Source organism: Achromobacter sp. JCM 18799 (assembly GCF_055395645.1).
In genome coordinates, this window is the sequence record NZ_AP043866.1 from 1,733,278 (window position 1) to 1,843,616 (window position 110,339).

Annotated in this window: 112 protein-coding genes (2 of these 112 only partly in view); 43 read left to right on the top strand and 69 right to left on the bottom strand. The window is 66.2% G+C overall.

Annotated elements, in window-relative coordinates; all coding sequences use genetic code 11:
* The 6 genes from ACZ5YA_RS08215 to ACZ5YA_RS08240 all read left to right on the top strand — a co-directional run.
* Window positions 1-459, top strand: the final stretch of a protein-coding gene (locus ACZ5YA_RS08215) for a TRAP transporter substrate-binding protein (RefSeq protein WP_054456226.1). The gene continues 561 nt to the left of window position 1, outside the view; 459 of the gene's 1,020 nt are visible here — the last part of the coding sequence; its start codon lies beyond the left edge, outside the window; it ends in the stop codon at window positions 457-459.
* 9 nt (window positions 460-468) lie between these two features.
* Window positions 469-2,349: a TRAP transporter large permease gene (locus ACZ5YA_RS08220; protein WP_059373429.1), complete on the top strand. Its 1,881-nt coding sequence runs from the start codon at window positions 469-471 to the stop codon at window positions 2,347-2,349.
* 66 nt (window positions 2,350-2,415) lie between these two features.
* Complete coding sequence (locus ACZ5YA_RS08225; RefSeq protein ID WP_059373431.1) at window positions 2,416-2,955, top strand: VOC family protein; 540 nt, start codon at window positions 2,416-2,418, stop codon at window positions 2,953-2,955.
* 23 nt (window positions 2,956-2,978) lie between these two features.
* A complete protein-coding gene (locus ACZ5YA_RS08230) occupies window positions 2,979-4,256 on the top strand; it encodes a ribulose-bisphosphate carboxylase large subunit family protein (RefSeq protein ID WP_464092356.1) in 1,278 nt (425 codons plus the stop codon).
* Window positions 4,253-5,602 carry a four-carbon acid sugar kinase family protein gene (locus ACZ5YA_RS08235; protein ID WP_464092357.1) on the top strand — a complete coding sequence of 450 codons (1,350 nt, stop codon included), beginning with the start codon at window positions 4,253-4,255 and terminating at the stop codon, window positions 5,600-5,602. Before ACZ5YA_RS08230 ends, ACZ5YA_RS08235 begins: the two co-directional genes overlap by 4 nt.
* A 74-nt stretch (window positions 5,603-5,676) precedes the next feature.
* Entirely contained in the window at window positions 5,677-6,588 is a 912-nt protein-coding gene (locus tag ACZ5YA_RS08240; RefSeq protein WP_464092358.1) for an energy transducer TonB family protein, read from the top strand.
* On the opposite strand, the gene ACZ5YA_RS08245 is transcribed toward ACZ5YA_RS08240, so the two are convergent.
* Window positions 6,585-7,307: a GntR family transcriptional regulator gene (locus tag ACZ5YA_RS08245; RefSeq protein WP_118934867.1), complete on the bottom strand. Its 723-nt coding sequence runs from the start codon at window positions 7,305-7,307 to the stop codon at window positions 6,585-6,587. The genes ACZ5YA_RS08240 and ACZ5YA_RS08245 overlap by 4 nt on opposite strands.
* 111 nt (window positions 7,308-7,418) lie before the next feature.
* On the opposite strand from ACZ5YA_RS08245, the gene ACZ5YA_RS08250 reads away from it, so the two are divergent.
* The 5 genes from ACZ5YA_RS08250 (at window position 7,419) to ACZ5YA_RS08270 (ending at window position 13,361) form a co-directional block, all read left to right on the top strand.
* Window positions 7,419-8,432 carry an Ldh family oxidoreductase gene (locus tag ACZ5YA_RS08250; protein WP_223283248.1) on the top strand — a complete coding sequence of 338 codons (1,014 nt, stop codon included), beginning with the start codon at window positions 7,419-7,421 and terminating at the stop codon, window positions 8,430-8,432.
* A gap of 31 nt (window positions 8,433-8,463) precedes the next feature.
* Complete coding sequence (locus ACZ5YA_RS08255; protein ID WP_464092359.1) at window positions 8,464-9,687, top strand: iron-containing alcohol dehydrogenase; 1,224 nt, start codon at window positions 8,464-8,466, stop codon at window positions 9,685-9,687.
* A gap of 34 nt (window positions 9,688-9,721) precedes the next feature.
* Window positions 9,722-11,170: an NAD-dependent succinate-semialdehyde dehydrogenase gene (locus ACZ5YA_RS08260; protein ID WP_059373440.1), complete on the top strand. Its 1,449-nt coding sequence runs from the start codon at window positions 9,722-9,724 to the stop codon at window positions 11,168-11,170.
* A 70-nt stretch (window positions 11,171-11,240) separates the two neighbouring features.
* Window positions 11,241-12,329 (top strand): isocitrate/isopropylmalate dehydrogenase family protein, encoded by a 1,089-nt coding sequence (locus ACZ5YA_RS08265; protein ID WP_118932658.1) that lies wholly within the window; start codon window positions 11,241-11,243, stop codon window positions 12,327-12,329.
* Window positions 12,330-12,377: 48 nt separating this feature from the next.
* Window positions 12,378-13,361 carry a Bug family tripartite tricarboxylate transporter substrate binding protein gene (locus ACZ5YA_RS08270; RefSeq protein WP_059373444.1) on the top strand — a complete coding sequence of 328 codons (984 nt, stop codon included), beginning with the start codon at window positions 12,378-12,380 and terminating at the stop codon, window positions 13,359-13,361.
* A gap of 15 nt (window positions 13,362-13,376) precedes the next feature.
* On the opposite strand, the gene ACZ5YA_RS08275 is transcribed toward ACZ5YA_RS08270, so the two are convergent.
* The 6 genes from ACZ5YA_RS08275 to ACZ5YA_RS08300 form a co-directional block, all read right to left on the bottom strand.
* Window positions 13,377-15,716, bottom strand: a complete 2,340-nt coding sequence (locus tag ACZ5YA_RS08275) for a DNA internalization-related competence protein ComEC/Rec2 (RefSeq protein WP_464092360.1) — start codon at window positions 15,714-15,716, stop codon at window positions 13,377-13,379.
* A gap of 236 nt (window positions 15,717-15,952) precedes the next feature.
* Entirely contained in the window at window positions 15,953-16,885 is a 933-nt protein-coding gene (locus ACZ5YA_RS08280; RefSeq protein WP_464092361.1) for an SDR family NAD(P)-dependent oxidoreductase, read from the bottom strand.
* A 2-nt stretch (window positions 16,886-16,887) separates the two neighbouring features.
* Entirely contained in the window at window positions 16,888-18,429 is a 1,542-nt protein-coding gene (locus ACZ5YA_RS08285; RefSeq protein WP_464092362.1) for an AMP-binding protein, read from the bottom strand.
* 188 nt (window positions 18,430-18,617) lie between these two features.
* Window positions 18,618-19,037 (bottom strand): MaoC/PaaZ C-terminal domain-containing protein, encoded by a 420-nt coding sequence (locus ACZ5YA_RS08290; protein ID WP_251881921.1) that lies wholly within the window; start codon window positions 19,035-19,037, stop codon window positions 18,618-18,620.
* An 11-nt stretch (window positions 19,038-19,048) separates the two neighbouring features.
* Window positions 19,049-19,495 (bottom strand): MaoC family dehydratase N-terminal domain-containing protein, encoded by a 447-nt coding sequence (locus tag ACZ5YA_RS08295; protein WP_280015864.1) that lies wholly within the window; start codon window positions 19,493-19,495, stop codon window positions 19,049-19,051.
* A gap of 110 nt (window positions 19,496-19,605) precedes the next feature.
* Window positions 19,606-20,115, bottom strand: coding sequence for a hypothetical protein (locus ACZ5YA_RS08300; RefSeq protein ID WP_464092363.1), 510 nt, complete (start codon window positions 20,113-20,115; stop codon window positions 19,606-19,608).
* On the opposite strand from ACZ5YA_RS08300, the gene ACZ5YA_RS08305 reads away from it, so the two are divergent.
* From ACZ5YA_RS08305 to ACZ5YA_RS08315, 3 genes are all read left to right on the top strand, one after another.
* The gene (locus ACZ5YA_RS08305) at window positions 20,099-21,262 is read left to right on the top strand and encodes a thiolase C-terminal domain-containing protein (protein ID WP_464092364.1); all 1,164 of its coding nucleotides are present in this window, start codon (window positions 20,099-20,101) and stop codon (window positions 21,260-21,262) included. The genes ACZ5YA_RS08300 and ACZ5YA_RS08305 overlap by 17 nt on opposite strands.
* A gap of 55 nt (window positions 21,263-21,317) precedes the next feature.
* Window positions 21,318-22,061, top strand: a complete 744-nt coding sequence (locus ACZ5YA_RS08310) for a TetR/AcrR family transcriptional regulator (RefSeq protein WP_251881544.1) — start codon at window positions 21,318-21,320, stop codon at window positions 22,059-22,061.
* Between the two features lie 64 nt (window positions 22,062-22,125).
* A complete protein-coding gene (locus tag ACZ5YA_RS08315; RefSeq protein WP_118932659.1) occupies window positions 22,126-23,340 on the top strand; it encodes a benzoate/H(+) symporter BenE family transporter in 1,215 nt (404 codons plus the stop codon).
* Between the two features lie 25 nt (window positions 23,341-23,365).
* On the opposite strand, the gene ACZ5YA_RS08320 is transcribed toward ACZ5YA_RS08315, so the two are convergent.
* A complete protein-coding gene (locus ACZ5YA_RS08320; protein WP_464092365.1) occupies window positions 23,366-24,226 on the bottom strand; it encodes a DUF2272 domain-containing protein in 861 nt (286 codons plus the stop codon).
* A 364-nt stretch (window positions 24,227-24,590) separates the two neighbouring features.
* Between ACZ5YA_RS08320 and ACZ5YA_RS08325 the strand changes: the two genes are divergently transcribed.
* The 5 genes from ACZ5YA_RS08325 to ACZ5YA_RS08345 all read left to right on the top strand — a co-directional run bounded on the left by ACZ5YA_RS08325 (window position 24,591) and on the right by ACZ5YA_RS08345 (window position 29,899).
* Window positions 24,591-26,114: an amidohydrolase family protein gene (locus ACZ5YA_RS08325; RefSeq protein ID WP_118932661.1), complete on the top strand. Its 1,524-nt coding sequence runs from the start codon at window positions 24,591-24,593 to the stop codon at window positions 26,112-26,114.
* 117 nt (window positions 26,115-26,231) lie between these two features.
* Window positions 26,232-27,338, top strand: a complete 1,107-nt coding sequence (locus ACZ5YA_RS08330; RefSeq protein ID WP_118932662.1) for an ABC transporter substrate-binding protein — start codon at window positions 26,232-26,234, stop codon at window positions 27,336-27,338.
* A gap of 9 nt (window positions 27,339-27,347) precedes the next feature.
* Complete coding sequence (locus ACZ5YA_RS08335; protein ID WP_464092366.1) at window positions 27,348-28,211, top strand: ABC transporter permease; 864 nt, start codon at window positions 27,348-27,350, stop codon at window positions 28,209-28,211.
* Window positions 28,208-29,017: an ABC transporter permease gene (locus ACZ5YA_RS08340; RefSeq protein WP_251881550.1), complete on the top strand. Its 810-nt coding sequence runs from the start codon at window positions 28,208-28,210 to the stop codon at window positions 29,015-29,017. Before ACZ5YA_RS08335 ends, ACZ5YA_RS08340 begins: the two co-directional genes overlap by 4 nt.
* 15 nt (window positions 29,018-29,032) lie before the next feature.
* Window positions 29,033-29,899, top strand: coding sequence for an ABC transporter ATP-binding protein (locus ACZ5YA_RS08345; protein WP_059373457.1), 867 nt, complete (start codon window positions 29,033-29,035; stop codon window positions 29,897-29,899).
* A gap of 67 nt (window positions 29,900-29,966) precedes the next feature.
* On the opposite strand, the gene ACZ5YA_RS08350 is transcribed toward ACZ5YA_RS08345, so the two are convergent.
* The 9 genes from ACZ5YA_RS08350 to ACZ5YA_RS08390 form a co-directional block, all read right to left on the bottom strand.
* Window positions 29,967-30,947 (bottom strand): Bug family tripartite tricarboxylate transporter substrate binding protein, encoded by a 981-nt coding sequence (locus tag ACZ5YA_RS08350; protein ID WP_223283247.1) that lies wholly within the window; start codon window positions 30,945-30,947, stop codon window positions 29,967-29,969.
* Between the two features lie 108 nt (window positions 30,948-31,055).
* On the bottom strand, window positions 31,056-31,475 hold the full coding sequence (locus ACZ5YA_RS08355; protein ID WP_059373460.1) for a nuclear transport factor 2 family protein: 420 nt from the start codon (window positions 31,473-31,475) through the stop codon (window positions 31,056-31,058).
* Window positions 31,476-31,483: 8 nt separating this feature from the next.
* Window positions 31,484-32,707, bottom strand: a complete 1,224-nt coding sequence (locus tag ACZ5YA_RS08360) for an NAD(P)/FAD-dependent oxidoreductase (RefSeq protein ID WP_464092367.1) — start codon at window positions 32,705-32,707, stop codon at window positions 31,484-31,486.
* Window positions 32,704-33,024: a non-heme iron oxygenase ferredoxin subunit gene (locus ACZ5YA_RS08365; protein WP_251881554.1), complete on the bottom strand. Its 321-nt coding sequence runs from the start codon at window positions 33,022-33,024 to the stop codon at window positions 32,704-32,706. The genes ACZ5YA_RS08360 and ACZ5YA_RS08365 overlap by 4 nt, the downstream gene beginning before the upstream one ends.
* Before the next feature lie 2 nt (window positions 33,025-33,026).
* The gene (locus ACZ5YA_RS08370; RefSeq protein ID WP_464092368.1) at window positions 33,027-34,295 is read right to left on the bottom strand and encodes a Rieske 2Fe-2S domain-containing protein; all 1,269 of its coding nucleotides are present in this window, start codon (window positions 34,293-34,295) and stop codon (window positions 33,027-33,029) included.
* A 22-nt stretch (window positions 34,296-34,317) separates the two neighbouring features.
* A complete protein-coding gene (locus ACZ5YA_RS08375; RefSeq protein WP_464092369.1) occupies window positions 34,318-34,809 on the bottom strand; it encodes an aromatic-ring-hydroxylating dioxygenase subunit beta in 492 nt (163 codons plus the stop codon).
* A gap of 35 nt (window positions 34,810-34,844) precedes the next feature.
* Window positions 34,845-35,945, bottom strand: coding sequence for a cupin domain-containing protein (locus ACZ5YA_RS08380; protein WP_059373468.1), 1,101 nt, complete (start codon window positions 35,943-35,945; stop codon window positions 34,845-34,847).
* A 58-nt stretch (window positions 35,946-36,003) separates the two neighbouring features.
* Window positions 36,004-37,002 carry an ornithine cyclodeaminase family protein gene (locus tag ACZ5YA_RS08385; RefSeq protein WP_464092370.1) on the bottom strand — a complete coding sequence of 333 codons (999 nt, stop codon included), beginning with the start codon at window positions 37,000-37,002 and terminating at the stop codon, window positions 36,004-36,006.
* Window positions 36,995-37,864 carry a fumarylacetoacetate hydrolase family protein gene (locus ACZ5YA_RS08390; protein WP_464092371.1) on the bottom strand — a complete coding sequence of 290 codons (870 nt, stop codon included), beginning with the start codon at window positions 37,862-37,864 and terminating at the stop codon, window positions 36,995-36,997. The genes ACZ5YA_RS08385 and ACZ5YA_RS08390 overlap by 8 nt, the downstream gene beginning before the upstream one ends.
* Here ACZ5YA_RS08390 and ACZ5YA_RS08395 point away from each other — a divergent pair.
* From ACZ5YA_RS08395 to ACZ5YA_RS08410, 4 genes are all read left to right on the top strand, one after another.
* A complete protein-coding gene (locus ACZ5YA_RS08395) occupies window positions 37,863-38,033 on the top strand; it encodes a hypothetical protein (RefSeq protein WP_280015851.1) in 171 nt (56 codons plus the stop codon). The two genes, ACZ5YA_RS08390 and ACZ5YA_RS08395, sit on opposite strands and share 2 nt — an antisense overlap.
* Window positions 38,034-38,080: 47 nt before the next feature.
* Window positions 38,081-38,812 carry a GntR family transcriptional regulator gene (locus ACZ5YA_RS08400; RefSeq protein WP_054456177.1) on the top strand — a complete coding sequence of 244 codons (732 nt, stop codon included), beginning with the start codon at window positions 38,081-38,083 and terminating at the stop codon, window positions 38,810-38,812.
* A 14-nt stretch (window positions 38,813-38,826) separates the two neighbouring features.
* On the top strand, window positions 38,827-39,645 hold the full coding sequence (gene thiM / locus ACZ5YA_RS08405; protein WP_059373473.1) for a hydroxyethylthiazole kinase: 819 nt from the start codon (window positions 38,827-38,829) through the stop codon (window positions 39,643-39,645).
* A gap of 97 nt (window positions 39,646-39,742) precedes the next feature.
* Window positions 39,743-41,854, top strand: coding sequence for a 5'-nucleotidase C-terminal domain-containing protein (locus tag ACZ5YA_RS08410; protein WP_464092372.1), 2,112 nt, complete (start codon window positions 39,743-39,745; stop codon window positions 41,852-41,854).
* Here ACZ5YA_RS08410 and ACZ5YA_RS08415 read toward each other — a convergent pair.
* From ACZ5YA_RS08415 to ACZ5YA_RS08435, 5 genes are read right to left on the bottom strand one after another with little or no spacing between them, the layout of a single operon-like run.
* Entirely contained in the window at window positions 41,851-42,615 is a 765-nt protein-coding gene (locus ACZ5YA_RS08415) for an iron ABC transporter ATP-binding protein (protein ID WP_118932670.1), read from the bottom strand. The genes ACZ5YA_RS08410 and ACZ5YA_RS08415 overlap by 4 nt on opposite strands.
* Entirely contained in the window at window positions 42,612-43,598 is a 987-nt protein-coding gene (locus tag ACZ5YA_RS08420; protein ID WP_187523942.1) for an iron chelate uptake ABC transporter family permease subunit, read from the bottom strand. Before ACZ5YA_RS08420 ends, ACZ5YA_RS08415 begins: the two co-directional genes overlap by 4 nt.
* Window positions 43,591-44,583, bottom strand: a complete 993-nt coding sequence (locus ACZ5YA_RS08425) for an ABC transporter permease (RefSeq protein WP_118932671.1) — start codon at window positions 44,581-44,583, stop codon at window positions 43,591-43,593. Before ACZ5YA_RS08425 ends, ACZ5YA_RS08420 begins: the two co-directional genes overlap by 8 nt.
* 33 nt (window positions 44,584-44,616) lie before the next feature.
* Window positions 44,617-45,567 carry a siderophore ABC transporter substrate-binding protein gene (locus ACZ5YA_RS08430; protein WP_464092373.1) on the bottom strand — a complete coding sequence of 317 codons (951 nt, stop codon included), beginning with the start codon at window positions 45,565-45,567 and terminating at the stop codon, window positions 44,617-44,619.
* 42 nt (window positions 45,568-45,609) lie between these two features.
* Window positions 45,610-47,628, bottom strand: coding sequence for a ligand-gated channel protein (locus tag ACZ5YA_RS08435; RefSeq protein WP_059373483.1), 2,019 nt, complete (start codon window positions 47,626-47,628; stop codon window positions 45,610-45,612).
* A 212-nt stretch (window positions 47,629-47,840) separates the two neighbouring features.
* On the opposite strand from ACZ5YA_RS08435, the gene ACZ5YA_RS08440 reads away from it, so the two are divergent.
* Window positions 47,841-48,554 (top strand): response regulator transcription factor, encoded by a 714-nt coding sequence (locus ACZ5YA_RS08440; RefSeq protein ID WP_059373486.1) that lies wholly within the window; start codon window positions 47,841-47,843, stop codon window positions 48,552-48,554.
* Window positions 48,554-49,945: a sensor histidine kinase gene (locus ACZ5YA_RS08445; RefSeq protein ID WP_251881569.1), complete on the top strand. Its 1,392-nt coding sequence runs from the start codon at window positions 48,554-48,556 to the stop codon at window positions 49,943-49,945. The genes ACZ5YA_RS08440 and ACZ5YA_RS08445 overlap by 1 nt, the downstream gene beginning before the upstream one ends.
* 7 nt (window positions 49,946-49,952) lie before the next feature.
* Here ACZ5YA_RS08445 and ACZ5YA_RS08450 read toward each other — a convergent pair whose 3' ends face one another.
* The 3 genes from ACZ5YA_RS08450 to ACZ5YA_RS08460 are packed head-to-tail and all read right to left on the bottom strand — an operon-like array spanning window position 49,953 to window position 52,725.
* Window positions 49,953-50,771, bottom strand: coding sequence for a TatD family hydrolase (locus ACZ5YA_RS08450; RefSeq protein WP_118932674.1), 819 nt, complete (start codon window positions 50,769-50,771; stop codon window positions 49,953-49,955).
* Between the two features lie 39 nt (window positions 50,772-50,810).
* The gene (locus ACZ5YA_RS08455; protein WP_059373492.1) at window positions 50,811-51,500 is read right to left on the bottom strand and encodes an ABC transporter ATP-binding protein; all 690 of its coding nucleotides are present in this window, start codon (window positions 51,498-51,500) and stop codon (window positions 50,811-50,813) included.
* On the bottom strand, window positions 51,493-52,725 hold the full coding sequence (locus ACZ5YA_RS08460; RefSeq protein WP_240633261.1) for a lipoprotein-releasing ABC transporter permease subunit: 1,233 nt from the start codon (window positions 52,723-52,725) through the stop codon (window positions 51,493-51,495). Before ACZ5YA_RS08460 ends, ACZ5YA_RS08455 begins: the two co-directional genes overlap by 8 nt.
* Before the next feature lie 178 nt (window positions 52,726-52,903).
* On the opposite strand from ACZ5YA_RS08460, the gene ACZ5YA_RS08465 reads away from it, so the two are divergent.
* Both ACZ5YA_RS08465 and recJ read left to right on the top strand, forming a co-directional pair.
* A complete protein-coding gene (locus ACZ5YA_RS08465; RefSeq protein WP_464092839.1) occupies window positions 52,904-53,848 on the top strand; it encodes a hypothetical protein in 945 nt (314 codons plus the stop codon).
* On the top strand, window positions 53,830-55,530 hold the full coding sequence (gene recJ / locus ACZ5YA_RS08470; protein ID WP_059373498.1) for a single-stranded-DNA-specific exonuclease RecJ: 1,701 nt from the start codon (window positions 53,830-53,832) through the stop codon (window positions 55,528-55,530). The genes ACZ5YA_RS08465 and recJ overlap by 19 nt, the downstream gene beginning before the upstream one ends.
* A gap of 95 nt (window positions 55,531-55,625) precedes the next feature.
* Here the strand turns inward: recJ and ACZ5YA_RS08475 are convergent, their stop codons facing one another.
* Window positions 55,626-56,936, bottom strand: coding sequence for an MFS transporter (locus ACZ5YA_RS08475; protein WP_251881575.1), 1,311 nt, complete (start codon window positions 56,934-56,936; stop codon window positions 55,626-55,628).
* A gap of 257 nt (window positions 56,937-57,193) precedes the next feature.
* Here ACZ5YA_RS08475 and prfB point away from each other — a divergent pair.
* From prfB to ACZ5YA_RS08495, 4 genes are all read left to right on the top strand, one after another.
* Window positions 57,194-58,298 (top strand): peptide chain release factor 2 gene (gene prfB, locus ACZ5YA_RS08480; RefSeq protein ID WP_118932677.1). Its coding sequence is split into 2 segments (ribosomal slippage): window positions 57,194-57,274 and window positions 57,276-58,298, totalling 1,104 coding nucleotides; the frame shifts between segments, so codons are not numbered across the junction.
* Between the two features lie 40 nt (window positions 58,299-58,338).
* The gene (locus ACZ5YA_RS08485) at window positions 58,339-59,094 is read left to right on the top strand and encodes an SDR family oxidoreductase (RefSeq protein ID WP_464092374.1); all 756 of its coding nucleotides are present in this window, start codon (window positions 58,339-58,341) and stop codon (window positions 59,092-59,094) included.
* 10 nt (window positions 59,095-59,104) lie between these two features.
* Window positions 59,105-60,628, top strand: coding sequence for a lysine--tRNA ligase (gene lysS, locus ACZ5YA_RS08490; RefSeq protein WP_059373507.1), 1,524 nt, complete (start codon window positions 59,105-59,107; stop codon window positions 60,626-60,628).
* 15 nt (window positions 60,629-60,643) lie between these two features.
* Window positions 60,644-60,964, top strand: coding sequence for a preprotein translocase subunit TatB (locus ACZ5YA_RS08495; RefSeq protein ID WP_059373509.1), 321 nt, complete (start codon window positions 60,644-60,646; stop codon window positions 60,962-60,964).
* Between the two features lie 21 nt (window positions 60,965-60,985).
* On the opposite strand, the gene ACZ5YA_RS08500 is transcribed toward ACZ5YA_RS08495, so the two are convergent.
* The 8 genes from ACZ5YA_RS08500 to ACZ5YA_RS08535 are packed head-to-tail and all read right to left on the bottom strand — an operon-like array spanning window position 60,986 to window position 69,448.
* Window positions 60,986-61,621, bottom strand: a complete 636-nt coding sequence (locus tag ACZ5YA_RS08500; RefSeq protein WP_059373511.1) for a TetR/AcrR family transcriptional regulator — start codon at window positions 61,619-61,621, stop codon at window positions 60,986-60,988.
* A gap of 6 nt (window positions 61,622-61,627) precedes the next feature.
* The gene (locus ACZ5YA_RS08505; RefSeq protein ID WP_464092375.1) at window positions 61,628-62,782 is read right to left on the bottom strand and encodes a thiolase family protein; all 1,155 of its coding nucleotides are present in this window, start codon (window positions 62,780-62,782) and stop codon (window positions 61,628-61,630) included.
* A complete protein-coding gene (locus ACZ5YA_RS08510; protein WP_059373515.1) occupies window positions 62,779-64,638 on the bottom strand; it encodes an AMP-dependent synthetase/ligase in 1,860 nt (619 codons plus the stop codon). Before ACZ5YA_RS08510 ends, ACZ5YA_RS08505 begins: the two co-directional genes overlap by 4 nt.
* Window positions 64,635-65,429: an ABC transporter ATP-binding protein gene (locus ACZ5YA_RS08515; protein WP_054456135.1), complete on the bottom strand. Its 795-nt coding sequence runs from the start codon at window positions 65,427-65,429 to the stop codon at window positions 64,635-64,637. The genes ACZ5YA_RS08510 and ACZ5YA_RS08515 overlap by 4 nt, the downstream gene beginning before the upstream one ends.
* Window positions 65,430-65,481: 52 nt before the next feature.
* The gene (locus ACZ5YA_RS08520; protein ID WP_059373517.1) at window positions 65,482-66,663 is read right to left on the bottom strand and encodes an ABC transporter substrate-binding protein; all 1,182 of its coding nucleotides are present in this window, start codon (window positions 66,661-66,663) and stop codon (window positions 65,482-65,484) included.
* Between the two features lie 41 nt (window positions 66,664-66,704).
* Complete coding sequence (locus ACZ5YA_RS08525; protein WP_280015840.1) at window positions 66,705-67,742, bottom strand: branched-chain amino acid ABC transporter permease; 1,038 nt, start codon at window positions 67,740-67,742, stop codon at window positions 66,705-66,707.
* Between the two features lie 3 nt (window positions 67,743-67,745).
* Entirely contained in the window at window positions 67,746-68,624 is an 879-nt protein-coding gene (locus tag ACZ5YA_RS08530) for a branched-chain amino acid ABC transporter permease (protein ID WP_280015839.1), read from the bottom strand.
* Window positions 68,624-69,448: an ABC transporter ATP-binding protein gene (locus tag ACZ5YA_RS08535; protein ID WP_165867837.1), complete on the bottom strand. Its 825-nt coding sequence runs from the start codon at window positions 69,446-69,448 to the stop codon at window positions 68,624-68,626. The genes ACZ5YA_RS08530 and ACZ5YA_RS08535 overlap by 1 nt, the downstream gene beginning before the upstream one ends.
* A 231-nt stretch (window positions 69,449-69,679) precedes the next feature.
* Between ACZ5YA_RS08535 and ACZ5YA_RS08540 the strand changes: the two genes are divergently transcribed.
* Window positions 69,680-70,483, top strand: a complete 804-nt coding sequence (locus ACZ5YA_RS08540; RefSeq protein WP_280015838.1) for an enoyl-CoA hydratase/isomerase family protein — start codon at window positions 69,680-69,682, stop codon at window positions 70,481-70,483.
* A gap of 26 nt (window positions 70,484-70,509) precedes the next feature.
* Here ACZ5YA_RS08540 and ACZ5YA_RS08545 read toward each other — a convergent pair whose 3' ends face one another.
* Genes ACZ5YA_RS08545 through ACZ5YA_RS08555 form a run of 3 tightly spaced genes read right to left on the bottom strand, consistent with a single transcriptional unit; the run spans window position 70,510 to window position 73,498 of the window.
* Complete coding sequence (locus tag ACZ5YA_RS08545) at window positions 70,510-71,295, bottom strand: enoyl-CoA hydratase/isomerase family protein (protein ID WP_118932683.1); 786 nt, start codon at window positions 71,293-71,295, stop codon at window positions 70,510-70,512.
* 14 nt (window positions 71,296-71,309) lie between these two features.
* The gene (locus tag ACZ5YA_RS08550; protein WP_251881599.1) at window positions 71,310-72,521 is read right to left on the bottom strand and encodes a CaiB/BaiF CoA transferase family protein; all 1,212 of its coding nucleotides are present in this window, start codon (window positions 72,519-72,521) and stop codon (window positions 71,310-71,312) included.
* A 2-nt stretch (window positions 72,522-72,523) separates the two neighbouring features.
* Window positions 72,524-73,498, bottom strand: a complete 975-nt coding sequence (locus tag ACZ5YA_RS08555; protein WP_464092376.1) for a Bug family tripartite tricarboxylate transporter substrate binding protein — start codon at window positions 73,496-73,498, stop codon at window positions 72,524-72,526.
* A 127-nt stretch (window positions 73,499-73,625) separates the two neighbouring features.
* On the opposite strand from ACZ5YA_RS08555, the gene ACZ5YA_RS08560 reads away from it, so the two are divergent.
* The gene (locus tag ACZ5YA_RS08560) at window positions 73,626-74,585 is read left to right on the top strand and encodes a LysR family transcriptional regulator (protein ID WP_059373528.1); all 960 of its coding nucleotides are present in this window, start codon (window positions 73,626-73,628) and stop codon (window positions 74,583-74,585) included.
* On the opposite strand, the gene ACZ5YA_RS08565 is transcribed toward ACZ5YA_RS08560, so the two are convergent.
* The 11 genes from ACZ5YA_RS08565 to uvrB all read right to left on the bottom strand — a co-directional run bounded on the left by ACZ5YA_RS08565 (window position 74,578) and on the right by uvrB (window position 84,197).
* On the bottom strand, window positions 74,578-75,462 hold the full coding sequence (locus ACZ5YA_RS08565) for a methylglyoxal synthase (RefSeq protein ID WP_118932685.1): 885 nt from the start codon (window positions 75,460-75,462) through the stop codon (window positions 74,578-74,580). The genes ACZ5YA_RS08560 and ACZ5YA_RS08565 overlap by 8 nt on opposite strands.
* Before the next feature lie 139 nt (window positions 75,463-75,601).
* Window positions 75,602-75,796 carry a Fe-S cluster assembly protein IscX gene (gene iscX, locus ACZ5YA_RS08570; protein WP_059373531.1) on the bottom strand — a complete coding sequence of 65 codons (195 nt, stop codon included), beginning with the start codon at window positions 75,794-75,796 and terminating at the stop codon, window positions 75,602-75,604.
* On the bottom strand, window positions 75,796-76,137 hold the full coding sequence (gene fdx / locus ACZ5YA_RS08575) for an ISC system 2Fe-2S type ferredoxin (RefSeq protein WP_006395860.1): 342 nt from the start codon (window positions 76,135-76,137) through the stop codon (window positions 75,796-75,798). Before fdx ends, iscX begins: the two co-directional genes overlap by 1 nt.
* A 9-nt stretch (window positions 76,138-76,146) precedes the next feature.
* The gene (hscA, locus tag ACZ5YA_RS08580; protein WP_306637041.1) at window positions 76,147-78,009 is read right to left on the bottom strand and encodes a Fe-S protein assembly chaperone HscA; all 1,863 of its coding nucleotides are present in this window, start codon (window positions 78,007-78,009) and stop codon (window positions 76,147-76,149) included.
* A 72-nt stretch (window positions 78,010-78,081) separates the two neighbouring features.
* A complete protein-coding gene (hscB, locus tag ACZ5YA_RS08585; RefSeq protein WP_059373542.1) occupies window positions 78,082-78,594 on the bottom strand; it encodes a Fe-S protein assembly co-chaperone HscB in 513 nt (170 codons plus the stop codon).
* A 3-nt stretch (window positions 78,595-78,597) separates the two neighbouring features.
* Window positions 78,598-78,921, bottom strand: coding sequence for an iron-sulfur cluster assembly protein IscA (iscA, locus tag ACZ5YA_RS08590; protein ID WP_013394595.1), 324 nt, complete (start codon window positions 78,919-78,921; stop codon window positions 78,598-78,600).
* Between the two features lie 2 nt (window positions 78,922-78,923).
* Window positions 78,924-79,331 carry a Fe-S cluster assembly scaffold IscU gene (gene iscU, locus ACZ5YA_RS08595; protein WP_054456111.1) on the bottom strand — a complete coding sequence of 136 codons (408 nt, stop codon included), beginning with the start codon at window positions 79,329-79,331 and terminating at the stop codon, window positions 78,924-78,926.
* Window positions 79,332-79,364: 33 nt separating this feature from the next.
* Entirely contained in the window at window positions 79,365-80,576 is a 1,212-nt protein-coding gene (locus ACZ5YA_RS08600) for an IscS subfamily cysteine desulfurase (protein ID WP_054456109.1), read from the bottom strand.
* 21 nt (window positions 80,577-80,597) lie between these two features.
* Entirely contained in the window at window positions 80,598-81,140 is a 543-nt protein-coding gene (gene iscR / locus ACZ5YA_RS08605; RefSeq protein ID WP_054456107.1) for a Fe-S cluster assembly transcriptional regulator IscR, read from the bottom strand.
* 194 nt (window positions 81,141-81,334) lie between these two features.
* The gene (locus ACZ5YA_RS08610) at window positions 81,335-81,826 is read right to left on the bottom strand and encodes a low molecular weight protein-tyrosine-phosphatase (RefSeq protein WP_006386176.1); all 492 of its coding nucleotides are present in this window, start codon (window positions 81,824-81,826) and stop codon (window positions 81,335-81,337) included.
* Between the two features lie 250 nt (window positions 81,827-82,076).
* Complete coding sequence (gene uvrB, locus ACZ5YA_RS08615; protein WP_464092377.1) at window positions 82,077-84,197, bottom strand: excinuclease ABC subunit UvrB; 2,121 nt, start codon at window positions 84,195-84,197, stop codon at window positions 82,077-82,079.
* A 75-nt stretch (window positions 84,198-84,272) separates the two neighbouring features.
* On the opposite strand from uvrB, the gene ACZ5YA_RS08620 reads away from it, so the two are divergent.
* Entirely contained in the window at window positions 84,273-85,472 is a 1,200-nt protein-coding gene (locus tag ACZ5YA_RS08620; RefSeq protein ID WP_118932687.1) for an amino acid aminotransferase, read from the top strand.
* 204 nt (window positions 85,473-85,676) lie between these two features.
* The gene (gene lexA / locus ACZ5YA_RS08625; RefSeq protein WP_118932691.1) at window positions 85,677-86,327 is read left to right on the top strand and encodes a transcriptional repressor LexA; all 651 of its coding nucleotides are present in this window, start codon (window positions 85,677-85,679) and stop codon (window positions 86,325-86,327) included.
* A 124-nt stretch (window positions 86,328-86,451) separates the two neighbouring features.
* Here lexA and lon read toward each other — a convergent pair whose 3' ends face one another.
* The 5 genes from lon to loiP form a co-directional block, all read right to left on the bottom strand.
* On the bottom strand, window positions 86,452-88,902 hold the full coding sequence (gene lon, locus ACZ5YA_RS08630) for an endopeptidase La (protein ID WP_059373563.1): 2,451 nt from the start codon (window positions 88,900-88,902) through the stop codon (window positions 86,452-86,454).
* A gap of 258 nt (window positions 88,903-89,160) precedes the next feature.
* Window positions 89,161-90,459 (bottom strand): ATP-dependent Clp protease ATP-binding subunit ClpX, encoded by a 1,299-nt coding sequence (gene clpX, locus ACZ5YA_RS08635; protein WP_054456097.1) that lies wholly within the window; start codon window positions 90,457-90,459, stop codon window positions 89,161-89,163.
* A gap of 100 nt (window positions 90,460-90,559) precedes the next feature.
* Complete coding sequence (clpP, locus tag ACZ5YA_RS08640; RefSeq protein WP_054456095.1) at window positions 90,560-91,213, bottom strand: ATP-dependent Clp endopeptidase proteolytic subunit ClpP; 654 nt, start codon at window positions 91,211-91,213, stop codon at window positions 90,560-90,562.
* A gap of 4 nt (window positions 91,214-91,217) precedes the next feature.
* A complete protein-coding gene (tig, locus tag ACZ5YA_RS08645) occupies window positions 91,218-92,528 on the bottom strand; it encodes a trigger factor (protein ID WP_059373566.1) in 1,311 nt (436 codons plus the stop codon).
* 169 nt (window positions 92,529-92,697) lie between these two features.
* On the bottom strand, window positions 92,698-93,453 hold the full coding sequence (gene loiP / locus ACZ5YA_RS08650) for a metalloprotease LoiP (protein ID WP_059373567.1): 756 nt from the start codon (window positions 93,451-93,453) through the stop codon (window positions 92,698-92,700).
* A 257-nt stretch (window positions 93,454-93,710) separates the two neighbouring features.
* Here loiP and ACZ5YA_RS08655 point away from each other — a divergent pair, with 257 nt between their 5' ends.
* Complete coding sequence (locus ACZ5YA_RS08655; protein WP_059373569.1) at window positions 93,711-94,262, top strand: TIGR00645 family protein; 552 nt, start codon at window positions 93,711-93,713, stop codon at window positions 94,260-94,262.
* 120 nt (window positions 94,263-94,382) lie between these two features.
* Here ACZ5YA_RS08655 and ACZ5YA_RS08660 read toward each other — a convergent pair whose 3' ends face one another.
* From ACZ5YA_RS08660 to ACZ5YA_RS08680, 5 genes are all read right to left on the bottom strand, one after another.
* Window positions 94,383-94,589: a cold-shock protein gene (locus tag ACZ5YA_RS08660; protein ID WP_006225311.1), complete on the bottom strand. Its 207-nt coding sequence runs from the start codon at window positions 94,587-94,589 to the stop codon at window positions 94,383-94,385.
* Window positions 94,590-94,919: 330 nt separating this feature from the next.
* Window positions 94,920-95,483, bottom strand: a complete 564-nt coding sequence (locus tag ACZ5YA_RS08665) for a DUF924 family protein (protein WP_118932692.1) — start codon at window positions 95,481-95,483, stop codon at window positions 94,920-94,922.
* Between the two features lie 230 nt (window positions 95,484-95,713).
* A complete protein-coding gene (locus tag ACZ5YA_RS08670) occupies window positions 95,714-95,917 on the bottom strand; it encodes a cold-shock protein (protein WP_006220190.1) in 204 nt (67 codons plus the stop codon).
* A 375-nt stretch (window positions 95,918-96,292) separates the two neighbouring features.
* A complete protein-coding gene (locus tag ACZ5YA_RS08675) occupies window positions 96,293-96,613 on the bottom strand; it encodes a hypothetical protein (RefSeq protein ID WP_059373572.1) in 321 nt (106 codons plus the stop codon).
* A 93-nt stretch (window positions 96,614-96,706) separates the two neighbouring features.
* On the bottom strand, window positions 96,707-97,105 hold the full coding sequence (locus ACZ5YA_RS08680) for a hypothetical protein (protein ID WP_251881612.1): 399 nt from the start codon (window positions 97,103-97,105) through the stop codon (window positions 96,707-96,709).
* Window positions 97,106-97,229: 124 nt separating this feature from the next.
* Here ACZ5YA_RS08680 and ACZ5YA_RS08685 point away from each other — a divergent pair, with 124 nt between their 5' ends.
* Window positions 97,230-97,526, top strand: a complete 297-nt coding sequence (locus tag ACZ5YA_RS08685; protein WP_059373680.1) for a DUF2513 domain-containing protein — start codon at window positions 97,230-97,232, stop codon at window positions 97,524-97,526.
* A gap of 12 nt (window positions 97,527-97,538) precedes the next feature.
* Here ACZ5YA_RS08685 and ACZ5YA_RS08690 read toward each other — a convergent pair whose 3' ends face one another.
* From ACZ5YA_RS08690 to ACZ5YA_RS08700, 3 genes are all read right to left on the bottom strand, one after another.
* Window positions 97,539-97,811 carry a hypothetical protein gene (locus tag ACZ5YA_RS08690; RefSeq protein WP_059373576.1) on the bottom strand — a complete coding sequence of 91 codons (273 nt, stop codon included), beginning with the start codon at window positions 97,809-97,811 and terminating at the stop codon, window positions 97,539-97,541.
* A 70-nt stretch (window positions 97,812-97,881) separates the two neighbouring features.
* Complete coding sequence (locus ACZ5YA_RS08695; protein ID WP_464092378.1) at window positions 97,882-98,268, bottom strand: RidA family protein; 387 nt, start codon at window positions 98,266-98,268, stop codon at window positions 97,882-97,884.
* 24 nt (window positions 98,269-98,292) lie between these two features.
* Window positions 98,293-99,450, bottom strand: coding sequence for a DSD1 family PLP-dependent enzyme (locus tag ACZ5YA_RS08700; RefSeq protein ID WP_118932694.1), 1,158 nt, complete (start codon window positions 99,448-99,450; stop codon window positions 98,293-98,295).
* A 99-nt stretch (window positions 99,451-99,549) separates the two neighbouring features.
* On the opposite strand from ACZ5YA_RS08700, the gene ACZ5YA_RS08705 reads away from it, so the two are divergent.
* The gene (locus tag ACZ5YA_RS08705; RefSeq protein WP_059373583.1) at window positions 99,550-100,455 is read left to right on the top strand and encodes a LysR family transcriptional regulator; all 906 of its coding nucleotides are present in this window, start codon (window positions 99,550-99,552) and stop codon (window positions 100,453-100,455) included.
* Here the strand turns inward: ACZ5YA_RS08705 and ACZ5YA_RS08710 are convergent.
* On the bottom strand, window positions 100,452-100,850 hold the full coding sequence (locus ACZ5YA_RS08710) for a RidA family protein (protein ID WP_059373586.1): 399 nt from the start codon (window positions 100,848-100,850) through the stop codon (window positions 100,452-100,454). The two genes, ACZ5YA_RS08705 and ACZ5YA_RS08710, sit on opposite strands and share 4 nt — an antisense overlap.
* 62 nt (window positions 100,851-100,912) lie before the next feature.
* Window positions 100,913-102,103, bottom strand: coding sequence for an MFS transporter (locus ACZ5YA_RS08715; protein WP_059373589.1), 1,191 nt, complete (start codon window positions 102,101-102,103; stop codon window positions 100,913-100,915).
* Between the two features lie 93 nt (window positions 102,104-102,196).
* Between ACZ5YA_RS08715 and ACZ5YA_RS08720 the strand changes: the two genes are divergently transcribed.
* From ACZ5YA_RS08720 to ACZ5YA_RS08735, 4 genes are all read left to right on the top strand, one after another.
* Complete coding sequence (locus tag ACZ5YA_RS08720) at window positions 102,197-102,781, top strand: TetR/AcrR family transcriptional regulator (RefSeq protein ID WP_059373591.1); 585 nt, start codon at window positions 102,197-102,199, stop codon at window positions 102,779-102,781.
* Between the two features lie 117 nt (window positions 102,782-102,898).
* The gene (locus ACZ5YA_RS08725) at window positions 102,899-104,341 is read left to right on the top strand and encodes an MFS transporter (protein ID WP_251881618.1); all 1,443 of its coding nucleotides are present in this window, start codon (window positions 102,899-102,901) and stop codon (window positions 104,339-104,341) included.
* 94 nt (window positions 104,342-104,435) lie between these two features.
* Window positions 104,436-104,744, top strand: coding sequence for a hypothetical protein (locus ACZ5YA_RS08730; protein WP_059373681.1), 309 nt, complete (start codon window positions 104,436-104,438; stop codon window positions 104,742-104,744).
* A 126-nt stretch (window positions 104,745-104,870) separates the two neighbouring features.
* Window positions 104,871-105,290: a shikimate kinase gene (locus ACZ5YA_RS08735; RefSeq protein ID WP_240633258.1), complete on the top strand. Its 420-nt coding sequence runs from the start codon at window positions 104,871-104,873 to the stop codon at window positions 105,288-105,290.
* 1 nt (window position 105,291) lies between these two features.
* Here the strand turns inward: ACZ5YA_RS08735 and ACZ5YA_RS08740 are convergent, their stop codons facing one another.
* Window positions 105,292-106,941, bottom strand: coding sequence for a PqiB family protein (locus tag ACZ5YA_RS08740; protein ID WP_059373598.1), 1,650 nt, complete (start codon window positions 106,939-106,941; stop codon window positions 105,292-105,294).
* 176 nt (window positions 106,942-107,117) lie between these two features.
* Between ACZ5YA_RS08740 and ACZ5YA_RS08745 the strand changes: the two genes are divergently transcribed.
* A complete protein-coding gene (locus ACZ5YA_RS08745) occupies window positions 107,118-107,603 on the top strand; it encodes a GNAT family N-acetyltransferase (RefSeq protein ID WP_118932699.1) in 486 nt (161 codons plus the stop codon).
* A 24-nt stretch (window positions 107,604-107,627) separates the two neighbouring features.
* On the opposite strand, the gene ACZ5YA_RS08750 is transcribed toward ACZ5YA_RS08745, so the two are convergent.
* From ACZ5YA_RS08750 to aqpZ, 5 genes are all read right to left on the bottom strand, one after another.
* A complete protein-coding gene (locus tag ACZ5YA_RS08750) occupies window positions 107,628-107,936 on the bottom strand; it encodes a hypothetical protein (protein ID WP_059373603.1) in 309 nt (102 codons plus the stop codon).
* A 66-nt stretch (window positions 107,937-108,002) separates the two neighbouring features.
* Window positions 108,003-108,860, bottom strand: coding sequence for a 3-deoxy-8-phosphooctulonate synthase (kdsA, locus tag ACZ5YA_RS08755; RefSeq protein WP_118932700.1), 858 nt, complete (start codon window positions 108,858-108,860; stop codon window positions 108,003-108,005).
* Window positions 108,861-108,953: 93 nt separating this feature from the next.
* Window positions 108,954-109,517, bottom strand: a complete 564-nt coding sequence (locus ACZ5YA_RS08760; RefSeq protein ID WP_118932701.1) for a cytochrome b — start codon at window positions 109,515-109,517, stop codon at window positions 108,954-108,956.
* Between the two features lie 77 nt (window positions 109,518-109,594).
* Window positions 109,595-110,284, bottom strand: a complete 690-nt coding sequence (locus ACZ5YA_RS08765; protein ID WP_059373609.1) for an MgtC/SapB family protein — start codon at window positions 110,282-110,284, stop codon at window positions 109,595-109,597.
* Window positions 110,285-110,335: 51 nt separating this feature from the next.
* Window positions 110,336-110,339, bottom strand: the end of a protein-coding gene (gene aqpZ / locus ACZ5YA_RS08770) for an aquaporin Z (RefSeq protein ID WP_054456051.1). The gene runs 710 nt beyond the window's last position; the window shows 4 of its 714 coding nt (coding positions 711-714); its start codon lies off the right edge, out of view; its stop codon occupies window positions 110,336-110,338.

Genomic DNA, 110,339 nt, shown 5'->3' on the forward strand with positions numbered 1-110,339 from the left:
ATGTTCAAGGGCCTGGGCGCCGCCCCTGCCAGCCTGCAGTTCAGCGAGGTCTATTCGTCGTTGCAGACCAAGGTGGTGGATGCGCAGGAGAACCCGCTGCCCATCATCCAGGTAGCCAAGCTGTACGAAGTGCAGAAGTACTGCTCGCTCACCAACCACATCTGGGACGGCTATTGGTTCATCGCCAACGGCCGCATGTGGGAAGGCCTGCCGCAAGACCTGAAGACCGTCGTGGCGCGCGGCATCAACGAGGCCGGCCTGGCCCAGCGCGAAGACATCAAGAAGCTCAACGCCTCGGTGCAGTCGGACCTGGAGGGCAAGGGACTGCTGTTCAACCAGCCGTCGGCAGACAGCTTCCGCGAGCAATTGCGCGCGGCAGGCTTCTACAAGGAATGGCAGGGCCGCTTCGGCAACGAGGCCTGGACCCTGCTGGAGCAGGCCGTCGGCAAGCTGGCCTGAGGACGCGCCATGTCCTCCCTGTCCGCTCCCCACGCCGCGCCGCAGGCGCTGCCGGCCCACCCCTTGCGCCGCGCCGCCGGCGCGCTCGACGCGCTGCTGGGCAGCGTGGTCGAACACGTGGCCGCGGCCATCGTGCTGGTCGAGATCGCGGTGCTGTTCGCCGGCGTGGTGGCGCGCTACGCCTTGCACAGCCCGCTGGTCTGGTCCGACGAACTGGCATCCATCCTGTTCCTGTGGCTGTCGATGCTGGGCGCGGTGGTCGCCCTGCGGCGCGGCGAACACATGCGGATGACGGCGCTGGTCAACAACGTCAGCCCGGCGCGCCGCGCCCAGCTGGAAACGCTGGCGCTGGCCGCGTCGCTGGCCTTCCTGGCGCTGATCCTGGCGCCCGCCGTGGAATACGCGCATGAAGAACACTTCATCATCACGCCCGCGCTGGAGCTGAGCAACGCCTGGCGCGCCGCCGCGATTCCGGTGGGCATGGGGCTGATGGCGGTGGTGGCGCTGCTGCGCCTCCTGCGCACCCAGACCGCGCCGCAGATGCTGGCGGCGCTGGCGGGAGCCGCGGCCGTGGTCGCGCTGTTCTGGGTGGCGCAGCCCCTCTTCGCCACGCTGGGCAAGCTGAACCTGCTGATCTTCTTCGTGGGCATCGTCGCCGCCACGGTGTTCTCGGGCGTGCCCATCGCGTTCTCGTTTGCGCTGGCCACGTTCTCCTACCTGGCCCTGACCACCAACACGCCCATGGTGGTGATGGTGGGCCGGCTGGACGAGGGCATGTCGCACCTGATGCTGCTGGCGGTGCCGCTCTTCATCTTCCTGGGTTCGCTGATCGAGATGACCGGCATGGCGCGCGCCATGATCCAGTTCCTGGCCAGCCTGCTGGGCCACGTGCGCGGCGGGCTGTCCTACGTGCTGATCGGCGCGATGTACCTGGTGTCCGGCATCTCGGGTTCCAAGATCGCCGACATGGCGGCCATCGCGCCCGTGCTGTTCCCGGAAATGCAGAAGCGCGGCGCCAAGCCCGGCGACCTGGTGGCGCTGCTGTCCGCCACCGGCGCGCAGACCGAGACCATTCCGCCGTCCATCGTGCTCATCACCATCGGCTCGGTGACGGGCGTGTCCATCGCCGCGCTCTTCACCGGCGGGCTGCTGCCGGCCGTGGTGCTGGGCCTGGCCCTGTGCTCGGTGGTGTGGTGGCGTTACCGCAAGGAAGACCTGAGCCTGGCGCAGCGCTTCAGCGCCCGCGAGATCGGACGCTTCTTCGTCATTGCCCTGCCCGCCGTGGCCCTGCCCTTCGTGATCCGCGCCGCGGTGGTCGAAGGCGTGGCCACCGCCACCGAGGTCTCGACCATAGGCATCGTGTACTCGGCCGTGGTCGGCCTGCTGATCTACCGGCGCTTCGACTGGGCCCGCTTGAAGCCCATGCTGATCGAGACCGCCTCGTTGTCGGGCGCCATCATGCTGATCGTGGGCTGCGCCACGGCCATGGCCTGGGCGCTGACGCAGTCCGGCTTCTCCGGCGACCTGGCAAAGCTGATGGCCGGCATGCCCGGCGGCAGCTACGGCTTCCTGGCCGTGTCCATCGTGGCCTTCATCATCCTCGGCAGCGTGCTGGAAGGCATACCCGCCATCGTGCTGTTCGGCCCGCTGCTGTTCCCGATCGCGGCGCAGGCCGGCGTGCATGAGGTGCACTACGCCATGGTCGTGATCTTCGCCATGGGCATAGGCCTGTTCGCGCCGCCCTTCGGCGTGGGCTACTACGGCGCCTGCGCCATCAGCCGCGTCGATCCCAACGAAGGCATCGGCCCGATCTGGGGCTACGTCGCCGCGCTGCTGGTGGGCCTGGTGATCGTCGCCGCCTTCCCCTGGTTCTCCATCGGTTTCCTGTGAGGTCAGCGGCCCGCAGCGGGCCGCATCCTCCCGACATCCTCAAACCTCTCCCGCAAAGAATCCATCATGAGTCGTTTCCTGGGCGAAATCCGCCAACTCGGTTATGTGGTGCACGACATCGAAGCCGCCATGGACTACTGGAGCAGCACGCTGGGCGTGGGCCCCTGGTACTACAACCCGCGCGTGCCCATCGTCAACTACCAGTACGACGGCGCGCGCCACGAACCGCACAACTCGGTGGCGCTGGCCAACTCCGGCTTCGTGCAGGTCGAACTGATCCAGACCCGCAACGACGTGCCCTCCATGTACCGCGACTTCCTGCAGGCCGGCCGCACCGGGCTGCAGCACGTGGCCTACTGGACCGAAAGCTACGACGCCGACCTGGAGCGCCTGCTGGCGCAGGGCTTCAAGCCCAAGATGAGCGGCGAAGTGGGCGAGAAAGGCCGCTTCATCTACTTCGACACCGAGTACCACCCGGGCACCGTGATCGAACTGTCCGAAGTCGCCGGTCCCAAGGGCCGCCTGTTCGACCTGATCCGCGACAGCGCCCGCGATTGGGACGGCAAGGACCCCGTGCGCCCCTTTCCCGACCTCAACCGGATCTGATTCCCTTACCCGCCACCGCCGCCATGAATTCCCAATCGTTTAGCGCCACCTACCTGATCGAAACCCCGCTGGACCCCGCAAAGGTCGCGGAGATCATGGCCGGCGAGCAATCCTGCGGCACCTTTACCCGGGTGCAGGGCGAAACCGACGAGCTGCGCGCCCGTGCCCGCGCGCGCATCGAGTCCATCGAGCCCCTGGAATCCGTGTCCGCGCCCAGCCTGCCCAACGCCTGGCTGGCTCGCCAGCCGGGCGGCATGCCCGGCCGCTACCAGCGCGCCCGCGTGCGCATCGCCTTTCCCGTCGCCAACGTCGGCGCCAACCTGCCGACGCTGGCTGCCACGGTAGGCGGCAACCTGTACGACCTGGGCGAAGTCACCGGGCTGCGCCTGGAAAGCATGGAGCTGCCGGCCAACTACCGCGCCCAGTTCGACATGCCGCGCGCGGGCATCGCCGGCACGCGCCAACTGACCGGCGTCGCCCACGGTCCGCTGATAGGCACCATCATCAAGCCCAACGTCGGCCTGTCGCCCGAACAGACCGCGCATCTGGCGGCCCAGCTATGCGCCGCGGGCGTGGACTTCATCAAGGACGACGAGGTCTGCGCCAACCCCGCCCACGCGCCGCTGGCCCAGCGCGTCGCCGCCGTCATGGCGGTGGTGCGCGCGCACCGCGAACGCACCGGGCGCCAGGTCATGGTGGCGTTCAACATCAGCGACGAAACCGACGCCATGCGCCGCCACGCAGACCTGATTGAACGCGAAGGCGGCACCTGCGTCATGGCCAGCCTGAACCATTGCGGCTACTCGGCCATCCAGACCCTGCGCCGCAGCACGCCGCTGGCGCTGCATGGGCATCGCAACGGCTACGGCGCGCTGTCTCGTGACCCCTTGCTGGGCGTGGGCTTCCAGGCCTACCAGACGCTATGGCGACTGGCCGGCATGGACCATATGCACGTGCACGGCCTGCAGGGCAAGTTCGCCCAGGAAGACGCCGAAGTCGTCGAGTCGGCGCGCGACTGCCTGGCCTCGCTGACCCCCGGAATCGACGACCCCGTCATGCCGGCATTCTCGTCCGGACAATGGGCCGGCACCGTGCCCGCCACCTGGGCCGCCGTGCGCAGCGACGATCTGCTGTTCATGTCCGGCGGCGGCATCCTCGCCCACCCGGACGGCCCCGCCGCGGGCGTGCTCAGCATCCGCCAGGCCTGGCAGGCCATGCGCGACGGCGAGCGCCTGGAAGACTACGCGCGCAACGCGCCGGAACTGCGCCGCGCCATCGAACGCTTCGGCGGCCGCGCATGAATTCAGCGGTGCAAGAAGAAACGCGGCCGCGGCTGGGCTGGTACGGCGACGACTTCACCGGCGCCACCGACACGCTGGCCGAAACCGCCCGCGCCGGCCTGCGCAGCCTGCTGTTCCTGGGCGTGCCCACGCAGGAACAACTGGAGCGCGCCGGGCCGCTGGACGCCATCGGCATCGCGGGCGCGGCGCGCGGCATGGCGCCGGCCGACATGCAGGCCGAACTGCGCGCCGTGGGCCGCTACATGGCGGGCGCGGGCGTGCGCGTGCTGCACTACAAATGCTGCTCCACCTTCGACAGCGCGCCGCATGTGGGCAGCATCGGCGCAGCCGTGCGCGAGCTGCGCCGCCACATGCCCAACCCGCTGGTGCCTATCGTGGGCGGGCAGCCCAGCATCGGCCGCTATTGCAGCTTCGCCCAGCTGTTCGCGCGCGCGGGGTCCGCGCCCGAGATCCACCGCATCGACCGCCATCCGGTCATGAGCGCGCATCCCGTCACCCCCATGCACGAGGCCGACCTGCGCCTGCACCTGGCGGCGCAGGGCTTGGCGGACATCCGCTCCTTGCCGCACACGGCCTACCCGCGCCTGCGGCGGGCGGCGGATGCGCCGCTGCTGGACGACTGGATGAACCAGGTCATCGACAGTACCGACGGGCCGCTGCTGCTGGATCTGGTCGACGAAGAACAGCTGGCCATCATCGGCCGCCTCATCTGGCGCGCGGCGTCCTGCCTGCCGCTGCTGGCGGTCGGCCCCAGCAGCGTGCAGCAGGCGCTGGCCCGCGCCATGCCAACCGGCGGCACAAGCGCCGCGGCCGCGCCGCTGCAAGCGGCCTCGGGTCCGGTGCTGGCGGTCGCCGGCAGCCTGTCTCCGGTCACGGCCAGGCAGATCGCCGCGTGCCGGCAATACCAGCGCCAGCCGCTGCAGGCGGAACGGCTCTTGCGGGACCCTGCCTATGCCGCGCAACAGGCGCAGCTGGCCGCCGCCACGCTGGCACAGGGCCGCAACGTACTGGCGCACACCGACCGGCCCGCCCAGCCCCTCGCCCCACATCAGACCGCTGCAACCGCCCGCGCCACCGGCCAACTGGTGGCGGACATCGTGCGCGCCAGCGCGCAAGCCGGCGCGCGCCTGTCGCGCATCGGCATCGCCGGCGGCGATACCTCCAGCCAGGCCACCCTGGCCCTGGGCGTCTGGGGCCTGGCGTTCCGCTGCGTGCTGGCGCCGGGCGTGACGGTCAGCCTGACCCGCAGCGACGACCCCGTGACAGACGGCATCGAGCTGATGCTCAAGGGCGGGCAGATGGGCGGCGATCTGCTGTTCGATGAGCTGGCGTCGGGGCAGCGCTGAAGCGTGCGCGTCCGGGTTATGCTGCGCCGGTGCGCCCAGCCGGCGGGCGCCGCATCCCCAGGAGACTTGCCCACATGAACTGGCCGATACGCGCCTGCGCCATGGCCGCGATCGCCTTGTGCGCGTCCACGGCGGTTTCAGCCGCCGCCCCCGCCAATCAGGCCGAGTGGACCACCGGCGCAATGCGCAAGCTGCAGAGCCATCTGGAAATGCCCTCGGAGGCGTACGAACTTGACGGTCCCCTAAGCCTGCGCCTGCGCCTCACCGTCCTGCGGGACGGCAAGATCGAGGCGGTGGACCTGGCCAGTTCCTCGGGCTATGTCGCCGTCGACAAGGCCGCGGTCCGCATGGTCCGGCGCGCCAGCCCGCTGCCCGCCTTCACCAGCGACATGCGCGCCGACAGGCAAATCCTGATGCTGCCGGTGCGGTTCCAGATGATCGACGAGCCCGCCAGCGACGCCGAGCGCCGCTATGCCGACCGGACGCGCGGATTCGGCGTAGCGGTGCCGGCGGCATATCGGATCGTGAAGCACGGCAAGTCCGACGAATTCGACGTGCTGGTCGAGATCGTCCGCGCCAACGGCGCGCCGCAAGTCCCGGATGCGGCCGGCTACCTGTGCGGCATCGGCTTCAGCACGCCGCGCAAATCGCTGAAGACGCATCCCGGCGCCGAAGCGCCGCCCTCTGCCGCCGAGCGCATGGCCGCGGCCGAGGCGATCCTGGCCGCGCAGGGCGAATCGCCCGAGCAGCGCAGCGGCTTTGAGTTGCAAGGCGCCAAGGGCATCGACTATGTCGCGCCCGCAGGCGCCCGGCCGGATGGCACCCGCCTGCGGGAGTACAACGCGCTGGTGGATACGGCGACGCTGCGCGTGGCCATGCGCTGCACAGTGGCAAGCGAAGACATGCCGGCAGCCCTGCCCGCGTTCCGCAAGATACGGGACGGCATCAGCCTGGGCGGACAAGCGCCCGGACCCGCCGCGCGCTAATCCAACATTTCGAAGTACGGCGCCATGCGCTCGCGCGACCTGAGGATGTGGTCGCGCATGGCATCCTGCGCGCCTTCAGCGTCACGCTCGTTCAGCGCCCGCACGATGCGCGCGTGCTCGGTCACGGCTTCTTCCGTAACCCGCGAGTGAAAACGCAGCCGGAACAGATGGGTATGCGCATACAACCGGGCCAGCGCTTCGGCAAGCAGCTCATTGCCGCTCTGTTCCGCGATCCAGGAGTGGAACTGCGCGTCCAGCACGGCGAATTTGCCATAGGCCACGCGCGCGTCATCGGCGCTCGGGGCGCTCATCGCCGCAGACAGCGCCGCCAGTTCCTGCAGTGACGCGTCCGTCATGCGTTGCGCCGCCAGCCCTGCCCCGAATGGCTCCAGCTGCAAACGCAATTCGTACATCTGCTCGAAACGCCTGCGCGTAGGCATGGGCGCCGCGCTGTATCCCACGTGATGCGTCTTGACCACCAGCCCTTCGGTTTCAAGCCGGATCAGCGCGGCGCGTATCGGCGTTTGCGAGACGCCTAGCTCACGCACCAGCGCATCGACCGCGATACGCATGCCGGGCGCGATCTTCAGGGAAATGAGCTGCGACAGCAGCGTTTCATAGACCTCATCGCCCAACGACCGCACGCGCTCGCCCAGGCGCTGGCCGGCCGCGGGCAGGGTCGAGAGTACGGCTGCGGAACCGCGAGAGAGTGTCGTCATGGTTGTTTCACCCTGATTTGCCAACTATGTGTTGACGTCCAATTTGTTACGAGGTTAGCATAAATCAGATCGTATTTCAGATCCGATCGGATTTAACAACTTAACGACACTATGACGACAACGATAAAAATGGGGGAGGCACGGCAGGTCTGCATCCGCGCACTGGAACTGGCCGGAACCCCGGCCGACCACGCCGCGACGCAGACCGACCTGCTGCTTGAAGCCGAATTGCGCGGCCGCGCGTCCCACGGCCTGTTGCGCCTGCCGCGCATCATCGAACGCATCCACAACGGCGTGGCCGACCCGAAGACCCGCGGCACGGCCGTCTGGCGCTCCCCAGCCTTCCTGGACATGGATGGCGAGCGCGGCCTGGGTCCGGTGATCGCGCTGGCAGCCCTGGAGCAGATCCGCGAACGCGCCCGCGAGACGGGAATCGCCATCGCCGCGGTCAGCAACAACAACCATATCGGCATGCTGGCGCTCTACGCGGAAAGAGCGGCGCGCGAAGGCCAGATCCTTTTGGCCCTGTCGACCAGCGAGGCCCTGGTCCATCCCTGGGGCGGCCGCCACGCCCTGATCGGCACCAATCCTATCGCCATCGGCGTGCCCACCGCGGACGAACCGTTCGTGCTGGACATGGCCACCAGCCAGGTCGCCATGGGCAAGATCCACGACTACGCCAACCATGGCCGGCCGCTCGATCCGGGCTGGGCGCTCGACGGCGCCGGCAACCCCACCACGGATGCCGAAGCTGCCAAGGCGGGCGCACTGGCCCCCTTCGGTGAAGCCAAGGGTTACGCGCTGGGCCTGGCGTTCGAGGTCCTGGTCGCCAGCCTGACGGCATCCGCGCTGGGCAATGCCGTCAAGGGCACGCTGGATTCCAGCGAAATATGCAACAAGGGCGACGTCTTCATCGCGATCGAGGCTGGGTCGGGCGGGATTGCCAGCCGCGTCACCAGATACCTGGATGACATCCGCGCCTGCCCTGCCCTGCTGCCCGGGCGGCCCGTCGCGGTGCCAGGCGATCGGGCGCGCACCGAACGCCGCCTGCGGCTGGATAGCGGCATGGAACTGGCCGACGAGGTCTGGCGCCGCATCCTCGATCTCGCGCAACGCACCGCCTGAATTTCCCAAGACTCCCCTTCAAGGATCCACAATGAATGAATTGTTTGGAATCATGCGCGCACCGCGCGCCGTGCTGTTTGGCAACGGCCAGCGTCTTGCGCTGGGCCGCGTCGCGGCCGCCCTGGGCCAGCGCGCGCTGATCTGCACCGACGAGCGCTTCGCCGCCACGGCGGAAATGTCCGAACTGCTGGCCACGCTGGAAAGCGCCGGCGTGCGCGTCCAGGTGTACGACCGCACCCAGCCGGACCTGCCCGTCGAGGGCGTCTACGAATGCGTGGCAGCGCACGGCGCGTTCCAACCACAGGTAATCGTCGGACTGGGTGGCGGCAGTTGCCTGGACATGGCCAAGCTGGTCAGCCTGTTGCTGACGCATGGCGGGAAGGCCTCCGATTACTACGGTGAATACAAGGTGCCTGGCCCGGTGTTACCCGTGATCGCGCTGCCCACCACATCGGGCACGGGCTCCGAGGTCACGCCAGTCGCCGTGCTGGCCGATAGCGCCCGTGATCTGAAGGTGGGCGTCTCCAGTCCGCACCTGATTCCCCACACCGCCATCTGCGATCCTGAACTGACGCTGACCTGCCCCAAGGGACTGACCGCCATCGCCGGCGCCGACGCCTTGACCCATGCCATCGAGGCCCTGACCGCGGTCCGCCGCAGTCCGGATGCCGACATTGCGCAGACCCGCGTATTCGTCGGCAAGAACGCCTTCAGCGACCAGCAGGCGCTGATTGCCATCCGCGCGCTCGCGTCCTATCTGCCCCGCGCCGTCGACGACGGCGCCGACCTTCATGCCAGGGGCCAGGTCATGGCCGCGGCGCTGGCCGCTGGCCTGGCCTTCGGCGTGGCGGGCACCGCGGCGGCGCACGCCATCCAGTACCCGATCGGCGCGCTGACGCACACGGCGCACGGCGCGGGCGTGGCAACCCTGATGCCCTATGTCATGGATTTCAACGCAACGGCCTGCAGCGCCGACTATGCGGCCATCGCTACGGCGATGGGGGACACGGAAACCGATCCCGCGCGCCTCGCCGCCCGCGCGCCGCGCCATGTGTATGACCTGTTCTCGCGCATCGGCATCCCTGCGACGCTGGCCGGACTGGGCGTGCGCGCCGACCAGCTCGAATGGATCGCCGCGCAGTCCATGCTGGCCGCGCGCCTGGTCACGAACAACCCGCGCCCGCTGGACCAGGACGGCATCGCCGCCATCGTGGCCGCCGCCTACGCGGGACACGGCTCGTTTCGCGCATCTTGATAACCCGCCTTCCACCCACATCCGGAGCTGACGCATGACCATCGAGGCTAACAAGCTGTCCACAGACCTTTACATCGACGGCGCCTGGCGCGCCTCCACCTCGGGCCGTCGCATCGACGTGTACGACCCGTCCACCGAACAGGTGATCGCCAGCGTGGCGGACGCGACGCTCGAAGACGCCGCCGCGGCCGTGGACGCAGCGGCGCGCGCCGCCGCCGGCTGGGCAGCCACGCCCGCGCGCCAGCGCGGCGAAATCCTGCGCAAGTGCTATGAACTGATGATCCGCGACGCCGACCATCTGGCACGTCTGATTTCCCAGGAAAACGGCAAGGCGCTGACCGACGCGCGCGGCGAGGTCGCCTACGCCGCCGAGTTCTTCCGCTGGTTTTCCGAGGAGGCGGTGCGCATCAATGGCGATATCAGCGTATCGCCCAGCGGCGCCAGCCGCATCATCGTGCAATACCAGCCCATAGGCATCGCATTGCTGGTCACGCCGTGGAACTTCCCCGCGGCCATGGCCACCCGCAAGATTGCGCCCGCGCTGGCCGCCGGTTGCACCTGCATCCTCAAACCCGCCACCGAGACCCCCTTGACCGCCTACGCCGTCATGCGCCTGCTGGAAGAGGCCGGCGTGCCTGCGGGCGTGGTCAACGTACTGACGACCTCCTCGGCGGGCAAGTTCGCCAACGCGGTGCTGGACGATCCGCGCGTGCGCAAGCTCTCCTTCACCGGCTCGACGGAAGTGGGCCGCGTGCTGCTGCGCAAGGCGGCGGATTCCGTCATCAGCTGCTCGATGGAACTGGGCGGCAACGCGCCGTTCCTGGTCTTCGACGACGCGGATATCGATGCCGCCGTGGAAGGCGCCATGATCGCCAAGATGCGCAACGGCGGCGAAGCCTGCACGGCGGCCAATCGCTTCTACGTGCAGCGCGGCGCGGTCGAGGAATTCAGCGCCCGCTTCGCCGTACGCATGGCCGCGCTGAAAACCGGCGACGGCGTCGATCCCGGCACGCAATGCGGCCCCTTGGTCAATGCGGGCGCGGTGGACAAGGTGGCATCGCTGGTGGCCGACGCCGTCGCCAAGGGTGCGCGGATCAAGGCCGGCGGCAAGCGGCTGGACCGCGCCGGTCACTTCTACGAGCCCACCGTGCTGGTGGATGTGCCCGCCGATGCCGACCTGCTTGCTGAAGAAATCTTCGGTCCCGTGGCGCCCATCGTGGCGTTCGATACCGAGGACGAAGCCGTGGCCTTGGCCAATGCCACCGAGTATGGGCTGGTGGCATACGTCTATACGCGCGACCTGGCGCGTGGACTGCGCGTATCGGAACGCATCGAAAGCGGCATGATCGCCCTGAACCGCGGCCTGGTATCGGATCCCGCGGCGCCGTTCGGCGGCGTCAAGCAAAGCGGCCTGGGCCGCGAAGGCGCGCACCATGGGCTGCTGGAGTTCATGGAAGCCAAGTACATATCGACCAATTGGTAAGCCCTGACGGCCGCGTCCCGGACGCGGCCGTCCCTCTGATTGCAAAACCCTCACGAGGAGACAGCCACACATGGCTAAGTATGAAATTGCGACCATCGACGGCGATGGCATCGGTCCGGAGGTCTGCCAATCGGCAATCACCGTACTGAAGGAAGCCTGCGGCGCCGACCTGCTCTCATTCAGCAGCTACGACGGCGGCGCCGATCACTACGTCAGGTCGGGCCAGGTTTTGCCCGACGACACCTACGCAGCCTGCAAGGCGGCCGACGCCATCCTGCACGGCGCGGCGGGCATGCCGGGCGTGACCTATCCCGACGGCACCGAAGTCGGAAACGACCTGCATCTGCGCCTGCGCTTCCGGCTGGACCTGTACGCCAACGTGCGCCCGATCCGCCTATACCAGGGCGTCGATTCGCCGCTCAAGCATTTCAAGCCCGGACAGATCGACTACGTCATCGTGCGCGAAAACACCGAAGGCCTGTACGCCAGCCGCGGCGGCGGCATCGTGCTGCGCGACGAAGTGGCGACCGACACCATCGTCGTCACCCGCAAGGGCATCGAACGCGTCGCCCGCTTTTCCTTTGAGCTGGCACGCCAGCGCAACGGCGCACCGCGTGACGGCAAGCGCCGCGTCACGGTATGCGACAAGGCCAACATCCTGCGCACCTACGCCTTCTTTCGCGCGGTCTGCGATGACGTGGCCGCCAGCTATCCCGACGTCGAAATCGATTACGCCTATGCCGACGCCATCACGGTGCACATGCTCAAGCGGCCGGATTTCTATGACGTGATCGTGGCGGAAAACATGTTCGGCGACATCATCTCCGACCTGGGCGCCGCCACGATAGGCGGCATGGGCCTGTCGGCCTCCGCAGAACTGGGCGACACCCATGGGCTCTTCCAGGGCGCGCACGGATCCGCGCCCGACATTGCCGGCCAAAACGCCGCCAGTCCGCTGGCCACCATCCTGTCGGGCGCGCTCATGCTGCGCTGGCTGGGCGACAAGCATGCCGATGCCGCGCTCTCCGAATCCGCGCAACGCATCGAGCGCGCGGTCGAACAGGTGCTCGCCAAAGGCGACCACGTGCCACGCGACCTGGGCGGCACGGCAAGCTGCACCGACATGACCGACGCCGTCTGCCGCGCGTTGTCGCGCTGACGGCCAGGCCGATCCCCACCTAGAAAAGAGAATACGAGGAGACACCCCATGCTACGCATCACCCCCTTCCTGTGCGCCGCCCTGACCGCGGCAGCCTTTGCCGCTCCCGCCGCCGCCCAGGACTATCCCAGCCGCGCCATCACGGTCATCGTGCCCTTCGCGCCCGGCGGCACCAGCGACACGCTGGGCCGCCTGGTGGCCACGTCGCTGTCCAAGCAACTGGGCCAGACGGTGGTCGTCGAAAACTCCGGCGGGGCCGGCGGCCTCATCGGCATGCAGAAGCTGCAGAAGAGCGCACCGGACGGCTACACCCTGGCCTTCAACAACATGTCGCTGGCGATCCTGCCGCATCTGCATCCCAAGGCCAACTACGATCCGCAAAAGGAATTGGCGCCCATCGGCATCGTCGCGACCGTGCCCATGGTGCTGTCGGTCAGCAACAAGAGCGGCATCCAGGATCTGCCCGCCATGCTCAAGCGCATCCGCGACGCGAACGCCGTCAAGCTCAACCTGGGCTCAAGCGGGCCGGGCAGCACGGCGCACCTGGCCGAGGCCATGTTTCTGCACTTCGCCGACGCACGCGGCGAACTCATTCCCTATCGCGGCACGGGTCCCGCGCTGACCGACTTGATGAGCGGCATGATCGACGGGGTCATCGACCAGACCGTGACCATGCTGCCGCTGCATCAGGACAAGCGCGTCAAAGCCATTGCAGTGACCGGAACTGCGCGCCTGACGCAAAGTCCGGACATCCCCACCTTTGCCGAGGGCGGGCTGCCTGAGTTCGATCTGGCTATCTGGAATGGCCTGGTGGCGCCGGCTGGCACGCCGCAGCCTGTGGTCGAAAAACTGGCCGCCGCCCTATCGCAAGCGATAGACACCCCCGAGTTCAAGACTCGTCTGGAACAATTGGCGGCGCAAGCGCCTACCACGCAGGAACGCGGCCCCATCGCATTCTCCGATCTGCTCAAGCGCGACTCGCAACGCGTATCGTCGCTGGTCAAGAGCGCGAACCTGCTCGGCGCCAATTGAACGCCGCGGGCGGCCTCAGCGCCCATGCCAGTACCGCCGCCCGCGCTCACGCTCTGCCCATACCTCCAGCCCCCCGGCGCCTGAAGTCGCCATCACCGCGCCGTCGCGGTCGCTGCGCCAGAACGCCGCGCCGGCGCGCGTCCACCGCAACTCCACCGCCCGGGCCGGATGGCGGAAGCGGTTCAGATGCCCTGCCTGCGCGATCGCATGGCCGGCGGCGGACGCGTCCACCAGATCCCGGCCCGAGGACGATGCCGAACCGTGATGCGGCGCCATCACCACGTCGACCTGGGGCAATGCCTGGGCCAGCGCATTTTCCTGAGCCACGCCCACGTCGCCCGTCAGCAGCAGCGCATGCGATGTACCTTGCACCAGCAGCACGCAGCTATCGGCATTGCGGCCCTCTCCCTTCTTGCCACCGCCATCGGCGGGATTCAGGAAGGTGAACGCCACGCCGTCCGCCTCCCAACTCATGCCGCGCTGGCAACGCCCCATGTCGGCGGGCAATGGCGGCGCGGCGCTGCCGGCTTGCGGCCACATCCGGATATCGCGTCGCAGGAACGCAGCCAGATCGAACGATGTGTAGCTGCGCCCAGCCGGAACCGCCGCCAGCACCGCGCGCAATCCGCCCACGTGGTCCAGATCGGCATGCGACAGGACCAGCACGTCCAGCTGCCGGATGCCCCGCGCCAGCAGGAACGGCGCGACGACGCGCTCGCCCGCGTCGCTGCCGCCGTAATGACGCGGCCCCGCGTCGAACAGCAAGGCCTGGCTGGCCGTCTCAACCAGGATGGCGCTGCCCTGCCCCACATCCATCGCGCTCATGCGCCAATATCCCGGCTCGAGCCGGTCGGGCCGCCAAAACAGCAACGGCAGCATGCAGAGCCACCCCAGATGCCTGCCCGGCCACCCGCGCACCTGTAGCGCCCACGCCATGCCCGCCACGGCCAACAGCAGCCATGGCCATGGCGCAGCCGCAACCGGCATGCTGGCCCACGACGCGTTGCCCACCCAGGACACCGGCGCCATGGTCAGGTCAAACGCCTGCAGACCCCATCGTCCGGCCAACTCGGCCAGCCCCTGCGCGCCCGGTAAAACCGATAAGGCCGCGCACAGCAAGGCCAGCGGCGTCACGATGAAGGTCACGACGGGGATCGCCACCGCATTGGCCAGCGGCGATCCCAGCGATAGCTGGTGCACCAGGTAAGCCAGCAAGGGGGTCAGGCCCACGGTCACCATCAGCTGCAGGCGCGCCGCCTGCGCCAGCCTGGCCGTGCAGCGCCGGCGCCAGCCGGCTTCGCGGTCAATCGGCGCGTCTGCGATGCGCAGTAGCACCGCCACCGCGCCGAACGACAACCAGAATCCCGCCGACACCGGCGCCCACGGATCCAGCGCCACGACCGCCGCAGCCGCGCACGCCAGCACCCGGCCGCCCGACAGCGGCAAACGCGACACCGCGGCCGCCAGCACCACCGACAGCATGAAGAACGTGCGGCGCGCCGGCACGCCCCAGCCGGCCAGCAGGCAATACAGCAGCGCGACCAGCGCGGCCGCGGCCCCGCCCGCCACCCGCGCAGGCACATGCTCGGCCAGCCCCGCGCCGCGCCACCGTCCTCGCCGCCACAGCGCCGCCACCAGCAACCCGGCGATGCCCGCGATCGACGTCACATGCATGCCGCTGATCGACACCAGATGGGTAATGCCGCTGCGGTTGAACAGCAGCCAGTCCTCGCGCGCCACGCCGGCCTGGTCGCCAATGGCCAAGGCGATCATCACCGGCGCGTAGCGATGCTCTCCCAAGGCCGCGCGCAAGCCCTCCCGCACGCTGTGGCGCGCCCGCTCAATGGCGATGCCTGGCGTCGCCCAGGGCCGGTCCGCCAGCAGCCTGGGCTGCCCGCGGACCGTAGCCACCGCCCGTATCCCTTGCGCGAACAGGCGCCCTTCCGCATCCGGTCCGGCTGGATTCAACAAGCCGTGCGGACGCCGCAACACCAGCGCCATGCGCCAGACTTGGCCGGGCTTGATTTCGGGAAGCAGCGCCTGCGGGCCGGGCGGCGCCTGCCAGGCGACCTGGATGCGTGAGGGAATGCCGGGCGGCGCGGGTTCGTCGAGTTCGGCCAGAAAGCGCTGGCTGCGCTCGTCGCCAGTGGGCAGGCTGGCCACGCGCAGCGCCAGGCGCGACACGGCGTCCTGGTGCTCGTCCGACAGCGCGTCGTCCAGCCGGAGTTGCGCCTGCAGGGCGGCATTGAGGAGGCCCGCGCACGCCCCCAATGCCAGCGCCGCAAGCGGGCGCGCAACGCCGCGGCGCATGCGCGGGCGAAGAACGAACGCAAACAGGCAGATTCCTGCCAGCACCCACTGGACGCCGGCGGCCGGGACTTGAGCAGATATCTGAACCAGCCCCGCGCCCGCCACAAACGCCATGCAGAAAATTCGGCCCGTGATTTCCGCCTCCCGAAATGGGATAGCGTAGGCCCAGGGGCGGCGCCGTAGCAGGTTGCGTGCACGGTTTCAGCCCTTACGGTCGAACGCAGTTTCGAAGAAACCGCGTCCGTTGCAAACCGCTCCGGCCGAAGCCCGCCTTAGCTCATCTAGCTGGCCGCCGCGTTGACAGGCGGCATCGCGAACACGCTCGGCGGCAGACCGTCGGCGACCTGCTTGAACGTCTTCTCCAGCATGGAAGACAATTGATCAAACTGCCACGGAGCGGCAGAGCTGATCTGACGTATCTCTTCGGGATTGCTGTACAGCCCGACATCGAAACCGCCGGCGGACAGTGTGCGCCCGTTGAGCCAACCCGAACGTTCGCTGGCGAGATACAACGCGATCGGCGCAATGTTCTCCGGCATGAGCGCTACCTTTCTGGCACTGTCCATATCGCCCCCCTTCTTGTCGCTGGGAATCGTGCCGGTCAGTCGCGTTGCCGCCAGCGGAGCGATGGCGTTGGCCGTAACGCCGTAGCGCGCAAGTCCTTGCGCCAAGGAATACGTCAGCCCCACCACGCCCATCTTGGCCGCGGCATAGTTCGCCTGCCCGGGCGACCCCTGCAGGCCCGAAGCCGAAGTGAAGTTGATGATGCGGTAGTTCCCTTCCGGGTTACGCTGCTGGCGGAAATAGGCCGCCGCCGGTTGAACGGTGCTGAAATGCCCCTTCAAATGCACGCGGATGACAGCGTCCCAATCGGCCTCGCTCATATTGAAGATCATCCGGTCGCGAAGTATGCCCGCGACATTGACGACGATATCGAGTTTCCCGAATTTCGCCACTGCCGTCTCGACCAGCCGCCGCCCCGTCGCAACGTCGGCGATGTCGCCCGCGTCAGCCACCGCGCTGCCCTTGAGATCGTTGATCTGTTCGGCGACGCGATGCACCGGGCCATTGTCGCCGCCAGTGCCGTCCGGTCCGGTTCCCAGATCGTTGATGACCAGATTCGCGCCCTCTCGCGCAAAGGCGAGGGCAATGGCCGCGCCGATTCCCTGTCCTGCTCCCGTGATGATCGCGGTACGGCCTTTCAGGATACCCATGCTCAATTCTCCGTTGTGGATGTGTTGTAACGATCTCTAAGAACATTTCTTTGCAGCTTGCCCGCCTCCGTGCGGGGCAGCTCTTCAAGAAATTCATACCGTCGCGGGCACTTGTAGCCAGCCAGCGTCGCGGCCGCATAGGCGCCGAGCTCTTGCATCAAGGCCGCGCGGTCGCCGCCTGCGTCCACGGGCTGTATGACCGCCAGCACGCTCTGCCCCCATTCAGGATCGTCCACGCCGATGACCGCAACATCCTTTACCGATTGGTGGCTGATCAGGCGGCCTTCGATTTCGGCGGGATAGATGTTCACACCGCCTGACAGGATCAGATCATTGCGGCGGTCAAGAATGAACAGGAAGCCATCCTCGTCGATGGTGCCGATGTCGCCGGAAGTCGCGTAGCCATCGACGAGATGAGTCGCCCGGGTCTTTGCTTCGTCCTTGTGATAGGCAAAGTCGGTCAAGCCATTGCGCGAATAGATCACGCCGACTTCGCCTGCCGGCAGCTCCTGGCCGTGCTCATCCACGATCTTGAGTGCCGTCCCGGGTACGGACTTCCCCACGGTTCCCGGCTTTCGGCGCCAGTCCTCCGGTCCCACCATCGAGTACATGCCAGCCTCGGTCGAACCAAGGTATTCCCAGATCCTTGGCCCGAACCAATCCAGCATCTTGTACTTGACGTCGATCGGGCAAGGCGCCCCGGCGTGCACTACGCATTTCAAACTTGAAATGTCGTATTTTTCACGGCCCTCGAGCCGCAACAATCTGACAAAATGCGTCGGCACCATATGTATGGTCGATACCTGATACTGCTCGATATCCCGCAACACCAGCTCAGCGTCGAATTTGTTGCGGCAGACGATCGTGTGGCCGCGATGCAGGGACGAGATCGCCCACGCCGCTGGCGCGGAGTGATACAGGGGCGAAAACACCAGATGACAACCGGCGTCGTGAGCGGCGCCAAACAGTGCCAGCATGTCGGGTTGATACGCAAGGACTTCCTCGGGGCTCTTGCCCGCAAGTTTGCGCTTCACCCCCTTGGGCATGCCGGTAGTGCCGGAGGTATAGCCCATCAATGAGCCTGCGCTGCGCTCTGCGGGGCTGCGGCTATCCCCCAGCAGTTCGTCGTACTCCTGCCAGCCAGCCGCTACCGCACCAACGGCAAAGCGCAAGTCTGGCAATTCGGCCGACACCAGGTTTTGCGCGAATTCATGCGATGCGATCAGTATCTTGGAATCGCTGTCGCGCACGATGTAGGCGACCTCGTCGGCGGTAAGGTGCCAGTTGACCGGTACCAGGTACAGCCCGAGCTGGCCCGTAGCCAAAGCCAGCTCGAAATAGGCCTGACAGTTCTTCAGCAGCACGGCGACGGCATCGCCGGTGCGCAAGCCCCGCGCACGTAGTCCGTTCGAGAGTCCGTTGACCCTGTCGAGCAACTGGCCAAAGGTCGTCGACGCGCCTTCGGGATCTATGTACGCAATACGTTCGGGGTGCCGGCAAGCGAAGCTGTAGAAACCTTTCGATTCGGGTCCTTGGCCATGCATGAGTCTTCCTCCGTGGGGTATTCGTTCTTATTTGGAAACCGCCGCCTGGCTTTACGGACGATTTTTGTCTGTAAATACTATTGACGCGATCATCTGCTGTCAAGCGGCAAAATCCATCGCTTTTTTCGTGGGCGTAGGACAGGTCGGCCTGCCGCAAGCGCGCAGACCATCGCCAGCCCGCGCCCGGATCAGAGGGCGGCGACTACGGCCTCGCCTATCAGCTTCTGCGCGCCATTCTGATCCTGGCAGCCCAGGCTTAGCCTGACCAGTTTCTCTCCATTGTCCTCGGACTTTTCGATCACCCGACCTATACATTTTGGCTGGTCGCCAACGTTGGTAATGCCGGTGAATCTCACCGACATGCTGCGTATGTCTTCCTGCGGCGCCAGCTTTGTCAGCAGTCTTCCCAGATATGCCGCCGAAAGCATGCCGTGCGCAAATACGTCCTGCATTTTTGCTTTCCTGGCGAAATCGATGTCCACATGGATCGGGTTGTGGTCGCCGGACGCGCCGCAGTACAGCGCCAAGGTGGTTCGGGTGATGGCCGGAATATCGGTCAGCGCAATCTCATCGCCAATGGAGACGGCCGAAAATTCAAGTCTTTGCACGTGCATGCTCCTTATCCGTTTCTGCGCTCGACGAGCGTGCTGCGAAGTTGGGCCACCGCTGCTCCGTCGGCGTCGCTTACGGCGGTTTCCATGACGACGAAATGCAGCAGGCCGTCCTTCTTGTCGTACACATCGGCCACCTTGGTTTCAAACTGCAGGACATCGCCCGCATAGACCATTTTTTGATAGGTGAACGCCTGCTCGGCGTGCAGAATGCGCGCCAGGTCCAGCTTCAGGATCGCCAGGGTGTTGCTGGCGCTCGCGACTTCGCTGTTGAGGCAGAACAGGAAAGTCGGCGGCACTGGAATGCCGCGGTACCCGGCGGCAAGCGCCGCGGACTCATCGGAGTAGATCGGATCGTGCTCCCCGATCGCCTTTGAAAAGAACTTCAACCGCCCCCTTTCTACCGTCGCGGTTCCGCGGGACAGGATCGTCCCGATGTCAGCTGGCTCAGCCATTGCGCATCTCCGTGGAAAAGAAATTCCGTTCTGGCGCGTACCGCCTGCCCAGGCCACCAGCCGCTCGCCGGCAGAACCGTTGACTTGCTCACGCACCAGCACTATTATTTTCAGACCATTTTCGTCTGAAATTCATCGTAGCACAGAAATTGCGGAGCTAAACAGCAAGTCGAAGCAACACCATCGTCAATCACACCGAAGCGACACACATGAAGCCCATACCCACGCCCGAAACCCTTCCATACTGGAACGCCGCGAAACAAGGCCGCCTCGAAATCCAGCATTGCGACGACTGCGGCAAGTTCTTTTTCTATCCCGGAATCTTTTGCCGGCATTGCCTTTCCGGGCAGGTCCGCTGGAAGCAGGTTTCCGGCAAGGCAAAACTGATCTCCTATGTCATCAATCACCGCCCCATCCCGGGCAATGAAGGCGCTTCGCCCATCATCGCGCTGGTCGAACTGGCCGAAGGTCCGCGCATGATGACCAATATCGTGGGCGTCGCGCCCCAGCCGGAAAACCTGGCATTGGACATGGATCTGGTCGTGGACTTCGTCCAGCGCGATGACATTTCGCTTCCTGTTTTCAGCCCGAGGTAACCAGCCAATGAGCAACATGAACATGCATGGCGGAAACGTAGCCATTGTGGGCGCGGCCGAAACCGATGAGATCGGCGTCCTGCCCTCCAAATCGGTGATCGCGCTCCATGCCGAAGCGGCAAGAAATGCGCTCCGCGACGCGGGCCTGTCCCCCTCGGATGTCGACGGCATCGCAACTGCGGGCCTGCTGCCCATGGAGGTCTCGCACTATCTGGGGATCACCCCCAGATGGATCGACGGCACCATGGTCGGCGGATGCAGTTTCCTTTCCCACGTGCGGCATGCAGCCGCAGCCATTGCGTCGGGAGCGGCGAACGTCGTCCTCATCACGCATGGCGAGTCCGGCCGCTCCAGGGTCGGAGCTCCCGCCTGGAACATCAACGCAGCGGCTGCGGACGGGCAATTCGAAGCGCCCTACGGCGCCGTGGCGCCTTACTCCACCTTTACCGTACCCGCGTTGCGCTTCCTGCATGACCGGGGCATGGGAACGCGGGATCTGGCGGAAGTCGTGGTTGCGCAACGGAAATGGGCAAGCCGCAACGCCCGCGCCATGCGCCGGGACATCGTCACGGCCGATGAGGTGCTCGCCGCGCCCGCCATCGCCTACCCGTTCACGCGCGACATGTGCTGCGTCGTCACCGATGGCGGCGGCGCCCTGGTCCTGACCAGCGCCGAGCGCGCCGCGGACCTGCCTTCGGCAAGCCGCGCAGTCTATCTGCTGGGTTCGGGCGAATCGGCCGAATCGCGGCTGGTTTCGCAAATGGAAGACGTAAGTTCGTTCCAGTCTTTCCGCCGGTCGGCCAAGGAAGCTTTCGAAACCAGCGGAATCAGCCATGGCGACGTGGATCACCTGATGTGCTATGACGCATTTGCGCACCTGCCGCTATACATGCTCGAAGACTTGGGATTCGTGCGCAAGGGCGAGTCCGGCGCGTTCATTGCCGATGGCAATACGCTGCCGTCCGGCCAATTGCCCATGAATACCAATGGAGGAGGCCTCTGCTACACTCACACGGGCATGTACGGCATGTTCGCCATTCAAGAAGCAGTACGGCAACTGCGGGGCTGCGCCGACGCTCAAGTTGAAAATGCGCAGCTCAGCTTCGTGCAAGGCGTGGGGCTGTTTTTTGCGGCATCGACCAGCCTGGTACTGTCTGCCAGCCGTCACTGATTCCTGCTCGCGGAGGTATGTCTGGCATCCACGCCGTGAGTCCCCACGCAGGAGCATGCGCTTTGACGGCATGCTCCGTTTTGCTTTATGGGGAGCCGTGCTCGCCATCCGCTCCGCATCCGAGGACAGCATCCTGAATTCGCCTACACCCATCCGCGGCCGCCCCGTAGATCCGACACTCGAACCCCGGGTCTTTGCCGCTACGCGTGTTCTATATAAAGAGCTGGGCTGGGCCGGGCTGACCATCGATGGCGTTGCACGCGCGGCGAAGGTCGGCAAGGCCGCCATATACAAGCGCTGGCCGAGCAAGGAAGCCTTGATCGCGGACACCTTGAAAGACCTATCCCCCCCGCTTCCGGATTTCGGCAATACCGGATCCCTGCGTGGCGACCTGGTCGCCCTGGCGGTCGGAATCTTGCGGTTCTACGCCCAGGGTTACGGACTCATCGTCACCCGCTTGCGCATCGAGGCAAAGCTCTTTCCTGAAGTGTTGGGAAAATCGCTGGCAGACTGGGAACGGAGCAGCCGCGACCACGGGCGGAAGATGATCCTGCAAGCGATGGAACGGCGGGAAATTCCCAAAGACGTGTCTCCGGCCCTGATACTCGACCTGGTCGCCGGCGCGCTGCTGAACCATTTCCTGTACACCCCGAACGACAAAATGGAATTGCTGCAGAAAAACTGCGCAAGCTACGCCGAAACGGTCGTCGACTTCGTTCTGCGCGGCGTGGACTACCGGCATCCCGCGCCCGACGGCAAGGCGCAGGGCGCCCCGGCCCGGCGGCCCCGAGCTTCATAGCGCGATATTTCCTGTATTGTTTCGGTGCTCGGCAAAATGCTTCACTCATTAATGAGATAAGTCCATGGCCCACCCAGAAACGATCCCAGCCGCCCCGTCCTCGTTCCCGGCGACTGAGCTGACGAACGCTTTCGTCGCTTTCCTGTTTTCCGCCTCGGCGCCGGTAGCCATCATCCTGAGCGCCGGCGTGAAAGGGGGTCTCAGCCAGGCCACCCTCGCCTCCTGGATCTTCGCGGCCTTTGTGCTCAACGGCATCCTCACCATCGTGATGTCGGCCATTTACCGGCAACCATTGGCCTTTCTCTGGACCATCCCGGGCGCGGTGCTGGTCGCAAGCGCCCTGCAGCATCTGCCCTTCGCCGAGGTCATCGGCGCCTACCTGCTGACCGCCGCGCTGATGCTGGTGCTGGGGCTGACGGGCTGGGTCGGCGCCATCATGGACCGCATCCCCATGCCCATCGTCATGGGCATGGTCGCGGGCGTCTTTCTCAGCTTCGCGCTGGACTGGATCCGATCGTTCGCCTCCGATCCCTGGCTGGCAGGCGCCATGACCGCGACCTTCTTCGCGGTCTCGTTGTTTCCCGCGGTGCAAAAGCGGCTCTCCCCCATCATCGGCGCGCTCATCGCCGGCGTGTGCACGCTGGCGTTCACCGGCAGGACGCCAGCGCTGGAACATGTGACGTTCGCGACCTCGTTGGCAAGCCCGCAGTTCTACGCGCCGGTGTTCTCGTGGGCCGCCGCGTTCGAGCTGGTGCTGCCGCTTGCCGTGACCGTGATCGCCGTGCAGAACGCGCAAGGCATTGCCGTGCTGCGCAACTCGCTGCACCGCCCGCCGGTCAACGCCATCACCAATGCCTGCGGCGTGTTCTCGGCGCTGACCGCCTGCCTGGGCTGCGTCTCCACCTGTCTGGCCGGGCCGTCGAACGCCATCATTGCCTCTGGCGCCAACGCGTCACGGCATTGGCTGGCCGCGATCTTCCTCGGGGTCATGGTGATCGTGTTCGGCCTGTTCTCTCCCCTGGTCACGCAGGCGCTGCTGGCCACGCCCGCGGCCTTTGTCGCCACGCTGGCGGGCCTGGCGCTTCTACGCATCCTGCAAGGCGCATTCCACACCGCGTTCCGCCAGCACTTCACGCTGGGCGCCCTGGTTGCCTTCCTGGTGACGCTGGGCGGCCTGCCGCTGCTGGGCATCGGCGCGCCGTTCTGGGGCGTGGTGTTCGGCGTGGCGACCAGCTTCGTCCTGGAGCGCGGCGACTTTGCGAAGCAGCCCGCGGCTTGAGCTTGCTTGCGCAACACCGCACCCCTCAATCGATTCGGTTCTTCATCAGGACGATGGCTTCTCCAACCAGCTTTTCCTTGAAGAAACGCTGGTTCTTCGCGATATTGCCGTCCGCCGTCAGCTGATACCCGGTAACGAAGACCGACTGGCTGACGTTGCCGCCTATGGCCAACGCGACTTCGGTGCCTACCGCCACAATGATGTCGGAATGGCTGGGAGCTTCCGGATTCTTTGAGGCTGCGAGATATTGATCGAACGTGTAGGGCTTGTCCCGCCAACTGCCGATGATGTCGCCGACCTGCGGCTTTTCTTCCGCTATACGTACGCCCCAAAACGGCGCGGACTTGTCCTGGCTCGCCCGCTTCTTGATGGCATCCCACATGTACGCCGCATGACCGATGGAACGCTTGAACGCCTTGAATTCCGGGATGACCTTGGCCGCATTGCTCACCATGAGAGAAATAGCGACGGCGGACCAGGGATAGCCGGTGTCCTTTCCGCTCAGATTCTTGCCCAGCGCCTTCCACATCTCGTGGATGTAGCTGCTATAGGGTTCGACGGTCTCCTTTCCCCGCCCTTTGTCGAATCGTAGCCACTGTTCCACCGCCGCTGCCACGAGCGTCTCGCGAGCCCGGTTATCGGGTGGCCGCAGGGTTGGCTGCCTGGCTGTGGGGGCCCACTTGAATTTCGAATCCGCCAGGCCATCGACTGCATAGCCTTCGACGGTCAAGCCGCCCATTTGCGTCCGAACATGGTGCCAGCCCGCGGGTGCATCCCCTAGATCGTCAACCTCCTGGCCCAACGTCAGGCTACCGACAGGCGTGTTGTTCTCGGTGCTGGGAATGGACCGCAGGTTGACTGCCTCGACATTGACGAAACGCTTCATGAAACGCTCCCGGAGCTCCTCGGACATGGGCAGCCGCGCACGCCAGGCCGAGCAGATGTTGTCTGTCTATCCAAATGCCAAAAGAGACGCAGGTTCCAGAATGCCGCGTGGACCGACGGTACGCGAAAACGTCCCGACTAGCCCTCCTCCGGTCGCATGAGAGGCGCAGCCGCGGATACCATCCGCACCAAATATGGGAATGCCGGAATTCCGACAATCTCCCCCAATGCCATAAGCACATCACTTAGTTGGAAATTGCGAATCGGTCGTTTGGCCAGGCGGCCAACTCCCGTAATGTGACCTGTCCGCGCCGGCCTTGCCGAATCCGCAAGGCGCCGCGTCCGTTTCACTCTCGGAGACCCGCATGAACGACCGGCTGCACCGTACCCAGGCTTCCCGATCCGCCGCGATCAAGGCGAAGCTGGACTATCCCGTGATCGATACCGACGTACACGTCAACGACTACGCGCCCGTGCTGGAGGACTACATCCAGCACTATGGCGGTTCCAAGCTGGTGGACGTGCTGCGCAAGACGCAGGGCTCGCGCTTCGCCACCAAGTCCCAGGGCAAGGACTGGTACCAGCAGACCCCGGAGGAACGGCAGCGCAACCGCACGCTGCGCTCGCCCTGGTGGGCGCGCGTCACGCGCAACACCCTGGACCTGGCGACCGTCACGCTGCCGGAGCTGTTGTACGAGCGCCTGGAAGAACAAGGCTCGGACTACTCCATCCTGTTTCCCAACGACGTGCTGGCGCCGCTGGGCGCGGGCGACGAGTATCGCCAGCCCCTGCACCGCGCGATCAACCACTTCCATGCGGACCAGTACCGCAAGTACAGCGACCGCCTGACGCCCGTGGCAGGCATTCCGCTGAACACGCCGCAGGAAGCCATCGAGGAGCTCGAATTCGCGGTCAAGACGCTGGGGCTGAAGGTGGCCAACATCCCGGGCGGCGTGCGCCGGCCGATCAAGGCCATCGCCGACAAGTACCCGCCCGCCGAATTCCCGGAGATCGCGCGGCATGCGTCCTATGTGGATTTCTTCGGCCTGGACAGCGAGTACGACTACGACCCGTTCTGGGCCAAGGCGGTGGAGCTGGGCGTGCCGCTGGCCACCCACTACGGCAGCCAGGGCTGGACCGGGCGCCACTCCATCAGCAATTACATGTTCAACCATATCGGCCACTTCGCCGACGGTTCCCAGGCCTTTGCCAAGGCGCTCTTCTTCGGCGGCGTGACGCGGCGCTTTCCGAACCTGCGCGTGGCCTTGCTGGAAGGCGGCGCCGACTGGGGCGCGCACGTGTATGCGCACCTGGTGGACCGCTGGGAAAAGCGCAACCGCAACGCCGTGCAACAATACAACCCGGCCAACGCGGACGTGGAGCTGCTGGCGGACCTGTTCGAACGCTACGGCGCGGACCTGCTCAATGGGCGCGAGCTCAACAAGGACACCCTGTTGCGAGACAGCCTGGGCCTGTCGGCGCTGCACCACAGCCGCGACCCCCAGGGCGATGAGCTCGACGACTTCGCCGCGGCCGGCATCGAAAACGTAGAGGACATCCGCAAGCGCTGGGTCGACAGCTTCTACTTCGGCTCGGAGGCCGACGACCGGACCATAGGGGCGGCCTTCAACGACCGCGCCAATCCGCTGAACACCAAGCTCAACGCGATCTGGTCCTCCGACGTCGGCCATTGGGACGTGCCGGACCTGACCGAGCCGCTGGCCGAAAGCTGGGACCTGGTGGAAGACGGCGTGATCTCCGCGGCGGATTTCAAGGCCCTGGTGTTCGACAACCCATACCGCTTCTACACCCAGGCGCATCCCGACTTCTTCAAGGGCACGCGCATCGAACAGAAGCTGCAGGCGCGCGCCGAAAAGCGCGCGGCCTGACCTTATCGCGTACCCGCAATCCCGCCCGCCGGCACATGCCGGCGGGCGCCTAGTCCTGCCCGCGGCCGGCGCCTGCCAGCCCGGACCTGTCTTTCATCATCGATATACGGAACGACCATGCGCACCCTGCTCTCTCCCCGCAGCCTGATTTCACGCCTGATGCTGGGCGCAGCCTTGTGCGCCGTCAGCCTCGCCTCCCTGGCCGCGCCCGACGTGGTCCGCATCGGCGTGGCGACCGCCGGCGGCGGCGACCCCATCACCTGGGGCGGCTCGCCGGGCGGCGTGGCGCGCGCCAACAACTGGCTGGAGGAAGCCTTCAAGGGCACCGGCACCGAAGTACAGTGGCTGTTCTTCAAGGGCGCAGGCCCCGCGGTCAACGAAGCGCTCTCGAACAAGCAGATCGATTTCGCCTACCAGGGCGACCTGCCGTCGGTGGTGGGCCGCTCCAACGGGTTGAAGACCCGCATCCTGTTGGGCAGCGGCGTGCGCAACAACCTGTACGTCTCCACGCCCAAGGACTCCCCGCTGCAATCGCTGGACGACCTGAAGGACCGCAAGGTGTCGATCTTCCGCGGCACCAACGGCCATCTGGTCGCCATCAACGTGCTGGCCTCGCGCCAGCTGACCGAACGCGACATCAAGGGCGTGAACCTCGACACCGGCAGCGCGCAAGCGGCGCTGGTCTCCAACGGCGTGGATGCGGCCTTCGGCGGCTATGAATACTTCAAGCTGCGCGACCAAGGCCTGGCGCGCATCATCTATTCGACCAAGGGCCAGGATCCCTCGTTCACGCGCCAGGCGTCGCTGCTGGTGCGCGAGGACTTCGAAAAGGAGAATCCCGAAGCCGTGCAGCGCGTGGTCGACGTGTTCGTGCGTGCGGCGCAATGGTCCTCGGATGAGCAGAACCGCGATGCGCTCTTCAATATCTGGGCGCGCAGCGGCACGCCTTACGCGTCCTGGCAGGCAGAGTTCGACGGCGAAGTGCTGGCCGTGCGCAATTCGCCGCTGCTGGACGAGTTCCTCGCCGCGCGCTACCAGGCCGTGGCGGACGACGCGCTGAAATTGAAGCTGATCCGCCGTCCCGTGAGCGTGGACGGCTGGTTCGAGCCGCGCTACCTCGACGCCGCCTTGCAGAAGGCCAATCTTGCCGCCCGCTGGACCGCGTTCAATGCGCAAGGCCAGCCGGCCGCGGGCGAGCGCCAGGCCAGCGCCGCCGCACGATAAGGAGCCGCCATGTCGGGAAACACGCTTAACGCCCCATTTGCGTCCGCGCGGCGCGGCGCGCGCCTGGCGCCTGCCACCCTGCTGCGCAACGCCGGCGGCCGCCTGCTGCCCTGGCTGCTGCCGCTGGCCCTGCTCGCGCTTTGGCAGCTGGGCGCATCGCAGGGCTGGATCTCGCCGCAGGTGCTGCCCTCGCCCAGCTTCGTCTGGCTGACCTTGCAGGATCTCTACAGCAGCGGCGACCTCTGGCTGAACGTGCAAGCCAGCATGCAGCGCGTGCTGGTGGGCTTCGCGGCCGGCAGCGCGCTGGGCCTGGCGCTGGGCGCCGCGATGGGATTGTGGCGTCCGCTGGAAGCCTACATCCTGCCCACCTTCAATGCGCTGGTGCAGATCCCGGTCCTGGCCTGGCTGCCCTTCGTGCTGCTGCTGGTGGGCATAGGCGAACCACTGAAGTACATCCTGATCGCCAAGGCCGCGCTGGTGCCGGTGACGCTGAACACCTTGCAGGGATTCCGGCAGACCCCGACCAACCTGCTGGAAGTGGCCCGCGTCTATGGCTACACGCGCCGCCAGCAGGTGCTGGAAGTCGTATTGCCCCACGCCCTGCCGACGCTCTTCACCGGTTTGCGGCTGGGCTTCACCAAGGCCTGGCTGTCGCTGGTGGTGGTGGAGCTGGTCGCGTCCAGCGAAGGACTCGGCTACCTCATCGTCTACGGCCGTCAACTGTTCCAGCTGGATCTGGTGATGGCGGCGGTGATAGTGGTGGGCGCCATCGGCTACGCCATCGACAAGCTGCTGGACCTGGCCGAAACCCGCGCGGGCGGCGGCCAAGCCGCTACGCGCCTGGGCGCGGCGGCCACCGGAGCCCGAACATGACCGCGGCGTTCATCTCCACGCTTCCCGTGGTCCGACGCGGCAGCGCCTGGTTGCGCGCGCGCTGGCGCGGCCTGGTGCTGCCCGCCGCCGCCATCCTGGCCTGGTGGGCGCTGGCGCGGCTGGACTGGGTATCCACTCCGCTGCTGGTGTCGCCGGGCAAGGTGCTGGAGACGGCGGCCAGCCAGATATCCTCGGGACGGCTGTGGCGCGCGCTGAGCGCGAGCCTGGCGCGCGAATTCACCGGATTCGCGATAGGCACCGCGCTCGGCCTGATACTGGGCGCGCTGCTGGGACTGCTGCCGTTGTTCAACCGCATCGTGGGTCCCAGCTTCAACACTTTCAAGCAGATCTCGCTGTTTGCCTGGATCCCCCTGATCTCGGTCTGGTTCGGCCTGGGCGACGTGGCCAAGGTGACGTTCCTGTCGCTGGCCGCCCTGGTACCCGTGGTCGTCAATACCTGCGATGGCATACGCAGCACCCCCACGGCGTTGCTGGAAGTGGCCCGCGTGTACGGCTATTCCCGCTGGCAGACGCTGCTGCACGTGGTCCTGCCAGCGGCCGCGCCTTCGATCTTCACCGGCGTGTACCTGGCGCTGATCTACTCCTGGCTGGCGACGATAGGCGCGGAGTACCTGCTGGTGGCCGGCCACGGCATCGGCAACACCTTGATCGAAGGCAGCGAACACTTCCAGATGGACCTGGTGATCTTCGGCATGTTCGTGATCGGCCTGGTGGGCTGGTCCATGAATGCCTTGGCCCGCGCGCTGGAGCGCAGGCTGGCGCGGCACCGCTACGGCGCCGCCTGATGGAGTAGGAAAGGAATGACGAGCATCTTCGGCAAGGAATTGAACATCCGCGGCGTGGGCAAGCGCTATGCCGGCCCGGGCGACGGCGCAGAGGCGCTGCAAGTCCTGCAGGACATCAACCTGGACGTGCCCGCCGGGCATTTCGTCAGCATCGTGGGCGCCAGCGGCTGCGGCAAGTCCACGCTGCTGCGCCTGATCCTGGGGCTGGATGGCGACTACGCCGGCCAGATCCTGCTGGACGGCAACCCAGTGCGCGGCGCGGGCCTGGACCGCGGCATCGTATTCCAGGACCACCGGCTGTTTCCGTGGCTGAACGTGGAACGCAACATCGCGGCGGCGCTGCGCAACGCACCGCTGTCGAAGGCAGAAAAGCGCGAGCTGGTGGCCGAGCACATCGCACTGGTCGGCCTGCAGGGGTTCGAGAAATCCTACCCGCACCAGATCTCGGGCGGCATGGCGCAGCGCGTGGCGATCGCGCGCGGCCTGGTCAACCGCCCGCGCGTGCTGCTGCTGGACGAGCCGCTGGGCGCGCTGGACGCGTTGACGCGGTCGCGGCTGCAGAACGAGTTGCAGCGCATCTGGCAGCAGGAGCAGATCACCATGGTGCTGGTCACGCACGACGTGGAGGAAGCCGTGTTCCTGGGCGACCGCGTGGTGGTGATGCAGCCGCGCCCGGGACGCATCCGCCGCATCGTCGACGTGGATCTGCCGCATCCGCGCAACCGCAGCGATCCGCGCTTCATCCGATTGCGCGACGACGTGCTGAGCGACTTTCTCGATCCAGATGGGCGCGTGGCCCGCCATGAAGAACAGCCGCCTGGCGGCCTGGCGGCCACGGTGGGCGCACTGCCCGCGTTGGGGCGCTTGCGCATGGCTTGGTAGTTTCCTTGCGCACAAAGGCAAGCCGGCGGCACCCGCCGCCGGCTTGGTTGGTTCAGGCGTCAGCCGCTCAATCGATCGACGCGCCCGCCACCTTCACGACCTTCCCCAGCCGCGCATACTCTTCCGCACCGAACTCCGCCAGCGCCTGGCGCGACGTGGGCGAAGGAATCGCACCACGCGACTCCAGCATCTTGCGCACCTCGGGCTGCTGCAGCGCGCGGTTGACCGCCGCGTTCAGCTTGTCCAGCACGGCCGCCGGCGTGCCCTTGGGCGCGTACAGGCCGTCCCAGGCGAAGAACTCATAGCCCTTGACGCCGGCTTCGCTGATCGTGGGAATGTCCGGATTGGATGCCACGCGGTCCGGCGTCGTCACGCCCAGCGCCCGCAGCTTGCCCGCCGCAATCTGCCCCGACACGTTGGGCATGACGTCGATCATGAACGAAATCCGCCCGCCCAGCAGATCGGTCATGGCCGCGCCGCCGCCCTTGTAGGGAATGTGCATGACCTTGGTGCCGGCCATCTGGTTCAGCAGCTCACAGGCCAGATGCGAGGACGTGCCGTTGCCGGCGGAACCGCAGGTCAGCTCACCCGGATTGGCCCGGGCGTAGGCCAGCAGCTGCGCCAGGGTCTTAAAGCGCTCGTCGGTGGCATTGACCACCAGCGCCGCCGCAATGACCGTGAAACGCGAGATCGGTTCGAAGTCCGACGGCGCATAGCCCGGCGACTTGTACAGCCAGTGATTGGTGGCCTGCGTGCCATTGGTGCCGTAGGACAGCGTATAGCCGTCGGGCTTGGCGCGCGCGGCGATCGAAGTGCCGATATTGCCGCCCGCGCCGGGGCGGTTCTCGACGATGATGGACTGCCCGAGCTCGCGCGACAGCGGCTCCGCAACCAGGCGCGCCAGGGTGTCGCCGCCGCCGCCGGCCGCGAACGGCACCACCAGCGTGATCGGATGGGTCGGCCAGTCGGCCTGTTGCGCCTGGGCGCCGGACACGACGGCCGCACAGGCGGCCGCCAACATGCAATGCAAGATTCTTGAGGGTTTCATGGTTTGTCTCCTGGGGTATTTACGGTACGCGCCCATTGCTTTTTGAATGGTCCGGACGCGTGAGGAACAAGAATTCGGAATGTGCGGGATCTCCGTGATGTCAGGCCGTCATTCCGGCGGAAGATGGCGGCGGCTGCTTTTGTCCGCCAGCCGCCAGCCGCCGTCCGTCTCCACCAGCACGTCCTGGCACTCGCGGATGGCGACCAGGCGCGGCGCGCCGCCCTGCTCGTGCGGCACGCTTTCGTAGGCGGTCAGGAAGTAGCCGACGGTGGCGCGCGCGCCAGCCAGCTCGACCAGTCGCAGATTGGTAATGACGTGGCAGGTGCTGCGCTCGGGCGCGCGGGCATTCAGGGCTTGCAGGATTTCCTGGCGGCCGGCAAGCCGGCGTCCCTGCCGTTGCCAGACGCCGTCCTCGGCCATGAGCGCGGCTGCGGCCTCGTGCCGCCGCGTGTCCAGGGCATGGAAGAATTCCAGCACCACGGATTCGCAGGCCGTCTTGGCCAGCATGGGCAAAATCGGGTTTTCCATTGCGATCCTCATCCGATCTGGGCGCTGGCAAGCGGCACTTCGGGCCGCCCGAGCAACGCCGGGTCCAGGGTCGCGCGCTGCGCGATCCATTTGCGCAGCTGGCGGAAATCGCGGGCTGCATCCACCGATACGCCGGCCACGGCGCGGCCGCTGGCGTCCAGCGCCACCGACAGCAAGGCGCGCTCCCCAACCTGCGGCCGCAGCACTTCGCTGCAGGCCAGGCCCGGGAATCCGACGATCTGCACCATGGCGTCGTATTGTTCCGACCAGACGGCGCCGGTCGGCGCATAAGGTTCGCCCAGGCCCAGGGCCGACAGCGCGGCGGCCGTGCCTTGGTCCTGCGCGTTCTGCCACGACTCCATGCGCGCATGGCCGTCCTCGGCCGTCAGCACCGCGACGTCGCCCGCCGCATAGACGTCCGCCGCCGAGGTCCTGCAGTACGCGTCGACCAACACGCCACGCTCGCAGGCCAGGCCGGCTTCACGCGCCAGTTCGTCATTGGCCCGCAGGCCCACGCCCAGCACGATGGCGTCCGCGTCCAGACGCGTGCCGTCGGCCAGTTCCGCCACCGGGCGGCCGTCCGTCTGCGCCAGCACCGCGCGCAGGCAAGTGTCCAGGCGCAGGTCCACGCCATGGGCGGCATGCAGCGCGGCCAGGTGCGCCGACACCGCAGGCTGCACGCTGCGGGCGCACAGTCGCGGTCCCTGCTCCAGCACGGTCACGGCGCTGCCGGACTGACGCGCCGTCGCCGCTACCTCCAGCCCGATCCAGCCGCCCCCGACCACCACCAGGCGGCGGCCCGGGCCGAGGCTGGCGCGCAGGCGCAGCGCGTCGCCGCGGGTGCGCAGCACGTGCACGCCGGGGCCATCCACGCCGGGCAGCGCAGGCACGACCGGCCTGCCGCCCATGCACAGGATCAGCTTGTCATAGGCGATGCTGCCGCCGTCCGAGGTATCCACCTGCCTATCGGCCACGCGCAGCCGCGCCGCCGCCACGCCCGGCCGAAACTCGATGCGCAACGCCGCCAGCCGCTCGGCCGAAAACAGCTCGGTGCTTTCGGGCACGGCCTGGCCGCCCAGCACCGCCTTGCTCAAGGGCGGGCGTTCATAAGGCGCGTGGGGCTCATCGCCCAGCAGCACGATGCGGCCTTCGTAGCCGCGTTCGCGCAAGGTCGCCGCGGCCCATCCGCCCGCCTGGCCGGCGCCGACCACCACGATGGCGCCCGAGTTCATGCGCCTTCCGCCTTCAGGTAGACGGTGCCCGACTCCACCCGCACCTCGTAGCGGCGCAGGTCCGTCGTGACCGGCGGGCATTGCGGCTTGCCGGTACGGATGTCGAAGACGCCCTGATGCAGCGGACACTCGATGGTGCCGTCTTCCAGATAGCCGTCGGCCAGGCTGGCGTTGCCATGCGGACAGCGGTCCTGCGTGGCGCAGATGTCGCCTTGCAGGTTGTAGAGGCAGACGCCTTCGCCTTCATGCATCACGCGCAGGGTGCCGGTGTCGGGCGAAATGTCCGACACCATCGCCACAGGTTTCCAGGTATCCATGCTCACAGCCCCATCGCCTTGCGGTAGTAGTCGTAGAAGGAGCGGATCAGCACCTCGGTCACCATGTAGTCGGCGGGCTCGGTGTCGCGGCCGCCCATCTCGATGATGCCGCGCTCTTCCGGATAGCCGGTGACGCCGATCTGCACCTGGTTCAGCATTTCGCTGTCGTCCATCGACACGAAGCCGGCCGGACCCAGCAGGTTGGCGTGCTTCAGGCGCAGGCGGGTCATTTCCTCGTCGTCGTCCTCGTAGCCGTAGTAGGTGAACACCAGTTCGTGCTCGGTCGGGCTGCGCGGGATGACGTGGCGAGTCTTGAGCGAGTTGGCCTGGATGCCGAACTGCGCGGCCGGGAACACCCACGCGCCACCGACGCGGCCGCGGTTGAACTCGGCGCGCGGCGTCACGGTTTCCAGGTCCAGCAGCTCCAGGTCGTCACGGAAACGGCTCATTTCCGTGGTGGCCTCGGTCTTCTTCTTGCCCTCGTTGTGCGACACCATCACGCTGTGCGCGCCGCCGCCCGTGGGGATGCACTCGGACTTGGAGTCCGCGCGCCACAGGCCGAAGGTGATGTAGAAGGTGTGCAGCAGCGTGGCGTGGTACGGATCCTTCAGGTTTTCCAGGTACATCTTCCAGTTGCTGGGGATCAGCTGGCGGCTGTAACCCAGCAGCTTGAGCGGCTTGCCCGGCAGCATGTGGTCGATTTCCGCCAGCACTTCAGGACCGCAGTAGTCCTCGAAGCTGGGCGCGTCCTCGGCGAAGGTGGCCCAGATCGAGCCGCCGCGGTTCACGCTGCGCAGCTTGCGGATGCCGTTCTGCTTGGGATCGAAGTCGCGCGGCATGCCACCCTTGCCCATGGCGCCGCGGCGAAACGGCACGCCTTGCAGATTGCCGTTCAGGTCATAGTTCCACTGGTGGTAGGGGCAGGTGAAGTCCTCCACCTTGCCGGTGTTGTGCCAGCAGATCTGCGCGCCGCGGTGCGCGCAGCGGTTCTCCAGAACGTTGATCTCGCCTTCCGCGTTGCGGACCATGACCACGGGGCGGTCGCCGATCCAGTTTCGCTTGTAGCAGCCAACTTCAGGCACTTCGCATTCCAGGCCCACGTAGTTCCAGGTCCTGCCGCCGAAGAACACGTCCATCTCCTTCTTGAAGATGGCGGGATCGGTGTAGACCCAGTTGGGGATGCGCGTATAGCCTTCCTTGGGCCAACGGCGCTCGATGTGGATGGGAGCCGCCGCCGGAGCCTCTGGCGCGGTCGAGTGGGTACAGGTCATGATGGGTATCCTCGGGGCGGATTCAGATGGGAACGATGAGCGAAGTGCGCACGCGGTAGTTGTCGTACACGCAGTCGCGGCGGCTGAACGCCAGGCCCTCGGGCGTCACGCGCACCACGTCCAGATAGCGGCCCACCATGTTCAAGGTGGGCTCGCGGTCGGACAGCGACTCCATCACCGCAAAGTTGGCCTGCGCCACGATGTGGTCGCCCTGCACTTCCAGCACGCGCACGCCGCTGATGAAGTGGCGCAGCGAACGCGGCTCGAACATGGTGGTTTCGCGCAAGGCCGTGACGCGGTCGCGCACCATGTTCTTGTTCATGCAATAGATCAGGCCCAGGGGCAGGCCGGCGTCATGGTTCTCGCGCGACAGCACCCGGTAATGGCAGTCCTCGGTGAAGAAGGCGGGCCAGTCCTCCAGCCGGTCTTCGTCCAGGCAGTAGGCGTAATCGTCATAGAAGTCCCGCAGGCGCTCGCGCAGCGACGGGGTATCGGAAAGCTCGGTCATGGTCATTGCGGATCCAGGTATCGGTTCTAGAAAATCGCGTCCTATCGGGCCGCGGCCAGTTGCGCGCGGTTGCTCTCGAAGCCGCTCTGGCTGCCCAGCGCCAGGATGGGTTCCTGCATGCGCTCCTGCCAGATCAGCGACTCCATGGCGATCTGCAGCGGATGGTCCTGCACCGTCAGCGCGGAGGTGGTTTCCGTGCCCGAGTGATGCGAGTGCATGGCCCAGCCTGGCGCCGACAGGATCAGGTCGCCCGCCTTCCAGTCCAGCCGCGTGCCGTTGACCTTGCTGTAGCCGTTGCCGCGCAGGTAATAGTTGATGGCCGACGAGCTGTGGCGGTGCGGCACGTGGTGGTTGTCGGGCGGCGACGAGGAAATGGTGGCGAAGAAGCTGTGCGTGGTGCCGATGCGGCGTTCGGTCGCCGGGTTGTACAGCACGAACAGGCGGCGGCCGTTGTAGCCGCGCGCCATGTCCTCGACGCTGGGCAGCTGGCGCGACACCGCCGACCAGGGCCAGTGCAAGGCCTTGGATTCCAGCACGTCGATGTCGATCAGCCACTCGTAGCCCAGCAGCCAGGCGCCCTCGGGCGTGATCTGCTCGCGCAGCGCCAGGTCGCGCGAACGGGCCGCGTCGGGCGCGCGCGGCGGCACCGGCTTGGTATTGGCGTCGGCCGGCGGCACGCTGCCCTCGAACTCCTCGACGTAGTGGATCTCCAGCTTTTCCAGGAGCGGCGCGTTGGAGTACGACAGGCGCACCCACGGCGTCTTGCCTTCGTTGCGGTAGGAATGCACCTGCATGGCGGGGGTGTTCCATACGTCCCAGTGCCCCACGCGGATGTCGCGCCCGGCCACCGTGGCCACGCCCTCGCCGCTGATACAGATCTCCAGCATGTTGGAGTTCTTGCGCAGATTGAAGGTGCTTTCACCCGGATTGACCACGTTGATGGTGACGTCCGTTCCCGGGGCCAGGCCCAGGCCCGGCGCCGTGGCTTCCGGGTGCACGATGAGGGAGGCGCGACGGCCGTTGTCCGGCCGGGGCGCATCGGTCAGGCGCGCGATCTCAAGATCGATGTCCTCTTTGGGGATGACGATGGACTGCCATTTGTTTTGTTCCCGCGGACTGGCGCCGCTGATATCGACGAACATGTATGTCTCCTCTTGCCGCCGGCGCCCCGCGCCGGCTGTGCGGTTATGCGAATTCGGTTCAGGGCTGCGCCAGCAGCAGGTTCTCGCGGGTCTGGGGCGGCAGCGCCACGCCCAGGCCATGGTCGCGGGCATGCTCGTACACCACGCGCGCCATCGCCAGGTCGGACAGGCCCATGCCCATGCCCTTGAAGATCGTCAACCGCGCGCCTTGCGGACGGCCCTCTCCCGCGGCGAGCAGGTCGCTCAGCACGGTCACGCCCTGCCATGGCGCACCGTCTGCGCCAAAGCGCTCGCGCAGTTCACGCGAACCGCGGCGGGCGTTTTCCAGGTCGTCCACCACCACGCGGTCGGCGCGTTCGAACACGTCCTGCGCGAACTCGGCCTTGGCCGGCAGGATCGCGCCCACGGCGTTCAGGTGCCTGCAGTCGGCCAGCATGGCCTCGTCCACGAAAGGCTCGACGACGCGCGTGATCAGGGTGACGATCTCGGCGCCGGCCAGCGCCTGTTCCAGGCTGGCCGCTTCCTCGACCTCGAATCGATACTTGCCTTGCACGCTGGCGACAAAGGCGCGGCGCTTTTCCGGCGTGGGGCTGTAGACGCGCACGCGGCGCAAGTCGCGCACGGCGGCCAGCGCGGCCAATTGGGTGACGGCCTGCGGGCCGGTGCCGATCAGCGCGGCGCAGGCGGCGTCAGCCGGCGCCAGCGCGCGCGTGGCGACCCCGCTGATCGCGGCGGTGCGCAGCATGCCCAGCGCGCGCGCCTCGATCACGGCGCGCAGAAATCCCGACTCGGCGTCGAACAGGCTGAACAGCGAGCCTCCGCCGCTCTTGGTATGGACCCAGGTCTTGAAACCCGCATAGCCGCCCGCGCCGGTCTGCACGGAGCCCAAGGCATGCATCGAGCTGCCGTCGCCCCAGGTCGCCAGCGCCTTGGGCAGGTTGCGGGCCTGCTCGCGCCCTTGCGCGACCAGCATGGCATGCAGGGCTTCGATCGCCTTGGGGATATCCAGAACCGAGACCACGTCCCGTTCCGTCAGGTACCGCAGCGCATCAGACATGCGCGTCTCCTTGTTCGTCGGCGGCGGGCTCGTCCGCCACCGTGTTGATCAGTGTTCCGAGGCCGGGAATCTCGACTTCCAGCGTGTCGCCGGCGCTCATGAAGCGCGGAGGCTTGCGGCTGGAGCCCACGCCTTCGGGCGTGCCGGTGGCGATCACGTCGCCCGGCGACAGGCGGGTGAAGCTGCTGATGTAGGCGATCAGCTCAGGGATGGGGAAGATCAGGTCGGACACCTGGCCGTGCTGCATGACCTCGCCGTTGAGGCGGGAAATAACTTCCAGGCCAGCCGGGTCGCCGATCTCGTCGGCCGTGACCAGCCAGGGACCCAGCGCGCCGCTGCGCTCGAAGTTCTTGCCCGGCGTCACCTGCGCGTTGTGCTTCTGGAAATCGCGCACGGAGTTCTCGGCCATGCAGGTGTAGCCGGCCACGTGCGCCAGGGCGTCCCTGGCGGCGATATGGCGTCCGCCCCGGCCGATCACCACGGCCAGTTCGGCCTCGTAATCGAAACGATCGGAGGCTTGCGGCTTCCACACCGCCTCCCCGTGGCCGACGAAGCTGTCCGCAAAGCGCGCGAACAGCGAGGGGTGCGCGGGCAGTTCGCGCCCGGCCTCGGCCACATGGCGGCCGTAGTTCAGGCCCACGCAGAGAATCTTGCGCGGCGCCACGACCGGCGGCAGCAGGCGCAGCCCGGCCAAGGGCATACAGGCCTGGCCAGCCGTCTCCGCGGCGCGCGCGATCTGTTCCACCCCTGCCTCCAGCGCCGCGACCAAGTCGGGCCAGACCTGGGTCAGCGCCACGACCTCGGCGCCGCGCACCACGCCCCAGGCGCTGCGGCCTGCCTGAACGAAGCTGACGAGCTTCATGTTGTCTCCTGTGCTTGCGGCGGCTTATGGCATGCATCGACGGATTTCTTTGCATGCATTTATCGCTTCAACCGCACTTGAATCGCTGTTTTTCCGAATTATTGCATGCAATTTTGATAAATCGCAAGGCAAGATCGGTTTTTTTATTGACTATTGCATGCAATTTTGACGGTACACTGAAAGTCCTCACAGACCGGAACCAGCCTCCCCCTCCCTATGGCCGCACAAATCGATAAAGTCATTTCCGAACTCCGGGACATGGTGCTTTCTGGCGTTCTGCAACCGGGGGAACGCGTGGTCGAGTTACAGTTTTCGGCGCGCCTGGGCGTATCGCGTACCCCGTTGCGCATTGCGCTGACCGAGCTTGAAAAAGAGGGCCTGCTGGAACGGCTGCCTTCACGCGGCTTCCGGGTACGGGCCTTTACGGTGGACGAAATCGGCGACGCGGTGGACGTGCGCGGCGTGCTCGAAGGCATGGCGGCCCGCCTGCTGGCCGAGCGCGGCGCCTCGCAGGACGTGTTGGACCGCTTGTCGCAGGCGGTGGACGAAGGACGCGCCCTGCTGGCCCCGGCCCGCCGCGATCCCAACACCACCGTGGATGCGCGCGCCTGGGGGCAGATCAACCGGCGCTTTCACGAGATCCTGTGCGAAGCCGCGGGCAACCGCGCGCTCTTGTCGGCGCTGGAACACAACAACAAGACGCCGCTGGCCGGCCCGGCCGCGCTGACCCTGCCATCCACGCCCTCTCTGCTGGAAACGCCGTTCGTGCTGCGCGCGCAAGCGGACCACGAAGACCTGCTGCGCGCCATTACGCGGCGCGAGGCCGTGCGTGCCGAGAACCTGATGCGCGAGCACGCCTATCGCAGCCGCGAAAACAAGCGCGTACTGCTGGAATCGCTGCGCGGCGCCCTGCCCGCGCAGCCCGGGCTGTCGGACGTCAGCGCATAAACAGGATCCACGGCATGCAATCCATTCCCGACCTTTCCGCCCAGGCGCTGATCTCGCGCGACCTGGTGGCCGCCCTGCGCCGCGATGCGCCGCTGGTGCAGTGCCTGACCAATTTCGTATCCATGAACACCGCCGCCAACGTGCTGCTGGCCATGGGCGCTTCGCCCGCCATGGTGCATGCGCAGGAAGAAGCGCCCGAGTTCGCGCGCGTCTGCGGCGCGGTCGTGATCAACATCGGCACCCTGTCCTCGCCCTGGCTGGACAGCATGCTGCTGACCGCCGCGTCGGCCAACGAAGCCGGCATACCCTGGGTGCTCGATCCGGTGGCGCACCACGCCACCGCTTTCCGCCGCGACGCGGTGCGCCGCCTGCTGGACCTGCGGCCCGCCATCATCCGCGGCAATGCCTCGGAGATCATCGCGCTGGCCGGCGGCCAAAGCGCGAGCAAGGGCGTGGACGCGCGCGACGCGGTCTCGCAGGCGGAGCATTCCGCGCATGCCATCGCCGCCAGCCGCGCGACAGTGGTGGCGGTGACCGGCGAGACCGACTACGTCACGGACGGCGCGCGCGCCGTCCGCATAACGGGCGGTTCGCCCCTGATGCCGCGCGTCACCGCCACGGGCTGCGCGCTGACGGCGCTGGTTGGCGCCTGCGCCGCGGTGTCGCGCAACGATCCGTTTTCCGCGGCGGTCGCCGCCCTGTCGTGTTTCGCCATCGCGGGCCAGCGCGCCGGCGAGCTGGCGCAAGGCCCCGGATCGTTTGCGTGGCGCTTCCTGGACGCGCTTGCGGCGTTGGAAACGGGCGACCTCATCGAAGAATCTCCGCTGCGCTAGACGCGGCACGACTGCCCCGCCCCGTGGCGCGACCGTGTCACGGCCGGGTCACACGCCATGCGCAGAATTCCTTTCCTTCAAACCCGGAGGAAAGACGGTGAAGCCGAATCTAGGAAAGCTCTTTGCGCTGTCCGCCAGCGCCGCGTTGCTGGCAAGCCTGGCCGCTTGCGGCGGCGACAATGACGACGACACGCCCGACACCCCGCCGCAGGCCGGCGTGCCCGCAGGCTCCACCCTGGACCTGGCCATCCTGGGCACCACCGACCTGCATGCCAACGTGCTGGGCTACGACTACTACAAGCTGGCCGAGGACAAGAGCTACGGCGTGGACCGCACGGCCACGTTGATCGCCAATGCGCGCAAGCAGAATGCCAACACGCTGCTGTTCGACAACGGCGACACCATCCAGGGCACTGCCTTGTCCGACTACCAGGCGCTGGTCAAGCCGGTGCAATGCAGCGACATGCTGGCGATCTACAAGCAGATGAAACTGCTGGCCTATGACGCGGCCACGCTGGGCAACCATGAGTTCAACTACGGCCTGCCGTTCCTGTCGCAGATCACCGACACGAATTTCGGGCTGGCCGGCATCGGCAAGGGCACGGCGCAGACCAACCCCGCCGGGGCCAAGGACTGCGCGGCGCCGGGCTTTCCCTTCGTGTCCGCCAATGTGGTGTCGGCCGCCAGCAAGCAGCCCATCTTCAAGCCCTGGGTCCTGCTGAACAAGACCTTCAAGGCCACCGATCCCAACGGCAAGCAGATCGAGGTCGCGCTGAAGGTCGGCGTGATCGGCTTTGCGCCCCCGCCCATCCTGCAATGGGACAAAGCCAATCTGGAAGGCCACGTGGAAGTCGCGGGCTGGAAGGAATCGGCGCAACGCTATGTACCCGAAATGCGCGCGGCGGGCGCCGATCTGGTGGTGGCGCTGGCGCACGGCGGCATCGACATGCTCAGCGCCTACAGCCCGGCCATGGAAAACGGCGCGGGCTACCTGAGCCAGGTGCCTGGCATCGACGCGCTGATCACCGGTCACCAGCACCTGCTGTTCCCCGACACCAATGCCAAGTCGCAATTCGCGGGGCAGCCCGGGATAGATCTGGAGAAAGGCCTGATCAACGGCGTACCGGCGGTGCAGGCCGGCCAGTGGGGCAACAACCTCGGCCAGATCACGCTGAAGCTTGCCTATGACAAAGGCTGGCAGGTGCAGAAGGACGCCACGCGCGTGCAACGCATCTCCACGCGCCTGACCGCGCAGAACGGCGCCACGCCCGCGACCTACGTCGAACCCGACGCCGCCGCGCAGCAGCTGGTGCAGGCTGAACACGCCGCCACCATCGCCTATGTCAAAACGCCCATCGGCCAGAGCCGCTTCGACATGGCGACCTATTACGCGCTGGCGGGCGACGTGTCGGCGCTGCAAATCGTCAACATGGCGCAGATCGACTATCTGACGGACTACATCGCCAAGAACAAACCCTCGTATGCCGCCCTGCCCATCCTGTCGGCGGCCGCGCCCTTCAAGGGCGGACGCAACGGTCCGGGCGACTTCACCTACGTGAAGCAGGGCAACATCGCCATCAACAACGCCGCCGATCTTTACCTGTACCCCAACACCTTGCAAGTGGTGCGGGTCAGCGGCGACATCGTGCGCCAATGGCTGGAGAAGACCGCCGAGCAGTTCAAGCAGATCGACCCGGGCCAGGTCGCGCCGCAGGATCTGGTCGACACGGGTTTTCCGACCTTCAACTTCGACGTGCTGTATGCCGCGGGCAATGCCCTGCGGTACGAAATCGACGTCACCCGGCCCAAGGGTACACGCATCACGCAGCTGACTTACCAGGGCGCGCCGCTCGATCCCGCTGCGCAATTCCTGGTGGTCACGAACAACTACCGCGCCAGCGGCGGCGGCGACTTCCCCGGCCTGGCCGGCGGCAAGGGCGACATCGTGCTGCAAGCCCCGGACGCCAGCCGCGACGTGCTGATCAGCTACATCCGCAAGCACCCGGACCTGGATCTGGCCACCTATGGCCTGGACCGCAGCTGGCGCTTCGCGCGAGTGGGCGTCCTGGCCGGCCCGGTGGTGTTTTCGTCGGTGCCAGGCACCCTGGCCATGGCCGCCGCGCATGGCGTGGACAACGTCACGGTGCATGACGCCACGCCTGACCCGGTGACCCAGCTGTCGCGCTACGCGGTGGATCTCAGCCGCTAAGGCTGGCGGTAGTACACGCAGATGCGCCGGCCGCCGATCTCGTGCACCTCGATCGGCAACTCGTACAGTTCGCTCAGGACCTCCGGCCGGACCAGTTCGGCCGGAGTCCCCTGATGCGCGATGCGCCCTGCCCGCATCGCCACGATGCGGTCCGCATAGGTGGACGCGAAATTGATGTCGTGCAGCACCAGCACCACCGTCTTGCCCAGCTCGTCCGCCGCGCGCCGCAGCGTGCCCATCATGGCGACGGCATGCTTCATGTCCAGGCTGTTCAGCGGTTCGTCCAGCAGGACGTAGCGCGTGTCCTGGCACAGCACCATCGCCACGAACGCGCGCTGGCGCTGCCCGCCCGACATCTCGTCCAGGTAGCGGTCGGCCAGCGGCTCCAGGTTCAGGTAGGCGATGGCGCGGTCGATGTGGTCCTTGTCTTCCAGCGTCAGGCGGCCGCCCGTGTGCGGATAACGGCCGAACGCGACCAGATCCCTGGCCGTCAACCGCAGCGGCAGGTGATTGTCCTGCCGCAGGATGGCCAGGCGGCGCGCCAGTTCGCGGCTGTCGGCCCGGGTCACGTCCAGCCCCTCGACCAGCACCCGGCCAGCGGACATGGGAAGCAGACGGCTGACCATGGACAGCAGCGTGGACTTGCCTGCGCCATTGGGGCCGATGATCGCCGTGACGCCGCCCGCCGGCAGCGACAGGCTGACGTCGTCGACCACCACGCTGTCGCCGTATTGCTTGCTGACTTGCTGGATCTCTATCATCGGCGCCCCCTGCGCAGGATCAGGGCAAGGAACATCAACCCGCCCAGGAATTCGATCACCACGCTGACGGTGGTATTCAGGCCCAGCACGCGTTCCAGCAGCGTCTGGCCGCCTACCAGGAAGATCACGCTCAGCAGCACGGCCGCCGGGACGGTGTGGCGATGCCGGTCGGACCCCATGGCCTGATAGGCCAGGTTGCTGACCAGCAGGCCGAAGAACGTCACCGGCCCCACCAGCGCGGTGGATACCGACACCAGCACGGCGATGGCGGCCAGCGTCAGCATCAGCGTGCGGCGATAGTCCACGCCCAGGTTCACCGCGATGTCGCGGCCCAGCGCCAGCACGTCGTAGCGCCGCCGCATGCGCCACACCAGCAGCGACGCGGCGCACACCGCGGCCAGCGCGATCGGCAGCAGACCCACGCGCACGGTGTTGAAGCTGGCGAACATGCGGTCCTGCAACACCAGGAATTCATTGGGGTCGATCAGCCGCACCACGAAGTTGGACAGGCTGCGAAACAACAGGCCGAAAATGATGCCCACCAGCATCATCAGGTGCAGGCTGCGCACCGCGTCCGAGAACAGCCAACGGAACAGCAGGCAGGCGAACGCGGTCATGGCGCCCACCTCCAGCAGGAAGGCGGCCACCGGATGGCTGGCGGCCGCGGCCGCCTGGCCGAAGCCGAACACCACCACGGCCTGGATCAGCAGGTACAGGGCGTCAAAGCCCATGATGGCGGGCGTCAGGATGCGATTGTGGGTGATCGTCTGGAACAGCACCGACGACACCGCCACCGCATAGGCCACCAGCAGCATCGCCGCCAGCTTGGCGCCGCGGAACGGGATCACGAAGGACCACTGGCCGTTGGCGCCCAGCGTCATGAAGGCGATGGCGCAGGCCAGCGCAATGGCGCCCAGCAGCCACAGGCGCCAAGCCTGCGGCGCCCGGGCCGGCGCCGGGACGGAGACTGCAAGTTCAGCCAAGCCGGTTCCTCCGCGCGCGCAACAGCCACAGGAACAGGATGCTGCCCAGCACGCCGACCACCGTGCCGATGGGAATCTCGTAGGGATGGATCACCAGCCTGCCGATGACGTCGCAGGCCAGCACGAACACGCCGCCCAGCACCGCCACCCAGGGGATGGCGCGGCGCATGTTGTCGCCCAGCACCAGGCTGACGGCATTGGGCACGATCAGGCCCAGAAAGGGAATGCCGCCGGCCGTCACCACCACCACGGCCGAAATCGCCGACACGATCAGCAGTCCGGCCAGCGTCAGCCGCGCATGGTTCAAGCCCAGGTTGGCGGCGAACTCGCGGCCCATGCCGGCCACGGTGTAACGATCGGCCGCCGCGTAAGCCGCGCAGGCCAGGCCGAAGCCGATCCAGAGCAATTCATAGCGCCCCCGCAGCACGCCGGAAAAATCGCCCGTGGTCCAGGCGTGCAGCGACTGCAGCAGGTCGTAGCGATAGGCGACGAAGGTGGTGGCCGCGTGGATCACGCCGCCCAGGATCAGGCCGATCAGCGGCACGATGAAGGGCGTGCGCAGCGGCACGCGCTTGAGCAGCGCAAGAAACAGCAAGGTGCCCGCCAGCGCGAAGCCCGTGGCCGTCAACATCTTGCCGATCACGGGCGTGTCCGGCGCCAGCAGCGTGACCACGAGTATGCCCAGGGTGGCGGACTCCACGGTGCCGGCCGTGGTGGGTTCGACGTAGCGGTTGCGCACTAGCATCTGCATGATGAGTCCGGCCACCGCCAGCGACATGCCGGCCAGCAGCAAGGCCAGCGTGCGGGGGATGCGGCTGACCATCAGCAGGCGCCAGGCTCGCTCGGCCTCGTCACCAGTGCCCCACAGCGCGGCCAGGCTGAGCTGGCCCGCCCCCAGGCTGACGCTGGCCGCGCACAGGGCCAGCAGCAAGCCTACCGCCACCGCCAGCCCGCCCCAACCGCCTATCGACTGCCGCCAACTCACCCGCGATTACTCCCGCCGCTCATGCATCAGGCTTTACTTGCCCGCGGCCAGCGCGGCCGCGATCTCGTCCACGTTCTGCTGCATCGCGGTCAGGCCCGCGCTGCCCAGCAGATACCAGTTGTAGCCGTTCAGGTAGACCACGCGCTTGTTCTTCCAGGCCTTGGTCGGGCGCACCAGCTCGTTGTCCAGCATGCGCTGGGCCGACACGCCCTCACGGCCGATGGCGGCATCGCGGTCGATCACGAACAGCCAGTCGGGATCGGTCTGGGCGATGAACTCGAACGAGATCGCCTGGCCGTGGTTCGACACGCTCAGCCCCGTCGTCGCCGGCTTGATGCCGAAGGCGTCGTGGATCACGCCGAAGCGCGAACCCGGACCGTAGGCGCTCATCTTGCCGCCGGTGGTCAGCACGATCAGCGCGGTGCCGGCGTTGGCCGCCTTGCCATTCAGGTCCGCGATCGAGGCGCGCAGGGCGTCGAGCTTGGTCTTGGCGACATCCTGCTTGCCATAGATGGCGGCCAGCGTTTCGGTGTTGCGCACGACGCTGCCCACCAGGTCCCGGGCATTGACCGTCAGGTCCACGGTGGGCGCCAGCTTGGCGAGCTCGTCGTACTTGGGCGCCGAGCGGCCCGCCACGAAAATGAGTTGCGGCGCGGCGGCGTGGATCACCTCGTAGTTGGGCTCGAACATCGAACCCACCTTCAGGTAGCGCTCATCGGCATACTGGCTTAGCTGCGGCGGCCACTTGGCGACCGTCGGTACGCCCGTCGCGTCCACGCCCAGCGCATGCAGCGTGTCCAGCACGGCCAGGTCCATCACCACCGTCTTCGCCGGATTGGCCGGCACGGCGGTTTCGCCGCGCGCATGCTTCACCGGCAGCGTCGCCTGCGCCGCGCATACCGCCGTGGCGGCGCCCAGGACCAGCGCGGCCCCGGCCTGAACCGCCCAACGCCGGACGCGGCCTGCTTGCGTTTGCTTCTTCATGCGTACCTCTTCATGTTGCGGGCGCCAGGCGCCCATTCAAACTCAGAACTTGACGCCCACGCCCAGCCAGTAGCGGCGGCCGTCCTCGACGTAGCCGTAGTCGTCGTACGTGACCTGCTTGTCGAACAGGTTGTAGATGCCGGCGTACACCGCCACCGTCTTGTTCACCTGGTACGAACCGCCCAGGTCCACGAAGGTGTAGGAAGGCGCGACCACCGACGAGGACGACGGACCGGTGATGGGCTGGCTTTCCTTGCCGCGGTAGTTCAGCCGCGCCCAGGCCTGCAGCGCATCCGAGGCCTGCCAGTTCACCGTGGTGGTGAACAGGTGCTTGGGCAGCTGATTGAGCGGCTGGCCCTTGTACTGGCCGGACTTCTGCTCCGACTTGGTGAACGTGTAGCTGCTGGTCAGGGACCAGTCGCGCGACAGCGGCAGCTTCAGGTTGGCTTCCACGCCGCGGGAATTGGCCTTGTCCACGTTCATGTAGGTGGTCGGATCCGAGCCGAACTGGTTCGGGCCGTCCGTGCACTGGGTCGCGGGGCAGGCGACGCGGGTGATCTTGTCCTTGAAGTCGTTGTTGAAGACGGTCAGGCCGGCGTTGAAGCCTTCGCCGTCGTCATACAGGATGCCGATTTCCTCGGTTACCGACTTCTCGGGCGTCAGGTCCGGATTGCCGTACATATTGCCGCCGCGGCTGACCTGGCCCCAGCCCGCCACCGTCTGGCGCAGGTCGGGCGCGCGAAAGCCCGTGGACACGCCGCCCTTCAGGGTCCAGCGGTCGGCCATGTGCCAGACGCCGTACAGGCGCGGGCTGAAATGCGTGCCGAAGTTCTCGTCTTCGTCCATGCGCAGGCCGGTGGTGACGGCGAAGGTCTCGGTCAGGCGCCATTCGTCTTCGGCGAACAAGGCCCACTGGTAGCGGTCCACCTTGCTGGGGCCGTTGGCCAGCTGGTTGCCGGTCTGGTCGTTCAGGCGCTGGCTGAGGTAGCTGCCGCCCAGGGTCAGCATGTGCGAACCCAGCGGCAGCGTCCAGCTCGTCTGGATGTCCAGGTTCTTGATCTTCATCTGGCGCGAGCGGTTGTCGAACTCTTCCTGCTGCACGTAGCTGTCCGACACGCCCCAGCCCCAGCGTCCGGTATGCGACAGCGCCCACTTGTTGCTGCGGTAGTCGGTATCGGACGAAGCCGGGCAGCCATTGCGTCCGCAAGCCTGGCCGGGCGGCAGCGGCTCGACCGTCTTGCCCAGCGTTTCGTGCAGCTTCTGGCGCATGGTGGTCGCTTCCAGCACGATGTCGTGGTCGCGGTTGGGCGTCAGCGCCAGCTTGGCCGTGACGCTTTCCGAGTTGCGCTTGCGGAAGCCGTCGACGATGTCATCTTCGTCGCGCTGCGTGGCCTGGCCGTAGATCTGCAGACCCAGCAGGTCCGTCTTGATCGGGCCGGACAGGTAGAAGTTGCCCTGGTAGATGTCGCCCGACTTGTTGCTTTCCTGGATGGTGCTGTCCAGGCGGATCTCGCCGCCCCACTCCGAGGGCACCTTGCGCGTGATGATGTTGATCACCCCGCCCATGGCGTCCGAGCCGTACAGCGACGACATGGGGCCGCGCACCACCTCGATACGCTCGATGGCGGAAAGCGGCGGCGTCCAGCCGCCTTCGACGCCCGTGGAATCCGAGTTGGTGCGGGTTTCGCGCGAATTCTGGCGCTTGCCGTCGATCAGGATCAGCGTGTACTTAGGGCCCATGCCGCGCAGGCTGATGTCCTGGCGGTCGCCGCCGCCCGTCACGATCACGCCCGGCACGTCCACCAGCGCGTCGTTGATGTCGCGGTAGAACTTCTTGTCCAGGTCCTCGCGGGTGATCACGCTGATCGATGCCGGCGCGTCCTGGATCTGCTGTTCATAGCCCGAGGCCGTCACCACCACGGTGTCCAGGGTCTTGGCAGTGTCGGCGCTCTGCGCCCAGGCGGGCTGCGCCACGCCGAAACCCGCTGCGCACAGGGCCGCCGCCAACTGCGTGCGCGAACCCGGACCGCGCCGGCCGGCGACCAATTCTTTGCTGCTCATGATTCCAGTTTCTCCCGTCCCAGGCCCGCGCCCCACCCCGCGTGCGGCGTCCGTCCTGCCTCGTATTTATTAATGAAAACCATTCTCATATTAGAATTGGACCTGCCGGGAGCCAGCAACACGCTTTCCGCAACTTTTATCTTCTTTGCACTTCTTGACACTCCGGCCCGCGGCCATAAGCCAAACTGCCGGATGCAGAACCGACGACACGCATGCCTTTTTCCCACGCACCGGCGACTCGCCGCATCCTGCTGATCGATGACGATGTCGAGCTTGCGCAGATGCTGCGCGAGTACCTGGAACCCGGTCATTGCCGGCTCACCCTGGCGCATAGCGGCACGCAGGGCCTGGCCCTGTTGGCTCAGGACGACTACGACCTGGTGCTGCTGGACCTGATGCTGCCCGACGGCAATGGGCTGGATCTGCTGAAGCAATACCGCCTGCGCTCGCGCCGGCCGGTCATCATGTTCACCGCCCACGGCGGCGAGACGGACCGCGTGCTGGGCTTGGAGTTCGGCGCCGACGACTACCTGGCCAAACCCTTCAGTCCGCGCGAACTCAAGGCCCGCATCACGGCGGTCCTGCGCCGCTTCGAAGAGGTGCCCGACACGGCCCGCCCCGCCCTGGCGCTGGGCGCAGTGTCGCTGGACGCCGCCACCGGCGTGCTGCGAATGGGCGACAGTGAAATTCCATTGACCGGCGCCGAACAGCGCATCCTGGAAATCCTCATGCGCACGCCCGGGCAGGTGGTCGCGCGCGACCAGATCGGTCTGTACGCGCTGGGCCGCAAGCCCGACCGCTACGACCGCAGCATCGACACCCACATCAGCTCGCTGCGCAAGAAGCTGCGCAGCGACAGCGGCGCCGAGACATTGGCGATCCGCAACCTGCGCGGCCTGGGTTACGTACTGGCGGGCGCTGACTGATGGCCTGGCTGCCCACCCGCTCGCTCTTCGGACGCGCTTTCCTGACCTTCTGGGGCGCGATGGCGGTCATCCTGGTCTGCGGCATGGTGCTGACGGCCGCGGTCGCCTGGTACCGCTTCAATTCCCTGGATGGCCTGAATCCCGGCAATCTCACGCGCGATGCTGCGCAGATCGCCCGCAGCGAGGGCGTGGATGGCCTGGAACGCTGGGTCGAAGCCATGGACCGGCGCTACTCGGCGCTGAAGATCTACGTCATGGACGCCCAGGACAAGGACATCCTGGGCCGGCGGCTGCCCGCCCGCATGGAAGACTGGCTGAGCGATTTCCGCGCCGGGCCAGACCGTTCGCCGAAAGCCGACTACCTTCCCGCCGACCCCACCGGCGAGCGCGTTTCCTGGTGGGAACCGCAAAAGCTGGTCTTGCCCGATGGTTCGCAGCTGCTGCTGCTGTTCCTGCCGTTCGATTCATCGCATTGGGAAGTGCTGGCCCTGTCGCCCGTGGCGCTGGCCCTGGTGCTGTTCGCGCTGGCCGTGACCGCGCCGTTCTGCTGGGCCTTGAGCCGCCACGTGACGGCGCCCTTGGCACAGTTGCGCCAGACCACGCATGCCTTGTCCGCCGGGCGGCTGGATGCGCACACGCCCGCCAAGCTGGCGCGCCGCAAGGACGAACTAGGCCTCCTGGCGCGCGATTTCGACGCGATGGCCGACCGCCTGAAGGCGCTGGTCGACACGCGCGAGCAGCTGCTGCACAACATCGCGCACGAACTGCGCTCGCCGCTAGCGCGGCTGCGGCTGGCGGCGGAGCTGGCGCGGCGCAGGGACGAGCGCCAGGATCTGCAGCTGGACCGCATCGAACTCGAATGCGAACGCCTGGACGCGCTGGTCGGCAACACCTTGCGGCTGGCGCGCCTGGGCGCCCTGCCCGTGCCTACCGACACCCTGGACCTGGCCGAACTCGTGTCCGACGTCGTCGAAGACGCACGCTTTGAGGCCGGCGGCCGGCAGATCCGCATAGAGTGGCACCAGCATGCGCCCGTGCCCCTGGTCGGCGACCGCTGCAGCCTGGCCAGCGCCATCGAGAACGTACTGCGCAACGCCTTGCGCTTTGCGCCCGCGCACAGCGCGATCCGCGTGCGCCTGCTGTCGACCGCGCACGAAGCCTGCCTGGAGATCGAGGACCGCGGGCCCGGCGTGGCCGCGGAAGAACTGCAATCGCTGTTCGAACCTTTCTATCGGACGGCCTCCGGCGCGCGCAAACCGGGCAGCGGCGCCGGACTGGGCCTGTCGATTGCCCAGGCCGCCGTGGCCGCGCACAAGGGCAGGATGTCGGCCCGCAACATGTCGCCGCAGGGGCTGAGCGTGCGGCTGGAACTGCCGCGCCTGAACGGCTGAGGCCCGGTCAGTCGGCGTCGGCCAGGATCGCGGCCGGCAGCCGCGGCAATACCCGCATGGCGTTGGCCGTGGTGGCATGCGCCACTTGCGCCGGCGTGATGCCGCGCAGCTCGGCCAGCGTGGCGGCGATGCGGACCAGTTCGGCCGGCGCATTGCGCCGCTGCGGCGGATGCAGCCAGGCCGGCGGAATGTCGGGCGCGTCGGTTTCCAGCACCAGGTGCGCCAGATCCACGTCCACCGCATGGCGGCGGATCTGCAAGGCGCGCTCGTAGGTCATCGCGCCGCCCAGGCCCAGCGCGAAGCCCTGGTCTATGAATGCCTGCGCCTGCTGCGCGCTGCCGTTGAAGGCATGCGCGATGCCGCCGATGCGAGGATGGCGGCGCAGGTATTTCAAGAGGATGTCCTGCGACTTGCGCACGTGCAGCAGCACCGGCAGGCCGAACTCGGCGGCCAGCGCCAGTTGCGCGGCATAGAAGTGTTCCTGGCGCTCGCGCGGTTCGCCGGAGGCGATTTCAGGCACGAAGAAGTCCAGGCCGATCTCGCCGATGGCGACGAAGCGGGGGTCGCCCAGCGATTCCTTGACGGCCGCGCGCAACGCCTCCAGGTCGCCGTCGCCGGCGCGCTGAACATACAGCGGATGGATGCCCAGTGCATAGGCGCCGCCGGCCGTCTTGCCGGCCAGTTCGCGCACCACGGAAAAATTGGCGCGCTCGACAGCGGGAATCACGATGGATTGGACGCCCGCCTCACAGGCACGGTCGGCGACCTGCTCGCGGTCGGCGTCGAACTCGGCGGCATCCAGGTGGCAATGGGTATCGATCAGCATGGGCGCGACCTCCTTGCCCGGATTATCCCCCGGCGCGCCTTAACCCGAAACCAGGCGACCGTTTTCCATGAGCAACTGGCGGTCGGCGCGGGCGGCCAGTTCCGGGTCGTGCGTGACGATGGCGAACGCCGTGCCGGACTCCTGATTCACCCGCGTCAGCAGTTCGAACATATTGTGCGCGGTGTGGCGGTCCAGGTTGCCGGTGGGCTCGTCGGCCAGCACGCAGACCGGGCGCGTGACCAGCGCGCGCGCCAGCGCCACGCGCTGCCGCTCGCCGCCGGACAGCTGGCCCGGGAAGTGACCTTCGCGCGCGGCCAGGCCCACCAGACCCAGAACCTCGTGCGCGGCGGCGCGCGCCTTGTCGCGATTCTCGCGGCGCACGATCAGCGGCATCGCCACGTTGTCCAGCGCGGAGAACTCCGGCAACAGGTGGTGGAACTGGTAGACGAAGCCCAGGCTGCGGTTGCGCACGGCGCTCTTGCGGGCCTCGGACAGCCCGACGGCAAGCTGGCCGTCCACCGACACGGAGCCGCTGGTGGGCACGTCCAGCAGACCCAGGATATGCAGCAGCGTGCTCTTGCCGGAACCGGAGGCGCCGACGATGGCGACCATCTCGCCACGCGCCACCGACAGGCTGACGTTGCTCAGCACTTCGATGCGCGCAGGGCCTTCGTCGTAGACCTTGACGATGTTGTCGGCCTGCAGCGCGGGAGTCAGCATGTCAGTCATGGCGCAGCACCTGTGCGGGTTGCAGGCGCGAGGCGCGCCAGCTGGGATACAGGGTCGCCAGCAGCGACAGCACCAGGGAAGTCACGCCGATGGTGACGATGTCGCCCACTTGCGGATCGGACGGCAAGGCGCTGATGAAATAGATTTCACGCGGCAGGAAATGCACGCCCAGCAAGCCTTCGATGAAGGGCACGATCACGTCCACGTTATAGGCGATGAGGATGCCGCCCGCCACGCCCAGCAGCGTGCCGATCACACCGATCAGCGCCCCCTGCACCAGGAAGATGCGGGCGATCTCGCGCGGACCCGCGCCCAGCGTGCGCAGGATGGCGATGTCGGACTGCTTGTCCTTCACGGCCATGACCAGGGAGGACAGCAGGTTGAACGCGGCCACGGCCACGATCAACGCCAGGATCAGGAACATCATGCGCTTTTCGGTCTTCACGGCCGCGAACCAGGTGCGGTTGTTGCGCGACCAGTCGCTCGCCATCACGTAGGGCGGCAGCACCTTCTGCAATTCCGCCGCCACTTCCGGGGCGCGCTGCATGTCGGCCACGCGCAGGCGCACGCCGGCAGTGCCGCTGTCACGGAACACGCGGGCGGCATCCTCGTCGTCGACGAAGGCCAGCGAGGAATCGTATTCATAGTGGCCGGACGAGAACACGCCCACCACGGTGAACTGGCGCATGCGCGGGGTGAAACCCGCCGGGCTGATCGAGCCCTGCGGCGCCATCATCAAGAGCGTATCGCCCAGCTTCACGCCCATGCCGTCGGCCAGTTCATTGCCCAGCACCACGCCGAAACTGCCGGGCTTCAGGTCGGTCAGCTTGCCCGATACCATCTGGCGCGGCAGGTCCGACACATTGCCTTCGGTCTGCGGATCGATGCCGCGCACCTGCACGCCGCGCAAGGCCTGCCCGCGCACCAGCATGCCCTGCGCCGCCACGAACGGGGCGCCGGCCTTGACCGAGGAATTTTTCTCGGCGGCGGAAGCGAACTCCTGCCATTTCTCCAGCACCCGCTCGGGGGCAGCCCCCGGGATATAGAGTTCAATATGCGGCAGCACCGACAGCATGCGGTCGCGCACTTCCTTCTGGAAGCCGTTCATCACGGACAGCACCACGATCAGGGCGGCGACGCCCAGCGCGATGCCCGCCATGGAACTGGCGGCGATGAAGGAGATGAAGCGATCGCGGCGGCCGCGTCGCTGGCGGATTCGGGCCAACCCGGCATAGCGGGCGCCTATCCAGAGTTCGTAGGGTATTTTCAGCACGAGCGCATTATGGCATTAACCGCCTGGATTCCGCGCCGCGGATGTGCGCGTCCAAGACCAGGCGTTTCAAGCTATGGCAGTGCCAGGCGCCGCTTAGTTCCCGCAGCCCGTGCGGACTACAATCGCGCCCATGCTGATCGTCATTCCGGGCGCTTTGCCCGCCCTACCCGTCGCCGCCGAACTGGCCAAGCTCCTGCCCGAACGCGCGCCCACGCTGCACGGCTGGCTCCAGGCCGGCGCCGCCCGCCCCCAGGCTCACGACGTGCGCGCCCAAGGCTGTACGCCCTACGAAGCCTGGCAGTTGGCCCGCGCCGGCTACGTCCCCGAAGCGGGCCTGCCGCCCGGCGCCGGACTGGGTCCGCTGCTGGCCGGCGCCCAAACCGACGGAGATGAACCCGTCTGGCTGGCCGAGCTGGTCCATCTGGCGCTGGGCACGGACCAGGCCGCCTTGCTCGATCCCGGCCTGATGGAACTGCGCGCCGAGGAAGCGGCCGCCCTGCTGGACACAGCCCGCCCGCTGTTCGAAGGCACGGGCTTCGAGGTCGAGACGCTCTCGCCCGAACGCTGGCGCCTGCGCCTGCCGCAAGGCCTGCGGCCGCAGACCGCCAGCCCGCTGGCCGTGGCCGGACAACGCCTGAACGACTGGTGGCGCCAGGATGCGGAAACGCGCCCGTGGCGCCGGCTGCTCAATGAAATACAGATGGCCTGGCACGAACACCCGGTCAATGACGCCCGCGCGGCGCGCGGCCTGCCTCCGGTCAATGCGCTGTGGCTGTATGGCGGCGGCAGGCCCTGGACGCAGTCCCGGCCGGTCCCCGCGCAGGTCTACAGCAACCTGGACGCCCCCCAGCGGGCCGGCGACTGGGCCGCCTGGCTGGACGCCCTGGCCGCGCTGGACGCGCAGCATCTGCGCCCGCTGGCCGGCAAGCACGGCCTGCCGGCCACTCCCGCCGAACTGCTGCTGCTGGGCGACGACCGCAAGGTCGCCCTAACCCTGAAACCGCGCGGGGGCCTGCTTGGCTTGCTGCCCGCGCCCAAGAAAAACTGGAGCGCCTGGTGGTCTCACCCCGCTTAACCGTCCGCACCCCCGACCCGCAAGCCTGCCGCATTCTTGAAGCCTCGGGCATCCACCCGCTGCTGGCCCGCCTGTGGGCAGCCCGCGGCGTCACCCATCCCGATCAAACCCAACTCGCCTGGAAATCGCTGCTGCCGCCCAACGGCCTGACGCATTCGGACCACGCCGCCGGCGTGCTGGCCGACGCCATCCAGGCGGGCAAGAAGCTGCTGATCGTGGCCGACTACGACTGCGACGGCGCCACCGCCTGCGCGGTCGGTTTGCGCGCCCTGTCCGCCATGGGCGCCGACGTGGACTTCCTGGTGCCCAACCGCTTCGAGACCGGCTACGGCCTGTCGCCCGCCGTGGTCGAACTGGCGGTGCGGCACCGCGCCGGCAAGCCCGACATCATCATCACGGTCGACAACGGCATCGCCAGCGTGGACGGCGTGGCCGCGGCCAATGAGGCCGGCATCGGCGTGGTCATCACCGACCACCACTTGCCGGGCGACACGCTGCCGGCGGCCCTGGCCATCGTCAACCCCAACCAGCCGGGCTGCGGCTTTCCGTCCAAGAATCTAGCAGGCGTGGGCGTCATCTTCTACATGATGCTGGCGCTGCGCGCCGAACTGCGCCGCCGCGGCGTCTATGCGGCCGACGGCGGCCCGCGGTTGGACGCGCTGTCCGACCTGGTGGCCCTGGGCACCGTGGCCGACGTGGTCAAGCTGGACGCGAACAACCGCCTGCTGGTCACGCAAGGCCTGCAGCGCATGCGCGCCGGCCGCCTGCAGCCCGGGCTGCGCGCGCTGTTCGCCGTGGCCGGACGCGAGCCGCGCGCAGCCAACGGCTTTGACCTGGGCTTTGCGCTCGGCCCCCGTATCAATGCCGCCGGCCGCCTGGCCGACATGAGCCTGGGCATCGCCTGCCTGACCACGGACGACGAGGCGCAGGCGCTGGAAATGGCGCGCGAGCTCGACAACATCAACCGCGAACGCCGCACCATCGAAGCCGAAATGCGCGAACAGGCGCTGGCCGCCATGGAAGAGCCGAACGCGGCCGCCGGCGCCACGGTCTGCGTGTTCGACCCGGGCTGGCACCAGGGCGTGGTGGGCCTGGTGGCCTCGCGCCTGAAGGAAAAGTTCTGGCGTCCCACGCTGGCTTTCGCGCCCGCCGGCGACGACGAAATCCGCGGTTCCGGCCGCTCGATTCCCGACGTGCATCTGCGCGACGCGCTGGACCTGGTGTCCAAGCGCCATCCCAACCTGATCCGCAAGTTCGGCGGCCACGCCATGGCTGCGGGCCTGACGCTGGGCCGCAACGACTTCGCCGCCTTCGCCCCCGCGTTCGACGCCGCGGTGCGCGAGCTCACGGGCCGCGACACCTTCGAGCCGGTGATCGAAACCGACGGCTCGCTGGAAACCGGCTACGCCAACGCCGACGTGGCTGGCATGCTGCAGCAGCAGGTCTGGGGCGCCGGCTTCGCCGCGCCGCTGTTCCTGGACGAGTTCGTGGTGCGCAACCAGCGTCTGGTCGGGGAAAAGCACCTGAAGCTGTCGCTGGAACGCGGCCACCAGCGCTTTGACGCCATCTGGTTCGGCCACGACCAGTCGCTGCCCGAACATATTCAGGCGGCCTACCGGCTGGAGCAGAACGTTTGGAACGGGATGGTGTCGGTGCAACTGGTGATCGAACACGCGGGGTAAGGCCCGCCATCGGAGCCAGCCCGCCGTGACCCGCGATGGCTTGGGCGCGGCGCGCGCCTGAGTCTTTGCCTCAGGCTGCGCGCGCTCCACCCATCCTACTTGTTCACCAGCTTCGCCGGCTGCGCCAGGACCACCAGCGCCCCCACCACCAGGCAGCCCGACAGCATGTAGAGGCCGGTGTTGGTGGTGCCGGTCATGTCCTTCAACCAGCCCACCAGGTACGGGCTGACGAAGCCCGCCAGGTTGCCCACCGAGTTGATGAGCGCGATGCCCGCCGCGGCCGCCGTGCCGCCGAGCAAGGCGGTGGGCAGGCTCCAGAACAGCGGCAGCACCGTGCAGATGCCGATGTTCGCCACCGTCAGCGCCACGATCGCCAGCACGGTGTTGCCGCTCCAGATCGCCGAGAACAGCAGCCCCAGCGCGCCGAACAGCGCGGGCAGCGCCACGTGCCAGCGGCGTTCGCGGAGACGGTCCGAGTTGCGCGAGATCAGGATCATGCCGATCACGGCGAACAGGTTGGGAACCGCCGTCAGCAGACCGATGGCCAGCGGGCTCTGCACCCCCGTGCCCTTGATCAGGGTCGGCATCCAGAAGCCCACGCCGTAAAGCCCCATCACGAACGAGAAGTAGATCAGCGACATCGCCCAGACGCGCGGCTTGGCCAGCGCGGCGCGGATCGGCGGGTCTTCCTTCTGCTGTTCCTCGGCCGCGATGTTGCGGATCAGCACCGCCTTTTCCGTAGCGGTCAGCCATTTGGCCTTGTTGATGCGGTCATCCAGATAGATCAGCACCAGCACCCCGATCAACACCGAAGGTATGCCTTCCAGCAGGAACAGCCATTGCCAGCCCGACAGGCCATGGTCGCCATGGAACGTGCTCATGATCCAGCCGGAGATCGGCCCGCCGATCAGCCCGGACATGGGCACCGCGGTCATGAAGAAGGTCGTGATGCGGCCGCGCCGTGCCGCCGGATACCAGTAGGTCAGGTACAGGATGATGCCCGGGAAAAACCCGGCTTCCGCGGCGCCCAGCAGGAAGCGCAGGATGTAGAACATGTGCACGCTGGTCACGAACATCATGCACGCGGAGATGATCCCCCAGGTGATCATGATGCGCGCGATCCAGATCCGCGCCCCCACCTTGTGCAGGATGATGTTGCTGGGAATCTCGAAAATGAAGTAGCCGATGAAGAAAATACCCGCGCCCAGCCCGTACACCGTTTCGCTGAACTGAAGCTCCTGCAGCATCTGCAGCTTGGCGAAACCCACGTTCACGCGGTCCAGGTAGGCCACGACGTAGCAAACCACCAGCAGCGGCACCAGCCGCCACCCTACCTTGCGGTAGATCCGGTCTTCCTCAGACGCCGGGATCGCCGGCGAAACCCCGGGGGCCATCGTATTGTCCATCTATGTCTCCATTCCTCTGTCGGGATAGGCCGGCTGGGCCGGCGCCTTTGCGGCCCCTGCCCTCCCGATCAGGAACGGCTGGACCGCTTATACGCAGCCTAGAACCCCCGGCTTGACAAAAAACTGAACAACTTGGATCCACGCCAGGAAACCGCCCGCTCGCGATCCGTCCCCCTTCCCGCCAACGCGGCCGCGCACTTGGCCCAAGCACGGTAAAATGTTTGGTTTCGCACAAAAGTCATCAGGACAGGATCATCATGGAAGCCGAACGTCAGAACCAGCTCGCAGCCCGCCTCGCCGATTACGCGGAGCGCGAACAGGCTCTACGGAGGTATCTTTGACTACGATGCCAAAGCTGAACGCCTGCAAGTCGTAAACGCCGAGCTCGAAGACCCGGCGGTCTGGAACGACCCCAAGCACGCCCAGGACCTGGGCCGTGAAAAGAAAGCCCTCGAAGACGTGGTGGAAACGCTCACGGCGTTGGGTACGGGCCTGTCCGATTCGAACGAACTGTTCGAAATGGCGGCCTCCGACGACGACGACGCCACCCTCGAAGCCATCGAGCAGGACGCCGACGCCTTCCAGGAAAAGCTGGAAGCGCTGGAATTCCGCCGCATGTTCTCCAATCCGGCCGATCCCCTGAACTGCTTCCTGGACATCCAGGCAGGCGCCGGCGGCACGGAAGCGCAGGACTGGGCCTCCATGCTGCTGCGCCAGTACCTGAAGTACGCCGAGCGCAAGGGCTTCAAGGCCGAAGTGCTGGAAGAATCCGAAGGCGACGTCGCGGGCCTGAAGTCCGCCACCATCAAGATCGAAGGCGAGTACGCTTTCGGCTACCTGCGCACCGAAACCGGCGTGCACCGCCTGGTGCGCAAGAGCCCGTTCGACTCCTCGGGCGGCCGCCACACCTCGTTCGCCAGCGTCTTCGTCTACCCGGAAGTCGACGAGTCCTTCGAAGTCGAAGTGAACCCCGCCGACCTGCGCGTGGACACCTACCGCGCTTCGGGCGCGGGCGGCCAGCACATCAACAAGACCGACTCGGCCGTGCGCCTGACCCACATGCCCACCGGCATCGTGGTGCAGTGCCAGAACGACCGCTCGCAGCACCGCAACCGCGCCGAAGCGATGCAGATGCTGAAGTCCAAGCTCTACGAACTGGAAATGCGCAACCGCATGGCCGAGCAGCAGAAGCTGGAAGACTCCAAGACCGACGTGGGCTGGGGCCATCAGATCCGCTCCTACGTGCTGGACCAGAGCCGCATCAAGGACCTGCGCACCAACGTTGAAATTTCCAACACGCAGAAAGTGCTGGACGGCGACCTGGATCCTTTCATCCAGGCCAGCCTGAAGCAAGGCATCTAAGTTTCGCGATACTCCCCTCAACGCATCCAGAGGTTCACGAATGTCCGACACCATCGCAATTCTTACCGGCGCTTCGCGCGGCATCGGCGCCGCCATGGCGCGCGGCCTGGCCAAACCGGGCACGCGCCTGATCACGCTGGCGCGCCGCGAAGATCCCGAACTGGCCGCCTATGCGCGTGCGCAGGACATCCAGCTGGAACAGCTGTCCGTGGACCTGTCGGACCTGAACGCCGTTGAATCGGTGGCGCAGCGCATCTGCGCGTCGCTGCCGCGCGATGCCAGCCGCTATCTGCTGATCAACAACGCGGGCACGGTGCACCCCATCGCCGGCACCGACGCGCTGGTCGACGGCGCGGCCATCACCGCCGCCTTCAACCTGAACGTCAGCGCCGTCATGCTGCTCACGGCGCGCTTCCTGGCCGCGGTCGAAGACCTCAAGGCCGACCGCCGCGTGCTCAACATCTCCTCCGGCGCGGGCCGCAACCCGAACGCCGGCTGGGGCGTCTACTGCGCCACCAAGGCTGCGCTCGACATGTACTCGCGCGTGGTCAAGGCCGAGCAAGGCGCCGACGGCGCGCGCATCGTCGCGCTGGCCCCCGGCATCGTCGACACCGACATGCAAGTCGCCATCCGTTCCAGCGATCCGGAAAGCTTCCCGGCGCTGGCCAAGTTCCAGGAGTTCCACGCGACCGGCAAGCTGTCCTCGCCCGCCAACGTGGCCTCCCGCATCCTCGCCTACCTGGATCGCGAAGATTTCGGCACTACCGAGATCGACGACATCCGCAATTACGACTGATTCCCCGACCATGACCGACCACTCGACCACTCCGGCGCCCGCCCAGGATGAAAACCGCTTGATCGCCGAACGGCGCGCCAAGCTGGCCAAACTGCGCGAAACCGGGGTCGCGTACCCCAACGACTTCGTACCCGACGCCCGCGCCGCCGCCTTGCACGACCAGTACGACGGCCAGGAGCAGGAAGCCCTTGCCGCCAACCCTGTCACCGTCAAGGTTGCCGGCCGCATGATGCTCAAGCGCGTCATGGGCAAGGCCAGCTTCGCCACGCTGCAGGACAGCACCGGCCGCATCCAGATCTACCTGGACCGCGGCACCCTGGGCGAAGACAGCTACGCCGCGTTCAAGCAATGGGACATCGGCGACATCATCGCGATCGAAGGGTCGGTCTTCAAGACCAACAAGGGCGAACTGTCGGTGCACGCCGCCAGCGCGCGCCTGCTGTCGAAGTCGCTGCGCCCGCTGCCCGACAAGTTCCACGGCGTGGCCGACCAGGAACTGCGCTACCGCCAGCGCTACGTCGACCTCATCATGACGGACGCCACGCGCCGCACCTTCGAGGCGCGCAGCAAGGCCGTGGGCAGCATCCGCCAGTTCATGCTGAACGCGGGCTTCCTCGAAGTGGAAACCCCCATGCTGCACCCGATCCCGGGCGGCGCGGCGGCCAAGCCTTTCGTCACGCACCACAACGCGCTGGACATGGAAATGTTCCTGCGCATCGCGCCCGAGCTCTACCTCAAGCGCCTGATCGTCGGCGGCTTCGAACGCGTCTTCGAAGTCAACCGCAACTTCCGCAACGAGGGCGTGAGCCCGCGCCACAATCCTGAATTCACCATGATGGAGTTCTATGCGGCCTTTGCGGACTACCGCTGGCTCATGGACTTCACCGAAGAGCTGATCCGCCAGGCCGCCATCTCGGCCACCGGCAGCGCCGTGCTGACCTACCAGGAACGCGAGCTGGACCTGGGCAAGCCCTTCGACCGCCTGACCATCTGCGAAGCCATCCTCAAGTACGCGCCGGGCTACACCCAGGCGCAACTGGACGATCCGGCCTTCGTGCGCGCGGAACTCAAGAAGCTGGGCGCCGATGCCGACGGCCCGGTGCTGTCGCGCGCCGGCCTGGGCGCGCTGCAACTGGCGCTGTTCGAAGAGACCGCCGAAGCCAAGCTCTGGAACCCCACCTACATCATCGACTACCCGGTGGAAGTCTCGCCGCTGGCGCGCGCCTCCGATACCCGCGAGGGCATCACCGAGCGCTTCGAGCTCTTCATGACGGGCCGCGAGATCGCCAACGGCTTCTCCGAGCTGAACGATCCCGAAGACCAGGCCGAACGCTTCCGCTCGCAAGTCGAAGCCAAGGACGCCGGCGACGAGGAAGCCATGTATTACGACGCGGACTACATCCGCGCCCTGGAATACGGCATGCCTCCGACGGGCGGCTGCGGCATCGGCATCGACCGCCTGGTCATGCTGCTGACCGACAGCCCCAGCATCCGCGACGTCATTCTCTTCCCGCACCTGCGCCGTGAAGACTAAAGGGGCGCTGGCATCATGATCTTCAAGATCCTGATGCTGCTGCTGGTCGTGGCGGGGCTGATCTACTGGATCAAACAGCCCCGCGGCGGCCAGCCCTATTCCTCCTATCCGGCGGCGCGGCCGCGCCGGCCGGTGTTCATCGCGCTGTGCATCGCCGCGGCGCTCTCGGTGGCAGCTTCGCTCATGACCTTCCTGCTGTGGGCGGGCGGCGTGGCCGGCGGCGTCACCGGCGGCGGCTATCATGGCCAGGTGGATTTCCTGCTGCCCGTGGCGGGCAGCCTATTGGCACTGGCCGTCATCTGCGCCGTGGGCGCGTTCCTCAAGCGCCGGGGCTGAACTCCCGGCCCTGCGGCCCGACTATACGGGCCACTTGCCGGCTCCCGCCGGCAGCGACGGCAGCGAAGCCTGCAGCATCGCATCGATGAATTCGGCGGGCCGCAAGCGGCCGTCCGGCTTGTACCACTGCACTGTCAGGTTCATCGCGCCCAGCACGCAGCGCTTGATGACGCGCGCGTCGCCTTGCAGCAGCCCCGTCGCGACCGCTGCCGCCACCGCGTCCTGCCACATTTCTTCGTAGCGGTCGCTCAACGATTTCACGGCCGCGCGGCTGGGCGCGGACAGGCTGCGCCATTCGTAGACCAGCGCGTTCATCGCATCGCCGCCCGCGCCGTGCAGCATGCTCCACATATGTACGCGGAACAGCGCCGCCAGCCGGTCCGCCGGCGCCTGGTAGCGCGCCAGCGCCCGTTCGCCGTCGTCTATCACTTCCTGAATGCCGTTGTTCATCACCGCCACCAGGATCTCCTCCTTGCTGCGGAAATGATGGAACAGGCTGCCAGACTGCAGGCCCACCGCCCGCGCCAGCTCGCGCACGGTGGTGCGTTCATAGCCGTGCTTGCAGAATAGCTGCCCGGCCGTCAGGATCACCTCGCGCCGGCGTTCGGACTCCGAACCCTCGTCCCGCCCCTGCGCGGCCTCCCGCAGTTTCTCCATATCCGGTCACAGCCTCTGGATGATGGTCGCCGTGGCCATGCCGTGGCCGATGCACATCAGCTGCAAGCCCAGCTCGCCTTCGGTGGCTTCCAGCCCGGCCAGCATCTTGGCCATCAGGCCGGCTCCCGTCGCGCCCAGAGGATGCCCATGCGCGATCGCCCCGCCCCAGGGATTGACGCGCGACAGATTGGCGCCCAGTTCACGCTGCCAGGCCAGTACCACGCTGGCGAAGGCCTCGTTGATCTCGATCCAGTCCATGTCTTCCAGGCTCAGGCCGGCGCGCGCCAGCGCCAGCCGCGCCGCCGGGATCACGCCCGTCAGCTGCAGCACCGGGTCCGATCCCACCGCCACGCGGGCCAGGAAACGCGCGCGGGGCCGCAAGCCGTCGGACAGCGCGGTGTCGCGATCCGCCAGCAGCACCGCGGACGCGCCGTCCGCGAGCTGGCTGGCGTTGGCGGCGGTGACGCCACCCTGTCCCGGCGGCCGCAGCGCCGGCGCCATGGCGGCCATGCGGTCGGGGTCGGTTTTCTCGCGTATGCCTTCGTCACGCCCGGCATCGGCACGCGGCCCCGGCAGCAGCTCGGCATGGCGGCCGGCCTGCGCGGCGCTCCAGGCGCGCGCATGGCTTTCCCTTGCCCATTCATCCATCTCGGCCTGGGACAGTTGCCAGCGCTCCGCGATCCGCTCCGCGCTCTCGATCTGGTGGATCAAGGGATAACGTTCCAGCAGGACCGGGTTCAAGCCTTCGAAGCCGCGGAACTCGCCCTGGCCCAGCGTCACGTCCAGGAACATCGGCACCCGGCTCATGCTTTCCACGCCGCCCGCGACCACGTAGCGCATGTCGCCCGCGGCAATGGCTTGCGCGCCGAAATGCACCGCCTGCTGGCTGGATCCGCACATGCGGTTCAGCGCCACGCCCGGCACGCTCTCGGGCAAGCCCGCCAGCATGGCGGCCAGCCTGCCGATATTGGCGCCCTGCTCGCCCGCCTGGCTGACGCAGCCCGCGATCAGGTCCTCGACCTGGGCACCCGGCAGTCCGGCCCGCCCCAACAGGCCGCGCACCGTTTCTGCCAGCAGCGTGTCCGGCCGCGTGTCCGCCCACCATCCGCCGCGCCGCCCGAAGGGGGTGCGCACGGCTTCCACGATCACGGCTTCATTCATGCCGTCGTCTCCTCAACATAGAGCGCTTCGATCTCGTCCGCATAGCTGCGGTAGATGCTGGCGCGCCTGACTTTCATGGTGGCGGTCACTTCGCCGTCATCATGGTCCAGTTCCTTGGTCAGCAGATGGAAGCGCTTGATCTGCGCCACCGGCGCCAGGCCGGCGTTGGCGCGCGCGACTTCCTGCTGCACCAGCTCGCGCACCTGCGCGCATTCGGCCAGCGAGCGGAAATGCGTGAAGGCGATGCGGCGCGACTCGGCCCACTTGCCCACCGTGTCGAACTCCAGCTGGATCAGCGCCGACACGTACTTCCTGCCGTCCGCGATCACGATGCATTCCTTGACGTAGGGGCTGCCCTTGACCGCGTTCTCGATCTCGGAAGGCGTCAGGTTCTTGCCGCCCGCCGTGATCATGATGTCCTTCAGGCGGTCCACGATGCGCACGCGCCCTGCGTCTTCGGCCACCACGTCGCCGGTGTACAGCCAGCCGTCGCGTACGGTGTTGGCGGTGGCTTCCGGGTTCTTGTAATAGCCCTGGAACACCATATCGCCGCGCACCAGCAACTCGCCGGCATCGCCCATGCGCCACTCCACGCCCAGGATCGGTTCGCCCACGGTGCCCACCTTCACGCGGTCAGGATGCTGGCCGAAGATCATGCCGGCGGACTCCGTCAGCCCGTAGACCTCGATCAGCGGCACGCCCAGCGTGCGGAAGTAGCGCACCACGTCCGGCGAGATCGGCGCCGCGCCCGTCATGGCCACGCGCACCCGCCGCAGCCCGATGAAATTCTGCAAGGCTCGCAGCACCAGCCAGTACCACAGCCAACGGGTCCAGCGCTCGCGGAGGCTGTACTGCGCGGGGGACTTTTCCAGGAACGGCGTGCAGGCGGCCAACGCGCGTCCGTAAAGCCATTGCTGCAGGCGCCCGGCTTCCTGCATCTTGATCGAAATGGCGGCGTGCAGTTTTTCCCAGATGCGCGGCACGCCCAGGAAGATCGTCGGCGCGACTTCGCGCAGGTCTTCCTGCACCGTGCGTATCGATTCGCCGAAATTCACCTGCGCGCCCAGGTAGATGGGCACGAAGGTGGACAGCATCTGTTCGGCCACGTGGCACAGCGGCAGGTAGGACAGGTGCACGCTGTTGCCGTCCATGGCCAGCCGATCGGCGATGCCCGGCGCCACGCCGCGCATATTGCCGTAGCTCAGCATCGCGCCCTTGGGCTTGCCGGTCGAGCCGGAGGTATAGATCATGAGGCCGGTGTCGTCCAGCCGCTGACCGTCCAGCGCCGTGTTCAACGCAGCGAGTTCGGCCGCCTCGCGCCGCGCCCCCTCGGCCTCGATCTCGGCGTAGGTCACGATGCGCTCGCGCTCGGCGGGCGCATAGGAGCGCAGGCCCTTGGTCTCCATCATGACGATGCGGCGCAACAGCGGCAGCCGGTCCGCCACCTGCAGCACCTTGTCGGTCTGCTCCTGGTCCTCGCACACCACCAGTTCCACGTCCGCGTGCTCCAGCACGTAGCCCATTTCCTCGGCCGGGCTGGTGGAATACACGCCCACCGCCACCGCGCCGACCGCGCCCGCGCCCATCTGCGTCAGCAGCCATTCCACGCGGTTTTCCGAGACGATGGCGACCCGCCCGCCCGCGCTCAGTCCCAGGGCGCGCAGGCCCAGTCCCACGCGGCAGGCCCGGCTCCAGTATTCCGCCCAGGTCATGGGCTTCCAGATGCCGAAGTCCTTTTGCCGGATGGCGATGGCCGCGGGCTGGCGCCGGGCCTGTTCACGCAGCATCTGCGGCAGCGTCAGGGCCGGCCACGCCTGCGCCGAAGCTCCAGGAATATCCATGTGCTTGTCCATCATGACAGCCAGCGCTTGCGGCGCTTGTAGTGCTTGATGTCGCGAAAGCCGCGGGCCTCGCCCGTGCCGCCCACGCCCAGGTAGAACTCGCGCACGTCCGGGTCCGCCGCCAGCTTCTCGGCGCTGCCGTCGATCACCACCTTGCCGGTCTCCATGATGTAGCCATAATGCGCCACCGCCAACGCCACCGAGGCATTCTGCTCCACCAGCAGCATCGACACCCCCTGTTCATGGTTGATGCGGGCGATGATGGAGAAGATGTTCTCCACCAGCATCGGCGACAGTCCCAGCGAGGGCTCGTCCAGCAGCATCAGCCTGGGCTGCGCGATCAACGCGCGGCCGATGGCCAGCATCTGCTGTTCGCCGCCCGACAGGTAGCCTGCCAGGCCGCGGCGCCGCTCGAACAGGCGCGGAAAGTAGCCATAGACCAGATCGAAGTCGACCTTCGCCCCCGGCCTGCCCGTCAGGGCATAGGTCGCGGCCACCAGGTTTTCCTCCACCGTCAGGTCCTCGAATACGCGGCGTCCCTCCATCACGTGCGCCAGCCCCGCGCGCACCAGGTTCTGCGGCCTGGCGCCCGCGGTGTCGCCGCCGTTGAAGACGATCTGCCCGCGCACCAGCGCGCCATCCTCCAGGTCCAGCAGGCCGGACACGGCCTTCAGGGTGGTGGACTTGCCGGCGCCATTGCTGCCCAGGAGGGCCACGATGCTGCCGGCGGGCACCGACAGCGACAAGCCGCGCAGCACCTGCACCGCCTTGTTGTAGACGACTTCGATATTGTTGATATCGAGCACCGCCGCTGCGGGCGGCGCGGCATGCGCGCCATGTCCAGGGTTCACGGCCGCCTCACTTCAGCACGATCCAGTCGGATGCCGGCACCATCTGCTTCTGCTTCACATCAGCGCGATAGATCCGCCCCACCGGGATCGAATTGCCCTTGATGGAAATCGGCACGCCGATCAGGCCGCCCGTATCGAAGTCCTTGATGCCGTCCAGCGCCGCCTTCATGTTGGCGCTGGTCAGCTCCTTGCCGGCGTCCAGCGTGCGCTTGGCGACTTCGGTGAACAGCATGGCGGCCAGGAAGCCCTGCATGTAGCCGGTGCTCTGGTATTGCGGACGCATCTCGCGGATCTTCTTCAGCATCGGCGCGTCTGCCGCCGTATCGTAGTAGTAGCGGTACGGCATCACGCCCATGAAGCCCTCGGCGTCCTCGCCCATCTGCATCACGGTGGAGTTGTCCATGGTCCAGAACGTGCCCATGTAGCGCGTCTTCAGACCCATGCGCTTGCCCTGCCCCACGAATTCGGGAATCGGCGCCAGCACGTAGCCGTGGAAGATGGTGTAGTCCGGATCGGCGCGGCGCAGCTTGATGACCTCGGTCGACACGTCCACGCTGCCCGGCGGCGTCATGATCTCGGTCGCGACCTTCAGGCCCAGCTTTTCCGCCACCGCGCGCGAGCTGGCGATGGGATCGCGGCCGAACTCCGTGTCCGAATACACGAAAGCCACCTTGGCGCCGGGCTGTTCCTTGGCGATGTAGCGCAGCAGGATGCCGAACATCTCCGTATAGTCGGGTCCCAGCATGAACTGGGCGGGATACTTGGCCGGATCGTTCAGTTCCGTGGCGAAGGACGCGCCGGTCATCAGGATGTCGCCCGTGCGGTTAAGCTCGGCGTTGATGGTCTTGGAGAAGCCCGTGGAGTCGCCGTAGTAGAAGTTCACCTTGTTCTGGCTGGTGATCTTCTTGAAGGCCGCCACCGAGGCATCCACCTTGTAGGCGGTGTCTTCCGGCACGTAGCGCAGCTTGCGGCCCTTCACGCCACCCTGATCATTGACGATCTTCACGTAGTCGGTGATGCCGGCATGGATGCCCTGCCCGGCGAAGGCGAACACCCCGCTCAGCGGGATGGACCCGCCCAGCACCAGGTCCTCGGCCGCCTGCGCGGCTGGCGCCGCCGCCAGGGCCGCCGCCAGGCCCAGGGGGGCCAACAACCTCGATAAACCGCTGCCGATCCGGATGCGCTTCATGGTTAGTCTCCTGAGGGTCTTATGGATGGCCGCCGCCATGGCTAGGTACGGAAAGGCCAGAGGTGGAAGTAGCGGCGCACGCGCCGCCAGATTTCCGCGAGCCCGTGCGGCTCGAAGATCAGAAAGCCCACGATCAGCAGGCCGAAAACAATGGTGCGCACCGGCGAAATCAGGCGCAGCGCGTCGCCGCCCACCGGCAGCCAACCCACGACCAGCTTGAGCAGTTCCGGCACCATGGTCATGAAGATGGCGCCCAGGATGGAACCCAGGATCGTGCCCATGCCGCCCACGATGATGGCCGCCAGGAAGAAGATCGACATGATCAGCGGGAAGCTCTCGGGCGTGACCACCCGGAAGAAATAGGCCCACATGCCGCCCGCCACGCCCGCATAGAACGACGACAGACCGAACGACAGCAGCTTGTAGCGCAGCAGGCGTATGCCCAGCACCTCGGCCGAAATGTCGCGGTCGCGAATGGCGATGAAAGCGCGGCCGATGCGCGTGCGGAACAGGTTGGCCGCGCCCAGCACCATCAGCGCCGTCACCGGCACGATCAACCAGTAGATCTTGAACGAGGTGTCCAGGTCCACGCCCAGCACCCGCGCCGGCGGCACCTGCAGCCCGGTCGTGCCGCCCGTGAACTGCCAGTTGGCGAAGATGAAGTGCGCGATGAACGACGCGGCAATGGTGGCAATGGCCAGGTACAGCCCCTTCACCCGCAAGGACGGAATGCCGACCAGCAGGCCGCCCAGCATCGCCACCAGTCCGCCGGCCACCAGATTGAGCAGCACCGGCGTACCCAGCCGCTGCTCCAGCACCGCGACCGTGTACGCTCCCAGTCCCATGAAGGCGGCCTGCCCCAGGCTGACCAGGCCGGTATAGCCCGTCAGGATGTTCAGCCCCGTGGCGCTGGCGACGTTGATGGCCACCAGGCAGGCCAGATAGAGCCAATAGGCGTCGGCCACGAAGGGAAACATGGCCAGGGACGCGGCCAGCAAGGCCAGCCACGCCTTCTGCGTGCGGGTGTCGAACAGCGCTTCGTCCGCAAGATAAGTCTGCTTGGCAGTCGCGATGCGCATCGGTCAGAGCCTCTCGATTTCACGGGTGCCGAACAGGCCGTAGGGCCTGACCATCAACACCACCACCAGCACGATGAAAGTGGCCAGCAACTTGTATTCGCCGCCCATGTAGGCGCCGGCCCAGGCTTCCAGCAGGCCGATGAACACGCCGCCCACCAGGGCGCCCGCCACGCTGTCCAGGCCGCCCACGATCACCACCACCAGCACCGACAGGCCGAACACGCCCATCGACGAGGAAATGCCGCCGATGGCGCCCACGATCACGCCCGACACCGCGGCCAGCGCGCCCGCCGCCACCCAGGCCAGCGAAAACACGCGCGGCACGTTGATGCCCATGGCATAGGCCGCCCCCTGATCCGATGCCGTGGCGCGCAGCGCCACCCCGCCGCGCCAGTAGCGGAACACCACCAGCACCAACAGCGCCAGCACCACCGCCACCCAGAAGCCGTAGAACACCTTGGGCGCGACGAAGGCCTCGCCTATCATCACCGGCGAGCGCGGCATGAATTCCGGCAGGCGGCGCTGGTCCGCCGTCCAGATCAGTTCGACCACGCCCACCAGGATCGACGCCAGCCCCACCGTGACCATGAATACCGAGATCGGCGCTTCGCCCAACATCGGACGGATGGTCAGCCGCTCGACCAGCGCCCCCAGTGCGCCCGACACCACCACCGCGCCCACGATGGCCAGCCAGATCGGCCATTCCATGCCGGTGGCGAAGGCATAGAACACGTAGGCGCCCAGCATCAGGAATTCGCCGATGGCGATGTTCACCACCCGGGTCGCCTTGTAGACGATGACAAAGGCCAACGCCGCCAGCGCATAAAGCCCGCCGCTGCCCAGCCCGGCCAGCGTGACTTCCAGGAAGAACAGCATGTCCATCAGGCCGCCTCCCGCAGGCGACGGCGCAGGTCGCCCACGTCGCCCGCGCCCAGATAAGCCTGGATGACCTGGGGATCGGCCTGCACCTGCGCCGGCGTGCCATCGGCAATCACCTGCCCGAAGTTCAGCACCACCACGTGGTCCGACAGGTCCATCACCATGCCCATGTCATGTTCCACCATCAGCACCGTCACGCCCCATTCGGAGCGCGCGTCCAGGATGAAGCGCGCCATGTCGTCGGTCTCTTCGCGGTTCATGCCCGCCACCGGCTCGTCCAGCATCAGCACCTTGGGATTCATGGCCAGCGCTCGCGCCAGCTCCACCCGCTTTTGCAGGCCATAGGACAGCGCGGCCACCGGCGCGTGGCGGATGTGGTCGATCTCCAGGAAGTCGATGATGCGTTCTTCGATGTCGGCGCGCAGCGCCATCTCTTCGCGGCGCGCCCGCCCGAAATACAGCAAGGCGTCCAGCACGTTGGTGCGCAGGTGGGCGTGGCGGCCCAGCTTGATGTTGTCCAGCACCGTCATGCCGCGGAACAGCGCAATGTTCTGGAAGCTGCGCGCCAGGCCCAGCTTGGCGCGTTCGGGCGCGGCCACGCGCGTGATGTCGCGTCCCTGGAACCGGATGTGTCCTGACGCCGGGCGGTAGAAGCCGGAAATGGTGTTGAACAGCGAGGTCTTGCCCGCGCCGTTGGGGCCGATGACAGTGGTGATGGAGCCGGGCTCCACGCGAAAGCCCACCCCGGTAAGCGCCTTGACCCCGCCGAACGCCAGCGTGACCCCATCCACCTCCAGCAAGGGAGGGCTGTCGGACTGATCCACCATTTGTCTCCTCGCCTTTACATGCGAAGTTTTTTATCGACGTCGGTCTGGCGAACCCGCGAGGCAGGAGATGCAACGAACCTGTCTTTACCTACGCCAGTACAGCGCCGGAAAATCGTTCTATGCGTTACGCTAAGCGTGCTTAAAAGAAAACCAAGCAAGCGCTCGGTTCAGACCATAGCATCGCGGTTTTTGGATCGACAGTTGGTACTTACCCGATAACGGAGACTCGCCATGACCCAAGAACACCCCGCCTTCCAGACCCTGTTCCTGGAAACCGACGGCGCGATCGCGACCGTGACGCTGAACCGCCCCGACGCGCTGAACGCCATCGATGTGGCGATGGCGCAGGACCTGCAACGCGCCGCGCAATGGCTGGAAGCGCGCGACGACATCCGCGCCGTGTTGCTGCGCGCCACCGGCAAGACCTTTTGCGCCGGCGGCGACATCAGCATGTTCACGGGCGAGCCCGCCCTGGTGCGCGCCACCCTGCTGGACCTGTTCACGCCATTGAACGACTTCATTGCGCGCATTGCCCGCATGGACAAGATCTGGATTGCGCAGGTCCACGGCATCGCCGCGGGTGCGGGCCTGTCGCTGGTATTGGCTTGCGACCTGGCCATCGCCGACGCCGACGCCCGCTTCATGACGGCCTACCTGAAGCTTGGAGCGACGCCCGACGCCGGCATGACCCATGGCCTCACGCGGGTGCTGGGCGCCCGCCGCGCGCTGGACCTGCTGCTGCGGCACGACGCCTTTTCCGCCGGCGACGCGTTGGCCTGGGGCATCGTCACGCGCACCGCCCCTGCCGGAGAACTCGCGCAAGCCGCGCAAGGCTACGCGCTTGAGGTCGCCCGCCACGCGCCGCACGGCATCGCGGGGGCCAAGGATCTGCTGCGCTCGGCCGAACACGCCGCGCTGGAAACCCAGCTGGCCGAAGAGACCGCGCGCTTCCTGGACAGCGCCTCGCGCGCGGACTTCGCGGAGGGCGTGCGCGCGTTCCGCGAGAAGCGCGCGCCGCAGTTCAAGGGCGAATAGGTTCCAGGGTGCGCCTCGCGGCGGCGCTAGCCGCCTTGCCGCAGCCCGCTCCAGTCGGGCGCGCGCTTTTGCACGAAGGCGCTCAGTCCTTCGCGCGCCTCGGGCGTGGCGGCTGCATTGCAGAACACCTCGACCGCCGTCGCCACCCGGCGCCGGTACTCGTTGTCGTTGCTGTAAACGAAGGCGCGCCGCCCCATCGCCAGGACTTGCGGCGGCTTGCCCGCCAATGACCGCGCCAGCGAGCGGGCCTGCTCCAGCAGCTCCGCTTCGGGCGCGACGCGCGCCACCAATCCCAATCCCTGGGCCTCTTGCGCACTGAAGGTGCGCCCGGTGAACAGCAGGTCGAACGCGCGGTGCTTGCCAACGATGCCCGGCAAGTGCACGTAATGGATCGCCGGCAATACACCCACATCGATTTCGGGATAACCGAACGTGGCGGTCTCCGCCGCCACCACCATGTCGCTGGATATGGCCACCGTCATCCCGCCGCCCCGGACCGCACCCGACACCACCGAAATCGACGGCTTGGTCAGGTTGAACTGCGTGTCGTAGAGCTTGATGTACAGCTTGGACAACAGCGCGTGGATCCGCGCCGGCGTGCTGTCCAGCAGCTTCTTCATATCCAGCCCGGCGCAAAAGCGCCCCGGCAGATCGCTGGCCAGCAGCACGGCGCGCACGCCGGAGTCGGCATTGGCCCGTTCCAGCGCGGCGATCAGCGCGTCCAGCATGTCTTCGTCCAGCGCATTGACGGGCGCATGGCATAGATGGATTTCCGCAATCTGATCGCGGACTTCATAGCGCAGGAATGTCATCGTCGCTCTCGTTTTCAGGAGTGGGCTTGCACGCTGCCCGACGCCAGCAATGCTTGGATGTCGGCTGGGGCGTAGCCCAGTTCGGCCAGGATCTCGCGCGTGTGTTCGCCCAGCACGGGCGCGGGCAGCGCGGCCTGGCGGGGCTGGCGTCCGAAGCGTATCGGCAAGCCGATGTTGCGGACTTCCCCCAGGACCTTGTGCTCACTTTTCACGACGAGTTCGCGCGCAGCGACCTGCGGATGCGCCAAGGCCTGGTCCAGCGTATGAATCGCAGAACAGGCAATGCCCGCTGGCTTGAGCGCTTCCAGCCATTGCGCCACGCTGCGCGTCTCCATGCGCGACTGGACCAGCGCGACCGTCTCGGCAAAATTGCGTACCCGGTCGGCGTTGGTGGCGAACTGCGGCGCATCGACCTGGTCTTGCAGCCCCGCAACGGCGCAGAAGCGCTGCCATTGCGCATCGTTGCCCACGCCCAGCATGATGTCGCCATCAGCCGCGTGGAACGCCTGATACGGACACATGGCGGGATGGCCCGTACCCATGCGGCGCGGAATCTGGCCAGTGCGCCAGTAGTTCTGCGCCATGTACGACATCAGGCCGAGCGACGTATCCAGCAAGGAAACGTCCAGGTACTGCCCCTTGCCGCTCTGGCTGCGCTCCAGCAACGCGGCCAGGATTCCGCTCAGCGCAAAGGAACCCGTGCCCAGGTCCACCGGCGAGAAGCTGGCGCGCGCAAAATTCCCACCCGGTTCGCCCATGGTGCTGATCATGCCGCTGAAGGCCTGCAGCATGACGTCGTAGCCCGGCTCCTCGCCCATCGGACCCTCGCGGCCATAGCCCGAGATTTCGCAGTACACCAATCGCGGGTTGAGGCCGCTGAGCGTCTCGTAATCCACGCCCAGGCGCGCGGCGGTCTTGCCGCCGAAACCTTGCAGCACCACGTCCGCCTGTTCCGCCAGGCGATGCACCACGGCGCGCCCTTCCGCGGTTTTCAGGTCCACGGCCAGACTGCGCTTGTTGTGGTTCACCGCCAGGAAGGTCGCCGACTGGCCCGCCTCCTGCGGCAGCCAGGCACGCGTATCGTCGCCCGAACCCACCGGTTCGACCTTGATCACCCGCGCGCCCAGCTCGCCCAGATACTGGCCGCATAGCGGCCCGGCCAGCACCTTGCTCAAATCCAGGACGGTAATGTTCTTCAGCGGCGTCATGCGCGCATCCATCGACATGATTACTGCTCGCTCTTCAGGCCGATGGTTTGCGCGGCCTGGGTCCACTGCGCGGTTTCACGCTTGAAGAACGCGTCCAACTCGGCGGGAGCGACCTGGAAGGCTTCCGCGCCTCGGTCCTGCATCGCCTTGCGGTAGTCATCGCTCGCGACGACACGCGCTACCGCCTCGCGCAGCTTCTGCACCACTTCCGGCGGCGTGCCCGCGGGCGTTTGCAGGGAGAACCAGAATTTGAGGTCCAGGCTGGGATAGCCCGCTTCCTTCAGCGTGGGCACGTCCGGCAACAGGGGCGACCGGTCGGTGGAGGTAATGGCCAGGGCCTTCAACCTGCCGGCCTGCACCTGGCCAAGACTGGTCGACATGCTGTCGAACAGGAAATCGACCTGCCCGCCGATCACGTCGGTCACGGCGTTCGCGCTGCCTTTGTAGGCGACGCCCACGGCTTGAAAGCCGGCCAGCTTCTGCAGCGACGCACCATAGACGTGCGGCGAACTGCCCGGCCCGAAGGTCGCATAGCTAAGCCCGTTCTTCATGCCGCGCCCGCGCTGGACCAGATCGGCCAAGGTCTGGACCGGCGTGCGTTCGGGATTGACCACCAGCAGATTGGGCATGGCGCCCGTCGTGCCGACGGGCACGTAGTCCTGCAATGGATGCATCTTCGCGCTCGGGTACATCAGCGGGTTGATGGCCTGCATGGCCACCGTGTTGTGCATCAGCGTGTAGCCATCCGCCGGGCCATTCAGCACGCTTTGGTAGCCGACGTTGCCGCTGGCGCCCGGCTTGTTCTGGACGATGACCTGCTGCCCCAGCTCGCGCGCCAGAGGCTCCGCCACCAGACGCGCGATGAAGTCGGTCGGACCGCCGGCCGAGAAAGGCACGACCAGCGTAATGGGCTTTGAAGGCCAGGTATCGGCCAACGCCGGCCCGGACAGCGCCGCCGCAGCCATGCCAGCGGCGAGGATTTTCTGGAACGCCATGATGTCTCCGTTATGTTCTTGGTGGGATGGCGCCCATTATGCGAAGCGTCTTGATATATTAGAAATACCGTTTAAATATGCAGGCCATAATAAACTTATTATGCCCCTGCCCGCCTGAGGTCTGCGCATGTCTATGTCCATCCGCGCGATGCAGTGCTTTGTCGCCGTGGTTTCCACCGGGTCGATCAGCCGCGCCGCGGCCGCGCTGCATGTGGCGCAACCCGCGTTGAGCCTGCTGATACGCAATCTGGAAGAAGATCTGGGCGTGGTGCTGTTGCATCGCAGCGCACGCGGCGTCACGCCGACAGCGGCGGGATCACGTATGCTGGCGCACGCGCGCGAGATCCTGGGGCGCATCGACACGGCGCGTGCCGACGTGCGCGAAGACCTGAACGCTCCCCGGGGCACGGTATCGCTGGCCATGTCCATGTCCATGGCCAAACTGGTGACCGTGCCGTTGCTGCGGTTCTCGTTGGAGCACTGGCCCGGCGTCTACCTGAAGATCATCGAATCCAGTACGGGATACATCCCGGGCTTCGTCAGTTCCGGCCATGCCGACCTGGGACTGACTTTCAGCGACGACGCCTCGGTCGATCTGCGCTTCCAGCACCTGATGGACGAAGAGCTGGTCGTGGTTTCGCCGCCCTCGGCCAAGCCGCGAAAAAAGCCGTCCCCAGCCGCGCTGCATGCGCTGCCGGTCATGGATCTGCACGCGCTCGCCGAACTGCCGCTGGTATTGCCCGGCAGTCAACACAGCCTGCGCCGGTTGCTGGACCAGTATCAGCAGCAGGAACGCGCCGAGTTCCGCGTCATTGCCGAGGCCAACGCCATCCCGCAGCTGATCGAACTGGCGCAGGCGGGCATCGCGCACACCATCCTGTCCTACGCGGCGGTGCACCAGGAAGCCGCGCGCGGCGAGGTCATCCTGCACCGCATCGTCAAGCCGCGCCTGACGCGGCCGGTGTTCCTGTGTCGGTCGGACGTCCTGCCCTTGTCCATGGCCGCGTCCGCCGTGGCCGACCGGGTCGGCCGCATCATCACGGACTCCCGGCCCGGCGCCGCGCCCACCCGGGCAAAGCTCAGATAACGCGCTTTTCCACCGCCTGCGCCCAGCGCCGCGCCACCGTCGGCGAGGTGGCGCAGGTGGCGGACTCGGTCACTACGCGCACCGCGCGTTCCAGTAGCTGGATGTCGGCCTCGTGCTGGCGCGCCACATGCGGATCCTCGAAAAAGATCACGCGCTGGCATTGGTGTTCCAGCACCAGCTCCGCAATCTGGGCATCGCCGCCCAGCGGCCCGCTGAGATAACGGTGCACCCAGGGCGTATCCTTGGGCCAGCCGCGCGACCAGGCCAGCTCGTTCAAGCGGCCGCCGGTGGTACCCGTGGCCACGCGCCGCGCAAATCGCGACAGCACGTCGAAATGCTCGCTGGCGAACGCCACCATTTCGTCCTTGAGCGCATCGTGGGCGATCAGCGCCACCGTCTGGCCGGTGAAGTTGAAATGGCGCGAAGCCGAGACGTCCGGCGGCAAGCCGGCATGGACGCGTTCGACTTCCATCCATTCGATGGCGCCCGCAAGCGTCGAGATGAACGGACGGCCGTGCGTGATGCATTGGCGCTTGAGCGCCAGCGCTTCCGGAAAAATCGATGACGGGTCGACGGGATCGATCAGGTAGATCGCGCCGTCGAACGGCGCCTGCCCGTCACGTCCTTCCGTCACCCGGGCCACCAGCTTCATCAGGCCGCCTTCGCGGCCGTAGGGATAGCGGATCAACCCGCCGTAGCCCTGCAGCATGCCCTCGCGCACGATCGCGTCATGGGTGCGGCCGACGGTGTGCAACTGCACGCCCAGCTCGCGTATCGTGCCGGAACACGCGCGCAGCCAGGTAAACAGCGCGGCATCGGGAGTTTCGTGGTGCAGCCGGTTGGCGGCCAGGCCAAAGCGCAATTGGGCAGCGGGCATCGGTAGACTCAGGCAGGTAAGGACAACGGGAAGACCCTTGATGATACCGTGGCGGGCATGCCCGCGGCGGGATCGGTCCGGATCCGCCAGCGCTCAAAAACAAAAACGCTCCCCGCAGGGAGCGCTTCTGGTTTGGCGATCAGTCCGCCTCGTCGATCCAGGCCATCTGGATGGCCTCCAGGATCTTCTCGCCGCTATGTGCGGGGTCGTCGTTGAAGCCCGGCAAGGCCAGGACCCACTCGCGCAGTTGCACGAAGCGCAGCGTCTTGGGATCCACGTCGGGATGCGCGTCGAGCAGCGCCTCGGCGATCTGGTAGGTATCGGTCCACTTCATCAATGGCCCTCTTTGGCGTGGTTGATGGTGTACTTGGGGATCTCGACCGTCAGGTCGGCGTCCGTCACCAGCGCCTGGCAGGACAGGCGCGAGGTCGGGGTCAGGCCCCAGGCCTTGTCCAGCAGATCCTCTTCGTCATCGGTGGCGTCTTCCAGCGAAGCATAGCCCTGCTTGACCACCACGTGACAGGTCGTGCAGGCGCACGACAGTTCACACGCGTGCTCGATGTCGATATGGTTGTCCAGCAGCACGCGGCAGATCGACACGCCCTTGGGCGCGTCTTCGATCACGGCGCCTTCCGGGCAGTAGTCGGGATGAGGCAATACGGTCAGTTTCGGCATAGCGTGTTATCAGGCAATCTCGTCAAGTTTGCGGCCCGCCAGCGCGGCGCGGATGCTGCGGTCCATCCGGCGCGCAGCGAAATCGTCGGTCGCGGCCGACAGGGCCTGGACCGCGTCCTTCACCGTGTCCACGTCCTGCGCGTCCTGAGCGGCGATGGCAGCCTGCAGGCATGCGTCCACACGCTTGCGTTCTTCGGCATCCAGCAGGTCGCCATCGACGGCCAGCGCGGCCTGCACCGACTCGACCAGTTGGCGCGCGTCCACCTGTTGCTCGCGCAGCATGCGGGCGCGGGCGTCGGTGTCGGCTTGCGCCACGCTGTCGGCCAACATCTGCGCGATTTCGTCGTCGGTCAGGCCATAGGACGGCTTGACCGACACCATGGCCTCGACGCCCTTGCTCTGCTCGCGCGCGGTCACGCTCAGCAGGCCGTCGGCGTCCACCTGGAAGGTCACGCGGATGCGGGCTGCGCCCGCCACCATGGGCGGAATGCCGCGCAGCTCGAAGCGGGCCAGCGAGCGCGAATCGGAGACCAGGTCGCGTTCGCCCTGCACCACATGGATGCTCATGGCCGTCTGGCCATCCTTGAAGGTCGTGAATTCCTGGGCGCGCGCCACCGGAATCGTGCTGTTGCGCGGGATGATGCGCTCCACCAGGCCGCCCATGGTTTCCAGCCCCAAGGACAGCGGGATCACGTCCAGCAGCAGCCAGTCTTCGCCGGGAGCGCGGTTGCCCGCCAGCAGATTGGCCTGCAAGGCGGCGCCCAGCGCAACCACTTGATCGGGATCCAGGTCCGTCAGCGGTTGCGTGCCGAACAGCTTGCCCACGGCAGCGCGCACGACCGGCATGCGCGTGGCGCCGCCGACCATCACCACGCCGCGCACGTCGGCCGGCGTCAGCGATGCGTCGCGCAAGGCGCGGCGCGCGCAGTCCAGCGTGCGCACGATCAGGGGCTGGGCCAGTTCTTCGAAGGCGGCCCGCGTCAGGCTCGTGTCCACGGTTCTGCCGTCGGACAATTCCAGCTTCAGGCCGGCCGCATCGGCGTCCGACAAGGCCTCGCGCGCGGCGCGCGCCGCCATCAGCAAGCGGCGGCGGTCCGCCGGCGAAAACTCGCCCGCGGCAAGCCCGGCCACCACATGATCGACGATCAAGGCATCGAAGTCGTCGCCGCCCAGCGCGGTATCGCCGCCGGTGGCAATAACCTCGAACACGCCCTGGGTCAGGCGCAGGATGGAAATATCGAACGTGCCGCCGCCCAGGTCGTACACGGCGTACACGCCTTCAGCCGCGTTATCCAGGCCGTAGGCAATGGCCGCTGCGGTCGGTTCATTCAGCAGGCGCAGCACGTTCAGGCCGGCCAGACGGGCGGCGTCGCGCGTCGCCTGGCGCTGGGCGTCATCGAAATAGGCGGGCACCGTGATGACCGCGCCGACCAGGTCATCGCCCAGCACGTCTTCGGCGCGTTGGCGCAGAACGGCCAGGATCTGCGCCGACACTTCAACCGGGCTCAGGTCGCCCTGGACGGTGCGGATGCGCACCATGCCGGGCGCGTCCACGAATTCGTACGGCGCACGGCTGGCGCGCGCCTCTTCCAGCGAACGGCCCATGAAACGCTTGACCGACACAACGGTATTCAGCGGATCCTCGGCCTGCTGCGCGAGCGGTTCGCGCCCCGTGGTGACCTTGCCGCCGGCGAAATAGCGCACGGCGGAAGGCAGCAAGGCGTGGCCTTGCTCGTCCCTCAACACTTCGGCGACGCTGCTGCGCACGGCCGCGACCAGGGAATTGGTGGTGCCCAGGTCGATCCCGACCGCCAGCTTGCGCTGGTGAGGCGCGGGCGATTCGCCAGGCTCTGATATCTGCAATAAGGCCATGATTCTGTTTTTATGGTCAGTAGGCGGCGCTGTGCCGGCGCCCGTGTCGCGGACGCCCCGGCGCGGCCTGGGCTATGCGGCGGGCTGGGCGTGCGCCAGTTCTTCCGCCAACTTCTCCACGAACATCCACTCCCGCACCTTGAGCCCCGCCGCCGCGTAGTCGCGGTCCTGGTCGATCAGACGGGCCAGCGTGGCGCGCATGGCGGCGCGCGCCTGCTGCAATTCCGCCTGCAAGGCCGCCAGGGCGTCGGCGTCGTCGCGCGCGTCGTCCAGCATCTCGCGCCAGGTCATCTGCTGCATCAGGAATTCGGGGTCCATGGCCGTGTTGCTCTCGGTCTGCAGGTCCACGCCGGCCTGCTCGCACAGGTAGCGCGCCCGCAGCAAGGGATCGCGCAACAGGCGGTAAGCCTCGTTGGCGCGAGCCGCCCACTGCATGGCCACGCGGCGTTCCGCGGGGCTGGCAGTGGCGTAGCGGTCGGGATGCACCTGCGCCGCGACGGTACGCCACGCAGTCTCAAGCGCCTGGGCGTCCAGATCGAAACGCGCCGGCAAGCCGAACAGGCCGAAGTGATCGTCACCAGCCAAGACTTACACCGTGAACGACTCGCCGCAGCCGCAGGTCGCCTTTTCGTTGGGGTTGCGGAACTTGAAGCCTTCGTTCAGGCCTTCACGGGCGTAATCGAGTTCGGTGCCGTCCAGGTAGGACAGGCTTTTCGGGTCGATGAAGACCTTCACGCCGAAGCTTTCGAACACCACGTCTTCCGGCGCCACGTCGTCCACGTACTCGAGCTTGTAGGCCATGCCGGAGCAGCCCGTGGTCCTAACGCCGAGCCGCAAGCCGATACCCTTTCCGCGCTTCTGCAAGTAGCGGCCGATATGGGTGGCAGCCTGTTGGGTCAGGGTAACGGACATGTTCAGCCCGCCACAGCAGCTTCAGCCGGGGCCGAATGCTTTTCTTTGTAGTTCTGCACCGCGGCCTTGATCGCGTCTTCGGCCAGGATGGAACAGTGCACCTTCACGGGCGGCAGGGCCAGTTCTTCGGCGATCTGCGTGTTGCGGATGTTCATGGCTTCGTCGAGCGTCTTGCCCTTGACCCATTCGGTCACGAGCGAGCTGGAAGCGATGGCCGAACCGCAGCCGTAGGTCTTGAAGCGCGCGTCTTCGATCACGCCGGCTTCGTTCACCTTGATCTGCAGCTTCATCACGTCGCCACAGGCGGGCGCGCCGACCATGCCGGTGCCGACCGACTCGTCCGACTTGTCGAACGAACCGACGTTGCGCGGGTTTTCGTAGTGATCCAGGACTTTGGTGCTGTAAGACATGTTAATTCTCCACGAATTTCTAGGCGCGGGCGCTTAGTGCGCAGCCCACTGCACGGTGTTCAAGTCGATGCCTTCCTTGGCCATTTCCCACAGCGGCGACATGTCGCGCAGCTTGCCGACGCGGCTCTTGAGCAACTCGATGGCGTAGTCCACTTCCTTTTCGGTCGTGAAACGGCCCAGCGTGAAGCGGATCGAGCTGTGCGCCAGTTCGTCGTTGCGGCCCAGGGCGCGCAACACGTAGGACGGTTCCAGGCTGGCCGAGGTGCAGGCCGAGCCGCTGGAGACGGCCAGTTCCTTGATCGCCATGATCAGGGACTCGCCTTCGACATAGTTGAAGCTGACATTCAGGTTGTGCGGGACGCGTTGGTCCATGTCGCCGTTGAGGTAGACCTCTTCGATCTGCGACAGGCCAGCCCACAGGCGGTCGCGCAGCATGCGGATGCGCTCGTTCTCGGTGCCCATTTCCTCGCGGGCCAGGCGGAAAGCTTCACCCATGCCGACGATCTGGTGCGTGGCCAGCGTGCCCGAGCGGAAACCGCGCTCGTGGCCGCCGCCGTGCATCTGCGCTTCGATGCGGATACGCGGTTTGCGGCGCACGTACAGGGCGCCGATGCCCTTGGGGCCGTAGGTCTTGTGAGCCGAGAACGACATCAGGTCGACCTTGAGCTTTTGCAGGTCGATTTCCACCTTGCCGGTCGCCTGGGCGGCGTCCACGTGGAAAATGATGCCCTTTTCGCGGCAGATCTCGCCCAGCGTTGCGACGTCCTGGATCACGCCGATTTCGTTGTTCACCATCATCACGGATACCAGCACGGTATCGGGGCGCAGCGCGGCCTTGAAGGTGTCCAGATCGATCAGGCCGTTGTCCTTGACGTCCAGATAGGTCACTTCGAAGCCCTGGCGCTCGAGTTCGCGACAGGTGTCCAGCACGGCCTTGTGCTCGGTCTTGACGGTGACGATGTGCTTGCCGCGTTCCTGGTAGAAGTTGGCGGCGCCTTTGATCGCCAGGTTGTTGGATTCGGTGGCGCCGGAGGTCCAGACGATTTCGCGCGGATCGGCGTTCACCAGCTTGGCGACTTCTTCACGGGCGCGCTCGACGGCTTCTTCGGATTCCCAGCCAAACGCATGGCTGCGGGATGCCGGGTTGCCGAAGTTGTCGTACAGCCAGGGCACCATCTTGTCCACGACGCGGGGGTCGACGGGCGTCGTGGCGGAATAATCCAGATAGATCGGGCGGGTGGTCATTTCTACAACTCCTGATACTGCTTATACGGTGGCATTGGCGGCGACGGTCGCGGCCGGGGCGTTGGCGGCGTTGTTGGCGCCCCCCACCCGGTTCACGCGCACCGCGCAAGCCTGCGCTTGATTGTTGGCTTCCTGCAGTTGGCGCACGCGCTGCTGATCGACGAGATCCTGCAGGGACACCGAATCCAGGTAATCCACCATCTTGCGATTCAACGTAGCCCAGAGTTCGTGCGTCATGCACTTGCCCGGCTTGCCGTCGTTGCCGCTCGTACAGTCCCGCTTGCCGCCGCAGCTGGTGGCGTCCAGGGGTTCATCGACGGCGAAAATGATGTCGGCAACGGTAACGTTGCGGGCGAGGCGCGCGAGCGAGTAGCCGCCCCCAGGGCCGCGCACGCTGTCCACGAGTTCGTGGCGACGCAGTTTCCCGAACAGCTGTTCCAGGTAGGACAGCGAGATGTTCTGACGCTGGCTGATGGCCGCAAGAGTGACCGGACCGCTATGCTGCCGCATAGCCAGATCGATCATGGCAGTCACGGCGAAACGCCCCTTGGTAGTTAGCCGCATGGTAGGTTCCCAGTGATTCGGCAATGGCCGCAGGCGAATCCAGCGGTCAATACCCGAGTAATTGCCTCAAGTATAGCCTATTCCCGACTAATTTGGTATGGCTCCCGGCTAGAAAAAACCGCGCATTCGCGCGGTTTTTCACTGCCAAGCACCTCCGAGAACCGCCCGACGGGCAGCCCTGCGGAACAAGCGGATCACGCCGCCTGGTACTGGGTCGCGCGCTTGCGCACCAGCTCAAGTACACCCTGACAGGCGTCTTCCAGGTAGTCCAGGACCTTGCCGAAACCATCGGCGCCGCCATAGTACGGATCGGGCACGGTGGCCTCTTCGAACTCATTGGCAAAGCGCATCAGCAGCATCAGCTTGTGCTGGTAGGCCTTGGGGCACTGCTGCTGCATGGCGGACAGATTGTCCCAATCCATGGCGAGGATCAAGTCGAAATCGCGGAAATCTTCCGCGGTGACCTGACGCGCTTCACAGTGCGTGATCTCGTAGCCGCGCTTGCGCGCTGCGGCCTGCGCCCGGGCATCAGGCGCCTCGCCGATGTGAAACGCGTGCGTGCCCGCGGAGTCGATGCGAACCACATCGCCCAAACCCGCGTCGTTCACCAAATGGCGAAACACGCCCTCTGCGCTCGGCGAGCGACAGATATTGCCCATGCAAACGAAAAGTACCTTGGTCATCATGGGAGTAAGTGTGCGGGAAAACCCGAGATAAGGCAAGCTTTTTTTGCGTCTGCGGGATTCTGGCCCAGCAAATACGGTATCAATATTTTTTCAATAAAATCAATAACTTATAAAGAAATTCTGATCCCTCTCATGAACACTGAATCCAGATATCCGGGCGAATCGTGGCAGCCTGATTGCAACGCAACAGGTTTTGGCAATATTCAGCCGCCAGTCAGCGAAAAGAAACATTTAGACACGTGATCCGCTGCTACACCGCCCCGTCCAGCAGCACGCGCTGCTTCAGCGCGGTCAGCGCGTCGCGCGCCGCAGCCGCCTGTTCGAACTCGAGGTTCCGGGCATGATCCATCATCAGCTTTTCGAGGCGCTTGATCTCGCGGGCCAGGGCCCTTTCGTCCTTCAGGAACTCCGCCGGAACTGCGGCCTCGAGCGCGTCGTGCTGCGTCGGCGCGACCACGCCATCAATCAGTTCGCGCACGGCCTTCTGCACGCCCCGGGCGGTAATGCCGTGGTCGGCGTTGAATTTCAGCTGCTTGGCGCGCCGCCTCTCGGTTTCCTCCATGGCGCGTTGCATCGAATCGGTAATGCGGTCCGCATAGAGGATGGCGTGGCCGTTGAGGTTGCGCGCCGCACGCCCGATGGTCTGGATCAGGCTGCGTTCCGAACGCAGGAAGCCTTCCTTGTCGGCATCCAGGATCGCGACCAGCGACACTTCGGGAATATCCAGCCCTTCGCGCAGCAGGTTGATCCCCACCAGCACGTCAAAGGTGCCCAGGCGCAGGTCGCGGATGATTTCCACGCGCTCGACGGTGTCGATATCCGAATGCAGATAGCGCACTCGGACGCCGTGCTCGCTCAGGAAGTCCGTCAAGTCCTCCGCCATGCGCTTGGTCAGCGTGGTGACCAGCACGCGCTCCGCTTGCGCCACGCGCGCCTTGATCTGCCCGAGGAGGTCATCGACCTGGGTCCGGGCCGGCAGGACCTCGACCAGCGGATCGACCAGCCCGGTAGGCCGCACCACTTGTTCCACGACGTTGTCGGTGTGCTCTTTCTCGTAGGCGGCCGGCGTGGCCGACACGAACACGCACTGGCGCATCCGAGCCTCGAATTCCTCGAGTTTCAGCGGCCGGTTGTCCAACGCCGACGGCAGGCGAAAACCGTACTGCACCAGCGTTTCCTTGCGCGCGCGGTCGCCCCGGTACATGCCGCCCAACTGGCCGATGGTGACATGGCTTTCGTCAATGAACATGAGCGCATCGGACGGCAGGTAGTCGATGAGGGTGGGCGGCGGTTCGCCTGGCGCCGCGCCGGACAGGTGGCGAGAGTAGTTTTCGATGCCTTTGCAGAAGCCCAGCTCCTGCAGCATTTCCAGGTCGAAACGGGTGCGCTGCTCCAGCCGCTGCGCCTCGACCAGATGGCCGTCGTCGACGAAGCGCTTGACCCGTTCGCGCAGCTCTTCCTTGATGGTTTCAATTGCGCGCAGCACGGTGTCGCGCGGCGTGACGTAGTGCGAACCGGGATAGACGGTAAAGCGCGGCAGCTTCTGGCGGATGCGGCCGGTCAGCGGATCGAACAGCTCCAGGCTTTCGATCTCGTCGTCGAACAGCGTCAGGCGCAGCGCCAGTTCCGGGCTTTCCGCCGGGAAGATGTCGATGGTCTCGCCACGCACCCGGAAGACGCCGCGGGTGAACTCGGCGTCGTTGCGGGTGTACTGCATGGCGACCAGGCGGGCCAGGATCTCGCGGCGCGAGATCTGGTCGCCGGCGCGCAGGATCAGCACCATGGCGTGGTAGTCGCCCGGGTTGCCGATACCGTAGATGCACGACACGGTGCCCACGATGATGGTGTCGCGGCGCTCCAGCAGGCTCTTGGTCGCCGACAGCCGCATCTGTTCGATGTGCTCATTGATGGACGAATCCTTTTCAATGAACAGGTCGCGCGTCGGCACGTACGCCTCGGGCTGGTAGTAGTCGTAGTACGAAACGAAGTACTCGACGGCGTTCTTCGGGAAGAACTCCCGCATTTCGGCGTACAGCTGGGCGGCCAGCGTCTTATTGGGGGCCAGAACCAGCGCCGGGCGCCCCATGCGGGCGATGACGTTGGCCATGGTGTAGGTCTTGCCGGAGCCCGTCACGCCCAATAGCGTCTGAAACATCAGGCCGTCTTCGACCCCCTGGGTCAACCCCTCGATGGCGGTGGGCTGATCGCCCGCCGGCGGATAGGGTTGGTACAGGTGAAACGGGCTGCCCGGGAAATCGATGAATCCGGGGCCTGGCGCGGACGGATCCGCCACGGCCAATGCCGCCGCGGGATCAGCCGCCAGGTTCGCTGCGGCCCCCGCCGTAATCGGGTCTATTGCGCTCTTAGGCATGCTAGACTCTTCCAGGGTAAACCCCTCATTATCCACAGCAGCCCGTACTGCGTCCACCCACCTCATCAGACTCCCATGAGCACCCTTTTCGATTCCGTCGAACTCGCCCCGCGCGACCCCATTCTTGGCCTGAACGAACAATTCAACGCTGATACGCGTCCCGGTAAAGTCAATCTGGGCGTGGGCGTGTACTACGACGATCAGGGTCGCATCCCCCTGCTGGGCGCGGTTCGCAAGGCCGAAGCCGCCCGCATCGAAGCCGCCGCCGCCCGCGGCTACCTGCCCATCGAAGGCATCGCCGGTTACAACAACGGCGCGCAAGCCCTGCTGCTGGGCAAGGATTCCGCACTGGCCGCCGCCGGCCGCGTGCTGACCACCCAGGCCCTGGGCGGCACCGGCGCGCTGAAGATCGGCGCCGACTTCCTGCGCCAACTGCTGCCGACCTCCAAGGTCCTGATCAGCGATCCCAGCTGGGAAAACCACCGCGCCCTGTTCGAGCGCGCCGGTTTCGAAGTCGGCACCTATTCGTACTACGACGCCGCTACCCGCGGCCTGAACTTCGACGCCATGCTGGCCGACCTGAAGGCCGCGCCGGCCAAGACCGTCGTCGTGCTGCATGCCTGCTGCCACAACCCCACCGGCGTGGACCCCACCGCCGACCAGTGGAAGCAGATCGCCGCCGTCGTCAAGGAAAACCATCTGGTCCCGTTCCTGGACATCGCCTACCAGGGCTTCGGCGACGGCCTGACCGAGGACGCCTCGGTCGTGCGCATGTTCGCCGACCTGGACCTGACCATGTTCATCAGTTCCTCGTTCTCGAAGTCGTTCTCGCTGTACGGCGAGCGAGTCGGCGCGCTGACGGTCGTCGCCGGCAGCAAGGACGAAGCCACCCGCGTGCTGAGCCAGCTCAAGCGCGTGATCCGCACCAACTACTCCAACCCGCCCACCCACGGCGGCACGGTGGTGTCGACGGTCCTGAACACGCCTGAACTCTTCGCCATGTGGGAAGAGGAACTCGCCGGCATGCGCGACCGCATCCGCCTGATGCGCAAGCAACTGGTCGACAAGATCAAGGAACACGGCGGCAAGCAGGACTTCAGCTTCGTGCTGAAGCAGCGCGGCATGTTCTCGTATTCGGGCCTGACCGCCGCGCAAGTGGACCGCCTGCGCGAAGAACATGGCGTGTATGCCGTTTCCAGCGGCCGCATCTGCGTCGCCGCGCTGAACAGCGGCAACATCGACAAAGTCGCCAAGGGCATCGCGGCCGTGCTGTAAAGCCGTTTACCGCGCACAGGCCCATGCGGGCCTGCAGCCAGGAACGGGACCTTCGGGTCCCGTTTTCTTTTGGCTCGGGCCGGCTTTTTTCTTTTGGTCCGGGCCGGCTTCTTCTTATGGCCCGCCCCGAGCTTGCTTTTTTGCGCTGCGTCCCCCAGAATGGCGCTGTATATATGTACAGTCCGCTAGCACCGGATCATCGCCATGGCCAGCAAACTCACTGATCGCCAACAACAAATCCTGGATCTCATCAGGCAGACCGTCACGCGCACGGGCTTCCCGCCGACCCGCGCCGAAATTGCCCTGGCCCTGGGTTTCCGATCCCCCAACGCGGCGGAAGATCACCTCAAGGCGCTTGCCCGCAAGGGCGCCATCGAGCTGACCGCCGGCGCGTCGCGCGGCATCCGCCTGAAGGACGCCTCCCCTGCCCCCACGCAAAGCTCGCTGCCCATGCCGGGCCTGGCCCAATTGCTGCTGCCGCTGGTCGGCCGCGTCGCTGCGGGCAGCCCCATCCTGGCCGCCGAGCACGTGGAACGCGAAGTCGGGGTCGATCCCAACCTGTTCGCCCAGACGCCCGACTACCTGCTCAAGGTGCGCGGCATGAGCATGCGCGACGCTGGCATCCTGGAAGGCGACCTACTCGCCGTAAAGAAAGCCTCGGAAGCCCGCAATGGTCAGATCGTGGTCGCCCGCCTGGGCGACGACGTCACCGTCAAGCGCCTGCAACGCCAGAACGGCCACATAGAACTCCTGCCCGAAAACCCCGATTTCGAACCCATCGTGGTCGAAGCTGGCCAGGATTTCGCGCTGGAAGGCATCGCGGTGGGCCTGATCCGCACGCACGCGCTGCACTAGGAACCAACAGCTCCTGCGCCTGCGCAGCATAAAAAAACCCCCGCCAATTTCTTGGCGGGGGTTTTTTGTTGGAAGCTGCATCCAGGAGGAGCGCCGCTTACTGGCGGCGTCGCTCCCGGCTCCATCAGTGCTTGAGCACCGGGTCGGTCGAACCCGGTTCGGCAGGCTTGGCCACCAGGGGTTCCTTGACCGCTTCTTCCTCGGCCAGGGGCTCCGGCAGGCGCTCCAGCGCCAGTTCCAGCACCTTGTCGATCCAGCGCACCGGCACGATCTCGAGATGGTTCTTGACGTTGTCCGGGATCTCCGCCAAATCCTTGACGTTTTCTTCCGGAATCAAGACCGTCTTGATGCCGCCACGGTGAGCTGCCAGCAGCTTTTCCTTCAGGCCGCCGATGGGCAGGACCTCGCCGCGCAGCGTGATCTCGCCGGTCATGGCAACGTCGGCGCGCACCGGAATGCGCGACAAGGCCGACACCATGGCCGTGGTGATCGCGATACCCGCGGACGGACCGTCCTTGGGTGTCGCGCCTTCCGGCACGTGCACGTGCATGTCGTGCTTCTCGAACACGCTGTCGGCAAAGCCCAGGCGGCGGGCGCGGGAACGCACTACCGTGCGAGCCGCCTCGACCGACTCCTTCATCACGTCGCCCAGCGAGCCGGTGCGTTGGATGACGCCCTTGCCGGGCATGTCCGCGACTTCGATCGTCAGCAGGTCGCCGCCGACTTCCGTCCAGGCCAGACCCGTCACCTGACCGATCTGGTTTTCCTTTTCGGCCATGCCGAAGGCATAACGGCGCACGCCCAGGAATTCACTCAGGTTGTCGCCCGTGACGTTGACCGGCTTGACCTCGGCGGCCTTGCCTTCAGCCTTGGCGCGGTCGCTCTGGGTCAGCAACTGCTTGATGACCTTGCGGCAGATCTTGCCCACTTCGCGTTCGAGCGCACGCACACCGGCTTCGCGGGTGTAGTAGCGCACGATGTCGCGCAGCGCACTGTCGTCGACCGTGAGTTCGCTATCCTTCACGCCGTTGTTCTTCATCAGCTTGGGCAGCAGATGGTCGCGGGCGATGTGGATCTTCTCTTCCTCGGTGTAACCCGACAGACGGATCACTTCCATGCGGTCCAGCAGCGCCGGCGGAATATTCAGCGTGTTGCTGGTGGCCACGAACATGACGTCGGACAGGTCGAAGTCGACTTCGATGTAGTGGTCCTGGAACGTGTGGTTCTGTTCGGGATCCAGTACTTCGAGCAACGCCGACGAGGGATCGCCGCGGAAATCCATGCCCAGCTTGTCGATTTCATCGAGCAGGAACAAGGGATTGCGCACGCCGACCTTCGACATGTTCTGGACGATCTTGCCAGGCATGGAGCCGATGTACGTGCGGCGATGGCCGCGGATCTCGGCTTCGTCGCGCACGCCGCCCAGCGCCATGCGCACGAACTTGCGGTTCGTCGCCTTGGCGATGGATTGGCCGAGCGAGGTCTTGCCGACGCCCGGAGGGCCGACCAGGCACAGGATCGGCGCCTTCACCTTGTCCACGCGCTGTTGCACGGCAAGGTATTCCAGGATCCGTTCCTTGACCTTTTCCAGACCGTAGTGGTCGTTGTCCAGCACCGTTTCCGCGTTGCTGATGGAATTGTTGATCTTGCTCTTCTTCCTCCAGGGGAGGTTGATGAGCGTATCGATGTAGTTGCGCACCACGGTGGCTTCTGCCGACATGGGCGACATGAGCTTGAGCTTCTTGAGCTCGGCATCGGCCTTCTTGCGCGCCTCTTTGGGCATGTGGGCAGCGATGATCTTCTTTTCAAGCTCTTCGATGTCCGCGCCTTCCTCGCCCTCGCCCAACTCCTTCTGAATGGCCTTGACCTGCTCATTCAGGTAGTAGTCGCGCTGGCTCTTTTCCATCTGCTTCTTCACGCGGCCGCGAATCCGCTTTTCGACCTGGAGGATGTCGATTTCGGTTTCGAGTTGCGTGAGCAGGCCTTCGAGGCGCTCGGAGGTGCCGACGATCTCGAGCATCTTCTGCTTCTGCTCGAGCTTCAAGGGAAGATGCGCGGCGATCGTGTCGGCCAGGCGTCCGGCATCATCGATGCCAGCCAGCGAGGTCAGGATCTCCGGGGGGATCTTCTTGTTCAGTTTTACGTACTGCTCGAACTGCGCAACGATGGCGCGGCGCAGGGCTTCGGTTTCGGAGCCTTGCATGGCGTCCGGTTCGATCGGCGACACCTGGCAGGTGAAATGCGAATCGGCATCTTCGATGCTGTTGATGCGGGCGCGCTGGGTGCCCTCGACCAGCACCTTGACGGTGCCGTCGGGCAGCTTGAGCATCTGCAGGATGCCGGCTACGCAGCCGATCTCGTAGACGTCTTCGGGGGTGGGGTCATCCTTGCCGGCGGATTTCTGGGCCACCAGCATGATGCTCTTGCCCGCTTCCATCGCAACCTCGAGCGCGCGGATAGAGCGCGGGCGGCCGACGAACAGCGGGATGACCATGTGCGGAAACACCACGACATCGCGCAGTGGGAGCAGGGGCAGGTCGATCGGGTCGGAAGGCAGGGTCTGGCTGGCAGACATAGGAGGTTCCTCGGTATGACTCGGCGTATCGGGGACGGGAGGCCTGGGTATACCCGGACAATCCACGTCGGTTACGTCTGTTATGGGAACAATAGCCGAAAATTCAAGATCTCGGCGCCTGGATCCCCCAACGGCTTAAAAAAACCGCGGGCGGCACCCTCAGTATGCAAGCGTCGCGCCTGCAGGAAAAGCGTGTTTGCACCCGGGAATGCGCCTTAGGCAAAAAAACCCGTTACAGGAACGGGCTTTTCTGAAATATCAGGCTGCGGCGTCGCGGACTTCTCCGCGCTCTGGCTTGTCTGAAGCCGCGTCCTCGTCGGCGTAGATGAGCAATGGCTTGCCCTCGCCTTCGATCGCGTTCTCGTCCAGCACCACGCGCTTGACGTTGCCCTGGGAGGGCAGGTCATACATGGTATCCAGCAGGGCCTGCTCGATGATGGAGCGTAGACCGCGCGCGCCCGTCTTGCGGCGCAGCGCCTTGCGGGCGATCGCCTTCAGGGCGGCGGGACGCACGTCGAGCTCGGCGCCTTCCATGGCGAACAGCTTCTGGAACTGCTTGAGCAAGGCGTTCTTGGGCTCGGTCAGGATCTGCACCAGGGCCGCTTCGTCCAGTTCATCCAGGGTGGCGACCACCGGCAGACGGCCGACCAGCTCGGGGATCAGGCCGAACTTGATCAGGTCTTCGGGTTCGACTTCCGAGAACAGCTCGCCCACGCCGCGTTCCGACTTGGCGCGCACCGAGGCCGAAAAGCCGATGCCCGATTTCTCGGTGCGGTCGCGGATGACCTTTTCCAGTCCGTCGAAGGCGCCGCCCACGATGAACAGGATGTTGGTCGTGTCGACCTGGACGAAGTCCTGATTCGGGTGCTTGCGGCCGCCCTGCGGGGGCACCGAGGCGACAGTGCCTTCGATCAGCTTCAGCAAGGCCTGCTGCACGCCCTCGCCCGACACGTCGCGGGTGATGGACGGGTTGTCGGACTTGCGGGAGATCTTGTCGATTTCGTCGATGTAGATGATGGCGCGCTGCGCCTTCTCTACTTCGTAGTTGCAGTTCTGCAGCAACTTCTGAATGATGTTCTCGACGTCTTCACCCACGTAACCGGCTTCGGTCAGCGTGGTGGCGTCGGCCATGACGAAGGGCACGTTCAGCATGCGCGCCAGCGTCTGGGCCAGCAGCGTCTTGCCCGACCCGGTGGGGCCGATCAGCATGATGTTGCTCTTGGAGAGCTCGACTTCGTCGCCCTTGATCTCGCCGTGGCGGATGCGCTTGTAATGGTTGTAGACGGCCACGGCCAGCATGCGCTTGGGCGAGTTCTGCCCAATGACGTACTGGTCGAGGAAGGTCTTGATTTCAGCCGGAGTGGGCAGTTCGGAACGAATCGCCGCGCGCGCGGTGGCTTGCGCCTCCTCGCGGATGATGTCGTTGCACAGATCTATGCATTCATCGCAGATGAATACCGACGGACCCGCGATCAGCTTGCGGACTTCATGCTGGCTTTTATTGCAAAACGAGCAATGCAGCACTTTTGCGTCTGCCGATCCCTTTTTTTCAGGCATATATGTTCGTATCTCAGGTAAAGATGCGCCAGGCCGGCTAAAGGCCTAGCGCATGCGCTTACTCAAACGTGGTGGCAGCGGGTTCGGGTCAACCGGGAAGTCAGCCTTCCGAGCGGGAGGTCATAACCTTGTCCACCAGTCCATACGATACCGCATCTTCGGCCGACATGAAGTTGTCACGCTCCGTGTCTATGCCGATGCGTTCCATGGTCTGGCCGGTATTGTCGGCCAGGATGCGGTTCAGGCGTTCACGCAGGTCCAGGATCTCGCGGGCCTGGATCTGGATGTCCGAGGCCTGCCCCTGGGCGCCGCCCGAGGGCTGGTGGATCATGATGCGCGAGTTGGGCAGCGTGAAGCGCTTGCCCTTCTTGCCTGCCGCCAGCAGGAACGCGCCCATGCTGGCCGCCAGGCCGGTGCAAAGGGTGGACACGTCCGGCTTGACGAATTGCATGGTGTCAAAGATGGCCATTCCCGCATACACCGACCCGCCGGGCGAGTTGATGTACAGGGAAATGTCCTTGTCAGGATTCTCCGATTCCAGGAACAGCAACTGCGCCACGACCAGGTTGGCCGTTGCGTCATTGACCGGACCCACCAGGAAAATGAGCCGCTCGCGGAGCAGACGCGAATAGATGTCGTAGGCGCGTTCGCCGCGCCCCGACTGCTCGATCACCATGGGAATGTAGCCCAGGCCGGTGGGGGTCACCGAAGACCCGCCATTCATTGCCGCATAGAAATCGGTGAATCTCTGCATAGTGTTACGCCATCCCCATCAACTGATCGAAAGGCACCTTCTCTTCGGTGACCTTGGCCTTTTCAAGCACGTGCGCGACGACATTGTCTTCCAGCACGATAGCCTCGATTTCAGCACGACGCTGGCGGTCGGCCAGGTAATAGCTGACAACCTGTGCGGGTTGTTCGTAGTTCTCGGCGAACTCTTCGATACGCGCACGGACTTGTTCGGGCTTGGCTTGCAGCTGGGCTTGCTTGACCAGTTCCGACACCAGCAGGCCCAGGCGCACGCGGCGCTCGGACTCGGTGGCGAAGGCTTCGGCCGGGATCGGCACGGATTCGGCGTTGGGGATGCCACGCTGCTTCAGCTCTTCGCGGGCGGCGGCGACACGGCCTTGCACGTCGTTGTCGACCAGGGCCTTCGGCACGTCGAACTTGCCGGCTTCGACCAGGGCGTCCATGACGCTGGACTTGGTGCGGCCAGCCGAACGGACCTTGACTTCGCGCTCGATGTTGCTGCGGATGTCGGCCTTCAGCTTTTCGACGTCGCCTTCGGCCTGGCCGAGGGACTTGGCGAATTCGCCGTTCAGCTCGGGCAGCACGCCTTCAGCCACTTCCTTGACGGTGATGGTGAATTCGGCGGTCTTGCCGGCAACTTCCTTGCCCTGATAGTCGTCGGGGAACTTGAGCGGGAAGACCTTGCTTTCGCCAGCCTTCAGGCCGCGGGCGGCTTCTTCGAATTCGGGCAGCATGCGGCCTTGGCCGAGCACGAACGGGAAGGCTTCGGCCTTGCCGCCTTCGAACGGCACGCCGTCGATGGTGCCGGCGAAGTCCAGCGTGACGCGGTCGCCATCTTGCGAGGCGCGGCCTTCACGGGCTTCGAACGTGGCGCGCTGCTTGCGCAGGACGTCCAGGGTCTGCTGCACTTCGGCGTCGGTGACGGCCGTTTCGTAGCGGGTGACGGCCAGGGCCGACAGGTCCGGCACGGCGACTTCGGGATAGACCTCGAACGTGGCGGTGAACGCCAGCGTGTCGTCGGCAACGCCTTCAGTCTTGGGCTCGAGGTTCGGGGCGCCGGCGACGCGCAGCTTGGCGCCATCGACAGCTTGTTCAAAGGCACGGCCAACTTGGCTATTGATCACGTCGTAGCGGATGCCGGGGCCATGGCTGCGCTCGAGCATGGCGAGCGGCGCCTTGCCCGGACGGAAGCCGGGGACCTTGGCGGTCCGGGCCACGCGCTTCAATTGCGCCTGGACTTCCTTTTCGACGTCGGCCACCGAGACGGCCAGATCAACACGGCGCTCCAGGCCGGAGAGGGTTTCAACCACAGGCTGCATTAAAAGACCTATTTTCCGAGAGATAAAGAGATGACGGGCGGATAAACGGCGCATTTTACCGGAAACTTCCGGCGCCCTGACGCAAAGGGGCGCGAGCACCCGGATAAGTCCGGATACTCGCGCCCCGTTTTCCACCCGGGACGGGAGAATTTACGCCAGCCAGTATGCCTTACTTGGCCTTGGCGATGCGTTCTTCGATGTGCTGCGCGCGCTTGGCCGAGGACGGGTGCGAGCTCATCATGTCGCTCTTGCCGCCGTCCAGTTCGGCCAGTTTCTGGAACGCGGTCACCAGGCCGCGGGTGTTCAGGCCCTTGGCCTGCAGCTGGTCGAACGAGTAATCGTCGGCGGCGCTTTCCTGCGACTGCGAGAACTGCGCGTTGATGAACTTCTCGGTCAGGTCGCCCAACTGCGAGGAGTTCAACGCGGCCACGGTGGCGCCGCCCGCGGCATTGGCGGCGTCGCGCGCGGCGGAAACGGTGTAGGCGGTCTGCATCGCCTTCTTGCTGTGGCCCAGCGCGACGTGGCCGATCTCGTGGCCCACCACGCCCAGCACTTCGTCATCGGTCATCATGTCCATCAGGCCGCTGTAGACGCGGATGCAGCCGTTGGCCATGGCCCAGGCGTTGACGTCCTTGGTGACGTAGACCTTGTAGCTGGCCTTCTGGCCGTTGACCGTGCCGCCCAGTTGCTTGGCGATCTTCTGCAGACGGGCGTCGTACTTGCTGCCGGGAGCGGCGATCTTTTCCTGGGAATCGCTCTGCGCGCAAGCCTTGTCCGACAGGGTCTTGATCTCGGCATCGCTCAGCGTGGCAGCCTGAACGACCTTGCTGCCGGCGCCGACCAGGCCGCCGATGTCCAAAGCCTGGGAGGCAGAGAAAGGGGCGAGCGCAACGCTCAGGGCAGCGACGGTGTAGCGGATCTTCATGGGAACAAACTCCTCTTTACTGGCTCTATGCGAACGAGGCCGCAATTCTATATACGACCAATGCGCACCAAGCGTTTCGCCACACAGTTTCGCAAATGCCAGTTTTCCTTACATAAAACCCGAACAGAATTTGCGCAATCGTGCTAGCGGGTATTCCCTCGGACGAGGCCCCTCAAAGAAACTGATATCTGCGGCAACGCGGCGTTGATAGAATTGCGCCCGCCATTTTTCGCACACACCATAGGGCTCGCACCCAAATGATCTCCAACACCCCTCCCCGCCTGGGCCTGCTGCCCAGCCTGATCTTCAGCTCGCGCTGGCTGCAACTGCCCTTGTACCTGGGCCTGATCGTCGCGCAAGGCGTCTACGTCATGCTGTTCCTGAAGGAGCTGTGGCACCTGGTGACGCACGCCAGCAGCTTCGGCGAAATGGAGATCATGCTGCTGGTGCTGGGCCTGATCGACGTGGTAATGATCTCGAACCTGCTGGTCATGGTGATCGTGGGCGGCTACGAAACCTTTGTGTCGCGCCTGCGACTGCAAGGCCACCCGGACCAGCCGGAATGGCTCAGCCACGTGAACGCCAGCGTGCTCAAGGTCAAGCTGGCCATGGCCATCATCGGCATCTCCTCGATCCACCTGCTGCGCACGTTCATCGAGGCCGGCACGTTGGGCACGCCCAACGCGCGCTTCTCCGAGGCCGGCGTGATGTGGCAGACCATCATCCACGCCCTGTTCATCCTGTCGGCGCTGGGAATTGCGCTGGTGGACAAGCTGGCCACGCCGCCGGCCAACCACGCGAAGCACTGACGCCGGGAAGCGCCCCCGAGGCGCGCCCGCCCGGCAACAAAAAAAGCCCCCGCACATTGCGTGCGGGGGCTTTTTTCTGGGCGGAACGCCGGGCCGGCCCGGGGCGCTGCCCTGCGAAGGTCAGGCCGCTACCTTGATGTTCTTTGCGCTGGGTCCCTTGGGGCCGGTACCGACCTCGAAGGTGACGCGCTGGTTCTCCTGCAGCGACTTGTAGCCTTCGCTGCGGATTTCCGAGTAGTGAGCGAAAAGATCCTTGCTGCCATCATCGGGCATGATGAAACCATAACCCTTTTCGGCGTTGAACCACTTAACGATGCCGGTTGCCATGGAGTGTCCTTGAACCTAGAAAAAGCGATTGCTCGCGGGGCGCCAGATCATCAAGGATGGGAGAGGAAGCAACCGCAGTACCACTGACGGCGACAAGTGAAACGCAGACCGCGTCGCTTGAAAATCTCGCTAAACCCAGTGTATTGGCGAACCCCGAAAAACGTCAAACATCCGCAAATTCGAGAGCGCCGCCAAAGCGCCGCGGAAGCAAGCCTGGCGAGGGGTTGGGACCGCCAGACGGGCCTGGAATTTTCAACTTGGAACGTGCGGACACATGCGGATACCTGCCGCCCGGCAGGCGCCCGAAACCACCCGCCGCACGGCAGCCACCTATCCTGCGAACCCGCCGGAATCCAGAAATTCCTGCTCTGCCTGGGTGGTTTGCCGCCCCAGCGCGGCGTTGCGATGGGGAAAGCGCCCAAAGCGCTTGACGATGTCGCGATGCAGGACCGCCCAGCGCAGCGAGTCGGCGTCCAATGTCTCCATCAAAGCCACCGCGCGGTTTTGCGCGGCAAGGTTCTCCGCGTGCTCGAAGGGCAGGTAGAAAAACTGGCGCAGTTGCGGATCCACTCCCAGATCATGGCCGGCCGCAATGGCCCGGTCGGCGAAGTACTGGGCCAATGGGTCGGTGGCGAACATGTGCGCGGTATCCCGGTAGGCGTTGCGCGGGAACTGGTCCAACAGAACCATCAGCGCCAAGGCGCCGGTGGCGTCGTCCAGCCATGCATCCAGCTGCCGGGCCGCCGCAGCCATGTGGGCGGCCTCAAAACGGGTGCGGAAGGCTGCGTCGAAGTCCGCGCTCTTGCTGAACCATTGCTGCGGACCGGCATTGCGCCAGAACGCGACCACCTCGTGGGGCTGCGGAACGATCTGGGAGGCGGGGGAAGAAGTCATGAGCGCGCGTATCCTGAAGTCGAAAGCAAGGCCGACAATAACAGAGACGCGCACCGTATTAGGATCCATACACCGAATGGATGAATCGAGTGCGATTCGGAAACCTGAATAAAGCGATCTAGGGATTACCCTGAGATAACACAAGCGCAGCGATACTTTCCATATTTAGGAATGCTGCGGCAGAAAACAAAAAAGCCCCACGAGGGGGCTTCTATCGAAAACTCAGACCCTTACAGGACCTGGATCTTCGTAGCTTGCGGGCCCTTGGGGCCGTTGGCCGTCACAAAGCTGACGCGCTGGTTCTCTTCCAGAGACTTGAAGCCCGAGCCCTGAATTTCGGAGAAGTGAGCGAACAGATCCTTACCACCCGCTTCCGGAGTGATGAAGCCATAGCCCTTTTCCGAGTTGAACCACTTAACGACGCCGGTTTCCATACTGTATTTCCTAGAGATAATGGGCAAATGCCCGGAGGTCACGAATCAATCAAGGAGGGGACAGTAGAACAATAACGCTGAGCCGGAAAAGGCACGGCACTGAACGAAAATCGCAACGCTTGTGATCGTGTGCCGACACTATCGTTAGGCTCCCCTCACAAGTCAACATAATCCTAAAAAATGCGTGCCAATAATGCAACAAAGAGAAACTGCACGCGGATTCCACACATTTTCATAGGCAATAAGAAGTCCTGCATAGGTGTTTACACCCACGCATCATAAAAAAACAATCTAGGCTTATATAAATGCCGCCTGCCCGCGTACGAGGATTTCTTCATACGCCGTTCGGGCTAGCACTTTGGTTTGCCGCCAGGCTTACTCGTCGATAGGTAAACCCAGCAGATCGAGCGCCGCGCCGAAAGCATCGGGGCCCGAGCAAAGGAAAACCGCCACGTCGCCGGGATTCATATTCTCCAGGACTTGGTCGATCTGTTCTTGCGCATTATCAACATTGTCGACACTAGAGGCGTGTATGTCAGCCCCTGCTTCGACTTTTTCACGCGGCACGATGTCTGCGATCGCATTGAGATCCGTCACGCCTTCCAGGACGTAGACGCTGATGCTCTCGCCATCCAGCGTGGTGTGCAGCTCGACGCCGCCCGCTACGTCGGCGACTTGCCGACTTACTATTTCCATGATCACTCTTCCTTGACTTGCGGGCGTTGCCCGCCTGGGCACGCACCTTGCAGGTGCACTCGCACGCCCAGGCGCGACTATAACAGCCTTGGGCTAATGCTTCTTGACAGTAGGACCAAGCGACTGCCGCGCGGCGCCGGAAGTGGCGGCGACGGAACGGGTCCGCACCCCGGCGTCGGCCAGGACCCGGACCAGCGGCTTCTGCGCCGTCAGGAAGCGGTCCTTCTCCTCGCCGGCGAGCTTGCAGACGAACATCTGGGCCAGCAGCTGCGTGCGGCGGGCCTTGCGGTTGCCGGCCTCCTGGGCGAGCCAGTCGCCGACCCACGCCGCCGCCGCGTCCGCATCGCCCTGCAGCTTGATATGGCCAAGCAGATCGAACACGGTCACGCCTTCGATGCGGCCGTCCTCGCTGCGCGTGAGAAAGAGCTTGGCGGCCTGGCCCGTGTAGCCTGGGATCAGCGCGAGGCAATCGCGCTCTGCGGGTTTCTTCATGGAATCTGCATGTATCGGTTATCGAGAACCCTGGACTGTAACCCGGCTGCAGCGCCTGTCGCTTCGCGGCAATCGATCTCTGCTATCGTCGGCTTGTCTTTTACCCCAACGAATGGTGGACAACATGCAACGCGATTTCGACTTGGTCGTCACTATCCTGGGCGCCCTGCGCGACGCCCCCGGCCCCAACCTGAGCACGCACGACATCAAGAACGTGGCCCTGGCGCCGCATCCCGAAGAGCAAGGGCTGCAGCTGATTGCGCATCACCTCGACCTGCTGGAAGACGCGGGCCTGGTCAAGCAGATCAGCGAAACGGCTGCCACCGCGGGCGCGACGCGCTGGCGCATCACCTGGAAGGGCTACGACGCCCTGGAACAGGATGAAGACGACGAAGACGAGGATTTCGACGCCGAAGAATAAGGCGCGCAGCGCTCAGCGGCGCAAGAGTATGCGCCGCGTGAGCAGCGACGCGGCGGCGCCGATCACCAGGCTGAACATGAAGGCGGCGATCGACAGCATCGCCGACAGCTCGCTGAAGCCGCCGTGGCGGGAAAGCAGGAACACCGCCACGCCCACCGCAACGGCCAGCGCGGCAACCCCCAGCAGGACCCGCTTGACGGAACCCAGGCGGCCGCACAGCGACCCGCCTGCCAGCGCCGCCGCCACCATCGCGGCCATGGACCAGAACAGGTATTCGTACTGCATGCGGACGGTCTCCCCCGAAGGTATTGAGGCGCAGGCATTATAGGCGTCCGCCTGCACGATCCGCCGCGCGCTAGGCGACGGCGACCACGCTGATCTCCACCAGGGCGCCGTAGTGCAGCTCGCGGGTGGGCACAATGGCCCGCGCGGGCCGATGATCGCCGAAGCCCTCCTCGTAGACCCGGTTGACCTCGTCCCAGAGCGCCACGTCCGGGATGTACACCGTCACGCTGGCGACCGCGGCAAGCGAGGCGCCGGCCGCTTCCAGGATGGCGCGAACACTGCGCAGCGCTTCCCGGGTCTGGGCCGCGGCGCCCTCGGCCAGCGCCGGCCGCGCGCCCGGCGCAGCAGGCGGCAGAAAGCCCAACTGCCCAGAGACGAAGATGAAACCGTTGGCGCGGACCGCCTGCGAATAGTGGCCGGCGGGCGGCGTGGCCTGATGCGTATGGATGAGATCCATGCATGCCTCCTCGTGAAAGGCGGCTTACCAGCCGCGAAAGCGTTCCCAATGCGCCACTACGCCGGACGAATCCGGACGCACGACCTCGTAGGCATCGTGCTGGGCGCAGGTGGCGCAGGCGTGATTGGGCACGATGCGCAGCTTCGCTCCCAGCGGCAGATCGGGCAGGGCCGCGCCGCTGCCTGGACGCACCTTGATGATGCCCTGCTCCTGGTTGGTCTCGGCCAGCAGCAGGTCGGGATAGACCGTGCCGTTCGCATCGCACACCAGGCCGTACAGTTGATCAACCCGCTGTTTGGCGGTACCCCGGTCGCGCGACATCGCCATCCATCCGGCATCCACCAGGATCCAGCCCTTGTCGGGCTGATGGCCGATCACGGTCGTCAACACGGTGGCGGCGATGTCATCGACCGAACACACGCCCAGCCCGGCCATCACCAGATCGAAGAACACATAAACGCCCGCGCGGACTTCGGTCACGCCATCGAGCTTGCGGGCGAAATGCGCGGTGGGGGTGGATCCCACGCTGACCACCGGACATGGCAGCCCTGCCTGGCGGATCGCCTCGGCGCAACTCACGGCCGCCACCCGCTCCTGCTCCGCCATGTCGGCAATGGCGTCGACGCTATCGCAGCCGTACGACTCGCCGGCGTGCGTCATGACGCCGCGCAGGCATGCGCCGTCCTCATGCAGGACGCGCGCAATCGCCAGCAACTGGGCCGTGTTGCCCGGCTGCACCCCGGCACGATGGCCGTCGCAGTCGATCTCGATCAGCGCCGGGATGGCGTCGCCCGCCTCCCGCGCCCGCTGGGCGACGGCGCGCGCCGCTTCCAGGCTGTCCACCACCACGGTGAGGTCCACGCCGCGGCGGCGCAGCGCCAGCACCCGGTCCAGCTTTGCCGGCGACACGCCCACGGCGTACAGAAGGTCGGTGACGCCGGCGGCGGCGAACTGTTCGGCCTCCTGCAGCGTGGACACGGCGGCCGGGCCCTGGGGTGTGGACATGAGCCGGCGCGCCACGTCGATCGATTTGGGCGTCTTCAGGTGCGGACGCAGCTGCACCCCGTGCCCGGCCATCAGCGCGTTCAGACGCTCGATGTTGCGCATCATGCGCGTCTCATCGAGCAGCAGGCATGGGGTATCCAGGGTTTCGAGGGAAGAAGGCGTGGCGTTCTGGTTCATGGCGCTCTCGGCAGGGCGTATCGGAATGACTGAAAGTATGGCGCGGCGGCGGTTCCGCGTGTTTAATCTGGACTTAATCATCCATTAATCCGTGCCTGCATGATTACGACCGAAGACCTGCGTTTTTTCCTGACCCTGGCAGTCACCCGCTCGCTGGCAGAAGCGGCGCGCGCGCTGGATGTCACGCCGCCCGCCGTCACCCAAAGGCTGCACACGCTGGAAAAACGGCTGGGCGTCAGGCTGGTCAACCGCTCCGGACGCGGCACCGCGCTGACCGACGAAGGCAGGCTGCTGGCGTTGCGGGCGGAACAGATCTGCGGCGAACTGGGCGACCTGGCCGACGAACTGGCGGGCCGCCGGGGCGTGGTGGCAGGCCATCTGCGCGTGGTCGCGCCGCTGGGATTCGGGCAGCGCTACATCGCCGGGCTGGTCGCGGAGTTCCGCGGCCAGAGCGCGGACGTGACCGCCAGCCTGACGCTGTCCGACGGGCCGCCGCGGCTGGCTTCCGACGACTGGGATGTAATGGTGCATATCGGCGAACTGCGCGATTCGACGCTGGTCGCCTACCCGCTGGCGCCCAACCGCCGGATCCTGTGCGCGGCGCCCTCCTACCTGGCGCGCCGCGGCGCCCCTGTCAAGCCCGAGGATCTGCGCGGACACGACTGCATCGCGCTGCGCGAGAACGATGAAGACGTGACCTTGTGGCGCTTCAAGCATGGGCGCGGCCCGGCCGTTGGGGTGCGCGTGGCGCCGGTGCTGTCCAGCAATGCGGGGGAAACTGCCGTGGAGTGGGCCCTGGCCGGGCACGGCATCATCGTGCGCTCGGAGTGGGATGTCGCGGCGCATCTGCAGGCGCGCGCGCTGGTGCCGCTGCTGCCCGGCTGGACCCTGCCGTCGGCCGACGTGGTGGCCCTGGTCAAATCGCGCCAGGAGCTGCCCGCGCGGACGGCGGGCTTCCTGGCGCATTTGCGCACCGCCTTTGCAACGGCGCCCTGGCGCGGCTAGTCCAGCATGGCCTCGGCCTCGATCTCGATCAGCCATTCCGGCAATGACAGGCCGCTGACGATGATCCACGACGAGGGCGGGGGATCCTTCTTGAAACGGTCGCGCAGCGCCTGCGCGATGACTTCCTGGTCCTCCCTGGCCGTTTCGCAGATGTAGATGCGCAGCATGATCACCTGCTCCAAGGTGCCGCCGGCCGCAGCCAGCACGCGCTCGACATTGTCCAACGCGGCTTCGGTCTGCTCCTGCAGGCCCGGTCCCGCCGTACGCTCGTTGATGTCGACCCCGACCTGGCCGGACAGCAGCATGCGGCGCTGCCCGGTGACGATGACGGCCTGGCTGAATCCGTATTGGACGGTATTGAACACGGTGTCGGGATTGACGACGGTTCTGGACATGCGGTTCTCCTTGCGGCGCGCCTGAGCAGGCGCCGGACTACCCATTCTATCGGCCGGCCGGGTCAGGCGTCGGCGCGACCGGCCGCGGCACTGCGTCCCACCGGTATGGCGGCCAGCAACACGATCGCGCCCGCCCCCACCGCCGTCCAGAATCCCGCACCCACGCCGTGGTGGTCGACCACCCAGCCCGCCAGCGCCGCGCCCGCCGCGACGCCAGCCCCCAGGCCGGTCACCAGCCAGGTCAGCCCTTCCGTCAGGCGATGGCCAGGCACGCTGCTTTCCACCAGCGCCATCGCGATGATCATGGTCGGAGCGAACGACAGGCCGGCCAGCAGCACGCCCAGCACCAGGGTAAGCAGATCGTTCACCAGCAGCAGCGGAACCGTGGTGAACGCCGTGACCGCCGCCGCGACCACCAGCAGGCGGGCCAGCGGCATCTGGAACTTCAGTACGCCAAACACCAGACCGGCCACGCAGGAGCCCAGGGCATAGGCGGACAGCACCAGGCTGGCTCCGGCCGGCATGCCTTGCTGCCGGGCAAAGGCGACGCTCAGGACGTCGATGGTGCCGACGATGACGCCCATGGCGGCCATCATCGCCAGCAGGGAGGGCATCGGCGGCATGCGCAACACCGAGGCCTGACGCCCTTCCTGCTTGAACCGCACGGCGGGCGCCGTCGCCCGCTGCAGCACGAAGGCGGTGACGCCCACCGCGAGCAGCAGCGCCGCGAACAGCGGACCGGCCTGCGGAAAGAACAGCGCGCTCAGCCCCACGGCCAGCGGCGGGCCTACGATGAAGCTCAACTCGTCGGCTACGGACTCCAGCGCGTAGGCGGTGCGCAACTGCGGCTGATCCCTGAAGATCTCGGTCCAGCGCGCGCGTATCATCGCCGGCATGCTGGGCAAGGCGCCCGCCAGCGCGGCGAAGAAAAACAGGGTCCACTCGGGCGCATTCCATTGCACGCAGCCTGCCAGGCCGACCAGCCCCGCAACGCACAGGCCCGCGGCCACGGGCAGCACCCTGCCCTGGCCATGGCGGTCCACCAGGCGGGAAATCCGCGGCGCCAGCAAGGCCGTGGCCAGCGCAAACGTGGCCGCGACGGCGCCTGCCAGTGCATAGGACCCACGCACCTCGGACAACATGGTGATGATGCCGATGCCGATCATCGGCAATGGCAGGCGGGCGATGGCGCCGGCCAGGACAAAACCCAATGCGCCGGGCGCCTGGAACAACTCGCGATACGGATTCGACACCGGAAGCCTTTGATTGCTGTGGACAGCGGCATCGTATTCACATACGATGCGTATGTCAATTTACATACACGTCGTATGTCTTTGGAGAGGAGCATGACGCGTTCCCGCGCCGAGATGATCGAAGCCACCCGCGCGAAACTGCTGGCCACGGCCCGGCAAGCCTTCCGTGAAGCTGGCTATGCGGCCACGTCCATGGACGATTTCACCGCGGCGGCAGGACTGACGCGGGGCGCCCTGTACCACCACTTCGGCGACAAGAAAGGCCTGCTCGCCGCAGTGGTCGAACAGATTGACGGCGAAATGGACCAACGCCTGGCCGCGATCGCCACGCAGGCGCCCGATGCCTGGGCCGCCTTGCATGGGCGCTGCCGCGCCTATCTGGAGATGGCGGCCGAACCCGAGATCCGGCGCATCGTGCTGCAAGATGCACGGGCCGTGCTGGGCGCGGTGACGGACGGTTCGCAGCAACACTGCATTGCTTCGCTTGCCGCGCTATTGCAGACGATGATGGATCAGGATCTCATCGAAGCCGCCGCGCCGCAGGCGCTGGCTCGGCTGATCAACGGCAGCCTGGTCGAAAGCGCCTTCTGGATCGCGCAGGACGCCGGGGACGGCCCGCGCCTGGCGCAGGCCTTGCAGGCGCTGGACCTGCTGCTGCGCGGATTGCTCAAGCACTGATTGCCGCCGCGGCAAGGGCCGCGGCGCTCGCACACAGCGTTTGCGGTTGCGCGCCGGCATGCGTATTATCCAATACAAATCTTGTTTAAATAATTTCTCTCGAAGGCGGAAGACCGCGTGAGCACCGGTACAACCCATGTTTCAAGCGCGTCCTGGGCAGATCTGCTGCACGGGACCAATGCCCTGCGCTCCATCGCGCTGGCAGGCGGGGTGGCGCTGCACGCCATCAACGTCTACATCGTCACCACCATTCTGCCCAGCGTCATCAAGGACATCGGCGGACTGGAGTACTACGCCTGGAACACCACGCTGTTCGTCGTGACCTCCATCGTCGGGTCGGCGCTGTCGGCCAGGCTGATCGAAACGCTGGGGCCGCGCGCGGCCTACCTGCTTGCCGTCGCGGTGTTCACCGCCGGTTCCGTGGTGTGCGCGCTGGCGCCGAGCATGCCTGCGCTGCTGGCCGGACGCAGCATCCAGGGCCTGGGCGGCGGCATCCTGTTTGCGCTCAGCTATGCCCTGATCCGCCTGGTCTTCGAGGCGCCGCTCTGGTCGCGCGCAATGGCCCTGGTGTCCGGCATGTGGGGCGTCGCCACCTTGTGCGGCCCCGCCATTGGCGGGGTCTTCGCCCAGACCGGGCACTGGCGGCTGGCGTTCTGGGCCTTGCTGCCCGTGGCCGCCGCCCTGGCGGCGATCGTGGCCCTCAAGGTCGGCGGCAAGGAATCGGTTCCGCCCTCCCGCCCGAGTCCGCTGCCCGTGACCACGCTGGGCCTGCTGGTGGCCAGCGTGCTGGCGATCACGCTGGCCAGCCTGTCGACCGACCTGCGCTGGAATCTGGCGGGCATTGCCGCCGGACTGGCCATCGCCGCGCTGATCGCGGCGGTGGACCGGCGCGCCGCGAAGCGGCTGCTGCCCACCGGCGCCTACTCGATCGCCACGCCGCTAGGCGCGCTGTACGCGGTGATGTGCCTGGTGGTGGCCGCCATCACCACCGAAATCTTCGTGCCGTATTTCCTGCAGGTCATCCATGGCATGACGCCGCTGGCGGCCGGCTACATGACCGCGGCCATGGCGGCGGGCTGGACCCTGGCCGCCATGCCCAGCGCCACCCGCAGCGGCCCGGCCGCGAATTTCCTGGTGCGCCTGAGCCCCATCGTGATCCTGGCCGCGCTGGCCGCCCTGGCCTATATGACGCCGCGCACGGCGCAACTGCAGTCCTATCCGGGGTTGGCGCTCTATGTGCTGGCATTGGCCGGCGTGGGCTTCGGCATCGGCCTGAGCTGGCCGCACCTGCTGACACGCATCTTCACCGCGGCGCCTGCCGGCGAAGAAACCTTGACCTCCTCGTCCATCACCACGGTGCAGCTCTATGCAACGGCCTTGACGGCGGCGCTGGCTGGCGTCATCACCAACAGCGCGGGCCTGGCGGACCCCGGCGGCGTCGCGGGCGCACAGCATGCCGCGCAATGGCTGTTCGCCGCATTCGCGCTGGCGCCAGCCGGCGCCCTGCTGCTGCTCGGGCGGATCACCCGCGGCCACGCGCAGGACGCCATCCAGAAATAGCAGCCAGCCGGGCCGGTCCGTACCCACCAAAGGCGGTATGGATGGCCCGGGCCGCTTTTGCTACGCTGGACGCTATCTGCAAGGGGTCCTGGCAATGATCAACAGAATCCGCGTGCTGACCGTCCAGCCGTCGTCGTTCTCGGCGCGTTTCGCGTTCCTGGGCATCGCCCTGCGCTGGACACTGGGCGCAACGCCCCGCCCGAGCCGGTTGCTGATCGGGCCGCACGACCTCGAACCAGTGGGCTCCGAGGCAGCCTTCTGGCAATTCGCCTTGCGCCATGCCGCAACCGGCCGGTCCTTCCTGGTGACGCGCGGCGACCGCTGGGACCTGGCGGCGTCCGTGGACGGCGACGAAGTGAGGGCTTTCGGCCGCAAGTTCGCTTTGCGACAATGCCTGTTCTGATTCGGCCGGCGCGGACGCCTTGCACGCCGGCCTGCCCTGAAAGGAACAGCCATATCAACGCCTGACACCACCGTCATCCATATCAACGGCCCGATCAACAGCGGCAAGTCCACGGTCGGAGCGGCCTTGGCCGCCCTGTTGCCCGCTGCGCGCTTCATCGACGGCGATGATCACGACGCCCCCAGCCATCTGCCATACACCGAGCAGTGGGCGCTGGCGCTGGCCCGCCTCACCAGGCTGATCGCCCAGGCGCAGGAGCGCTATCTGGTCATCGCCTACCCCTTGGAGCAGGATAGCTACGAGCAAATCCTGGCGGCGTGCCGACAACGCGGCGCGCGCTTGCGCGTAGTGACCCTGGCCCCCACGCTCACGGCCGCCCAATCGGACAGGGGCGGCCGCATCTTGACGGATTGGGAGCGGCAGCGCATCGCGCAGATGTACCTCGAAGGCTATGCCGCGCGTCCCTTCAGCGACCTGGTGCTGGACACCTCGGCCACGGACGCGCAAGCCAGCGCCTGCCTGATTGCGCAATGGCTCGCGCGCTAGCCTAGCGCGCCGGCTGGCGCTGGTATTGGGCATCCGGCGCGCGGCCGCGCAGCAACGACTCCGGATGCGCTTGCAGATAGTCCGACAGTTCCCGCAGCGAGCGGGCCGCCCGCGACAATTCCTGCAAGACCGCGTTGGCATTGACCGGCAGGCCGGCGTCGGGGCTCAGCACCCCGCCTACAGCGGCCAAGGACTTGCTGGCCTGGCGCAGCATGGCTTGCGCCTCGGGCGCCAGGCGCGTATCCAGCCGCTTCATCAGGCTGGAAGTGGCGCGCAGCAATTGGCCCAGATCGGCGCCCAAGCCTTCGAACGGCACCCTGTCGAGCTTGGTAAGGATGCTGTTGATCTGCTGCTGCAACTGATCCAGGTTGTTCGGCACGGTGGGAATGAACGGTTCTTCCTCCATCGTGAACGCCACCGGCTTGGCGTCCGGGAACACCGCCAAGGCGACGTACAGCTGGCCCGTCAGCAGGTTGCCGATGCGCAGCTGCGCGCGCAAGCCGTGCTGGATCAACGCGGCCAGCAGCTTGCCGTTGGGATGCTGCAGCGTCGAACCCGAGTATTCCTTGATTTCCTCGACCGTCTGCGCGCCCAGGCGCTCGGGATAGACGGTGGCTCCGACCAGCGCGTAGAACTGCTTGATCGCCGGGTCGAACTCCAGGCGGATCGAGTCCACCTGGCCGATGGCCGCGCCATACGCGTCGATGGGCGCGCCGACCACCAGCCCCCGGACCGACTGGTCAAAACGCATGCGGATGTGCAGCGGCATGCCATCCGGTTGCGCGCGGGCCGCCCCTTCCGACGGGAAGATGGTGAACTCGGCATCGGCCTTGGCCACCACGTGCGCGTGCTGCTCGATGGTGTCGAATGCGACGCCCCCCACGATCACGGACAGCAGCGACTGCGAACGCACCTGCAGGCCGCGCGCGTCGACGCTGAAATCCACGCCGCTGGCGTTCCAGAAGCGCGTGGCGCTATTGACGTATTCGTCATTGGGCGCATCGATGAACACCTGCACGTTGACGCCCTCGCCGCTGCTGTCCAGGTGGTAGGCCACCACCTGCCCCACGGCAATGCGCCGGAAGTAGACGGGTGAGCCTATGTCCAGCGAGCCCAGGTCGCGGGCCTTGAGGGTGTAGCGCTTGCCGGCCCGGTCCTGCTGCACCTCGGGCGGCGTTTCCAGGCCGACGAAGCTGTACTTGGTGGCGCGGCTTTCTCCTTCCTGGCGGAACCGGTCGGAGGGGTCCACGCCGATGTAGGCGCCGGAGAACAGGGTGCTCAGGCCGGACACGCCGCTCAGGGTCAGCCTGGGCCGCACCACCCAGAACATCGTCCCTTCCTGCAGCAGGCTGCCGGCGTCCTTGTTGATGCGCACGGTCGCAACAATGCCCGACCGGTCCGAGTTCAGGGCCACGCGCTCGACCACGCCGACCACGACGTCCTTGTAGCGGACCTGGGTCTTGCCGGCCTCCAGCCCTTCGGCGGTCTGGAAGCTGATGGTGGCGGTGGGGCCGGCCTGCATCCAGACGCGCACTACCAGCGCCAGTCCGCCCACGGCTGCGATGAGAGGCACCAGCCAGATCCAGGACAGGCGACGCCTTTTACGGCTTGCGGCAGGCGTGCTGGCAACGGCGGACCCAGGTTCAGGCATGGGAGATGTCCCCTGTTGTACGCATTGGACTCGAGGGCAGAACGCTTTCAAGAATCGCGCCCGCACGACCAGCGCGCAAGTAAGGGTATTCCCGAAATGGACGCGCCGGGCAGAAATGCGCGCCGCCCGATTCACGAGTAGGATAAGGCCCCCAAAAGCAGCAACAGGAAGTACCCGTGACCATCGAAATCCGTCCCGCCGTCGCCTCGGACGCGGCCCAGATCCATGCCTTCATCACCGAGCTGGCCGTGTACGAACGCGCCGCCCATGAAGTGATCGCCAGCCCCCAGGATGTCGAGCGCACCCTGTTCGCCGAGAACGCGCCGGCCAAGGCCCTGATGTGCCTGCTGGACGGCAAGCCCATCGGCTACGCCGTCTACTTCTACAGCTACTCGACCTGGCTGGGCAAGAACGGGATCTATCTGGAAGACCTGTACGTCACGCCGGAGCAGCGCGGCATCGGCGCGGGCCGCGACCTGTTGCGCCATCTGGCGCAAGAGGCGGTGGCCAACGGCTGCGGCCGGCTGGAATGGAGCGTGCTGGACTGGAACACGCCCGCCATCGATTTCTACAAGTCGATCGGCGCGTTGCCGCAGGATGAATGGGTGCGCTACCGGATGGCCGGAGACGCCCTGCTCAATTTCGCGCAGGGCCGGCGCTAGGCGCCGCCAGCCGGCCTGGCCGGATCAGAATTCCGGCAGATCGAAAAGCGTGTAAAGGGTCGAGCTGGGAACCGGCGCGGACGCGAGGTGTTCGCGTCCGTCGTCATCCACCAGCACGCGCACCGGCCGCAGCGCCACGCTCATGCCATCCTGGCTGATGGCGGTTTCGACTTCCACGCCGTCCTTGATGGCCTCGATGACCTCGGATGCCGCCGCCGTCACCGGCTCGGTGACCCAGCCGGGGATGCCGCGTTCGGCCTGGCCCCAACGCACATAGGCCACGTGCCCGCTGACGGGTTCCTTTCGGACGGCGACGATCACATACAAAGACATCCAGGCCTCCCCAATGGTTGGCCCGGATCGTATAACAACTTTGCGCAGCCGTTATGACCGCGGGATTCAGGGTTCGATGTCGATAGGGGCAAAGGACTTCACCAGGTCGTCCAGCATCTTCAACTGGGTCAGGAAGGGCTCCAGCTTGTCCAGCGGCAAGGCGCTGGGACCGTCGCACTTCGCGTTCTTGGGATCGGGGTGGGCTTCCAGGAACAGGCCGGCCAACCCCACGGCCATGCCCGCGCGCGCCAGTTCGGCCACCTGCTCGCGGCGGCCGCCTGATGCCGCATCCAGCGCCGAGCGCTGCTGCAAGGCATGCGTGACGTCGAAAATGAGCGGCCTGTTGCCGGACACTTTCTTCATCACGCCAAACCCTAGCATGTCTACAACGAGATTGTCATAGCCGAAGCAGGTGCCGCGGTCGCACAGGATGAGCTTGTCGTTGCCGGCCTCGGTGAACTTCTCGACGATGTTCAGCATCTGCGTCGGGCTGAGGAACTGCGGCTTCTTGATGTTGATGATGCGCTGCGTCTTGGCCAGCGCCACCACCAGGTCCGTTTGCCGCGCCAGGAAGGCCGGCAGCTGCAGGATGTCGACGACCTCGGCCACGGCCGCGGCCTGCCAGGGCTCATGCACGTCGGTGATGACGGGCACGCCGAATTCCTTCTTGACCGCCTCGAAGATCTTCATGCCTTCTTCCAGGCCCGGGCCGCGATAGGAATGGATGGACGAGCGGTTGGCCTTGTCGAAGGAGGCCTTGAAGACGTACGGGATGCCCAGCTTGCGGGTGACGCGCTGGTATTCCTCGCAGGCGCGCAACGCCAGTTCCTTGGATTCCAGCACGTTGATGCCGCCGAACAGCACGAAGGGGCGATCGTTCGCGCAGCTGATCGAGGAGGAGATAAACACTTCAGGGGCGGTCATGATGGGTACATCCTGTGGAAGTAAGGCAGTGATAGTGCGTAATGTACAACCTGCCCGGCCCGGCTTTCACTACCCGCCCTTGCCGCGCGCTCCTCAGCGGCTGGAGAGCATGCGGCGCAGCACGCCATCGCGCAGGACATAGTGGTGGAACAACCCGGCCAAGGCATGCAGCAGCGCCAGCGCGATGATGCACCAGGCCACGGTATCGTGCAGTCCGCCAATGAAGCGGCGCTGCTCGTGGTCGATGGCGATCAACGTGGGCACGTCGAACAGGCCGAAGAAAGCAAACGGCTCGCCCTGCGCCCAGCGGAAAAGAAAGCCCAGCACGATCTGCGTCGCCATCAACAGGTACAGCAATCCGTGTACGCCCGTACTAGCCACGCGCAGCCAGCCCGTGGCGGCCGGCGGCAGGCGCCTGCCCGCCGTGAGGCGCCAGATGGCGCGCAGCACGAACACGGCGGCAAACACCAGGCCGAACGATATATGCAGGTGCTGCAGCAAACGCCGCGTGGGCGTGCCGCGCGGCAGGAAGTCCCAGATCTCGGCCAGCGCGAACAGGCCCACCACCAGCGCCGCCGTCAGCCAATGGAACGCGATGGTGACGCGGTCATAGTGCGCAAGGCCGGTGGACGCGGCGGGGGTAATCGTTGTGGTCACGGAATACGCTCATCTTCCTGGAATGGGAGTGCAAGCGTATTGAGATCGGACTTACGGCGTCCTGATTCCGGCCGGCTTCAGGCGTTGCCGGTGTCGGAGGTCCATCTGGCCGAGTAGGTCTGCGGCAACAGGCTGAGGCTGCCCACCAGTTGTTCCACCCGCTCGTCTTCCTGGCGCATGGAATAGACCACCGCGGTCACCTCGGAGCGGCCGCCGTCGCGCTGCTGGCTTTCCACGCCGCGCAGGCGCAGGCTGTGCTTGCCCAAGGCATTCAGCAATTCCGCCCGCACCATGGCTTCGTCCGTGGAGGCGCAGGTCAAGGCGATGTTGTAGTAGCGCTCTTCGGTTTCCGCGTCGGGCACGTAGCGGTCCATCAGCCTGGCGCCGCGCCGCAGCAGCACATTGGTGACCAGGATCAGCGCCGTGACCGCGCTGGCTTCGGCCAGGAAGCCATAGCCGGCAAGAACCCCTACGGCGCCGGTAGCCCAGATAGTGGCGGCCGCGCTCAGGCCGCGTATGGTCAGGCCGTCGCGCATGATCAAGCCCGCGCCCAGGAAGCCGATGCCGGTCACGACCTGGCTGCCCAGGCGCATGTCGTTGCCGGCGTCCAGCAGCGCGGGCAAGGCGGTATAGGCGGCCGCGCCCAGCGAGACCAGCGCATGCGTGACCACGCCGGCATAGTTCTGCCGCCATTGGCGCTCGGCGCCGATGGCGGCGCCGAGCAGCATGGCCAGCACAAGATTGATGGCTATTGAAAATTCGTTCATGGGACCAGGATCAGAGACTTGGCCCCATTATCGCCCGGCGCAACGCCTGGCCTAG

Bases quoted from the DNA above. Each gene is read 5' to 3' on its own strand.
- ACZ5YA_RS08325 (WP_118932661.1), top strand. From the start codon at position 24,591: ATGAACGACCGGCTGCACCGTACCCAGGCTTCCCGATCCGCCGCGATC.
- clpX (WP_054456097.1), bottom strand. From the start codon at position 90,459: ATGCCTGAAAAAAAGGGATCGGCAGACGCAAAAGTGCTGCATTGCTCG.
- ACZ5YA_RS08260 (WP_059373440.1), top strand. From the start codon at position 9,722: ATGACCATCGAGGCTAACAAGCTGTCCACAGACCTTTACATCGACGGC.
- ACZ5YA_RS08400 (WP_054456177.1), top strand. From the start codon at position 38,081: ATGGCCGCACAAATCGATAAAGTCATTTCCGAACTCCGGGACATGGTG.
- ACZ5YA_RS08620 (WP_118932687.1), top strand. From the start codon at position 84,273: ATGAGCACCCTTTTCGATTCCGTCGAACTCGCCCCGCGCGACCCCATT.
- loiP (WP_059373567.1), bottom strand. From the start codon at position 93,453: ATGAAGATCCGCTACACCGTCGCTGCCCTGAGCGTTGCGCTCGCCCCT.
- ACZ5YA_RS08550 (WP_251881599.1), bottom strand. From the start codon at position 72,521: ATGTCGATGGATGCGCGCATGACGCCGCTGAAGAACATTACCGTCCTG.
- ACZ5YA_RS08450 (WP_118932674.1), bottom strand. From the start codon at position 50,771: ATGCTGATCGATACCCATTGCCACCTGGATGCCGCCGAGTTCGACGCC.
- ACZ5YA_RS08380 (WP_059373468.1), bottom strand. From the start codon at position 35,945: ATGTTCGTCGATATCAGCGGCGCCAGTCCGCGGGAACAAAACAAATGG.
- ACZ5YA_RS08310 (WP_251881544.1), top strand. From the start codon at position 21,318: ATGCGCTTTGACGGCATGCTCCGTTTTGCTTTATGGGGAGCCGTGCTC.
- iscX (WP_059373531.1), bottom strand. From the start codon at position 75,796: ATGAAGTGGACCGATACCTACCAGATCGCCGAGGCGCTGCTCGACGCG.
- kdsA (WP_118932700.1), bottom strand. From the start codon at position 108,860: ATGACCGCCCCTGAAGTGTTTATCTCCTCCTCGATCAGCTGCGCGAAC.
- ACZ5YA_RS08335 (WP_464092366.1), top strand. From the start codon at position 27,348: ATGTCGGGAAACACGCTTAACGCCCCATTTGCGTCCGCGCGGCGCGGC.
- ACZ5YA_RS08530 (WP_280015839.1), bottom strand. From the start codon at position 68,624: ATGGACATGCTGTTCTTCCTGGAAGTCACGCTGGCCGGGCTGGGCAGC.
- ACZ5YA_RS08265 (WP_118932658.1), top strand. From the start codon at position 11,241: ATGGCTAAGTATGAAATTGCGACCATCGACGGCGATGGCATCGGTCCG.
- ACZ5YA_RS08440 (WP_059373486.1), top strand. From the start codon at position 47,841: ATGCCTTTTTCCCACGCACCGGCGACTCGCCGCATCCTGCTGATCGAT.
- fdx (WP_006395860.1), bottom strand. From the start codon at position 76,137: ATGCCGAAACTGACCGTATTGCCTCATCCCGACTACTGCCCGGAAGGC.
- ACZ5YA_RS08355 (WP_059373460.1), bottom strand. From the start codon at position 31,475: ATGGAAAACCCGATTTTGCCCATGCTGGCCAAGACGGCCTGCGAATCC.
- ACZ5YA_RS08750 (WP_059373603.1), bottom strand. From the start codon at position 107,936: ATGTCTTTGTATGTGATCGTCGCCGTCCGAAAGGAACCCGTCAGCGGG.
- ACZ5YA_RS08370 (WP_464092368.1), bottom strand. From the start codon at position 34,295: ATGACCTGTACCCACTCGACCGCGCCAGAGGCTCCGGCGGCGGCTCCC.
- ACZ5YA_RS08545 (WP_118932683.1), bottom strand. From the start codon at position 71,295: ATGACATTCCTGCGCTATGAAGTCCGCGATCAGATTGCGGAAATCCAT.
- ACZ5YA_RS08475 (WP_251881575.1), bottom strand. From the start codon at position 56,936: ATGGACAATACGATGGCCCCCGGGGTTTCGCCGGCGATCCCGGCGTCT.
- uvrB (WP_464092377.1), bottom strand. From the start codon at position 84,197: ATGCCTAAGAGCGCAATAGACCCGATTACGGCGGGGGCCGCAGCGAAC.
- ACZ5YA_RS08385 (WP_464092370.1), bottom strand. From the start codon at position 37,002: ATGTCTGATGCGCTGCGGTACCTGACGGAACGGGACGTGGTCTCGGTT.
- ACZ5YA_RS08675 (WP_059373572.1), bottom strand. From the start codon at position 96,613: ATGGAAATAGTAAGTCGGCAAGTCGCCGACGTAGCGGGCGGCGTCGAG.
- ACZ5YA_RS08495 (WP_059373509.1), top strand. From the start codon at position 60,644: ATGATCTTCAAGATCCTGATGCTGCTGCTGGTCGTGGCGGGGCTGATC.
- ACZ5YA_RS08695 (WP_464092378.1), bottom strand. From the start codon at position 98,268: ATGGATCTCATCCATACGCATCAGGCCACGCCGCCCGCCGGCCACTAT.
- ACZ5YA_RS08220 (WP_059373429.1), top strand. From the start codon at position 469: ATGTCCTCCCTGTCCGCTCCCCACGCCGCGCCGCAGGCGCTGCCGGCC.
- ACZ5YA_RS08510 (WP_059373515.1), bottom strand. From the start codon at position 64,638: ATGATGGACAAGCACATGGATATTCCTGGAGCTTCGGCGCAGGCGTGG.
- ACZ5YA_RS08520 (WP_059373517.1), bottom strand. From the start codon at position 66,663: ATGAAGCGCATCCGGATCGGCAGCGGTTTATCGAGGTTGTTGGCCCCC.
- ACZ5YA_RS08255 (WP_464092359.1), top strand. From the start codon at position 8,464: ATGAATGAATTGTTTGGAATCATGCGCGCACCGCGCGCCGTGCTGTTT.
- ACZ5YA_RS08740 (WP_059373598.1), bottom strand. From the start codon at position 106,941: ATGCCTGAACCTGGGTCCGCCGTTGCCAGCACGCCTGCCGCAAGCCGT.
- ACZ5YA_RS08280 (WP_464092361.1), bottom strand. From the start codon at position 16,885: ATGGGTATCCTGAAAGGCCGTACCGCGATCATCACGGGAGCAGGACAG.
- ACZ5YA_RS08660 (WP_006225311.1), bottom strand. From the start codon at position 94,589: ATGGCAACCGGCATCGTTAAGTGGTTCAACGCCGAAAAGGGTTATGGT.
- ACZ5YA_RS08730 (WP_059373681.1), top strand. From the start codon at position 104,436: ATGATCAACAGAATCCGCGTGCTGACCGTCCAGCCGTCGTCGTTCTCG.
- ACZ5YA_RS08375 (WP_464092369.1), bottom strand. From the start codon at position 34,809: ATGACCATGACCGAGCTTTCCGATACCCCGTCGCTGCGCGAGCGCCTG.
- iscU (WP_054456111.1), bottom strand. From the start codon at position 79,331: ATGTCTTACAGCACCAAAGTCCTGGATCACTACGAAAACCCGCGCAAC.
- ACZ5YA_RS08415 (WP_118932670.1), bottom strand. From the start codon at position 42,615: ATGATAGAGATCCAGCAAGTCAGCAAGCAATACGGCGACAGCGTGGTG.
- lysS (WP_059373507.1), top strand. From the start codon at position 59,105: ATGACCGACCACTCGACCACTCCGGCGCCCGCCCAGGATGAAAACCGC.
- ACZ5YA_RS08345 (WP_059373457.1), top strand. From the start codon at position 29,033: ATGACGAGCATCTTCGGCAAGGAATTGAACATCCGCGGCGTGGGCAAG.
- ACZ5YA_RS08340 (WP_251881550.1), top strand. From the start codon at position 28,208: ATGACCGCGGCGTTCATCTCCACGCTTCCCGTGGTCCGACGCGGCAGC.
- ACZ5YA_RS08555 (WP_464092376.1), bottom strand. From the start codon at position 73,498: ATGGCGTTCCAGAAAATCCTCGCCGCTGGCATGGCTGCGGCGGCGCTG.
- ACZ5YA_RS08690 (WP_059373576.1), bottom strand. From the start codon at position 97,811: ATGCAGTACGAATACCTGTTCTGGTCCATGGCCGCGATGGTGGCGGCG.
- tig (WP_059373566.1), bottom strand. From the start codon at position 92,528: ATGCAGCCTGTGGTTGAAACCCTCTCCGGCCTGGAGCGCCGTGTTGAT.
- ACZ5YA_RS08295 (WP_280015864.1), bottom strand. From the start codon at position 19,495: ATGGCTGAGCCAGCTGACATCGGGACGATCCTGTCCCGCGGAACCGCG.
- ACZ5YA_RS08710 (WP_059373586.1), bottom strand. From the start codon at position 100,850: ATGTCCAGAACCGTCGTCAATCCCGACACCGTGTTCAATACCGTCCAA.
- ACZ5YA_RS08540 (WP_280015838.1), top strand. From the start codon at position 69,680: ATGACCCAAGAACACCCCGCCTTCCAGACCCTGTTCCTGGAAACCGAC.
- ACZ5YA_RS08330 (WP_118932662.1), top strand. From the start codon at position 26,232: ATGCGCACCCTGCTCTCTCCCCGCAGCCTGATTTCACGCCTGATGCTG.
- ACZ5YA_RS08720 (WP_059373591.1), top strand. From the start codon at position 102,197: ATGACGCGTTCCCGCGCCGAGATGATCGAAGCCACCCGCGCGAAACTG.
- ACZ5YA_RS08300 (WP_464092363.1), bottom strand. From the start codon at position 20,115: ATGTTCATGTTGCTCATTGGCTGGTTACCTCGGGCTGAAAACAGGAAG.
- lon (WP_059373563.1), bottom strand. From the start codon at position 88,902: ATGTCTGCCAGCCAGACCCTGCCTTCCGACCCGATCGACCTGCCCCTG.
- ACZ5YA_RS08705 (WP_059373583.1), top strand. From the start codon at position 99,550: ATGATTACGACCGAAGACCTGCGTTTTTTCCTGACCCTGGCAGTCACC.
- ACZ5YA_RS08685 (WP_059373680.1), top strand. From the start codon at position 97,230: ATGCAACGCGATTTCGACTTGGTCGTCACTATCCTGGGCGCCCTGCGC.
- clpP (WP_054456095.1), bottom strand. From the start codon at position 91,213: ATGCAGAGATTCACCGATTTCTATGCGGCAATGAATGGCGGGTCTTCG.
- ACZ5YA_RS08535 (WP_165867837.1), bottom strand. From the start codon at position 69,448: ATGGTGGATCAGTCCGACAGCCCTCCCTTGCTGGAGGTGGATGGGGTC.
- ACZ5YA_RS08230 (WP_464092356.1), top strand. From the start codon at position 2,979: ATGAATTCCCAATCGTTTAGCGCCACCTACCTGATCGAAACCCCGCTG.
- ACZ5YA_RS08610 (WP_006386176.1), bottom strand. From the start codon at position 81,826: ATGATGACCAAGGTACTTTTCGTTTGCATGGGCAATATCTGTCGCTCG.
- ACZ5YA_RS08445 (WP_251881569.1), top strand. From the start codon at position 48,554: ATGGCCTGGCTGCCCACCCGCTCGCTCTTCGGACGCGCTTTCCTGACC.
- ACZ5YA_RS08390 (WP_464092371.1), bottom strand. From the start codon at position 37,864: ATGAAGCTCGTCAGCTTCGTTCAGGCAGGCCGCAGCGCCTGGGGCGTG.
- ACZ5YA_RS08465 (WP_464092839.1), top strand. From the start codon at position 52,904: ATGCTGATCGTCATTCCGGGCGCTTTGCCCGCCCTACCCGTCGCCGCC.
- ACZ5YA_RS08225 (WP_059373431.1), top strand. From the start codon at position 2,416: ATGAGTCGTTTCCTGGGCGAAATCCGCCAACTCGGTTATGTGGTGCAC.
- hscA (WP_306637041.1), bottom strand. From the start codon at position 78,009: ATGGCCTTATTGCAGATATCAGAGCCTGGCGAATCGCCCGCGCCTCAC.
- ACZ5YA_RS08235 (WP_464092357.1), top strand. From the start codon at position 4,253: ATGAATTCAGCGGTGCAAGAAGAAACGCGGCCGCGGCTGGGCTGGTAC.
- ACZ5YA_RS08525 (WP_280015840.1), bottom strand. From the start codon at position 67,742: ATGCGCATCGCGACTGCCAAGCAGACTTATCTTGCGGACGAAGCGCTG.
- ACZ5YA_RS08435 (WP_059373483.1), bottom strand. From the start codon at position 47,628: ATGAGCAGCAAAGAATTGGTCGCCGGCCGGCGCGGTCCGGGTTCGCGC.
- ACZ5YA_RS08360 (WP_464092367.1), bottom strand. From the start codon at position 32,707: ATGAACTCGGGCGCCATCGTGGTGGTCGGCGCCGGCCAGGCGGGCGGA.
- ACZ5YA_RS08670 (WP_006220190.1), bottom strand. From the start codon at position 95,917: ATGGAAACCGGCGTCGTTAAGTGGTTCAACTCGGAAAAGGGCTATGGC.
- ACZ5YA_RS08350 (WP_223283247.1), bottom strand. From the start codon at position 30,947: ATGAAACCCTCAAGAATCTTGCATTGCATGTTGGCGGCCGCCTGTGCG.
- ACZ5YA_RS08395 (WP_280015851.1), top strand. From the start codon at position 37,863: ATGTTGTCTCCTGTGCTTGCGGCGGCTTATGGCATGCATCGACGGATT.
- ACZ5YA_RS08655 (WP_059373569.1), top strand. From the start codon at position 93,711: ATGATCTCCAACACCCCTCCCCGCCTGGGCCTGCTGCCCAGCCTGATC.
- ACZ5YA_RS08320 (WP_464092365.1), bottom strand. From the start codon at position 24,226: ATGAAGCGTTTCGTCAATGTCGAGGCAGTCAACCTGCGGTCCATTCCC.
- iscR (WP_054456107.1), bottom strand. From the start codon at position 81,140: ATGCGGCTAACTACCAAGGGGCGTTTCGCCGTGACTGCCATGATCGAT.
- ACZ5YA_RS08285 (WP_464092362.1), bottom strand. From the start codon at position 18,429: ATGCATGGCCAAGGACCCGAATCGAAAGGTTTCTACAGCTTCGCTTGC.
- iscA (WP_013394595.1), bottom strand. From the start codon at position 78,921: ATGTCCGTTACCCTGACCCAACAGGCTGCCACCCATATCGGCCGCTAC.
- ACZ5YA_RS08765 (WP_059373609.1), bottom strand. From the start codon at position 110,284: ATGAACGAATTTTCAATAGCCATCAATCTTGTGCTGGCCATGCTGCTC.
- ACZ5YA_RS08240 (WP_464092358.1), top strand. From the start codon at position 5,677: ATGAACTGGCCGATACGCGCCTGCGCCATGGCCGCGATCGCCTTGTGC.
- ACZ5YA_RS08700 (WP_118932694.1), bottom strand. From the start codon at position 99,450: ATGAACCAGAACGCCACGCCTTCTTCCCTCGAAACCCTGGATACCCCA.
- ACZ5YA_RS08680 (WP_251881612.1), bottom strand. From the start codon at position 97,105: ATGAAGAAACCCGCAGAGCGCGATTGCCTCGCGCTGATCCCAGGCTAC.
- lexA (WP_118932691.1), top strand. From the start codon at position 85,677: ATGGCCAGCAAACTCACTGATCGCCAACAACAAATCCTGGATCTCATC.
- ACZ5YA_RS08600 (WP_054456109.1), bottom strand. From the start codon at position 80,576: ATGACCACCCGCCCGATCTATCTGGATTATTCCGCCACGACGCCCGTC.
- ACZ5YA_RS08430 (WP_464092373.1), bottom strand. From the start codon at position 45,567: ATGAAGAAGCAAACGCAAGCAGGCCGCGTCCGGCGTTGGGCGGTTCAG.
- ACZ5YA_RS08485 (WP_464092374.1), top strand. From the start codon at position 58,339: ATGTCCGACACCATCGCAATTCTTACCGGCGCTTCGCGCGGCATCGGC.
- ACZ5YA_RS08315 (WP_118932659.1), top strand. From the start codon at position 22,126: ATGGCCCACCCAGAAACGATCCCAGCCGCCCCGTCCTCGTTCCCGGCG.
- ACZ5YA_RS08245 (WP_118934867.1), bottom strand. From the start codon at position 7,307: ATGACGACACTCTCTCGCGGTTCCGCAGCCGTACTCTCGACCCTGCCC.
- ACZ5YA_RS08560 (WP_059373528.1), top strand. From the start codon at position 73,626: ATGTCTATGTCCATCCGCGCGATGCAGTGCTTTGTCGCCGTGGTTTCC.
- ACZ5YA_RS08505 (WP_464092375.1), bottom strand. From the start codon at position 62,782: ATGAATGAAGCCGTGATCGTGGAAGCCGTGCGCACCCCCTTCGGGCGG.
- ACZ5YA_RS08305 (WP_464092364.1), top strand. From the start codon at position 20,099: ATGAGCAACATGAACATGCATGGCGGAAACGTAGCCATTGTGGGCGCG.
- ACZ5YA_RS08250 (WP_223283248.1), top strand. From the start codon at position 7,419: ATGACGACAACGATAAAAATGGGGGAGGCACGGCAGGTCTGCATCCGC.
- ACZ5YA_RS08500 (WP_059373511.1), bottom strand. From the start codon at position 61,621: ATGGAGAAACTGCGGGAGGCCGCGCAGGGGCGGGACGAGGGTTCGGAG.
- ACZ5YA_RS08365 (WP_251881554.1), bottom strand. From the start codon at position 33,024: ATGGATACCTGGAAACCTGTGGCGATGGTGTCGGACATTTCGCCCGAC.
- ACZ5YA_RS08665 (WP_118932692.1), bottom strand. From the start codon at position 95,483: ATGACTTCTTCCCCCGCCTCCCAGATCGTTCCGCAGCCCCACGAGGTG.
- thiM (WP_059373473.1), top strand. From the start codon at position 38,827: ATGCAATCCATTCCCGACCTTTCCGCCCAGGCGCTGATCTCGCGCGAC.
- ACZ5YA_RS08270 (WP_059373444.1), top strand. From the start codon at position 12,378: ATGCTACGCATCACCCCCTTCCTGTGCGCCGCCCTGACCGCGGCAGCC.
- ACZ5YA_RS08565 (WP_118932685.1), bottom strand. From the start codon at position 75,462: ATGCCCGCTGCCCAATTGCGCTTTGGCCTGGCCGCCAACCGGCTGCAC.
- ACZ5YA_RS08455 (WP_059373492.1), bottom strand. From the start codon at position 51,500: ATGACTGACATGCTGACTCCCGCGCTGCAGGCCGACAACATCGTCAAG.